Origin of the sequence: Streptomyces sp. CA-243310 (assembly GCF_050936775.1) — a bacterium.
In the GTDB taxonomy this organism is placed as follows: domain Bacteria; phylum Actinomycetota; class Actinomycetes; order Streptomycetales; family Streptomycetaceae; genus Streptomyces.
Genome location: NZ_JBNJMF010000002.1, coordinates 2,158,757 through 2,272,118, shown reverse-complemented (window position 1 = coordinate 2,272,118; position 113,362 = coordinate 2,158,757). Strand labels below are relative to the sequence as shown.

The 113,362-nt window shown below is 72.6% G+C and carries 98 protein-coding genes, 1 other RNA gene and 2 pseudogenes (2 of these 101 cut by a window edge); 45 read left to right on the top strand and 56 right to left on the bottom strand.

The annotated features are described in order from the left end of the window. Both ACQEVM_RS27855 and ACQEVM_RS27850 read left to right on the top strand, forming a co-directional pair. Positions 1 to 886 carry the 3' portion of a lipid-transfer protein gene (locus ACQEVM_RS27855; RefSeq protein WP_433083486.1) on the top strand. The gene continues 320 nt to the left of window position 1, outside the view, so 886 of the gene's 1,206 nt are visible here — the last part of the coding sequence; the start codon falls outside the window, past its left edge; its stop codon occupies positions 884 to 886. Between the two features lie 120 nt (positions 887 to 1,006). Then, complete coding sequence (locus ACQEVM_RS27850; protein WP_433083484.1) at positions 1,007 to 3,196, top strand: FG-GAP repeat domain-containing protein; 2,190 nt, start codon at positions 1,007 to 1,009, stop codon at positions 3,194 to 3,196. Positions 3,197 to 3,284: 88 nt separating this feature from the next. Here ACQEVM_RS27850 and ACQEVM_RS27845 read toward each other — a convergent pair whose 3' ends face one another. Continuing rightward, complete coding sequence (locus ACQEVM_RS27845; RefSeq protein WP_433083482.1) at positions 3,285 to 3,644, bottom strand: DNA-binding response regulator; 360 nt, start codon at positions 3,642 to 3,644, stop codon at positions 3,285 to 3,287. Positions 3,645 to 3,909: 265 nt separating this feature from the next. Here ACQEVM_RS27845 and ACQEVM_RS27840 point away from each other — a divergent pair, with 265 nt between their 5' ends. From ACQEVM_RS27840 to ACQEVM_RS27830, 3 genes are read left to right on the top strand one after another with little or no spacing between them, the layout of a single operon-like run. Next, the gene (locus ACQEVM_RS27840) at positions 3,910 to 4,764 is read left to right on the top strand and encodes a MaoC/PaaZ C-terminal domain-containing protein (protein ID WP_433083480.1); all 855 of its coding nucleotides are present in this window, start codon (positions 3,910 to 3,912) and stop codon (positions 4,762 to 4,764) included. A gap of 42 nt (positions 4,765 to 4,806) precedes the next feature. Continuing rightward, positions 4,807 to 5,883, top strand: coding sequence for a Zn-dependent alcohol dehydrogenase (locus tag ACQEVM_RS27835; RefSeq protein WP_433083478.1), 1,077 nt, complete (start codon positions 4,807 to 4,809; stop codon positions 5,881 to 5,883). A gap of 27 nt (positions 5,884 to 5,910) precedes the next feature. Then, entirely contained in the window at positions 5,911 to 6,852 is a 942-nt protein-coding gene (locus ACQEVM_RS27830) for a 3-oxoacyl-ACP reductase (protein WP_433083476.1), read from the top strand. Between the two features lie 42 nt (positions 6,853 to 6,894). Here ACQEVM_RS27830 and ACQEVM_RS27825 read toward each other — a convergent pair whose 3' ends face one another. Further along, positions 6,895 to 7,524: an HAD family hydrolase gene (locus ACQEVM_RS27825; protein ID WP_433083474.1), complete on the bottom strand. Its 630-nt coding sequence runs from the start codon at positions 7,522 to 7,524 to the stop codon at positions 6,895 to 6,897. A gap of 44 nt (positions 7,525 to 7,568) precedes the next feature. Next, positions 7,569 to 8,705 carry a hypothetical protein gene (locus tag ACQEVM_RS27820; protein WP_433083472.1) on the bottom strand — a complete coding sequence of 379 codons (1,137 nt, stop codon included), beginning with the start codon at positions 8,703 to 8,705 and terminating at the stop codon, positions 7,569 to 7,571. A 277-nt stretch (positions 8,706 to 8,982) separates the two neighbouring features. Between ACQEVM_RS27820 and ACQEVM_RS27815 the strand changes: the two genes are divergently transcribed. The 4 genes and pseudogenes from ACQEVM_RS27815 (at position 8,983) to ACQEVM_RS27800 (ending at position 11,854) form a co-directional block, all read left to right on the top strand. Next, complete coding sequence (locus tag ACQEVM_RS27815) at positions 8,983 to 9,843, top strand: Nif3-like dinuclear metal center hexameric protein (RefSeq protein ID WP_433083470.1); 861 nt, start codon at positions 8,983 to 8,985, stop codon at positions 9,841 to 9,843. Further along, positions 9,840 to 10,361, top strand: a pseudogene (locus ACQEVM_RS27810) (zinc ribbon domain-containing protein); the annotation flags it as partial. The gene ACQEVM_RS27815 and the pseudogene ACQEVM_RS27810, both read left to right, overlap by 4 nt. A gap of 9 nt (positions 10,362 to 10,370) precedes the next feature. Continuing rightward, the gene (locus ACQEVM_RS27805; RefSeq protein WP_433083468.1) at positions 10,371 to 10,583 is read left to right on the top strand and encodes a C4-type zinc ribbon domain-containing protein; all 213 of its coding nucleotides are present in this window, start codon (positions 10,371 to 10,373) and stop codon (positions 10,581 to 10,583) included. Beyond that, complete coding sequence (locus tag ACQEVM_RS27800; RefSeq protein ID WP_433083466.1) at positions 10,583 to 11,854, top strand: bifunctional RNase H/acid phosphatase; 1,272 nt, start codon at positions 10,583 to 10,585, stop codon at positions 11,852 to 11,854. The genes ACQEVM_RS27805 and ACQEVM_RS27800 overlap by 1 nt, the downstream gene beginning before the upstream one ends. An 83-nt stretch (positions 11,855 to 11,937) precedes the next feature. Here ACQEVM_RS27800 and rnpB read toward each other — a convergent pair. Beyond that, positions 11,938 to 12,339, bottom strand: an RNA gene (gene rnpB / locus ACQEVM_RS27795) — RNase P RNA component class A. Between the two features lie 77 nt (positions 12,340 to 12,416). Between rnpB and ACQEVM_RS27790 the strand changes: the two genes are divergently transcribed. Then, the gene (locus tag ACQEVM_RS27790; protein WP_433083464.1) at positions 12,417 to 13,151 is read left to right on the top strand and encodes a MerR family transcriptional regulator; all 735 of its coding nucleotides are present in this window, start codon (positions 12,417 to 12,419) and stop codon (positions 13,149 to 13,151) included. Then, the gene (locus tag ACQEVM_RS27785; protein ID WP_433083462.1) at positions 13,148 to 13,987 is read left to right on the top strand and encodes a hypothetical protein; all 840 of its coding nucleotides are present in this window, start codon (positions 13,148 to 13,150) and stop codon (positions 13,985 to 13,987) included. The genes ACQEVM_RS27790 and ACQEVM_RS27785 overlap by 4 nt, the downstream gene beginning before the upstream one ends. Positions 13,988 to 14,071: 84 nt before the next feature. Here ACQEVM_RS27785 and ACQEVM_RS27780 read toward each other — a convergent pair whose 3' ends face one another. Both ACQEVM_RS27780 and ACQEVM_RS27775 read right to left on the bottom strand, forming a co-directional pair. Then, a complete protein-coding gene (locus tag ACQEVM_RS27780) occupies positions 14,072 to 15,037 on the bottom strand; it encodes a helix-turn-helix domain-containing protein (protein ID WP_433083460.1) in 966 nt (321 codons plus the stop codon). A gap of 106 nt (positions 15,038 to 15,143) precedes the next feature. Beyond that, positions 15,144 to 16,586: an RNB domain-containing ribonuclease gene (locus ACQEVM_RS27775; RefSeq protein ID WP_433083458.1), complete on the bottom strand. Its 1,443-nt coding sequence runs from the start codon at positions 16,584 to 16,586 to the stop codon at positions 15,144 to 15,146. Positions 16,587 to 16,688: 102 nt separating this feature from the next. Between ACQEVM_RS27775 and yaaA the strand changes: the two genes are divergently transcribed. Further along, on the top strand, positions 16,689 to 17,489 hold the full coding sequence (gene yaaA, locus ACQEVM_RS27770; RefSeq protein WP_433083456.1) for a peroxide stress protein YaaA: 801 nt from the start codon (positions 16,689 to 16,691) through the stop codon (positions 17,487 to 17,489). 65 nt (positions 17,490 to 17,554) lie between these two features. Here yaaA and ACQEVM_RS27765 read toward each other — a convergent pair whose 3' ends face one another. Next, entirely contained in the window at positions 17,555 to 18,304 is a 750-nt protein-coding gene (locus ACQEVM_RS27765; protein WP_402299146.1) for a bifunctional DNA primase/polymerase, read from the bottom strand. A 155-nt stretch (positions 18,305 to 18,459) separates the two neighbouring features. Then, positions 18,460 to 19,122, bottom strand: coding sequence for a TetR/AcrR family transcriptional regulator (locus ACQEVM_RS27760; protein WP_433083453.1), 663 nt, complete (start codon positions 19,120 to 19,122; stop codon positions 18,460 to 18,462). Positions 19,123 to 19,225: 103 nt separating this feature from the next. On the opposite strand from ACQEVM_RS27760, the pseudogene ddaH reads away from it, so the two are divergent. Then, a pseudogene (gene ddaH, locus ACQEVM_RS27755) lies at positions 19,226 to 20,062 on the top strand (dimethylargininase); the annotation flags it as partial. Positions 20,063 to 20,104: 42 nt separating this feature from the next. On the opposite strand, the gene ACQEVM_RS27750 reads toward ddaH, so the two are convergent. After that, complete coding sequence (locus tag ACQEVM_RS27750) at positions 20,105 to 21,127, bottom strand: small ribosomal subunit Rsm22 family protein (RefSeq protein ID WP_433083451.1); 1,023 nt, start codon at positions 21,125 to 21,127, stop codon at positions 20,105 to 20,107. A 122-nt stretch (positions 21,128 to 21,249) separates the two neighbouring features. Next, complete coding sequence (locus ACQEVM_RS27745) at positions 21,250 to 22,581, bottom strand: multidrug effflux MFS transporter (RefSeq protein ID WP_433083449.1); 1,332 nt, start codon at positions 22,579 to 22,581, stop codon at positions 21,250 to 21,252. 107 nt (positions 22,582 to 22,688) lie between these two features. Between ACQEVM_RS27745 and ACQEVM_RS27740 the strand changes: the two genes are divergently transcribed. The 3 genes from ACQEVM_RS27740 (at position 22,689) to ACQEVM_RS27730 (ending at position 24,971) form a co-directional block, all read left to right on the top strand. Beyond that, complete coding sequence (locus ACQEVM_RS27740; protein ID WP_433083447.1) at positions 22,689 to 23,450, top strand: SDR family oxidoreductase; 762 nt, start codon at positions 22,689 to 22,691, stop codon at positions 23,448 to 23,450. Between the two features lie 90 nt (positions 23,451 to 23,540). After that, positions 23,541 to 24,404: a PhzF family phenazine biosynthesis isomerase gene (locus ACQEVM_RS27735; RefSeq protein ID WP_433083445.1), complete on the top strand. Its 864-nt coding sequence runs from the start codon at positions 23,541 to 23,543 to the stop codon at positions 24,402 to 24,404. 6 nt (positions 24,405 to 24,410) lie between these two features. Then, positions 24,411 to 24,971 (top strand): GNAT family N-acetyltransferase, encoded by a 561-nt coding sequence (locus ACQEVM_RS27730; RefSeq protein ID WP_433083443.1) that lies wholly within the window; start codon positions 24,411 to 24,413, stop codon positions 24,969 to 24,971. Between the two features lie 10 nt (positions 24,972 to 24,981). Here the strand turns inward: ACQEVM_RS27730 and efeU are convergent, their stop codons facing one another. Genes efeU through efeO form a run of 3 tightly spaced genes read right to left on the bottom strand, consistent with a single transcriptional unit; the run spans position 24,982 to position 28,406 of the window. Further along, the gene (gene efeU / locus ACQEVM_RS27725; protein WP_433083441.1) at positions 24,982 to 25,869 is read right to left on the bottom strand and encodes an iron uptake transporter permease EfeU; all 888 of its coding nucleotides are present in this window, start codon (positions 25,867 to 25,869) and stop codon (positions 24,982 to 24,984) included. A gap of 27 nt (positions 25,870 to 25,896) precedes the next feature. Further along, positions 25,897 to 27,231: an iron uptake transporter deferrochelatase/peroxidase subunit gene (efeB, locus tag ACQEVM_RS27720; RefSeq protein ID WP_433083439.1), complete on the bottom strand. Its 1,335-nt coding sequence runs from the start codon at positions 27,229 to 27,231 to the stop codon at positions 25,897 to 25,899. 35 nt (positions 27,232 to 27,266) lie between these two features. Next, on the bottom strand, positions 27,267 to 28,406 hold the full coding sequence (efeO, locus tag ACQEVM_RS27715) for an iron uptake system protein EfeO (protein ID WP_433083437.1): 1,140 nt from the start codon (positions 28,404 to 28,406) through the stop codon (positions 27,267 to 27,269). Between the two features lie 132 nt (positions 28,407 to 28,538). Here efeO and ACQEVM_RS27710 point away from each other — a divergent pair, with 132 nt between their 5' ends. Next, positions 28,539 to 28,733, top strand: coding sequence for a hypothetical protein (locus tag ACQEVM_RS27710; RefSeq protein WP_433083435.1), 195 nt, complete (start codon positions 28,539 to 28,541; stop codon positions 28,731 to 28,733). On the opposite strand, the gene ACQEVM_RS27705 is transcribed toward ACQEVM_RS27710, so the two are convergent. Genes ACQEVM_RS27705 through ACQEVM_RS27695 form a run of 3 tightly spaced genes read right to left on the bottom strand, consistent with a single transcriptional unit; the run spans position 28,661 to position 31,651 of the window. After that, positions 28,661 to 29,494 (bottom strand): heme ABC transporter ATP-binding protein, encoded by an 834-nt coding sequence (locus tag ACQEVM_RS27705; RefSeq protein ID WP_433085415.1) that lies wholly within the window; start codon positions 29,492 to 29,494, stop codon positions 28,661 to 28,663. The two genes, ACQEVM_RS27710 and ACQEVM_RS27705, sit on opposite strands and share 73 nt — an antisense overlap. Then, complete coding sequence (locus ACQEVM_RS27700; RefSeq protein ID WP_433083433.1) at positions 29,485 to 30,618, bottom strand: FecCD family ABC transporter permease; 1,134 nt, start codon at positions 30,616 to 30,618, stop codon at positions 29,485 to 29,487. The genes ACQEVM_RS27705 and ACQEVM_RS27700 overlap by 10 nt, the downstream gene beginning before the upstream one ends. A gap of 1 nt (position 30,619) precedes the next feature. Then, positions 30,620 to 31,651 carry a heme/hemin ABC transporter substrate-binding protein gene (locus ACQEVM_RS27695; protein WP_433083431.1) on the bottom strand — a complete coding sequence of 344 codons (1,032 nt, stop codon included), beginning with the start codon at positions 31,649 to 31,651 and terminating at the stop codon, positions 30,620 to 30,622. 134 nt (positions 31,652 to 31,785) lie between these two features. Here ACQEVM_RS27695 and ACQEVM_RS27690 point away from each other — a divergent pair, with 134 nt between their 5' ends. The 3 genes from ACQEVM_RS27690 to ACQEVM_RS27680 all read left to right on the top strand — a co-directional run bounded on the left by ACQEVM_RS27690 (position 31,786) and on the right by ACQEVM_RS27680 (position 35,537). Next, positions 31,786 to 33,213 (top strand): HtaA domain-containing protein, encoded by a 1,428-nt coding sequence (locus tag ACQEVM_RS27690; protein WP_433083429.1) that lies wholly within the window; start codon positions 31,786 to 31,788, stop codon positions 33,211 to 33,213. Positions 33,214 to 33,274: 61 nt separating this feature from the next. Further along, on the top strand, positions 33,275 to 34,843 hold the full coding sequence (locus ACQEVM_RS27685; protein ID WP_433083427.1) for an HtaA domain-containing protein: 1,569 nt from the start codon (positions 33,275 to 33,277) through the stop codon (positions 34,841 to 34,843). Between the two features lie 19 nt (positions 34,844 to 34,862). Further along, positions 34,863 to 35,537, top strand: a complete 675-nt coding sequence (locus ACQEVM_RS27680; RefSeq protein ID WP_433083425.1) for a PhzF family phenazine biosynthesis protein — start codon at positions 34,863 to 34,865, stop codon at positions 35,535 to 35,537. Positions 35,538 to 35,645: 108 nt separating this feature from the next. On the opposite strand, the gene ACQEVM_RS27675 is transcribed toward ACQEVM_RS27680, so the two are convergent. Together ACQEVM_RS27675 and map are read right to left on the bottom strand one after the other, a co-directional pair. Next, positions 35,646 to 36,293, bottom strand: a complete 648-nt coding sequence (locus ACQEVM_RS27675; RefSeq protein WP_433083423.1) for a heme oxygenase (biliverdin-producing) — start codon at positions 36,291 to 36,293, stop codon at positions 35,646 to 35,648. A 144-nt stretch (positions 36,294 to 36,437) separates the two neighbouring features. After that, positions 36,438 to 37,295, bottom strand: coding sequence for a type I methionyl aminopeptidase (gene map, locus ACQEVM_RS27670; RefSeq protein WP_433083421.1), 858 nt, complete (start codon positions 37,293 to 37,295; stop codon positions 36,438 to 36,440). A gap of 71 nt (positions 37,296 to 37,366) precedes the next feature. Between map and ACQEVM_RS27665 the strand changes: the two genes are divergently transcribed. Then, positions 37,367 to 37,600 (top strand): hypothetical protein, encoded by a 234-nt coding sequence (locus tag ACQEVM_RS27665; protein ID WP_351382310.1) that lies wholly within the window; start codon positions 37,367 to 37,369, stop codon positions 37,598 to 37,600. 55 nt (positions 37,601 to 37,655) lie between these two features. Here the strand turns inward: ACQEVM_RS27665 and ACQEVM_RS27660 are convergent, their stop codons facing one another. Continuing rightward, positions 37,656 to 38,261: a hypothetical protein gene (locus ACQEVM_RS27660; protein WP_433083419.1), complete on the bottom strand. Its 606-nt coding sequence runs from the start codon at positions 38,259 to 38,261 to the stop codon at positions 37,656 to 37,658. A gap of 95 nt (positions 38,262 to 38,356) precedes the next feature. Between ACQEVM_RS27660 and npdG the strand changes: the two genes are divergently transcribed. Continuing rightward, positions 38,357 to 39,061: an NADPH-dependent F420 reductase gene (npdG, locus tag ACQEVM_RS27655; protein WP_433083417.1), complete on the top strand. Its 705-nt coding sequence runs from the start codon at positions 38,357 to 38,359 to the stop codon at positions 39,059 to 39,061. A 64-nt stretch (positions 39,062 to 39,125) separates the two neighbouring features. Here the strand turns inward: npdG and ACQEVM_RS27650 are convergent, their stop codons facing one another. Then, positions 39,126 to 41,252: a TerD family protein gene (locus ACQEVM_RS27650; RefSeq protein WP_433085413.1), complete on the bottom strand. Its 2,127-nt coding sequence runs from the start codon at positions 41,250 to 41,252 to the stop codon at positions 39,126 to 39,128. Positions 41,253 to 41,456: 204 nt separating this feature from the next. Here ACQEVM_RS27650 and ACQEVM_RS27645 point away from each other — a divergent pair, with 204 nt between their 5' ends. Next, positions 41,457 to 41,642 carry a hypothetical protein gene (locus tag ACQEVM_RS27645; protein ID WP_053676194.1) on the top strand — a complete coding sequence of 62 codons (186 nt, stop codon included), beginning with the start codon at positions 41,457 to 41,459 and terminating at the stop codon, positions 41,640 to 41,642. A gap of 61 nt (positions 41,643 to 41,703) precedes the next feature. On the opposite strand, the gene ACQEVM_RS27640 is transcribed toward ACQEVM_RS27645, so the two are convergent. After that, complete coding sequence (locus ACQEVM_RS27640; RefSeq protein WP_433083415.1) at positions 41,704 to 42,501, bottom strand: site-2 protease family protein; 798 nt, start codon at positions 42,499 to 42,501, stop codon at positions 41,704 to 41,706. Between ACQEVM_RS27640 and ACQEVM_RS27635 the strand changes: the two genes are divergently transcribed. Next, positions 42,500 to 45,940 (top strand): AfsR/SARP family transcriptional regulator, encoded by a 3,441-nt coding sequence (locus ACQEVM_RS27635; protein WP_433083413.1) that lies wholly within the window; start codon positions 42,500 to 42,502, stop codon positions 45,938 to 45,940. The two genes, ACQEVM_RS27640 and ACQEVM_RS27635, sit on opposite strands and share 2 nt — an antisense overlap. A gap of 68 nt (positions 45,941 to 46,008) precedes the next feature. Here the strand turns inward: ACQEVM_RS27635 and ACQEVM_RS27630 are convergent, their stop codons facing one another. The 3 genes from ACQEVM_RS27630 to panB form a co-directional block, all read right to left on the bottom strand. Then, entirely contained in the window at positions 46,009 to 46,863 is an 855-nt protein-coding gene (locus ACQEVM_RS27630; protein ID WP_433083411.1) for an ABC transporter permease, read from the bottom strand. Next, complete coding sequence (locus tag ACQEVM_RS27625; protein ID WP_433083409.1) at positions 46,860 to 47,891, bottom strand: ATP-binding cassette domain-containing protein; 1,032 nt, start codon at positions 47,889 to 47,891, stop codon at positions 46,860 to 46,862. The genes ACQEVM_RS27630 and ACQEVM_RS27625 overlap by 4 nt, the downstream gene beginning before the upstream one ends. 103 nt (positions 47,892 to 47,994) lie before the next feature. Further along, the gene (gene panB / locus ACQEVM_RS27620; protein ID WP_433083407.1) at positions 47,995 to 48,855 is read right to left on the bottom strand and encodes a 3-methyl-2-oxobutanoate hydroxymethyltransferase; all 861 of its coding nucleotides are present in this window, start codon (positions 48,853 to 48,855) and stop codon (positions 47,995 to 47,997) included. Positions 48,856 to 49,153: 298 nt separating this feature from the next. Between panB and ACQEVM_RS27615 the strand changes: the two genes are divergently transcribed. Next, positions 49,154 to 50,182, top strand: a complete 1,029-nt coding sequence (locus ACQEVM_RS27615; protein WP_433083405.1) for an endonuclease/exonuclease/phosphatase family protein — start codon at positions 49,154 to 49,156, stop codon at positions 50,180 to 50,182. Between the two features lie 89 nt (positions 50,183 to 50,271). Here the strand turns inward: ACQEVM_RS27615 and ACQEVM_RS27610 are convergent, their stop codons facing one another. The 4 genes from ACQEVM_RS27610 to ACQEVM_RS27595 all read right to left on the bottom strand — a co-directional run bounded on the left by ACQEVM_RS27610 (position 50,272) and on the right by ACQEVM_RS27595 (position 55,815). Further along, a complete protein-coding gene (locus ACQEVM_RS27610; protein WP_433083403.1) occupies positions 50,272 to 52,026 on the bottom strand; it encodes an NAD+ synthase in 1,755 nt (584 codons plus the stop codon). A gap of 70 nt (positions 52,027 to 52,096) precedes the next feature. Continuing rightward, positions 52,097 to 53,398: a DUF4352 domain-containing protein gene (locus ACQEVM_RS27605; RefSeq protein WP_433083401.1), complete on the bottom strand. Its 1,302-nt coding sequence runs from the start codon at positions 53,396 to 53,398 to the stop codon at positions 52,097 to 52,099. Between the two features lie 227 nt (positions 53,399 to 53,625). Then, complete coding sequence (locus tag ACQEVM_RS27600) at positions 53,626 to 55,236, bottom strand: multicopper oxidase family protein (RefSeq protein WP_433083399.1); 1,611 nt, start codon at positions 55,234 to 55,236, stop codon at positions 53,626 to 53,628. A gap of 96 nt (positions 55,237 to 55,332) precedes the next feature. Next, positions 55,333 to 55,815 (bottom strand): hypothetical protein, encoded by a 483-nt coding sequence (locus ACQEVM_RS27595; protein WP_433083397.1) that lies wholly within the window; start codon positions 55,813 to 55,815, stop codon positions 55,333 to 55,335. 103 nt (positions 55,816 to 55,918) lie between these two features. Here ACQEVM_RS27595 and ACQEVM_RS27590 point away from each other — a divergent pair, with 103 nt between their 5' ends. Together ACQEVM_RS27590 and ACQEVM_RS27585 are read left to right on the top strand one after the other, a co-directional pair. Beyond that, positions 55,919 to 56,620, top strand: coding sequence for a DUF998 domain-containing protein (locus ACQEVM_RS27590; protein ID WP_433083395.1), 702 nt, complete (start codon positions 55,919 to 55,921; stop codon positions 56,618 to 56,620). Between the two features lie 119 nt (positions 56,621 to 56,739). Further along, a complete protein-coding gene (locus ACQEVM_RS27585; RefSeq protein WP_433085411.1) occupies positions 56,740 to 57,693 on the top strand; it encodes an alpha/beta fold hydrolase in 954 nt (317 codons plus the stop codon). A 21-nt stretch (positions 57,694 to 57,714) separates the two neighbouring features. Here ACQEVM_RS27585 and ACQEVM_RS27580 read toward each other — a convergent pair whose 3' ends face one another. From ACQEVM_RS27580 to ACQEVM_RS27555, 6 genes are all read right to left on the bottom strand, one after another. Continuing rightward, on the bottom strand, positions 57,715 to 58,125 hold the full coding sequence (locus ACQEVM_RS27580; RefSeq protein ID WP_433083393.1) for a VOC family protein: 411 nt from the start codon (positions 58,123 to 58,125) through the stop codon (positions 57,715 to 57,717). A gap of 10 nt (positions 58,126 to 58,135) precedes the next feature. Then, on the bottom strand, positions 58,136 to 58,576 hold the full coding sequence (locus tag ACQEVM_RS27575) for a helix-turn-helix transcriptional regulator (protein ID WP_433083391.1): 441 nt from the start codon (positions 58,574 to 58,576) through the stop codon (positions 58,136 to 58,138). Between the two features lie 115 nt (positions 58,577 to 58,691). Continuing rightward, entirely contained in the window at positions 58,692 to 59,111 is a 420-nt protein-coding gene (locus ACQEVM_RS27570) for a CBS domain-containing protein (RefSeq protein WP_351382353.1), read from the bottom strand. A gap of 144 nt (positions 59,112 to 59,255) precedes the next feature. Continuing rightward, entirely contained in the window at positions 59,256 to 59,984 is a 729-nt protein-coding gene (locus ACQEVM_RS27565) for a DUF305 domain-containing protein (protein ID WP_433085409.1), read from the bottom strand. Between the two features lie 5 nt (positions 59,985 to 59,989). Beyond that, positions 59,990 to 60,643, bottom strand: coding sequence for a DUF3105 domain-containing protein (locus ACQEVM_RS27560; protein ID WP_433083389.1), 654 nt, complete (start codon positions 60,641 to 60,643; stop codon positions 59,990 to 59,992). A gap of 72 nt (positions 60,644 to 60,715) precedes the next feature. After that, positions 60,716 to 61,114, bottom strand: coding sequence for a hypothetical protein (locus ACQEVM_RS27555; protein WP_433083387.1), 399 nt, complete (start codon positions 61,112 to 61,114; stop codon positions 60,716 to 60,718). A gap of 173 nt (positions 61,115 to 61,287) precedes the next feature. Between ACQEVM_RS27555 and glnA the strand changes: the two genes are divergently transcribed. Beyond that, the gene (gene glnA, locus ACQEVM_RS27550; RefSeq protein WP_053682889.1) at positions 61,288 to 62,649 is read left to right on the top strand and encodes a type I glutamate--ammonia ligase; all 1,362 of its coding nucleotides are present in this window, start codon (positions 61,288 to 61,290) and stop codon (positions 62,647 to 62,649) included. Between the two features lie 75 nt (positions 62,650 to 62,724). Here the strand turns inward: glnA and ACQEVM_RS27545 are convergent, their stop codons facing one another. Next, positions 62,725 to 63,273, bottom strand: coding sequence for a hypothetical protein (locus ACQEVM_RS27545; protein WP_433083385.1), 549 nt, complete (start codon positions 63,271 to 63,273; stop codon positions 62,725 to 62,727). Between the two features lie 412 nt (positions 63,274 to 63,685). On the opposite strand from ACQEVM_RS27545, the gene ACQEVM_RS27540 reads away from it, so the two are divergent. Continuing rightward, positions 63,686 to 64,543, top strand: coding sequence for a hypothetical protein (locus tag ACQEVM_RS27540; RefSeq protein ID WP_433083383.1), 858 nt, complete (start codon positions 63,686 to 63,688; stop codon positions 64,541 to 64,543). On the opposite strand, the gene ACQEVM_RS27535 is transcribed toward ACQEVM_RS27540, so the two are convergent. From ACQEVM_RS27535 to ACQEVM_RS27525, 3 genes are all read right to left on the bottom strand, one after another. Continuing rightward, the gene (locus ACQEVM_RS27535; RefSeq protein ID WP_433083381.1) at positions 64,534 to 65,382 is read right to left on the bottom strand and encodes an aldo/keto reductase; all 849 of its coding nucleotides are present in this window, start codon (positions 65,380 to 65,382) and stop codon (positions 64,534 to 64,536) included. The two genes, ACQEVM_RS27540 and ACQEVM_RS27535, sit on opposite strands and share 10 nt — an antisense overlap. After that, positions 65,316 to 66,527, bottom strand: coding sequence for a JmjC domain-containing protein (locus ACQEVM_RS27530; RefSeq protein ID WP_433083379.1), 1,212 nt, complete (start codon positions 66,525 to 66,527; stop codon positions 65,316 to 65,318). The genes ACQEVM_RS27535 and ACQEVM_RS27530 overlap by 67 nt, the downstream gene beginning before the upstream one ends. Positions 66,528 to 66,618: 91 nt before the next feature. Further along, complete coding sequence (locus ACQEVM_RS27525; RefSeq protein WP_157853303.1) at positions 66,619 to 66,774, bottom strand: hypothetical protein; 156 nt, start codon at positions 66,772 to 66,774, stop codon at positions 66,619 to 66,621. 746 nt (positions 66,775 to 67,520) lie between these two features. Between ACQEVM_RS27525 and ACQEVM_RS27520 the strand changes: the two genes are divergently transcribed. Then, positions 67,521 to 68,879, top strand: a complete 1,359-nt coding sequence (locus ACQEVM_RS27520) for a helix-turn-helix domain-containing protein (protein WP_433083377.1) — start codon at positions 67,521 to 67,523, stop codon at positions 68,877 to 68,879. Here ACQEVM_RS27520 and ACQEVM_RS27515 read toward each other — a convergent pair. Continuing rightward, complete coding sequence (locus tag ACQEVM_RS27515; protein WP_433083375.1) at positions 68,849 to 69,382, bottom strand: NUDIX hydrolase; 534 nt, start codon at positions 69,380 to 69,382, stop codon at positions 68,849 to 68,851. The genes ACQEVM_RS27520 and ACQEVM_RS27515 overlap by 31 nt on opposite strands. Positions 69,383 to 69,535: 153 nt before the next feature. After that, a complete protein-coding gene (locus ACQEVM_RS27510; protein ID WP_433083373.1) occupies positions 69,536 to 69,745 on the bottom strand; it encodes a hypothetical protein in 210 nt (69 codons plus the stop codon). Positions 69,746 to 69,963: 218 nt separating this feature from the next. Here ACQEVM_RS27510 and ACQEVM_RS27505 point away from each other — a divergent pair, with 218 nt between their 5' ends. Beyond that, a complete protein-coding gene (locus tag ACQEVM_RS27505; RefSeq protein ID WP_433083371.1) occupies positions 69,964 to 70,416 on the top strand; it encodes a hypothetical protein in 453 nt (150 codons plus the stop codon). Between the two features lie 134 nt (positions 70,417 to 70,550). Then, a complete protein-coding gene (locus tag ACQEVM_RS27500) occupies positions 70,551 to 71,135 on the top strand; it encodes a histone deacetylase (RefSeq protein WP_433085407.1) in 585 nt (194 codons plus the stop codon). Between the two features lie 105 nt (positions 71,136 to 71,240). Here ACQEVM_RS27500 and ACQEVM_RS27495 read toward each other — a convergent pair whose 3' ends face one another. Further along, the gene (locus tag ACQEVM_RS27495; protein WP_433083369.1) at positions 71,241 to 73,310 is read right to left on the bottom strand and encodes a PIG-L family deacetylase; all 2,070 of its coding nucleotides are present in this window, start codon (positions 73,308 to 73,310) and stop codon (positions 71,241 to 71,243) included. Positions 73,311 to 73,702: 392 nt separating this feature from the next. Here ACQEVM_RS27495 and ACQEVM_RS27490 point away from each other — a divergent pair, with 392 nt between their 5' ends. Next, positions 73,703 to 76,690 (top strand): bifunctional [glutamine synthetase] adenylyltransferase/[glutamine synthetase]-adenylyl-L-tyrosine phosphorylase, encoded by a 2,988-nt coding sequence (locus tag ACQEVM_RS27490; protein ID WP_433083367.1) that lies wholly within the window; start codon positions 73,703 to 73,705, stop codon positions 76,688 to 76,690. A gap of 39 nt (positions 76,691 to 76,729) precedes the next feature. On the opposite strand, the gene ACQEVM_RS27485 is transcribed toward ACQEVM_RS27490, so the two are convergent. Continuing rightward, on the bottom strand, positions 76,730 to 77,353 hold the full coding sequence (locus tag ACQEVM_RS27485) for a TetR/AcrR family transcriptional regulator (RefSeq protein ID WP_433083365.1): 624 nt from the start codon (positions 77,351 to 77,353) through the stop codon (positions 76,730 to 76,732). A 120-nt stretch (positions 77,354 to 77,473) separates the two neighbouring features. Here ACQEVM_RS27485 and ACQEVM_RS27480 point away from each other — a divergent pair, with 120 nt between their 5' ends. Together ACQEVM_RS27480 and ACQEVM_RS27475 are read left to right on the top strand one after the other, a co-directional pair. Beyond that, positions 77,474 to 79,024, top strand: a complete 1,551-nt coding sequence (locus ACQEVM_RS27480; protein ID WP_433083363.1) for an APC family permease — start codon at positions 77,474 to 77,476, stop codon at positions 79,022 to 79,024. Then, the gene (locus tag ACQEVM_RS27475; RefSeq protein ID WP_433083361.1) at positions 78,946 to 80,544 is read left to right on the top strand and encodes an amidohydrolase; all 1,599 of its coding nucleotides are present in this window, start codon (positions 78,946 to 78,948) and stop codon (positions 80,542 to 80,544) included. The genes ACQEVM_RS27480 and ACQEVM_RS27475 overlap by 79 nt, the downstream gene beginning before the upstream one ends. Positions 80,545 to 80,583: 39 nt before the next feature. Here ACQEVM_RS27475 and ACQEVM_RS27470 read toward each other — a convergent pair whose 3' ends face one another. From ACQEVM_RS27470 to ACQEVM_RS27460, 3 genes are all read right to left on the bottom strand, one after another. Then, positions 80,584 to 81,471, bottom strand: coding sequence for a phosphatase PAP2 family protein (locus ACQEVM_RS27470; RefSeq protein ID WP_433083360.1), 888 nt, complete (start codon positions 81,469 to 81,471; stop codon positions 80,584 to 80,586). A 95-nt stretch (positions 81,472 to 81,566) separates the two neighbouring features. Continuing rightward, positions 81,567 to 82,598 carry a LacI family DNA-binding transcriptional regulator gene (locus ACQEVM_RS27465; protein ID WP_053682904.1) on the bottom strand — a complete coding sequence of 344 codons (1,032 nt, stop codon included), beginning with the start codon at positions 82,596 to 82,598 and terminating at the stop codon, positions 81,567 to 81,569. 25 nt (positions 82,599 to 82,623) lie between these two features. Continuing rightward, positions 82,624 to 84,255 carry a glycoside hydrolase family 13 protein gene (locus tag ACQEVM_RS27460; protein ID WP_433083357.1) on the bottom strand — a complete coding sequence of 544 codons (1,632 nt, stop codon included), beginning with the start codon at positions 84,253 to 84,255 and terminating at the stop codon, positions 82,624 to 82,626. Between the two features lie 222 nt (positions 84,256 to 84,477). Here ACQEVM_RS27460 and ACQEVM_RS27455 point away from each other — a divergent pair, with 222 nt between their 5' ends. The 7 genes from ACQEVM_RS27455 to pulA all read left to right on the top strand — a co-directional run bounded on the left by ACQEVM_RS27455 (position 84,478) and on the right by pulA (position 98,902). Continuing rightward, a complete protein-coding gene (locus tag ACQEVM_RS27455) occupies positions 84,478 to 85,752 on the top strand; it encodes an extracellular solute-binding protein (RefSeq protein WP_433083355.1) in 1,275 nt (424 codons plus the stop codon). A 7-nt stretch (positions 85,753 to 85,759) separates the two neighbouring features. Continuing rightward, positions 85,760 to 86,797: a carbohydrate ABC transporter permease gene (locus ACQEVM_RS27450; RefSeq protein ID WP_433083353.1), complete on the top strand. Its 1,038-nt coding sequence runs from the start codon at positions 85,760 to 85,762 to the stop codon at positions 86,795 to 86,797. Next, positions 86,794 to 87,666 (top strand): sugar ABC transporter permease, encoded by an 873-nt coding sequence (locus ACQEVM_RS27445; protein ID WP_433083351.1) that lies wholly within the window; start codon positions 86,794 to 86,796, stop codon positions 87,664 to 87,666. Before ACQEVM_RS27450 ends, ACQEVM_RS27445 begins: the two co-directional genes overlap by 4 nt. 49 nt (positions 87,667 to 87,715) lie before the next feature. Next, positions 87,716 to 89,317, top strand: coding sequence for a glycoside hydrolase family 13 protein (locus tag ACQEVM_RS27440; protein WP_433083349.1), 1,602 nt, complete (start codon positions 87,716 to 87,718; stop codon positions 89,315 to 89,317). Continuing rightward, the gene (locus ACQEVM_RS27435; protein ID WP_351756946.1) at positions 89,305 to 90,321 is read left to right on the top strand and encodes a LacI family DNA-binding transcriptional regulator; all 1,017 of its coding nucleotides are present in this window, start codon (positions 89,305 to 89,307) and stop codon (positions 90,319 to 90,321) included. Before ACQEVM_RS27440 ends, ACQEVM_RS27435 begins: the two co-directional genes overlap by 13 nt. Before the next feature lie 1,402 nt (positions 90,322 to 91,723). Continuing rightward, on the top strand, positions 91,724 to 93,451 hold the full coding sequence (locus tag ACQEVM_RS27430) for a carbohydrate-binding module family 20 domain-containing protein (RefSeq protein WP_433083347.1): 1,728 nt from the start codon (positions 91,724 to 91,726) through the stop codon (positions 93,449 to 93,451). A 96-nt stretch (positions 93,452 to 93,547) separates the two neighbouring features. Next, positions 93,548 to 98,902 (top strand): pullulanase-type alpha-1,6-glucosidase, encoded by a 5,355-nt coding sequence (gene pulA, locus ACQEVM_RS27425; protein WP_433083345.1) that lies wholly within the window; start codon positions 93,548 to 93,550, stop codon positions 98,900 to 98,902. 159 nt (positions 98,903 to 99,061) lie between these two features. Here pulA and ACQEVM_RS27420 read toward each other — a convergent pair whose 3' ends face one another. The 8 genes from ACQEVM_RS27420 to ACQEVM_RS27385 form a co-directional block, all read right to left on the bottom strand. Next, positions 99,062 to 99,673 (bottom strand): hypothetical protein, encoded by a 612-nt coding sequence (locus ACQEVM_RS27420; RefSeq protein ID WP_433083343.1) that lies wholly within the window; start codon positions 99,671 to 99,673, stop codon positions 99,062 to 99,064. 177 nt (positions 99,674 to 99,850) lie between these two features. Further along, a complete protein-coding gene (locus ACQEVM_RS27415) occupies positions 99,851 to 100,375 on the bottom strand; it encodes an N-acetyltransferase family protein (protein WP_433083341.1) in 525 nt (174 codons plus the stop codon). Between the two features lie 52 nt (positions 100,376 to 100,427). Beyond that, positions 100,428 to 101,138, bottom strand: coding sequence for a TetR/AcrR family transcriptional regulator (locus ACQEVM_RS27410; RefSeq protein WP_433083339.1), 711 nt, complete (start codon positions 101,136 to 101,138; stop codon positions 100,428 to 100,430). Positions 101,139 to 101,389: 251 nt separating this feature from the next. After that, positions 101,390 to 102,439: a PDR/VanB family oxidoreductase gene (locus ACQEVM_RS27405; protein ID WP_433083337.1), complete on the bottom strand. Its 1,050-nt coding sequence runs from the start codon at positions 102,437 to 102,439 to the stop codon at positions 101,390 to 101,392. Next, entirely contained in the window at positions 102,436 to 103,332 is an 897-nt protein-coding gene (locus ACQEVM_RS27400; RefSeq protein WP_433083335.1) for a metal-dependent hydrolase, read from the bottom strand. Before ACQEVM_RS27400 ends, ACQEVM_RS27405 begins: the two co-directional genes overlap by 4 nt. A gap of 116 nt (positions 103,333 to 103,448) precedes the next feature. Next, positions 103,449 to 105,377: a hypothetical protein gene (locus tag ACQEVM_RS27395; RefSeq protein WP_433083333.1), complete on the bottom strand. Its 1,929-nt coding sequence runs from the start codon at positions 105,375 to 105,377 to the stop codon at positions 103,449 to 103,451. Positions 105,378 to 105,511: 134 nt separating this feature from the next. Next, entirely contained in the window at positions 105,512 to 106,312 is an 801-nt protein-coding gene (locus ACQEVM_RS27390) for a tyrosine-protein phosphatase (RefSeq protein WP_433083331.1), read from the bottom strand. Positions 106,313 to 106,379: 67 nt separating this feature from the next. Continuing rightward, entirely contained in the window at positions 106,380 to 107,006 is a 627-nt protein-coding gene (locus ACQEVM_RS27385) for a rhomboid-like protein (protein ID WP_433083329.1), read from the bottom strand. 203 nt (positions 107,007 to 107,209) lie between these two features. Here ACQEVM_RS27385 and ACQEVM_RS27380 point away from each other — a divergent pair, with 203 nt between their 5' ends. Both ACQEVM_RS27380 and ACQEVM_RS27375 read left to right on the top strand, forming a co-directional pair. Beyond that, positions 107,210 to 107,809 carry a hypothetical protein gene (locus ACQEVM_RS27380; RefSeq protein ID WP_433083327.1) on the top strand — a complete coding sequence of 200 codons (600 nt, stop codon included), beginning with the start codon at positions 107,210 to 107,212 and terminating at the stop codon, positions 107,807 to 107,809. A 74-nt stretch (positions 107,810 to 107,883) separates the two neighbouring features. Then, a complete protein-coding gene (locus ACQEVM_RS27375; RefSeq protein ID WP_433083325.1) occupies positions 107,884 to 109,329 on the top strand; it encodes a PepSY-associated TM helix domain-containing protein in 1,446 nt (481 codons plus the stop codon). Positions 109,330 to 109,458: 129 nt separating this feature from the next. Here ACQEVM_RS27375 and ACQEVM_RS27370 read toward each other — a convergent pair whose 3' ends face one another. The 3 genes from ACQEVM_RS27370 to glnII form a co-directional block, all read right to left on the bottom strand. Then, positions 109,459 to 110,058 carry a winged helix-turn-helix domain-containing protein gene (locus ACQEVM_RS27370; RefSeq protein ID WP_433083323.1) on the bottom strand — a complete coding sequence of 200 codons (600 nt, stop codon included), beginning with the start codon at positions 110,056 to 110,058 and terminating at the stop codon, positions 109,459 to 109,461. Between the two features lie 360 nt (positions 110,059 to 110,418). Continuing rightward, positions 110,419 to 111,342 (bottom strand): DUF6891 domain-containing protein, encoded by a 924-nt coding sequence (locus ACQEVM_RS27365; protein ID WP_433083321.1) that lies wholly within the window; start codon positions 111,340 to 111,342, stop codon positions 110,419 to 110,421. Between the two features lie 124 nt (positions 111,343 to 111,466). Next, a complete protein-coding gene (gene glnII, locus ACQEVM_RS27360) occupies positions 111,467 to 112,486 on the bottom strand; it encodes a glutamine synthetase (protein WP_433083319.1) in 1,020 nt (339 codons plus the stop codon). A 311-nt stretch (positions 112,487 to 112,797) separates the two neighbouring features. Here glnII and ACQEVM_RS27355 point away from each other — a divergent pair, with 311 nt between their 5' ends. Further along, on the top strand, positions 112,798 to 113,362 hold the 5' portion of the coding sequence (locus ACQEVM_RS27355; protein WP_433085405.1) for a Gfo/Idh/MocA family protein. 341 nt of this gene lie beyond the right edge of the window; 565 of the gene's 906 nt are visible here — the first part of the coding sequence; its start codon is at positions 112,798 to 112,800; its stop codon lies beyond the right edge, outside the window.

The following is a 113,362-nucleotide window of genomic DNA, read 5'->3' as shown; positions in this document are numbered from 1 at the left end:
CTTCGAGAAGATGAAGCGCGGCGCACTCGGCGGCGGAGCCGACGGCGGGGACTTCACGACCTCCCCCGTCGCCCGGCACTACGGGATCATGGCCGGTGGGCACGGCTTCGAGATGTCCCCGCCCACCGCGCAGATCTTCGGGAACGCGGCCCGCGAGCACATGGAGCGGTACGGCACCACGGCCGCGCAACTCGCGGCGGTCGGCGAGAAGAACCACCGGCACTCGGCGAACAACCCCCACGCCCAGTTCCAGGACGTGTACGCGATCGAGGAGATCCTCGCGGCCAAGACCATCCACGACCCGCTGACGAAACTCCAGTGCTCGCCGACCTCCGACGGGGCCGCGGCGGCCCTCGTGGTGTCGGAACGGTTCGTCGTCGCCCACGGCCTGCACGACAAGGCGGTCGAGATCGTCGGCCAGTCGATGACGACGGACACCGCCGAGTCCTTCGCATCGGGATCCTGCATCGACGTCGTCGGCAAGCCGATGTCGGCGGCGGCCGGCCGGGCCGCCTTCGAGACGTCGGGGCTCGGCATCGAGGACGTGGACGTCATCGAACTGCACGACTGCTTCTCCGTCAACGAACTGCTGACCTACGAGGCGCTCGGCATGTGCGCGGAAGGCGCCTCGGGCGAACTCGTGGAGAGCGGAGCCACCACCTACGGCGGCCGGTGGGTCGTCAACCCGTCCGGCGGCCTGATCTCCAAGGGGCACCCGCTCGGGGCGACGGGCCTCGCGCAGGCCGCGGAACTCGTCTGGCAACTGCGCGGCGAGGCGGGACCCCGGCAGGTCGCGGGAGCCCGCGTCGGCCTCGCCCACAACATCGGGCTGGGCGGCGCGGCGGTGGTGACCCTGCTGCGCCGCGAGGCCCCGCCGTCGAAGTAGCACCGGTCAGAGCGGTGTTCAGGCGGGCGAGAGTCGGGTGTTCGCACAACTTTTCGCCCCCTCGGGAGTCACACAGGCGTGGCGCACAGTGCGCCTGGTGCTTTTGAGGGAGAAGTGAACGTGGCTCACGCCCGCTCGACCCGGCGGCGGATCCTCGCCGCCACCACCACCGTTCTCGCCGTCACGCTCGGCGCGGGCGTGCTGTCCGCCCCGGCGCACGCCGCCGGCACGGCCGGCGCGGCGAAGACGGCGAAGGCCGCCGCCGACGTCATCGGCTTTCCGAAGAACTCCAAGCTGCTCGACGCCGGACTCACCGGCTTCATGACGCGGGAGGAGGGAACCTTCGACAGGCGCTGGACGCGCTACTCGAACGGTGCCTCGCAGGGCTACGGGTCCGGCACCGCCGTCCTGCGATCCTCCAAGACCACGGACTACCTGGTCTTTCCCATGCACTACCAGGTCACGCTCCGGAACCTGACCACGATGTCGATACTCGACGTCCCCGTCGGACCGGCCGGCGGCGCCAAGTACGCCGGTTCGGCGGCGAACGCCGTCTTCACGACGTCCCCGGACGGCACGGTGCTGCGCAAGCACACGCACCCCACCGAGGGCAACGGCACCGTGACCGTGACCGGCCTCCCGGCCGGCGCGAGCGCCATCGCGGTCACCCCGGGCACCCCGGAGGACGCCCTGGTCACGTTCACCGTCGGCACGACCGCGCAGTGGGGCCTGCTCGACCTCGCCACGGGCGCCGTCGACGAGATCCACGACCGGACGCCGGGCTCCACCGGCGGCGACGTCGCCGTCTCCCCGACGCACGTCGCCTGGACCGAGGGCGACTCCACCGACAAGCCGGCGGTGTTCCTCAGGGAGCGGGCCACCGGCACCGTCCGCGAGATCCCGGTCGAGGACGCGTGGAGCAGCGACCTCCGGATCGGCCTGGTCGGCGGCTGGGTGGTGTACGGCGAGGCGGGCGGCCTCTCCAGCGGCGACACGAACCCGCTGTACGCCCCCACCGCGTACGACCCGGCCACCGGGGCGAAGGTGAAGCTGCTCGACCACCTCACCTCGTCCGCCGCCGCCCCCGACGGCCTGTACGTCCGCGGCGGCACCGTCGCCCAGGGCGAGGGCCTCTACAAGATCGTGCCCGGTGCGGACGGGACGCCGTCCGTCACCCTGGTGGCGACCACCGGCGAACCCACCAAGGCGGTCATCACCGAGAACAGGGTCCCCGCCGTCGTCGACCTCGACCGGAACGGCGGGGAGGTCCACCTCGGTTGGGGGCTGTCCCGGAGCACCGTCGAGGCCGACCTCACCCTGCGCCACGTACGGACCGGCCTGACCCGCGCACTCTCGATCAGGCACCCCTACACCCCGGACGCGACGTTCCCCTGGGACGGGCGGATCGGACCGGACCACGCGAGCGCCCACAACGGCGAGTACACCTGGGAGTTGAAGGTCCGGCCGCTCAACGGCATCGGCCCGGCCACCTCCGCCTCCGGCACGTTCACCGTCACCCGCAAGACCGCGCCGCACGACTTCGACGACAACGGCAGCACGGACGTGCTCTCCCGTGACGGCTCCGGTCGGCTGTGGCGCAGCGACACCACCTTCGCCAAGGAGTTCGGGCAGCTGACGGCCCAGCCGCGCCAGTCGCTCGGCGCGGGCTGGGACGCCTTCGACCGGATCGAGGCGACGGGGGACCTCGACCGCTCGGCGTTCGGCGACCTCGTGGCCCGCGACAAGGCCGGCGTGCTGTGGCTGTACCCCGGCACGGGCCGCGGCGGCTTCGCCAACCGGGTCAAGGTCGGCGGGGGCTGGCAGATCTACGACAAGATCGCCGGCGGCAGCGACCTGAACGGAGACGGACGCGCCGACCTGCTCGCCACGGACACCGCCGGGGCGCTCTGGCTCTACAAGGGCACCGGCTCCGCCACCGCCCCGTTCGCCGCGCGGACCAAGCTCGGCGAGGGCTGGGGGATCTACAACGAACTCACGGCCGTCGGCGACCTCGCGGACAGCGCGGCGGGCGACCTCCTCGCCCGCGACAAGGCCGGCGTCCTGTGGCTGTACGCCGGCAAGGGCGACGGGACCTTCGCGCCCCGCACGAAGCTCGGCGCCGGCTGGAACGAGTACGGCTCGCTCGTCGGCATCGGCGACGGCGACCGCGACGGCCGCCCCGATCTCCTCGCCTCCGGCGCGGCGGCGCAGTACCTCTACGGGGGCACGGGGAACGTGAACGCACCCCTGCGGGGCAGGCAGCTCGCCTCCCTGCCGTACGTGAACGACCCGGGCAACCTCATCGCCTGACGGCCCTGATGGCCCCGCCGCCCCGACCGCGCCCCCACTACCGGGGCGTGGCCGGGGCGGTCCGCTTTCCGGGGCGCGGGGGCGAGCGCTACGGGCCCGCCAGGGCCGGGTCGACGACCGTCTCCCCCCGAGACGCGCGCCGGACGGACTCCGCCAGGTCGTCGATCGGGCCGTCCCGCAGGATCAGCCCCGCCGCCCCCGCGGCCAGGGCGGCGTCGCGCAGCCCCGGATGCGCCGACCCCGTCATCAGCAGGACGGCGCACTCCGGGTCGTCGGCCAGCAGGGCCGCCACCGCGTCCAGTTCCTCGACCAGGGCCACCGCGGGGCGGCTCAGGGTCGAGGCCACCACGTCGATGTCCGGTTGCAGGCCGAGCCGCAGCGCCAGGGCCGGGTTCGGCGGGTCCAGCAGCACCCGCAGGGATCGGGCGGGTCGGGAGGCAACGGGCATTTCGTCCACCCTGTCAGAGTAGGCCCCCCGCGCCGCCGGGGCAGGACTTCCGTCCTGCCGAAAGAGGACCTGACGCGAAGTCAGGAGTCTTCCCAAGTGCTGGGGCGTGCGTTATACATTCCTTCACCGACCCTAGAACGCGTTCTAGAACGAGTCGCGGAGTCGGTCCCGCATACGGCCTCGGTGCGACCGACGGTGCGGACGGCCGCACCGAGGTCTTCCACTCGGTGGAAGCACGAACGACACACAAGGAGCAGCGTCCTCAATGCCGATCGATGCCGCGAAGGCCCTCGCCGCCGCCCCCCGCCGCGGGGACATCGCCTGGGACCACAAGGACATCCAGCTCTACCACCTCGGCCTCGGCGCCGGCCGCCCGGCCACCGACCCCGACGAGCTGCGCTACACCCTCGAATCCAAACTCCACGTCCTCCCCAGCTTCGCGACCGTCGCCGGCGCCGGCATGGCGATGCTCGGCGGCCTCGCCGCCCCCGGGATCGACGTGAACCTCGCCGCCGTCCTGCACGGCGGACACTCCATCGAGCTGCACCGGCCGATCCCCGTCAAGGGGCGGGCCACCTCCAGCTCCCACGTCGCCGCCATTCACGACAAGGGCAAGGCGGCCGTGATCGTCCTGCGCTCCGAGGTCACCGACGCCGACGGGCCGTTGTGGACCAGCGACGCCCAGATCTTCGTCCGCGGCGAAGGCGGCTTCGGCGGGGAACGCGGACCCTCCGTGAAGGAGGAGGCGCCCGACCGGGAGCCCGACCGGACCGTCGAACGACACATCCGTGAGGAGCAGGCGCTGCTCTACCGGCTGTCGGGCGACTGGAACCCGCTGCACGCCGACCCGGAGTTCGCGAAACCGGCCGGCTTCGACCGGCCGATCCTGCACGGCCTGTGCTCGTACGGGATGACCCTCAAGGCCGTCGTCGACACCGCGCTGGGCGGCGACGTCACCCGGGTCCGCGCCTACCGCACCCGCTTCGCCGGGATCGTCTTCCCCGGCGAGACCCTGCGCATCCGGATGTGGGAAGAGCCCGGCCGGGTGCGGGTGTCGGTGACCGCCGTCGAACGGGACGACGCGCCGGTCCTCGCCGACACCGTCGTCGAACACGCGTAGGCGTCGAACACGCGCAAACCACACGACCCAAGGAGCCGCACCGTGCGCGCAGCACTGCAGAGCGAGATCGGTCAGGACAAGCTCGAAGTCGTCGACGACATGGAGGCCGTGGGCTTCGGCCCCGGCAAGGTCAGGATCCGGATCAAGGCCACCGGCCTGTGCCACTCCGACCTCTCCGCGATGAGCGGCGTGCTGCCGCAGCCGGCCCCCTTCATCCCCGGGCACGAGGGCTCGGGCGTCATCACGGACGTCGGCGACGGGGTCACCGGCCACAAGATCGGGGACCGGGTCCTGGTCTGCTGGCTGCCGCCCTGCGGCCACTGTCCCTCCTGCAAGCGGGGCCAGGGACACCTGTGCCTGGAGGCGTTCGGGAACGTCGCCACCCCCAACTTCCGGCGCGGGAGCGACGACATCTTCGGCTTCGCCGGCACCGGCACCTTCGCCGAGGAGATGGTCGTCCCCGCCGGGTGCGCCGTACCGATCCCCGACGACGTCCCCTTCGACATCGCCGCCCTGATCGGCTGCGGCGTCACCACCGGACTCGGCGCCGCCATCAACACGGCCAAGGTCGAAGCCGGCTCCTCGGTCGCCGTCATCGGCTGCGGCGGCGTCGGGATCTCCGTCATCCAGGGCGCCAAGGTGCAGGGCGCCGCCCAGATCGTCGCCGTCGACCCGGTCGCCTCACGGCGCGAGGCGGCGCTGCGCTTCGGGGCGACCGAGGCCGTCTCCCCGGAGGCCTTCGGTGACGCCAGGAACCGGATCACCGCGGGCGAGGGCTTCGACTACGTCTTCGAGGTGGTCGGCAAGTCCGCTACCACGCAGACCGCCTACGAGATGACCCGCCGCGGCGGCTCCGTCGTCGTGGTCGGCGCGGGCGCCCTCGACGACAACTACTCGATCAACATGTTCTCGCTGTTCTTCGACGAGAAGAAGATCCTGCCGTCGATGTACGGCGGCGGCGACGTCCTGCGTTCCTACGAGCGCACCATCGCCCTGTGGCGGGCCGGCCGGGTGGACCTCGCGGGCCTGATCACCCACCGGGTGCGGCTCGGCGAGATCAACGAGGCCCTCGACCAGATGCGCACCGGCGTCGCCCTGCGCACCTGCATCGAACTCTGAGCGAACTCCGAGAGAGGAACCGTACGGATGTCACTGCCACTTGAGGGACTCTCCGCGATCGTCACGGGGGCGGGCCGGGGCCTGGGCCGGGCGGAGGCGATCGAACTCGCCCGGCTCGGCGCGAGCGTGGTCGTCAACGACTTCGGCCAACCCGGCCGCGACGGCTCGGGGGAGGCCTCCGCCGCCCCGGCGGAGGAGGTGGCCGCGGAGATCCGCGCGGCGGGCGGAGCGGCCGTCGCCCACCTCGGCGACGTCGCCGACTTCGAGCAGGCCCGGGAACTGGTCGCACTGGCCGTCAGCAGCTTCGGCAAGCTCGACGTCCTCGTCAACAACGCGGGCATCCTCCGCGACCGGATGGTCTTCTCGATGTCGGAGGCCGAGTGGGACTCGGTGATCCGGGTCCACCTCAAGGGACACTTCAACACCACCCACTTCGCCTCGGTGCACTGGCGGGAACGCTCCAAGGCGGCCGGCGGCCCGGTCTACGGCCGGATCGTCAACACCTCCTCCGAGGCCTTCCTCGGCGGCTCTGCCGGCCAGCCGAACTACGCGGCGGCCAAGGGCGGCATCGTGGGCCTCACCACCTCGACGGCCCTCGCCCTCGCCAAGTACGGGGTCACGGCCAACGCGATCTGCCCGCGCGCCCGCACCCGCATGACCGAGGACGTCTTCGCCGGCTTCCAGGTCCCGCAGGACGACAGGCTCGACGCACTCGCCCCCGAGCACGTCTCCCCGCTGGTCGGCTACCTCGCCTCGCCCGCCTCGGCGAAGGCCAACGGGCAACTGTTCGTGGTGCACGGCGGGATCGTCGTCGTGATGGAACGCCCCAGAGTGGCCGCGAAGTTCGACACCACCAAGGAGGCCTTCTCCTACGAGGAACTCGACGAGGTCCTCACCCCGCACTACGACGCCCGCCCCGCGAACGAGACCTTCGCGGCCACCGAGGTCCTCGGCCTCAAGCACGACTGACCCGAGCGGGGACCGGGGCGACGGGCCCCGGTCCCCGCCGGGTCAGGCCCCGGACGCCAGGCCCAGCGGGCCACGCAGGTCGGCGGGCTCCCGGTAGTGGACGCCCGTCATGCCGAGCGCGACGGCCGCCCGGACGTTCTCCTCGCGGTCGTCGACGAACAGGCAGCGGGCCGGGTCCACGCCCGCCCGGGCGGCGGCGATCTCGTAGATCTCCCGGTCCGGCTTCGCCACGCCCACGCGGGCGCTGCTCACCACGTGGTCCGCGAGATCGGCCAGGCCCAAGGACTCCAGGTCGTCCTCCAGGTCCAGGGTCGCGTTGGTCACCAGGACCACGGGCACCCCCGCCGCGCGCACCCGGCGCAGCAGGTCCACGACCGCCGGGTCGGCGGAGAACGGCGCCCCGGTGAAGGCGCCGGCCAACGCGCGGGCCGTATCGACCGGCAGGCCGAACGACCCGGCGAGTTCGGCCGTGACGGACTCCGCCCACTGGTCGCGGGTGAGCCGGCCCACCATCAGCGGCTCCTCCCGCTCCGGGGCGAACGCCACCTTGCCGGTCGTGCCCTCGGCCAGCCCCGTCGCCCGCTCCAGCTCCGTCACACGGGTCGTGTCGTAGAACCGGATCACCTGGTCGACATCGCACAGCACCGCGTCGTGAGCCCCTGGGTTCGCCATCCCCCCTGTCTAGCAGAGGGCCGCCGACGCCCGACGTACGGGCCTCAGCTCAGCGGCGCCTGCTGGAGCGGGACGGGGCGGGGCGTCGCCGGCGTCACGTCCACCGGCGCCGGGTCCACCGGCTCCGCGTCGACCGGGGCCACCTCCGCCGGGGCCACGCGCACCGGGGCCGGCGGGGCGATCGGCCGGCGCAGGGTCGCCACGCCGCACGGGACCTCCGGCGTGGCGTACGGAAGGCGCAACCGGCCCTCCGCGCTCCACAGGCCGCCGCCGAGCCAGCCCACCGGGGCCGCCAGACGGAAGACGTGCCGGTCGGCGGGCCGCCACAACACGATGCCCTCGGGCACGCGCAGCGCCACCCCACAGGTCTCCGGCATCAGCGCCTGCCCCGGCTGCACCGCGAACGGCACCGCGTCCGCCGGCCGCAGGCACTCCGGGAAGCGGACCGGGCGGGAACTGCCCAGAACCCCCCAGCCGAGCCGGGGCTCGCCCGGCGCGTCCGAGCGGATCAGCAGCAGGCCACTGTCCGGGGCCGCCGACAGCAACCGGTCGTCGCTGTCCTCCGCGATCTGCAGGAGCGGGGTGACGTCCCCGCCCCGGCCCAGGTCGACGACCACGGTCTTGGTGGGGCCGTCCAGTTCACGGTCCAGCGCCAACAGGCGGCCCGCCCGGTCCAGCCAGACGCCGCCCGAACAGCGGCCGGGCACGCGGGCCACGCGCTCCGGGCCGAACGCGCTCCCGGCCACCTGCCAGACGACGGTCTCGTCCGCCCCCACCTCCAGGGCGAAGGCGACGTCGCCGTCCGGGGACGGCGGCAGCAGGCTCACCCGTACGTCCTCGGTCGCGGGCTGCACGGCGCCCAGCGGGCGTTCCCCGGTGCAAGGGCCCCCGCCGGCGCCCGCCGACCCGACGGGTCCCGTCGGGTACAGCAGCGCGAACGCGTGCCGGTCCGCGACGCGACGATGGATCAGCACCCGCCCGTCGGCGAGCGGCGACACCTCGGTGTCCGCCTCCTCCGGCTGCGAGAGCGGCAGCGGAACCGCGTAGGGCTCGGGTCCGGAGAGGGTCCAACGCTCCGGGTAGCGGGCCTCGCCGACCCCGGCCAGGCGGGTCGCGTACGACCCGTCCGCGGCGATCGTGAACGGGGCCGTCGTCGTCATTTCGATGGCACAGACAGTCATCCGGGCCGTCACCTCCGGTGAGGAAGCTAGTTTTCGTGCCTCTCGCCGAACAACACCAGCAACCGCGCTTCACACGTACGGGTGGCCCGATGGGCGTTCCCCTCAGACCGGGGTCGGCAGTGTGCTGTGCCATTTCGGGGGGTTTGGGATGAGGAGGGCGGGTCCCGCGTCACCCCCCGGGAGCCCCCGAAGACGCCCCGGGACACCCGGCGACCGCCCGCGGGGACGGTCCGACGTCGAGCACGGGGCCGGTCCGGGCGGACGGTAGCCTTGGCCCGTGCCCCGTCTCTCTGAAGTCATCGCCGCGCTGGACGCTCTCTGGCCCCCCTCGCGGGCCGAGCAGTGGGACGCCGTCGGAACCGTCTGCGGCGATCCCGACGCCGAGATCTCCCGCGTCCTGTTCGCCGTCGACCCCGTCCAGGAGATCATCGACGAGGCCGTGAAGCTGGGGGCCGACCTGGTCGTCACCCACCACCCCCTCTACCTGCGGGGCACCACCACCGTCGAGGCGGGCACCTTCAAGGGCCGCGTCGTGCACACGCTGATCAAGAACGACATCGCCCTGCACGTCGCGCACACCAACGCCGACACCGCCGACCCCGGGGTCTCCGACGCCCTGGCCGGCGCCCTCGACCTGCGCATCACCGGCCCCCTGGTCCCGGACCCCACCGACCCCGAGGGCCGTCGCGGTCTCGGCCGGATCTGCGAACTGGACCACCCCGAGACCCTCCGCGAGTTCGCCGCCCGCGCCGCCGCCTGGCTGCCCCAGACCGCCCAGGGCATCCGCGTGGCCGGTGACCCGGACACGCCGATCCGCACCGTCGCCGTCAGCGGCGGCTCCGGCGACAGCCTCTTCGAGCAGGTCCGCGCCGCCGGCGTGGACGTCTTCCTCACCTCCGACCTGCGCCACCACCCGGTGTCCGAGGCCCGCGGGCAGAGCCCCCTCGCCCTCGTCGACGCCGCCCACTGGGCCACCGAGTGGCCCTGGTGCGAGCAGGCCGCAGCGCAGCTCGACGCGATCTCCGAGCGCCACGGCTGGGGTCTGCGGACCCACGTCTCGCGCACGGTCACCGACCCGTGGACGGCGCACGCGCCGTCCGTGACCTCCCCTTCTCATAACCCTGGAGCCCCCAACTGAACGCCGAGCCCGCCGACCAGATCCGACTTCTCGACGTCCAGGCCCTGGACGTCCGGCTGTCTCAGCTCGCCCACAAGCGCAAGTCGCTGCCCGAGCACGCCGAGGTCGACTCCCTGACCAAGGACCTCGCCCAGCAGCGCGACCTGCTCGTCGCCGTCCAGACCCAGGCCAAGGACGCCGCCCGCGAGCAGACCAAGGCGGAGCAGGACGTCGACCAGGTCCGTCAGCGCGCGGCCCGCGACCAGCAGCGGCTCGACTCGGGCGTCGGCGTCTCGGCCCGCGACCTGGAGAACCTCCAGCGCGAGGTCGTCCTGCTCGCCAAGCGCCAGGGCGACCTGGAGGACGTCGTCCTGGAGGTCATGGAGCGTCTGGAGGGCGCGCAGGAGCGCGTCACCGAGCTGACCGATCGGGTCGCCTCGCTGGAGGTCAAGCTCGCGGACGCCACCGCCCGCCGTGACGCCGCCACCGGTGAGATCGACGCCGAGGTCGCCGGCATCGCCAAGGACCGCGAGGTCATCGTCGGCTCCATGCCGCAAGCCCTGATGGCGCTGTACGAGAAGATCCGCGTCAAGCAGGGCGGCGTCGGCGCCGCGCGCCTCTACCAGCGCCGCTGCGAGGGCTGCCGCCTGGAGCTCGACATGGCCGAGATCAACGAGATCAAGGCCGCGGCCCGCGACCAGGTCGTCCGCCACGAGAACTGCGGACGCATCCTCGTCCGTGCGGCCGACTCGGGCATCTGATGCCGCGGTTTGTCGTGGAAGCGGACGGCGGCTCCCGGGGCAACCCGGGGCCCGCCGGCTACGGCGCGGTCGTCCTCGACCCGGCGACGGGGGAAACCCTCGCCGAGCGCGCCGAGTACATCGGCGTCGCGACGAACAACGTGGCGGAGTACAAGGGCCTGATCGCCGGGCTGCGCGCCGCGCACGAGCTGGCGCCTGACGCGGTGGTCCTCGTCCGCATGGACTCCAAGCTCGTCGTCGAGCAGATGTCGGGGCGCTGGAAGATCAAGCACCCGGACATGAAGCCGCTCGCGGCGGAGGCGGCGAAGATCCTGCCCCGCTCGCAGGTGACGTACGAGTGGATCCCGCGCGAGAAGAACAAGCACGCGGACCGGCTCGCCAACGAGGCCATGGACGCCGGCAAGCGCGGCAGGCAGTGGGAACCCTCGGGCTCCACGGCCGTCTTCGACCGGAGCGCCGCGCGCGCCCTGGCGACCCCGCCGGCCTCCGGGCCGCCCGGGGACGCGGCGGCCGGCGCGGCCGCCGTCCGGGCGGCGCTCGCCGCCTCGGCGGCTCCGGCCGCCGACACCCTCTTCGCGGAGCCCGGCGAGTCCGGTGAGCCCACCGCCGCCGCGCCCACGACGGGCACCGGCTGGGGTCCCGACCTCGGCGCGCCCGCGACCCTGGTACTGCTGCGGCACGGCGAGACGGCCCTGACCCCGCAGAAGCGCTTCTCCGGCAGCGGCGGCACCGACCCCGAACTCTCCCCGGCCGGTCGCCGCCAGGCCGCCGCGGTCGCCGAGGCGCTGGCCGCGCGGGGCACCGTACAGGCCGTCGTCAGCTCCCCGCTGCGACGCTGCCGGGAGACCGCCCAGGCGGTCGCCGACCGGCTCGGCCTGCCGGTGGCGATCGAAGAGGGCCTGCGCGAGACGGACTTCGGCGCGTGGGAGGGCCTGACCTTCGCCGAGGTGCGCGCACGCTTCCCCGACGACCTCCAGGCATGGCTGGACTCCCCGAAGGCCGCCCCCACGGGCGGCGGCGAGAGCTTCGCCACCGTCACCCGCCGGGTCTCGGCCGCCCGCGACCGGCTGGTGTCCGCGCACGCCGGCCGGACGGTGCTGGTCGTCACGCACGTGACCCCGGTCAAGACGCTGGTGCGCCTCGCCCTGGGCGCCCCGCCCGAGTCGCTGTTCAAGATGGAGCTGTCCGCGGCCTCCCTCTCGGCCGTGGCCTACTACGCCGACGGCAACGCCTCGGTGCGGCTGCTGAACGACACCGGCCACCTGCGCTGACACCGCCGCGCGCCCCGGACAAGACCGCCCGAACGCACGAAACCGCCCTGACCGGAGGAAACCCCTGGTCAGGGCGGTGGCGCAGAACGACACAAGCTGTACGCCGGGTTCTGTCGCCCGGTGACCTCGCGGTCGCCGGGGAGACGGCCATCCATCTAGGACCGGCGTTGCCGCCGGCCTCGTGCGGTCTACCCGCGGACTCGGGCGGGCAGCCCTCGATCGTCCGCGCAGAGCCGTCCGGAGACGACTCCTCTTGACCTTGCTCCGGGTGGGGTTTACCTAGCCGCCTGAGTCACCTCAGGCGCTGGTGGTCTCTTACACCACCGTTTCACCCTTACCGAGGACCGAGGTCCCCGGCGGTCTGTTTTCTGTGGCACTGTCCCGCGGGTCACCCCGGGTGGCCGTTAGCCACCACCCTGCCCTGTGGAGCCCGGACGTTCCTCGGCGGGATCCGAGGATCCCGACGCGGCCGCCCGCTTGTGTCGTTCTGCGTGACGACCATGCTACCGGCACCCCCGAGGCCGCTTGACCTTGACGTGACGGCAGGGTTTCTACTGTCCCCATGCGGATCGGAGAGATCGCCGCGCTCGTCGGGCTCACCACCCGGGCGATCCGGCACTACCACCAAGTCGGGCTGCTCCCGGAACCGGAGCGGCGCCCCAACGGATACCGGGCCTACACCGTGCGCGACGCGGTCCTGCTGGCCCGTGTACGCCGGCTCACCGAGCTGGGGCTGAGCCTCGACGAGGTCCGCGACGTCCTCGCCGACGACGCGGGCCGCGAACTGGCCGAGGTACTGGCGGAACTGGACGCCGACCTGGCCCGGCAGCAGGCCGAACTGGCCGCCCGCCGGCAGCGGCTCGCCCTGCTCCTCGCCGCCCCGCCCGGGGAGGTCGAGCCGCTGTCGCCGGCGCTCGCCGCGCTGCTCGCCAAGGCGCCGGCGACGGACTCGCCCAGCGCCGCCCTGGACCGCGAACACCTCACGCTGCTCGACGGCACGGGCGCCATCGGCGACGAGGTCTACGCCCTGCTCGGGACGTTGGCCGCCGATCCGGCCGTCCTCACCCTGTACGAGCGGCTCGACGAGCTGGCCGGCGCACCCGTCGACGACCCGCGAATCGCTCCCCTCGCGCGGGCCCTGGTGGCGGCCGTGCCCGACGAGGTGTTCGCCGCGATCCCGTCGGACGGGCCGGTCGCCCCCGGGTTCAAGGAGGCGTTGCTCGCCGAGTACCCGCCGGCGCAGGCGGAAGTCGTGCGCCGGGTCATGGAGGGGTTCATGGAGAGGGGCAGGGGATGAGCGCGATCAGGGCGGCCCGGATCGCGGCGACCGCCGTCGTCCCCGGTGAACTGGCGCTGGTGGTCTGCCTGGTGGCCGGGGTGCGGCTGCCCGGCTGGGTGCCGATCGCGGCCGAGACGCTGGTGCTCGGGGTGCTGCTGCTGGAGGCCCGGGTACTGCGCGGGCTCTACGTCGAGCGGCGCGCCCGGGGCGCCGCCCCCGGGGAGGCCTGGCGGGGAGCCGTGCGCGCGGTGGTCCCGCAAACCGTCCGCCGACTGCTGCTGCACGAACTGCGGGCCGCCGCCTCACTCGGGCGGTGGCTCGGACGCCGGGCACCGCACGGCGTCGGGACGGGCGACGTGCCCGCCGGGTACACCGGCCCGCAGACGGCCATGATGTACGGGTTGCTCTTCGTGTCGCTGATCGAGACCGTCGCGCTGGCCTTGCTGATCCCCTGGCCGGCCGTGCACCGGGTGGTGCTCGTCCTCGACGTGTACGGGGTGGTGCTGGTCCTCGCGATGCACGCCGCCTGCGTGGTGCGACCGCACGTCGTCGGCGCCGACGGCTCCCTGCGGATCCGGTACGGGGCCCTGTTCGACCTCACCGTCCCGCCGGACGCGGTGACCTCGGTCCGGGTGGACCGCCGCTACCCCGAAGGACGGCTGGTCACCCTGGACGAGGAGGAGCAGCTGCTCGACCTGATCGTCGGGAGCCAGACCTCCGTGACACTGGAACTGAACCGTCCGCTGTCCTTCGTCCGCCCCCTCGGCGGGCCGGGGCAGGCGCGCACCATCCGCTTCCACGCCGACGACCCGCGCGCCCTGGTCACCGCACTGCGCCGGCTCACACCCCCGTGACGAGCCGACGCAGTGCGGGGTCCCGCGCCGAGCGTGGCAAACCGGAGCGGCCCTGTCTTGTCAAAAACGGCACGCGTGGCCGATTCACAGCAGCACGCTCGTGATCCGGCCCGGCGTCCGGTCGATGGCCGACCCCGGCGGCAGCCCCCCGCGCAACAGCGCGAAGCGGGACGGCGGCAGCCCGGTCATCGCCTTCACCTCCCGGCTCAAGTGGGCCTGGTCGTGGTAACCACAGGCCGCCGCGACCCGGGCGGGCGGCTCCCCGGCCGCGAGCCGGCGCAGCGCGTACTGGAGGCGGAACACCCGGGCGACGGCCTTCGGCGACAGCCCGACCTGCTCACGGAACCGGGCGCGCAGCGTGCGGGCGCTCCAGCCGGACCCGGCCGTCGCCCGGGCCAGGGAGGTCCCGCTGTCGGCCCACAGCCGGGCCAGCGCCCCGCGCACCTCGGGCGCGACGGCCGGCCCCCGCTCCAGACGGGCGACGAACACCGAGTCGAGCAGGTCGAACCGCTCCCGCCAGCCGCCCAACGCCGCGAGCCGGTCCGCCAGGTGCCGCCCGTCGGGGCCCAGGACCTCCGCCAGGTCCACCCGGGCCTCCTCGAAGTGCACCATGGGGATGCCGAACAGCCGGTAGGCGCCCAGCGGGCTCATGTTCACCTCCAACCCGTGGACCCGGCCCGCGTGCACCCCTATCGCCGGACCGCTGCGGGGGCCGCTGATCAGGGCGCGGGAGGCGGGCATCAGCCGGGCCGTGTCGAGCCCGGCGCCCGCGAGGGCGACGCCCCCGCCGTCGGCTCCCCCGATGTCGGCGCCCGCGCCGGTACGGGCCACCCACAGCCCCTCGGTGAAGGTGAAGACGAGCGTGACCAGGCCGGTCGGCAGCTCCAGCCGGCGTCGGGGGACCGCGAACTCGGTGAGGAACCCGGTGTAGTTGACGATGTGGGGGCGCAGCGGGGGAGCCGGCGGCCGGGTCAGGGGCCGGACCGGCGTCCGCGCGGTCCGGGGCGGGCGGTGCGCCGGTGGGCGCGCGGGTATGTGGACGGCACCCATCCGTTGTCCTCCCCCGAGGCGGCGCACGGCCCGGTCCTGTGGCGCCGTGCGCAGATGATGACAGGAGCCGGGGCCCGTGGCCATGGCCGGCGACGGGCGGACGGGATCAGGCCGGGGCGAACAGGATCCGCGCGGTGCCCAGGTCGGCCGCCGTGAGCCGGACCCGGATCCGTTCGCCGAGCGGCAACGCGTCGGCCGGGGACTCGACGCGGCCGACCACCGCGGGGTCCTCCAGATGGACCGTTCCCACCAGCGGCTCGCGTTCCTTGACGTCGATGACCACCGCGTCGAAGGTGTCGCCGACGTGGCCCGTCAGCAGGGCGGCCTCGACCAGGTTCACGGACTCCCGTTCCACCGTGTTGGCCAGCCGGTTGCCCTCCGCCATCTCGCGGGGGAGCCCGGCCAGCGCGTCGACCGCCCACGCAGGCGGTGCGACCCCGGCGACCGCCGCCACGCACAGCTCGCCGGTGTAGCGGTCGACGAGCCGTCGCAGGGGAGCGGTGCAGTGCGTGTACGGGGCGGCCACCGCCGCGTGCAGCAGCGGGTCGGGGGTCCGCCCGTCGGTGAAGACGGTGTACCCGGCGCCGCGGAGCAGGGTCGTGCACTCCTGGAGGAACGCCGCGTGGTGGGGGAGCCGCGGGTCGAGGGAGCGGACGAGTTCGGCGTACGGGACGTGGTGGGGCCACTCGATCCGCAGGGCCTTCGCCACCCGGTGCAGCCGGCCGACCGCGCCGTCGGGGGCGTTCGGGAGGGTGCGCAGGATGCCGGCGCCCGCGGCGAGCATCAGTTCGGCGGCGGCCATGCCGGTCATCAGCGACATCTGGGCGTTCCAGCCGTCCGCCGGCAGCGGGATCCGGTAGGCCGGGGTGTACGCGCCGTCGTGCTCGACGATCTCCTGGTCGGGCACGTCGAGGGAGACCCCGCCACGTTCGGTCTCCAGGGCCTCGCGGCGCACCCCGATGTCCTTGAGCAGGGCCACGGTCTCCTCCGCCGTACCGGAGTCGATCGCCCGCTGGACGCCGGAGTAGTCGAGCTTGGCGCGGCTGCGCACCAGCGCGCGGCGCACCTCGGTGGTCTCGACCCGGCCGTCGGCGTCCAGGTCGAACCGCCACAGCAGCGCGGGGGCGTCCTGGTCGGGCAGCAGGCTCGCCGCGCCGTCCGAGAGCACCGCCGGGTGCAGGGGGACCTTCCCGTCGGGGAAGTACAGGGTGGTGACCCGGCGGTGGGCCTCGGCGTCGAGGGCGCCGCCGGGCGTCACGAAGGCCGCGACGTCCGCGATGGCGTAGTGCACGCGGTAGCCGCCGGCGGGCCGCCTCGCCAGGTGCATGGCCTGGTCGAGATCGAGGGAGGTCGGCGGGTCGAGGGTGAAGAGGGGGAGATCGGTGGCGTCGTACGCCGGCAGGCGCGGATCGCGTACGACCCGCTCCGCCTCGGCGAGCACCTCGGCGGGGAACTCCCGCGGCACGTCGAGCTTCGTCCGCAGGTCACGCAGTGCGGCCCGCAGGGCAGCCCCGTCTGCGCCGGTCATGTGCAGGTGACGGCGTGGCATGGACCGAGCCTATGGCCGGGCGGCCTCGCCGTCGCGTCGAGCCGTCTACCCTGGCTCGGGGGCCGCACCCCCTGCGCCGTGTCGTACCGAAGGAGAACCACCGTGCTCGTGCTGCTGCCGCCCTCCGAGGGAAAGGCCGCCGGCGGCTCCGGCGCACCGCTGAAGCCGGACACGCTGTCGCTGCCGGGGCTGGCCGGGGCGCGGGCGGCGGTCCTGGAGGAACTGGTCGAGCTGTGCGTCGGCGACGAGTTCAAGGCGCGCGAGGTCCTGGGCCTCAGCGAGGGGCTGCGGGGCGAGATCGCGAAGAACGCCGAGCTGCGCACGGCCGTCGCGCGACCGGCCGGCGAGATCTACACCGGGGTGCTGTACGACGCGCTCGGCCTGGCCGACCTGCCCGCGTCCGCCGTCGCGGCGGCCGAGCGGTCGCTGCTGGTCTTCTCCGGGCTGTGGGGCGCGGTACGGGTCACCGACCGCATCCCGTCGTACCGGTGCTCCATGGGCGTCAGGCTGCCGGGGCTGGGGGCGCTGGGCGCGTACTGGCGGGAGCCGATGGCGTCGGTGCTGCCGGAGGCCGCCGGGGACGGGCTGGTGCTGGACCTGCGGTCCTCGGCCTACGCCTCCGCGTGGAAGCCCAAGGGCGAGGTCGCGGGGCGGACCGCCACGGTGCGGGTGCTGCACGCGCAGACCGTGGACGGCGTGGAGAAGCGGTCGGTGGTGAGCCACTTCAACAAGGCCACGAAGGGGCGGCTGGTCCGGGACCTGCTGCTCGCCGGGGCGGCCCCGGAGTCGCCGGCGGAGCTGGTGACGGCCCTGCGGGACCTCGGCTACGCGGTGGAGGCCGACGTTCCCGCGAAGCCGGCGAAGGCGTGGTCCCTCGACGTGGTCGTGACGCAGATCCACTGAGGGGCCGGCGGTCCGTCGAGGGCTCCGGGGCCGGGCTCCGGGGCCGGGCTCCGGGGCCGAGGGGCTCAGCGGCCCAGGGGCCAGGCCACGGCCTCCGGGGTCCGGGCGGCGGAGCCCGCGTAGAGGGCGCAGGCGTCCGTGAGGGTCTCCAGCAGCGTCAGCGGGTCCGGGAGCGGGTGCTCCATGCCGCGCAGCCAGCCGACCGAGAGGTCACCGGGGAGGGCGGCCGGCGGGACCAGGACGTAGCTGCCCCGGCAGTGCCAGCGCAGGCCCGGGTGTTCGTCCATCGTCTCGGGGTGGCAGTCCAGTTCGCACGGCCACCACTCGTCCTCGTCCTCCGGGGTGCCCCGGGTGGCGGTGAAGAACAGCATCCGTGCCTGTTCGCCCGTACCGCCGGACTCGGCGACCGGGCCCACCTCGACACCGGCGGCCAGCAGGCGGGTCAGCGCGTCACGGCCGGCCTCCAGCGGGACGTCCAGGACGTCGTGGACCATGCCGGTCGCGGTGATGAAGTTGGCCTGGGGCTGGTTGCGGGCCCACCGCTCGATCTGCGCGCGGTCGGTGGTCGACTGGGTCTGCCAGGCGAAGGAGACGGGGTGCCGCGCCGGCGTGGGACAGCCGATGCGGTCGCAGGAACACCGGTAGCCGGCGGGATGGGCGGCCGGGGCGATCGGGAGGCCCGCGGCGGCGACGGCCAACAGCAGGGCTTCGCGTTCCTCGCCGGGGTCCTCCGGAGTGGGTTTCGGCCGGCGGCGCAGCCACTGGGAAATCCTGCTCTGCTCGCCGCGTTGGACGCGGCCGGACTCAGACCCCATCAATCCCCTCACCTCACCGTTGCCCCGGCAGACCCTCACATGGTCCCACCATCCCGGGCCCCGGGTGACCGCACCCCCGAACTCGGGTGGCCCACATAACCACAGAATTCGGCCATATGTTCTCGGCCCCCGGTAGGACCCCGGTCGGCCGAGTGTCAGGCGGTGACTTTTCCCACCCCGCCGACGCCGCGCAGCACCGTGTCCACGAGGGCGTCCGCGTAGGCGTGCGTGAGCGGCGCCGTCCGCATCAGCCAGCGGTGCGTCAGCGGCCCCACCAGCAGTTCCGCGGTCAGCCGCAGATCGGCGTCCGACGCCAGTTGGCCCGCCGCCCGCGCCGCGCGCAACCGTGCCTCGTACAGGGCGAGCTGGGGCTCCAGCAACTGCTCGGTCATACGTGCGCCCAGCTCCGCGTCGGTGGCGCCGGCCGCGGTCAGGGCGCGGGCGGCGGCCTCGTACTTCACGTCGTTGAACTGGTCCACCGTCGCCCGCAGGACGTGCTTCAGGTCGGCGGCCAGGTCCCCGGTGTCCGGGAAGCCGGTCCACTCCACGCCCTCCTCCGCCTCGCCGGCCAGCGCGAGCGAGGCCTCCAGCAGCACCGCCGCCTTGGACGGCCACCAGCGGTAGATGGTCTGCTTGCCGACTTTCGCGCGGGCCGCGATGGCCTCGATGGTGAGCCGGTTGTAGCCGACCTCCCCGACCAGGTCCAGGGCGGCGTCCAGGATGGCCCGCCGGGACCGGTCGCTGCGGCGGCCGGCGTCCGGGGCCTTGGGGGTGCGGGCCTTGGCGTCTCGCGGCTGGGCGGCAGGGGTCTCGTTCATCCGGCCAACGTATCAATGCGAGACGTTTCGTCTTGTGTTTCGGTCATTGAGCTGAACCACCCGGTCAGTTCAGTGCGCGGTCGCCCCGGAGGAGAGACGATTCACTCCTCATCACCGTGAGGAGCCTTCATTGCGCAGAGACGCCACACCCCGGCGATACCTGATGTGCCCGCCCGCGCACTTCAAGGTCACGTACTCCATCAACCCGTGGATGGACCCCACGAAACCGGTGGACCTGCCCCTCGCACTGGCCCAGTGGGAGGATCTGAGGGACCGCTACCGCGCCCTCGGCCACACCGTCGAGACCCTCGTGCCCGACCCCGACCTGCCCGACATGGTGTTCGCCGCGAACGGCGCCCTGGTCGTCGACGGCCGGGTCCTCGGAGCCCGGTTCGCCTACCCGGAACGCACCGCCGAGGCGGAACTCCACCTCGACTGGTTCCGCACCCACGGCTTCACGGACATCCGCGAGCCATCCCACGTCAACGAGGGCGAGGGCGACTTCGCCGTCACCGCCACCTACATCCTGGCCGGCCGGGGCTTCCGCTCCAGCCCCCTGTCGCACGACGAGGCCCAGGAGTTCTTCGGCCGCCCGGTCATCGGCCTCGACCTGGTGGACCCCCGCTACTACCACCTCGACACGGCCCTGTCCGTACTCGACGGCGACGAGGTCATGTACTACCCGCGGGCCTTCTCGCCGGGCAGCCGGGCCGTGCTCCGGCGCCTCTTCCCGGACGCCCTCCTCGTGGAGGACCGGGACGCGGCGGCCTTCGGGCTGAACTCCGTCTCCGACGGGCTGCACGTGCTGGTCCCGCAGGCCGCCACGGGCCTCCTGGCACCCCTGCGGGACCGGGGCTTCGAGCCGGTCCCGATGGACCTGGGCGAACTGCTCAAGGGCGGCGGCAGCGTGAAGTGCTGCACCCAGGAGCTGCGGATGTAGCCGCGGCGGACGTCACCGGGAGGGACGCGGCGGAGGCGGACGTCACCCGGCGGGCGGCGGCCACTCCTGTCCCCAGTCGGCGTCCCGCGCCGCCTTGTACAGATCACCGTGGCGCTTGGTCACGGTGGCCCGGGTCAGGCCCTCGCCCTCGCCCGTCCCCTGCGGACCGCACAGGTCCAGCAGGACGAGTCCCTTCCGGATCTGCGGCCTCCGCGTGATCCGGGAGGTGGCCGGCTCGACCGGGAAGCGGGTCGCGGCCACGTAGGCGAACTTCTCGTCCTCGTACGGCAGGGAGCCGCCCTTGACCTGACGGTGCAGGGAGGACCGGCTGACCCGGGCCGAGAAGTGGCACCAGTCCTTCCCGACCTCGATCGGGCAGGTGCCGTCGTGCGGGCAGGGCGCGGCCACCGTCAGGCCGGCCTCGATCAGCTGCTCGCGGGCCTCGCGCAGGCGCAGGTACCCGTCCGGGGTGCCCGGCTCGACCAGCACCACCGCCCGACCGGCGCGCGCGGCCTCCGCGACGACGGCCCGGCGGGCCTCCGCCGTCAACTCGCCCAGGACGTACGACACGGTCACCAGGTCCGCGTCGGGCAGGGCGATCCCGGACCCGATGACGGCCCGCCGCCACTCGGCCGCGCGGAGCACCGGGGAGGCGGAGGCCGCGGCCAGTTCCCGACCCAGGACCAGCGCGGGTTCCGCCCAGTCCAGCACGGTGGTCTCGCGCGGCCCGTCCCAGGTGGCGTCCACGGCCCAGGTCGCGGCCCCGGTGCCGCCGCCCACGTCGACGTGCGAGGCCGGGACCCACTCCGGGGCCGCCTCGGCCAGCCCGTCCAGCGCGGACCGCACCGCCTCGAAGGTGGCCGGCATCCGGTAGGCCGCGTACGCCGCGACGTCGGAGCGGTCGCGCAGTACGGGCGCGTCGGTCGGGATGGTGCCCCGGTAGTTGGCGATGAGCCGCTCCACGGCGGCGGAGGCCTGCTTCGGGGGGAGCCCGTCGAGGAGCCCGCCCAGCGCGGACCGGAGGGTTGCGGCGGTGGTGGGTGCGGGGGCGGAGGCGGCGTTCACCCGCGAAGTTTACGGCGCCGAGCGGGGCCCGGTGACGCGGCGGGACCGCCGCCCGGGCCCGGTGACGTACCGCAGGGCCGGGCCGGGGCCGCGCCCCGGGCGGTGCGCGACCCGGACAGGACCTACGCGCGGGTCTCGGCGACCGCCATCGGCCCCCGACCGCGCCACGGCCGACACAGGCCCAGGAAGCAGGCCACCGCGAGCAGCGAACAGGACAACTGCACCACAGCCATCGGCACCGCCGTGTCCTCGCCGGCGATCCCGACCAGCGGGGAGGCCATCGCCCCGACGAGGAACGAGGAGGTGCCCAGCAGCGCGGAGGCCGACCCGGCGGCGTGCGGGGTGCGCATCAGAGCCTGCGCGTTGGTGTTCGGCAGCAGCAGGCCCATGGCCGACATCAGCACGAACAGCGCGGTGGCCATCGGGAACAACCCGACCTCGCCGAAGACCCCGCCGGCCATCAGCAGCAGGGCCACCGAGGCGGTGGTGATGATCGCGAGCCCGACGCCGAGGGCCTTGTCGAGGCTGACCCGGCCCACCAGCAGCTTGCCGTTGATCTGCCCGACGACGATCAGGCCGACGGAGTTCAGGCCGAACAGCAGGCTGAACGCCTGCGGCGAGGCACCGTAGATCTCCTGCACCACGAAGGGCGAGGCGGAGATGTAGGAGAAGAGGACCGCGAAGGCGAACCCGCCGGCGAGGGTGTACCCGGCGAACACCCGGTCGCCGAGCAGCCCGCGCATGGTCCGCAGCGCCGCGCCGACGCCGCCGGTGTGGCGGCGCTCGGGCGGCAGGGTCTCGCCGAGTCCCCGCCAGACCACGAGGGTCAGCGCGGTGCCGACGGCGGTCAGGACGACGAAGACGCCGCGCCAGTCGGCGACGCGCAGGATCTGCCCGCCGATGAGCGGGGCGATGATCGGGGCGACCCCGGATATCAGCATCAGGGTGGAGAAGAACCGGGCCATCTCGACACCGTCGTACAGGTCGCGGACGACGGCGCGCGCGATGACGATGGCGGCCGCGCCGGCCAGGCCCTGGAGGAGCCGGAAGGCGATCAACAGCTCGGTGGTGGGGGCGAGGGCGCAGATCGCGGTGGCGAGCACGTAGACGATCATGCCGATGAGCAGCGGGCGTCGGCGGCCCCACTTGTCGCTCATCGGGCCGATGACCAGTTGGCCCAGCGCCATGCCGGCCAGGCAGGCGGTCAGGGTGAGCTGGACGGTGGCGGCCGGGCTGTGCAGGGCGTCGGTGACCTGCGGCAGGGCGGGCAGGTACATGTCCATGGACAGCGGGGGCAGGGCCGTCAGCCCGCCCAGGATGAAGGTGACGAGCAGGCCGGTGCGCCGCGCGGCCTTCAGCGGTGCGGCGTCGGCGGTCGGGACCGCGCCGGCGACGGGGACCGAGCCGTGCGGCGACTCTTCCGAGGGGGCCGTCGAGGGGCCTCTCTCCGACATGCGGAACTCCAGTCTTTTGTCTTCTTTTCGCACCCCTGAGCGATCCATGCTCTCAGCTGTCGGAACGCCCGTGGACCCGCCTCCCGTGTGACGTACCCTGCGGCCCCATGAACGCACGTGGAAACAAGATCGCCGTGGTGACCGGGGCGGGCTCGGGCATCGGCCGCTACGTCGCCCTCGCGCTGGCCGGCGCCGGCTGGTCGGTGACCGTGGCCGGCCGCCGCCCGGAACCCCTGGAGGACACCGCGAAGGCGGCCGGCGCCGCCGCGGACGTGCTGTGCGTACCGGCGGACGTCAGTGACCCGGACGAGGTCGGCGCCCTGTTCGAGACGGTACGGGAGCGGCACGGGCGGCTCGACCTGCTCTTCAACAACGCGGGCACCTTCGGCCCCGCCGGCGTCGCACTGGAGGACCTCACGTACGAGGCCTGGCGGTCCGTCGTCGACGTCAACCTCACCGGATCCTTCCTCTGCGCCCAGGCCGCCTTCCGGGTGATGAAGGCCCAGGACCCGCAGGGCGGCCGGATCATCAACAACGGCTCCATCTCCGCGCACGTCCCGCGCCCGAACTCGATCGCCTACACCGCGACCAAGCACGCCATGACCGGCCTGACGAAATCGCTGTCGCTGGACGGCCGGCCGTACCGCATCGCGTGCGGCCAGATCGACATCGGCAACGCGGCCACCGAGATGACCGAGCGCATGCGGACCGGCATCCTCCAGGCCAACGGGCGACTGGAGGCGGAACCCGTGATGGACGCAGCCGACGTGGCGCGCACGGTCCTGCACATGGCCGAACTGCCCCTGGAGGCGAACGTGCAGTTCGCGACCGTCATGGCGAGCGCCATGCCCTACATCGGACGTGGCTGACCCGCCGCCACCACCGGGCCGGGAGCCGACCCGAGACCAGGCCGGTGCGGCCCCGGGAATGCGCTCCCGCCCCCGGAAGTTGAGCCGATCATGACGACCGAAGTGCTGCGCTACACGGCTTTCTCCGGCGACCCGGCGGGCGGCAACCCCGCCGGGGTCGTCCTCGACGCGGCCGGCCTGGACGGGCCCGCGATGCTGGCCATCGCCGCCGGGCTCGGCTACAGCGAGACGGCCTTCCTCACCGACCCGCCGCACGACCTCGGCGGCGAACCCGGCCGCGCCTTCACCGTGCGGTACTTCAGCCCCAAGGCGGAAGTGCCGTTCTGCGGGCACGCCACCGTGGCCACCGCCGTCGCCCTGGCCGAGCGGATCGGCCCCGGCGAGCTGCTGTTCGCGACCCCGGCCGGCACCGTCCCCGTCTCGGTCACCGCCGAGCCCGGCGAGGGCCTGCGCGCCACCCTGACCAGCGTCGCACCGCACGTCGAGGAGATCGCCGACGCCGACCTCGCCGAGGCGCTGGCCGCGCTCGACTGGCCGGCGACCGACCTGGACCCCGCACTCCTGCCCAGGATCGCCTACGCCGGCGCCCGCCACCTGGTGATCGGCGCCGGCACCCGCGCCCGACTCGCCGACCTCTCCTACGACTTCGCCCGCCTGGAAGCCCTGATGCGGCGCCTGGACCTCACCACGGTCCAACTCGTCTACCGCGAGAGCCCGACCGTCTTCCACGTACGCGACCCCTTCCCGGTCGGCGGCGTCGTCGAGGACCCCGCCACCGGAGCCGCCGCGGCCGCCTTCGGCGCGTACGCCCGCGAGGCCGGCCTCGTCCCGCAGCAGGCGCTCCTCACCCTCCACCAGGGCGAGGACATGGGCCGCCCCGGGATCCTCACCGTCGAACTGCGCCCCGGCGATCCCCGGGTGCGGGTCGGCGGGGCCGGGGTGCGGATCGCGTAGGGCGTCGTGCTGCGCGTCGAGACGTACGAGACACCGCCCGCCCCGCTCGCCGAGCAGGTCCGGGCCCTGGAGGAGCGGGCCTGGCCGGGCGCCGGCGCCGGCCACGACCCGGCCCTCGCCCCCCGCACGGTGCTGCTGGTGGACGGGAGCGGCACGGTGGCCGCCTCACTGGCCCTGCTGCGCAAGGAGATCCACCTGCCCGGCCGGACCTGGCGGGCGGCCGGGCTCAGCGGGGTGGTGACCCGGCCGGAGCTGCGCGGGCGGGGCATCGGCGGGCGCCTGATCGCGGCCGCCCGGGCCGAACTGGCCGCCGACCCGACGGTCGACCTCGCCCTGTTCAGCTGCGATCGGCCGCTCGGCCCGCTCTACGAGGCGGCCGGCTTCGAACGGCTCCCGGGCACGGTGCTGGTCGGCGGAACCCCCGCCGACCCCCTGGCCACCGACGCCCCCGGCTTCGACAAGACGGTCCTGGCGGCCTTCCTCGGCCCCGACCCGGAGCCGGCCCGTACGGCGTTCACCGGGATCCGGGTCCCGCTGTACCCCGGGACGATCGACCGCCTCTGGTAGCCGTTCGGAGTCAGTCTCGGGCCTGCCGGCCCGCGTCGTCGCCGTCCGGCCCCTTCGCCGCCGCCGCCGCCGTCGCGGGCGCCGGCGCAGACGACCGACCGGACCGCACCGGGACCAGGAACAGGGTCAGGACGACCACCAGGTACAGCGCCCACACGACGAGCTGGAACACCGTCGGGTCCGGCTGGAAGTTGAACGTCCCCTTCAGCAGGGTGCCGTACCAACTGTCCGGCGGGATCGTCTCGCTGATGTCGAAGGCCTTGTTCGACAGCCCGGGAAGGAAGTCCGCCTCCTGGAGGTCGTGGACCCCGTACGCGAGCACGCCCGCCGCGACCACGACCAACAGACCGCCGGTCCACTTGAAGAACCTGGCGAGATCGATGCGCAGCGCGCCCCGGTAGAACAGCCAGCCCAGCACGATCGACGTCGCGATGCCGAGCAGCACCCCGGTCAGCGGGCCCGCGCCGTCGCCGGCGGCCTTCACCGATCGCCACACGAACAGCGAGGTCTCCAACCCCTCCCGGCCGACGGCCAGGAACGCGGTGGCCACCAGCGCGCCCGTGCCCATCGCGAGGGCGGCGTCCAACTTCCCGTGCAGCTCGGCCTTCAGGTGCCGCGCGGTGCGCTTCATCCAGAAGACCATCCACGTCACCAGGCCCACGGCGACGATCGACAGCGAGCCGCCGATCGCCTCCTGCGCCTCGAACGTCAACTGGCGGGTGCCGAACTCCAGGCCCGCGCCGAAGGCCAGGCTCAGCCCGGCGGCCAGCCCCACGCCGAGCCACAGCGGCCCGAGCTTGTCCTTGTTCCCGGTCTTCACCAGGTAGGCGATGAGAATGCAGACGACGAGGCTGGCTTCCAGCCCCTCGCGCAGACCGATCAGATAATTGCTGAACACGCGGATCCTCCTACGCGCCCACGGGAACTACGCGAACAGCGTCCGACCCCACCAGTCGTCCTTGTCACGGACGCCCGGCGGGACGGCGAAGACGGCCGAACCCACGTGCTGGATGTATTCGTTGAGCGAGTCGTTCCTGGCCAGCTCCCGCTGGATCGGCACGAACCCCTTGCGGACGTCCCGCTGGTACGCCAGGAAGAACAGTCCGGCGTCGAGCCGGCCCAGCCCGTCCGTGCCGTCGGTGAAGGAATAGCCGCGACGCAGGATCGTCGCGCCACCGTTGGTGTCCGGGTGCGCGAGGCGGACGTGCGCGTCCGGCTTCATCGCCTTCAGGAACGGCTCGTCGCGCTCCTTGGACTTGCCGACGGGGGCGCCCTCGCCCTTGTCGCGGCCGATGATGTCCTCCTGCTCCCGCAGGGAGGTGCGGTCCCAGGTCTCGATGTGCATCCGGATGCGCCGGGCCACCAGGTACGAACCGCCGGCCATCCAGTCGGAGCCGTCGGAGGCGCTCGCCCAGACGAACTTCTCCAACGCCTCCCGGTCCGTGCCCGAGACGTTCCGGGTGCCGTCCTTGAAGCCCATCATGTTGCGCGGGGTCTGCGCGTCCGGGGTCGTCGAGGAGGTCTTGCCGAAGCCGAGCTGCGACCAGCGCATCGCGATCCTGCCGAAGCCGATCCGGGCGAGCTGGCGAATGGCGTGCACCGCGACCTGCGGGTCGTCGGCGCAGGCCTGCACGCACAGGTCGCCGCCGGAGCGGGCCGCGTCCAGGTTGTCGCCCGGGAACAGCTCCAGGTCCACCAGGGCGGCCGGGCGCCTGCCCTCCAGCGCGAAGCGGTCCTTCGCGAAGAGACCCGGCCCGAAGCCGACGGTCAGGGTGAGCCGCGAGGCCTTCAGCCCCAGCGCCTCGCCCGTGTCGTCCGGCGGGGCCTCCGGCAGACCGCCGAAACCGCCCTCGCCGACCGGCAGCCCGGCCGTCATCAACCGGGCCGCCTGCGTCCACTCCTTGAGGAGCGCGACGAGTTCGGCCCGGTCCTTCGTCGTCACGTCGAAGGCGGCGAAGTGCAGGCGGTCCTGGACCGCGGTCGCGATCCCGGCCTGGTACTCGCCGTGGAAGGGCACGGCCGCCCCCGAGGAGGCGGCCGGCACCACGTCCGTGCCACCGCCGAACACCGCGACGGCGCCGCCGGTCGCGGCGGCGCCGAGCGCCAGCCCGGCGCCGCCCCAGCCGAGCACGGCGCGCCGCGACGGCGCGGCGGGGCCGCCGCCACCGGTCGGGGCGTCCGCCCGCGGGCCGTCGGTGTGCCGGCCGTCGCCGGACTGAGGCTCCGGCGTTCCCGCCGGCTGGGACGTCGACTCCGCCATCCTCGTACTCCCCTCCGCTCCGCTGTTCTCCCGAGTTACTTCGCGACCGAGGCGGCGAGCTTCGAGAGCGGCTCGGCCAGCGCGTTGACCGCGTCCGAGAGCTCCTTGCGCTCCGCCTCGCCGACCTTGTCGTACGAGACGAAGTCGTAGCCCGTCTTGTCGGCGCGGTACTTGTCCAGCAGCGTGTTCAGTGCCGCGAACCGGGTGTCCAGGGTCTTCGCGAGTTCCGGGTCGTTCTTCGAGGCGACCGGCTTCAGCAGCTGGTAGGCCTTCTCCGCGCCCTCGACGTTGGCCTTGAAGTCGACCAGGTCGGTGTGGCTGAAGAACTCCTCCTCGCCCGTCACCTTGCCGGTGGCGACCTCGTCCAGCAGCTCCTTGGCGCCGTTCGCCATCGAGGTCGGGGTGATCTCGGCCGTGCCGACCTTCTTCTGCCACACGGTGAGGTCGGCCATCAGGGTGTCCGCGAGCTTCTTCTCCGGCTCGCCGAGCTTGCCGTCCTTGAACACGGCCTTCTCCAGCGTGTGCCAGCCGGTCCACTCCTGGTTGGCCTCCAGGTCGGCCTCGCGGAGGTCCACCTTCGGGTCCAGGTCGCCGAAGGACTCCGCGACGGGCTCGGTGCGCTCCCAGCCGATGCGCGAGACGGCGTACGCCTTCTTCGCGGCCTCGACGTCGCCGGCCTTGACCGCGTCCGCGAAGGCCTGCGCCTTGGGGAGGGTCTCGTCGGCCTGCCCCTGCACGTACTTGCGGTACTCGGCGACCGCGGCGTCCATCTCCGGGCTGCGCTTGGCGACGGCGCCGCCGCCGGTGGCCTTGACCGCCTGGCGGATGCCGTCACCCTTCATGCCGGGCTTGCAGGCGATCTCGTAGTCGCCCGCCTTGATCTCGGCGGTGATGGAGGCCTTGGTGCCGGGGCCGATGTTCTCGCGCTCGGCGACGATCCGGTCGTCCGGGAAGAGGACGTAGACCTCGGTGACCTTGGAGCCCTTGTTCTCGACGTCGACCGTGATCTTGCCGGCGGGGAACTCCTTCTTGGAGACCTCGCAGGCGCTGTCCGAGGCGGCGACCTTGATCGCGCCGTCCCCGCCGGCGTCGCCCTTCTCCGCGCAGCCCGTGACGGCGGTGAGCGTGGCCACGACGGCGGCCGCGGCGAGAACGGTGAGGCGAGCGGGTCGCATGGAGGCTCCTGGCGAGGTAAGGGCTGGTGAGGCGGACCTAACTTAACCGAGGCTTACCTCACTCATACCCGACAGTCCAGTGATACAGCTCTCACCTTTCACCGCCGGACACGAGGCCGTCACGACCCCTCCATGACGACCCCATGGCCGGGTCAAGACGAGGTCAAGCGCACCTCCGCGTTCCGCCCGACGGAACGCGTCGACCCGGCCGCCGCACGGCCCGTGATCATCACCGACCGGTCGGCGCGGGCGGCTCAGCCGCGGATCGGAACCACGAGCGGCGCCCCGCCGCGCGGGTGCGGGAACACCTCCACCGGCTGCCGGTAGACCCGGCTCAGCAGGCCGTCCTCGAACACCTCGGACGGCGGGCCGTCCACCGCGATCCGCCCGTCGTGCAGGACCGCCACCCGGTCGGCGTACGCCGCCGCCAGGCCCAGATCGTGCAGGACGACGACCACCGCGTCCCCGGCCGCGGCCCGCTCCCGACAGATCCGCAGCACCAGCTCCTGGTGGCGCAGGTCCAGGGCGGCGGTCGGCTCGTCGAGCAGCAGCAGCGGGGCCCGTTGGGCCAGCACCCGGGCGAGCGCGACCCGGGCGCGTTCGCCGCCGGACAGCGCGGAGAACGGGCGCCCCGCGAACTCCGTCACCTCGGTCGCGGCCATGGCCCGGGCCACCGCCTCCTCGTCGTCCTCCTCCAGCGGGGTGCCGGCCCAGGGGGCGCGCCCCATCCGTACGACGTCCTCCACCGGGAAGGGGAAGGACAACGTGGCCGATTGGGGGAGCACCGAGCGGCGCAGCGCCAGGTCGGGGGCCGACCAGTCGTCCACCGGGCGCCCGTCGATCCGTACGCTCCCCGACGCGGCCGGCAGGTCGGCGCAGAGCGCGGCCAGCAGCGTGGACTTGCCCGCGCCGTTCGGCCCCACCAGGGCCAGCACCTCGCCGGCCCGGGCGGTCAGGTCGATGCCGGCGAGCACCTCGCGCTGCCCGAGGCGCACGCGCAGGTCCACGGCCTCGGCGCACGGCGCGCCGGGTTCGGGACGGACGGGGATGCTCCGCCGGGTCCGGCGGAAGAGGGTGATCACGCCCAGCCTCCCTGCTTGCGGCGGGTCCGGCGCAACAGCCAGAAGAAGAACGGGCTGCCGATGAGCGCGGTCAGCACGCCCAACGGCAGTTCGGCGGGCTGCGCGAGCGTCCGCGCGGCCAGGTCGCCGGCGACCAGGACCACGGCGCCGGCGAGGGCGCTGCCCGGGACCAGGAAGCGGTGGCCGGGACCGTTCGCCATCCGCAGCAGGTGCGGGACGAGCAGCCCGACGAAGGTGATGATGCCCGCCACCGCGACGGCCGCCGCGGTCAGCAGCGCGACGACGAGGATCAGGGCCAGCCGCAGTCGCTCCACGTCCACGCCGAGGTGCCGGGCCGGTCGCTCGCCCAGGGCCAGCAGGTCGAGCTTGCGGGCGTGGAACGGGGCCACGAGCAGGCCGGCGAGGGCGCAGGGCAGGACGGCGAGCACCTTGGGCCAGGTGGCCTGGGCGAGGGAGCCGAGCTGCCAGAAGGTGATCTGGTTGACCTGGCCGCTGTCCGCGAAGAAGACGAACAGGCCGATCAGGGCGCCCGCGAAGGCGTTGACGGCGATGCCGGTCAGGATCAGCGTGACGACCTCGGTCCTGCCGCCGTTGCGGGACAGCAGGTAGACGGAGGCGACCGTGATCAGACCCGCGACGAAGGCGCAGGCGGTGACGGTCCAGTTCCCGAGGAAGCCGAGGCCCAGTCCGATCGCGGCGACCGCGCCGACGGCGGCGCCCGCCGAGATGCCGATGACGCCCGGTTCGGCGAGCGGGTTGCCGAACACCCCCTGCATCAGGGCGCCGGCGCAGCCGAGACTGGAGCCGACCAGCAGGGCGAGCGCGATGCGGGGCAGCCGTACGTTCCACAGCACGCTCTCGCCGACCCGGTCGAGGGCGGCCCCGCCGAGGCCCATGCGGTGCTGCACGGAGGCGAGTACGTCCCCGACGGGGATGCGGTAGGCGCCCACCCCCGCGGAGACCAGCGCCAGCACGACCAGCGTCACGACCAGGGCGAGGGTCAGGATCAGGGCGGTGGGCCGCCTGCGGGCAGGACCCTTCACGGGAGCGGCGGGCGTCGCGGGAGCGGCGGGCGTCGCGGCCGGAGCCGAGGAGCCGCCCGCGCGCGGGGGCTCGTGGGAGACGGTCACATCAGGCCTTGCCGTAGAGCTGGGAGATCAGGGAGGTGAGGACCTGGTCGGTGCGGGGGCCGTAGTTGAGGAGCACCCCGTCGTCGACGGAGACCACGCGGCGGTCCATGCCGGCCGGCGTCTGGGCCACACCGGGGATCTTCACCAGGCCGTCCACGCCGCCCACGGACTCCAGGCCCTTGCGCATCACCAGGATCGCGTCGGGCGCCGCCGCCGCCAGCGCCTCGCTGGTGATCGGGGTGAAGTCCTTGCCGAGCCCGGACTCCTTGCCGGTGTCCACGGCGCCGGCCGCCTCCAGCAGCGAGGCCGCGCCGGAGTCGGAGCCGCCCAGCAGATAGACGGAGGCGGTGCCGCGCAGGTAGAGGAAGGCCACCCGGGGCCTCTTGCCGGCCGCGGCGGCGGGGATGCCCTCTCGGGCGGCGGCGATCCGGTCGGCGGTGCGCCGGTTGAGCCGGGTCCCGGCGTCCTTGACGCCGAGCGCGCCGGCGACGGTGTCGATCCGCTTGCGTACGTCGTCCAGCGTCTTGGCGGGGGCGACGACCAGCAGGGGGATGCCCGCGTCGCGGATCTGCCCGATCGCCTCGGCGGGTCCGGTGGTGGTCTCGGCGATCACCAGCGTGGGGCGCAGCGACAACACGCTCTCGGCCGACACGTCGTGTGCTCGTGTCACCACCGGCAGCTTGGCGGCCTGTTCGAAGGTGGCGGTGATGTCCCGGGCGACGACCCGGTCGCCGAGCCCCAGGGTGTGGACGATCTCGTTGAGGCTGCCGGTGAGCGGGACCACGCGGTCCGCCGAGGCGATGGTCACCGATGTGCCGTCCGCCGAGGGCACGGTCACCGGGAGGGCGGGTGTCGGTGACGGGGTGAGGGGTTCCACCCGGTCGGGGGCGACCGCCGCGGCGCCGGTGTGGGCGGGGGAGCCCGCAGGGGTGGCCGTACCCCCGCAGCCCGTCAGCGCGGTGAGTGCCAGGGCCAACGAGGCCGCGACGGACGCGAGACGGGGGAAGCGGGATGACGCGGCGGGCGTAGGCACGAAGGCACCGTCCTGATCGTCCGACTGGAGTTCTTGAATGTTCTTCAAAGTTCTGGCGACCGGGGGGTTCCACCCCGGCAGCAGGTAGCTTAGGTTAGCCTAACCTTATTGGCCAGACCCTGGAGGGGCCCGTCATGCCCGCAAGACCTGTCCGTGCGTTCGCAGTCGCCGTGTTGGCGGCCTTGCTGGGAGCCCTGCTCCCGGCCACCGTCGCCCAGGCGGCCGACCGCACCGTGCAGGGAGGGCGACTCGACTGGGGCATCAAATCGTCTTTCCAGAGTTATGTCACGGGCCCCATCTCGAAAGGCGGATTCAAGCTGAAGAGCGGAGCCGCCACCGTGGGCGGCAGCCTGTTCCGCTTCCACTCCGCGACCGGCTCCTACGACCCCGACTCCGGCTCCTTCGAGGCCGCGTTCACCGGCGGGGTCACCTTCCAGGGCCACCAGAAGTCCGACGGTTCGCACGAACTCGACCTCACCGTCAGCCGCCCCACCGTCAAGATCTCCGGTGGCCGCGGCACCCTCTACGTGGACGTCGCAGGCAAGGCCAAGGACACCGGGGCCGTCAGCACGGCCTCCCAGGTCCCCTTCGCCACCCTCGGCCTCGCCGGCATCGACATGAAGGGCGGCGGCAGCCCGATCGCCCTCACGAACGTCCCGACCACCCTGACCGCGGAAGGCGCCAAGTCCTTCGCCGGCTACTACACCGCCGGCACCCGACTCGACCCGATCTCGCTGTCCGTCGACGTCAAGGCACCCGCCGAGCAGCCCGCGACGCCCGGTACGGGGTCCGGGGCCCCGGCCGAGAGCCCGCAGGCGCCACAGGCCGCGGGCGCCTTCACCGACGCCGCCGTCGACTGGGGCGTCCGGCGCACCTTCCGCGAGTACGTCACCGGCTCCGTCGGGCAGGGCAAGTGGACCCTGGCCGAAGGCGCCCAGGACGGCGGCGCGCTGTTCCGCTTCCCGCAGGGCAAGGGCACGTACGACGGCCCGAAGGGCACCCTTGACGCGGCGTTCGCCGGCACCGTCCGGTTCACCGGCGCCCATCTCGACCTCACCCTCGGCAAGGTGAGCGTCAAGGTCGACGGCGGCAAGGGCGTCCTCACCGCCGACGTCGTCACCCCCACCGAGACCAGGAACGCCGTCGCGCTCGTCGAGTTCGACGCCAAGGCACTCAAGACCGAGGGCGGCCTCGCCACCCTCACCGAAGCCCCGGCCACCCTCACCGAGGGCGGCTCCCAGGCCTTCAACGCCATGTACAAGGCCGGCACCGAGATGGACCCCGTCTCGCTCTCCGTCGCCCTCGACGCCAACGCCAAGCTTCCCGCCCTGCCCGACCTGGGCTCCACCGCCTCGCCTGCGCCGTCCCAGGCGCCCGCGGCCGCCGCCTCCCCGGCGCCCCCGAAGGCCGAGGCCGAGAAGGGCTCGTCCGTCGGACTGTACGTCGCCCTCGTCCTGGCCCTGCTGGGCCTCGCCGCCGGCGTGCTCTTCCTCGTCCTGCGCAAGCGCCGTACGGCCGCGTCCGGTTCGGGGCCCTCGGGTCCCGCCGACGCGCGGCCGTGACACCCGCCCGCACCCCGCCACACCCCCGTTGCCCCCGTTGCCCCTTCAGGAGTACTCAGCCATGTCGTCCCACCGCCGACCGATCGCCGTAGCGGCCGCCATCGCCACCGCCGCCGCCCTCGGCGCCACCGCCCTCGCCCTGCCCGCGACGGCGGCGGTCTCCGCCCCGGCCGCGGCCGCCGCGGCCCCCACGAAGCCGATGCCGATCGTCAGCGGCACGCTCGACTGGGGCGTGAAGGCGAGCTGGCGGAAGTACGTCACCACCATCGCCCAGGGGCAGATCACCGTCGCCGACGGCGCCACCGTGAACGCGGACGGCACCTTCCGCTTCGGCTCGCCCACCGGCGAGTACGTACCGAGCGGCAGCCACCCCGTGACCGCCGCCTTCAAGGGCAGCGTCAACTTCACGTCGGCCGCGCACCACTTCGACATCACCCTGGGCAACCTGCGCTTCGACAGCGGCACGAAGAAGCTGCTCGTCGACGTCACGAAGAACGGCAAGCTCACCCCGGGCGTCCACTTCGCCGACGTGGCCTTCGCGGGTCCGCAGATGGAGAAGCTGGGCACCACCCTCACCAAGGACGCCGCCGACCAGCTCGACTACCCGGACTACGCGAACCAGTCGGGCGACCCGCTGACGGCGCTCCTGAAGTTCGGTCCTCCCGTCGACCCGAGCCCCTCGACGTCGACGGGTCCCAAGCCCTCGACGTCGACGGACCCGAAGCCCACCACGTCGACGGGTCCCAAGCCCACCACGTCGACGGGCCCCAAGCCCACGACCTCGACGGGCCCCAAGCCCACCACGTCCACGGCTCCCCGGCCCACGACCTCCACCGGCGCCCCGGCCGACGGCCCCCAGCAGATCCGCAGCGGCAAGCTCAAGTGGGGTGTCAAGGCGTCCTTCCGCAAGTACGTCCAGTCCGCGGGCTCCGTCACCGCGGCGGGCGGTGCCGTCGCGAGCGACGGCACCTTCTCCTTCGCCGGCGGCAAGGGCACCCTCGACACGAAGAACGGCAGGCTGAACGCCTCCTTCGAGGGCAACCTGCGCTTCCAGTACGCGGCCCACGGCATCGACATGACCTTCGGCAACGTCCGCATCGACACCCAGGGCGCCAAGGGCACCCTGGTCCTGGACGTGAAGACCGCAGCCGGCACGAAGACGAACGTCCCCTTCGCCACGCTCGACCTGGCGAAGGCCGACTACAAGACCGACAAGGGCCTGCTCGCCCTGAACGGCGTCCGCACGGCACTGACCGAACAGGGCGCCGCGGCCTTCCTCCGGGAGCCGTCCACCACCCCCGTCTACCAGGACGGCTACGCGCCCGGTGACCGGATCGACGACGTCAACCTCACCGTGTCCGTGGACAAGGACGTCACCGCCCCCGACGCCACCGGCGGCTCCACCACCGGCGGTTCGACCTCGGGCGGCACCGGCACCACCGGCGGTTCGACCTCGGGCGGCGGCGGCAGCGTCGGTGGCGGCAGCGTCGGCGGGAGCGCGGGCGGCAACCTCGCCGCCACCGGCGCCGAGATCCCGGCCGGAGCCCTGCTCGGAGCCTCCGGCGCGGTCATCGCGGCCGGCGCCGGCGCGGTCCTCATCGCCCGCAGGCGGCGCGTGACCCAGGGCTGAGCCGTGCTTGAATGCCCGCGTGAACGATCTCGACGTGCTCAAGGTCTTCTGCGCGGGCGACGGCCGACACGGCAACCTGCTCGGAGTCGTCCGCGACGGCCGCACCTGCCCGGATGACGCGTCCCGGCAGGCGCTGGCCGCCGAACTCGGCTACAGCGAGACGGTGTTCGTCGACGACCCCGAGCGCGGGGTCGTCGACATCCGTACCCCCGGCACGCGGCTCGCCTTCGCCGGGCACCCGCTGGTCGGCCTCGCCTGGCTGCTCGACATCGAGGAACTCCAGCCGCCCGTCGGCCCCGTCTGGGCCCGCGACGACGGCGAGTTCACCTGGATCACCGCCCGCCCCGAGTGGGTCGAGGGCAAGCGCACCGAGCAGTACGCCTGCGCCGCCGAGGTCGAGGAGCTGCCCGCACCGCCGCCGGGCGAGGGCTGGTTGTACGCCTGGGCGTGGGAGGACGAGAGCGCGGGCCGGATCCGGGCCCGCGGCTTCCCGCGCCGCCCCGACGGCGCCGTCGTCGAGGACGAGGCCACCGGCTCGGCGGCGGTCCTGCTCACCGCCCAACTGAACCGCGCCCTGAACATCACCCAGGGCGCCGGCTCCCAACTCCTCACCGCCCCCGGCCCGGACGGCACGGTCGAGATCGGCGGACGCGTGCGCTTCGCCCCGTCCGCGAGCCGGCCCGGCCGGAACTGAGCACCCCGAGCGGCCCGGTCGACCGCCGCCGCCCCGCACACGGGGAAGGGGCGGACCCCGGCGGGTCCGCCCCTTCCCTCTCGTGCACCGGCCGGTCCCGGAGGTCGTTCACGCGCTGAGCGGGAACTCCTGGCCCAGCTCGCGGAAGACGGCCCCGTTGAAGTCGAAGGCACGCTTGCACTCGTCGATGATCCGCTGCTTCTCCAGGTCGTCCGCGGAGATCGCGTCCAGCAGCTCGCGGTAGGTGCGCTTGAAGGCGGCCGGATTGGAGATGTCCGCGAACACGTAGAAGCGCACGCCGTCGCCCTTGCGCTCGAAGCCCCAGGTGCGCTCGGCCTTGTCCCGGATGATCTGTCCGCCGGACAGGTCGCCCAGGTAGCGGGTGTAGTGGTGGGCCACGTAACCGCCCGGCCAGCCGGCCGCGCACTCGGCCACCCGGGCCGCGTACGCCTCGGTCGCCGGCAGCGCCACCACCGACTCGCGCCACTCGGGGCCGCGCAGGTGCGCGAGGTCCCGCTCGATCTCCACCAGGCGCATCAGCTCGGGCCGGATGAACGGCCCGGCGACCGCGTCGTCCTTGAGGGACTCGGCCGCGTCCTCCAGGGCCCGGTACACGAACCACAGCTGCTCGGTGTAGCGGGCGTAGGCGTCGACGCCCAGCCGGCCCCCGAGCAGATCGCTCATGAACGTCGAGGTCTCGGCCTCTGTGTGCTGCTCGTGCGAGGCGACACGGATGACCGTGGAGAAGGCGTCCAAGGCGGACCTCCGAGGAATCGGGGGATGAGAAAAGGCGTGGCGGCACCGCCGCCACACCTCGATCCTCGTACTTAGGCTTGCCTAAGTCAATGTGTTCCCGACGTCTTGTCGGTAAAAAATCGCGCGACCCCGGGGGCGCGTCCGCTACGGCAGCGTGAGGATCTCCGCTCCCGTGTCGGTCACGACCAGCGTGTGCTCGAACTGCGCCGTCCGCTTGCGGTCCTTCGTGACGACCGTCCAGCCGTCGTCCCACATGTCGTACTCGTGGGTGCCGAGCGTGAGCATCGGCTCGATCGTGAAGGTCATGCCGGGCTCGATGACCGTGGTGGCGTGCGGGCTGTCGTAGTGCGGGACGATCAGGCCGGAGTGGAAGGACGTGCTGATGCCGTGCCCGGTGAAGTCCCGGACCACCCCGTAGCCGAAGCGCTTCGCGTACGACTCGATGACCCGACCGATGATGTTGATCTGCCGGCCGGGCTTGACCGCCTTGATGGCACGGTTCAAGGACTCGCGGGTGCGCTCCACGAGCAGCCGCGACTCCTCGTCCACCTCCCCGCACAGGTAGGTGGCGTTGTTGTCGCCGTGGACCCCGCCGATGTACGCGGTCACGTCGAGGTTCACGATGTCGCCGTCGCGCAGGACGGTCGAGTCGGGGATGCCGTGACAGATGACCTCGTTGACGGAGGAGCACAGCGACTTGGGGAAGCCCCGGTAGCCCAGCGTCGAGGGATAGGCGCCGTGGTCGCACATGTACGTGTGGGCGACCTCGTCGAGCGCGTCGGTGGTCACCCCCGGCGCGATGTGCTTGGCGGCCTCCTCCATCGCCTGGGCGGCGATCCGGCCGGCGATGCGCATGGCCTCGATGGTCTCGGCGGTCTGCACCTCCGGTCCGGTGTACGGAGTGGGCGCGGGCTTGCCCACGTACTCGGGCCGGCGGATGTTTCCGGGAACGGAACGGACGGGAGAGAGCTCGCCTGGTACGAGCAGCGACTGGCCAGACATGCAGGCGAGTGTATCCAGCGGTGATGGGGCAAGCTGGCGACAGAGAGCGGTACGAGAGGAGCCCGAGGACGATGGCCCTGTTCAAGAAGCGCCAGGTCGGCAAGCCCGGCGAGTGGTACTACTGCCTGGTCCACAAGAAGGTCGAAGAGGGCCCCGACTGCCCGGCGAAGGACCGTTTCGGCCCCTACGCCACGCCCGAGGAGGCGAACCACGCCATGGAGACGGCGCAGGAACGCAACCTCGAATGGCAGAACGACCCGAAATGGAACGACAAGACCCGTGAGGCGGGCGAGGAAGCCCCCTGAAGCGGAGGGCGAGACGGGCCGGCGGCGCGCCACCCCCCTCGGGTGGCGGCGCCCCTCACCAGCGGCCGGGCGGCGGGGCGGTCAACTGATCGGCCAGCCGCGCCAGCCGGTCCCGGAACCGCCGCGAGCCACGCCGGTCCGGCGGACCGTTCTCCCCGGCCGCCGCGCTGACCAGGTGCTGCACCGTGTCCAGGTCCAGTTCGGCCGTGGCGCCCGGCACCGACAGCGTCTCGTGCGCCAACGTCCCCAGATCGGGATCCCCGCCGTCCAGGGACAGCACGGTCGCCCCGGCCCGCCGCGCGTCGTGCACCCGCTCCAGCAGCCCCGCGCCCGGCTCCCGCGGGGCCACCACCAGCAACGTGTGCCCGCGCCGGGCCGCCTCCAGCCGACTCAGCCCCACCGACAGGTGCGGCGGCTCGCCCGGCAGCACGCGGTGACGCACGAGCGTCGGCGCCAGCTCCGGCAGCCCCGACCACGCCGCCTCGTCCACCAGGTGCGCGGCCATGTGCCACGGCTCGTACTGCTCCGTACCCACCAGCAGCAGGCCCCCGCCGGACGGAACCACCGCGCGCCGCAACGAACCGGCGAAACCCCTGGCGGCACCCGGCCACCGCGTGCCCGCGAGAACCTCGCGCAACAACGCCACCCTCACGGCATCCATGGCGGGCATCCTGCACCACGGAAAGCACGCGCGGGTGCGATACCGGCGGCTCCCGTCCGTTCGACTGACGCGTACTCGGCAGTACTCTCGCCCCCATGACTTCCTCAGACAGCACGCAGAAGCCGCCGGCCAAGGACGCCCGGGACCTGCCCGACGTCTCCGGCCTCGTGGTCGGCGTCCTCGGCGGCACCGGCGACCAGGGCCGCGGCCTCGCCTACCGGTTCGCCCGCGCCGGCCAGAAGGTGATCATCGGCTCCCGCGCCGCGGACCGCGCACGCGCCGCGGCCGAGGAACTCGGCCTGGGCGTCGAGGGCGCCGACAACGCCGACTGCGCCCGGCGCAGCGACATCGTGATCATCGCGGTGCCGTGGGAGGGCCACGCCAAGACCCTCGAAGCACTGCGCGAGGACCTCGCCGGCAAGCTCGTCGTGGACTGCGTCAACCCGCTCGGCTTCGACAAGCAGGGCGCCTACGCCCTCCCGGTCGAGGAGGGGAGCGCTGCCCAGCAGGCCGCGGCCCTCCTCCCCGACTCCCGGGTCACGGCCGCCTTCCACCACCTCTCGGCGGTGCTGCTCCAGGACGAGGCCGTCGAGGAGATCGACACCGATGTGATGGTCCTCGGCGAGTCCCGCGCCGACACCGACCTCGTCCAGGCCCTCGCCGCCCGCATCCCGGGCATGCGAGGCGTCTTCGCCGGCCGCCTGCGCAACGCCCACCAGGTCGAGGCCCTGGTCGCGAACCTCATCTCCACCAACCGCCGCTACAAGGCCCACGCGGGCCTGCGCGTCACGGACGTCTGAACCGACCGCGCCCCCACCGGGCGCCGCCCGGCGCGGCCGACCCCGAGCGGCACCGCTCGTACGGTCAGCCGCGCCGACCGGCCCGCACGTCCAGGGGGCCCAGCCGCGCCACGACGACCTGGTGGAACCGCGCCACGGCGTCGTCGACGCTGCGGATGAAACCCGACTCGGTGTTGCCCCGGGTGTTGCCCATCCCCTTGATGAGCGTCAGCCGGAACCCGGACAGCGGCGCCCCGTCCCTGGGCAGCAGGTTCCCCGGCTCCGGCCGCAACCGCTCCAGGGTGCCGCGCGCCCCGCTCCCGCCCTCGACCAGGCTCTCCACGTGGAGGTCCGCCGGAGCCTCGGCCAACATCCGGACCAGTTTCTTCACCGACACCAGTGGGGTGGTGCCCTCCGGGGCGGGGACGTCCGTCGAGGTCCGCACCTTGCCCGTCCTCAGATCGGCGGTCACCGCGATGACACCGCTCGTGCCGTCGACCCGCAACTCCGCCGAGAGCCGGCCGTCCACGCACAGGGTCTCGGCCGCGGCGAGCCGGCGCTCCCGGGGATCGCTGCCCCGTCGGACCCGCTGCACCGGGAGTGCCTTCTGGCCCAGCTCTCCGCCCAGGCGCAGGCAGACCTGACGGATCAGCCGTTCCCAGCTCTCCACCACGTCGACGGCCCGCTCGTCGCCCGTGTTGAGGGTCTCGTCCTCGATGCCCCTGCGGACGGGTACCCAGGACGGTCCCATGTTCTGGAATCCGTGACAGCCGGAGTTCTCGTGCCGGAGGTACTCCAGCAATTCCTGGAGCAACCAGGCGTGCGCGGGGTTGCCGACGCCCTCGTGGCGGATCAGGAGCTGGGCCTGATGGGCCACCTCCGCCCACGACAGGTGCCAGAGGTCGACCTTGTGCTTGCGACGCCCGTCGATCTTGACGTCGACGACGGGGGAGCCGTCGAGGGCCACGTCGTTGGAGAGCGTGATGACGGCCTCGTAGCCGCGCCGCGCGGCGATGTCCATGTACGCCTGCACCTGCTCGGCCCGGAGCGGGTTCCCGTTGGTCTTCGTCTCCACGAGCGCCGTCCAGAGCTTGCCGGCGCGCTCGATCCGGATGACGCCGTCCGGTCGGCGGGGGGTGTCGCCGTAGGGCAACGACACCTCCGTGAAGGTCTGCGTCCGTCCGGCAGGAGCCCCGAAGGCGGCCGTGAGCCGGCGGCCCAGCTCGGGCACCTGCGTCATGACGGAGAGCAGCACCGAGGTCGCCCGCACCTCCCGCTCCCGATCGCTCTTGAGGGAGGGAACCGGGAAGAGACGGGCCGGCTGCCAGGAGTCGTTCTCGGCCAGGGACTTCCTGGCCACCCTGGGCAAGGTGACCTTCTTCCTGGTCGTCGGGGCGCCCCTGGCGACGGACCCGTCCCGACCGCGGGACTGCGCGGGGACGCCGGCGACCGCGGGAGCGTCCTCGGCCGGTCCGGCGTGCGATGCGGGGCGGATCGGGTTGCGAGCCGCACCGGGCGCCGCGGTCACCGGTCCGGCGGGGACCGGGCCGCCGGCGGGCGTCCTCGTCCTGCGCGCCGTATCCCCCACCGCGCTCGTATCCGGGGCCTGGGCCGGGGCCTGGGCCTGGGCCGTGGCCGGGGTCGGAGTCGCGGGGGAGTCCTCGCCGTCCTCGTCCTCTTCGTCGACGGAGATGCCGAATTCCGTGGCGAGGCCGGCCAAGCCGGTCTCGTACCCCTGGCCCACGGCCCGGAACTTCCACTCCCCGCCCCGCCGGTACAACTCGCCGAAGACGAAGGCGCTCTCCACGCTCGCGTCGTCGATGGAGAACCCGACCAGTGGCTCACCGGAGCGGTCCGCGACCGTCATCCGCAGGTCGTCGAGGTCCCCGAAGCGGGTGTCGCCGTACTGGCTCGCCGCCACCACGATCCGCGCGACGTCCGCCGGGACGGCCGTCAGATCCAGTCCGATGCGGTCCTCGTCGCCGCTCCCGGCCGGCGTCTTCCCGAGCAACTGGACGCTGCCGTCCTCGGCCGCGGGACGGTTGTAGAAGTAGAAGTCGTCGTCCGAGCGGACCTTGCCGTTCGCGCCGAGCAGCAACACGGACACGTCGGCGTCGCCGGCGCCCGACGCGCTGGTCCACCCCAGACTCACGACCACCGCCCCGGCGTCCTGGCCGAGGGAGGTCAGACTGACGTTCGCACCCTTTGTCATCTCCCGCATGGCTTCCCCCCGGTCGTCCGGCTTCGTCCGCTCGGACGGAGCTTCGCGCACCGTATCCAGCCGGCGGACCGGCGCTCAGGCGAAGGGGGAAATGGGCGGGATGTCCCTAGGGGGTGGCGGCGACCGGCGGCGGGGCGCGATGGGGGACACTGGAGGAGCCCGACCCCGTTCCGTGTCGCCGAGGAGCCGTGCCGCATGCCCCGCCTTGCCGTGTTCGCCGTTGTCGTCTGTGCCCTGTCCGTGGCCGCGGCCGTGGTCGCCTTCGTCGAGGGCAGCTTCCTCGGGATCATCTGGGTGCTGCTGGCCGGGCTGACGTCCAACATGGCCTGGTACTACGTGCGCAAGGCCAAGGCCGACAAGGCCGCCCGCGCGAACGGCTGACCGCAGCCGCAGCCGCAGCCGCAGCCGCAGCCCCGGCCCCGGCCGCCCCGGATCCGGAGGCTCAGCCCGCCGGGGAGCAGTAGCCGTCCGCGTCCTGCCAGAAGCGGTAGAGGTCACGGCCGCAGTAGGTGTCGAACTCGGACACGCCGAGCGCGTCGAGGATGCCGCTGACCGCGCCGAAGAAGAACGCGTTGACCTCGGGGATCCACAGCAGCGCGAACACACCGAGCAGGGCGAACGGCGCCAGCGGCGCCACCTGGCGACGCACCCCGTGCGACAGCCACGGCTCGATGACCCCGTACCCGTCCAGGCCCGGCACCGGCAGGAAGTTCAGGATCGCCGCCGAGACCTGGAGCAACGCCAGGAACGCCAAGGCGAAGCGGAACGGCATCGGCACCCCGTCGAGGGCGTTCAGCCAGAACGGCGCGGTGCACACGACCGCGAAGGCCACGTTCGTCAGCGGGCCCGCCGCCGAGATCAGACTGTGCTTCCACCGACCGCTGATCCGGTCGCGTTCGATGTACACGGCGCCACCGGGCAGACCCAGACCACCCAGGATCACGAAGATCACCGGCAGCACGATGCTGAGCATCGCGTGCGTGTACTTCAGCGGGTTCAACGTCAGGTAGCCCTTGGCGCCGACCGTGATGTCGCCGCCGTGCAGGGCGGTCCGGGCGTGCGCGTACTCGTGCAGGCACAGCGAGACCACCCACGCCGCCGTGACGAACAGGAACACCGCGAGGCCGGTGCTCGTCGAGTACCCCGTCCACACGGCCCACCCGGTCACCGCCATGACGGCGACGATCCCGAGGAAGACGGAACTGATCTGCCGCTCGCCGCGGCTGCCCTGGTGACCCATGCGGCGAAACCTATCCCGGGTCCGGCGTCGGGTGTCTCCCGGGTCCGGCGACAATGGGCCGGTGCGTTACGTGATTCTCGGCACCGCCCAGGCCCTCACCGACGACGGCGACCCCGTCGCCGTAGGCGGGGCGCGCCTGCGCGCCCTCCTGACCGCCCTCGCCCTGCGGCCGGGCCGCACCGTGCCGGTCGAGCTGCTGGTCGCCGAGGTGTGGGACGGGGACCGGCCGGCCGACGCGCCGGCCGCGCTCCAGGCCCTGGTGGCACGGCTGCGCCGGGCGATCGGGCACGCCGCCGTACGCTCCGGCGAGGGCGGCTACCGCCTGGCCGCCGCCCGCGAGGACGTGGACCTGTACCGCTTCGAACGGCTGGCGCGGGCCGCCGCCACCGAGCGGGACCCGGCCGCCGCCGCGGCCTTGTACGACGACGCCCTCGCCCTGTGGCGCGGCCCCGCGCTGGCCTCGCTGCCGGATCCGGCAGCGGAGTCCGCGCGCTGGGAGGCCGTACGGGCCGACGCGCACCGGGGGCGGATCGCCGCGGCCCTCGCCCTGGGCGAGGCACAGCGGATCCTGCCCGAGCTGACCGCGCTGTGCGCGGAACACCCGCTGGACGAGCCACTGCAGGCCCTGCGGATCCGCGCCCTCGACGCGGCGGGCCGCCCGGCGGAGGCACTGGCCGCCTACGAGGAACTCCGCCGGGACCTCGCCGACCGCCTGGGCGCCGACCCGGGCCCGGAACTGCGCGCCCTCCACGCCGCCCTGCTCGCCCCGCCGGAACCCCCGCACGCACCGCAACCCCCGCACCCGGGAGCAGCCGCCCAGGCCGCCGACCCCGGAGCGCGGCCCGAAACCGCCGCCACCCCCGCCCGAGACCCCGCCACGCCCGTCCCGCCCCCCGGCCAGGGCCCGGGCACCGGAGGCAACCTGCGGGCCCGCCTCACCACCTTCGTCGGCCGCGAGGGCGACATCCGCGTCATCGGCGACGACCTGGCCCGCTCCCGCCTCGTCACCCTGCTCGGGCCCGGCGGCGCCGGCAAGACCCGTCTGTCACAGGAGGCCGCCGAGGCCCACGCCGCCGCCGGCCGGCCCGACGGGAGATGGCCCGACGGGGTGTGGCTCGTCGAACTGGCCCCCGTGGACGACCCCGAGGACGTCGCCGAAGCGGCCCTGGCCGCCCTCGGGGCCCGCCAGACCAAGCTGCGCGGCGCCGCCGCCGAGGAACTGCGCGCGCTGACCGAGCGGGGCGGGGACGACCCGCTCGCCCGCCTCGTCGAACACTGCGGCCGGCGCGACCTCCTGCTGCTCCTCGACAACTGCGAGCACGTCATCGACGCCGCCGCCACCCTCGCCGAACGGCTCCTCACACACTGCCCCGGCGCCCAGATCCTCGCCACCAGCCGGGAACCCCTCGGCGTGCCGGGCGAATCGCTGCGCCCGGTGGAACCGCTGCCCGACCCCGTCGCGCTGCGGCTGCTCGCCGACCGCGGCGCCGCCGCCCGCCCCGGCTTCCGCGTCGAGGACGACCCGGCCGCCGCCGCCGAGATCTGCCGCCGGCTCGACGGCATGCCCCTCGCCATCGAACTGGCCGCCGCCCGGCTGCGCCTGCTCACCCCACGACAGATCGCCGACCGGCTCGACGACCGGTTCCGCCTCCTCACCAGCGGCTCCCGCACCGTCCTGCCCCGCCAACAGACCCTGCGGGCCGTCGTCGACTGGTCCTGGGACCTCCTCGACGCACCCGAACGCGCCGTCCTGCGCCGGCTCTCCGTCTTCGCCGGCGGCTGCGACCTCGCCGCCGCCGAGGCCGTCTGCGCCGGCCCCGACGCGGACGCGGTCGTCGACGCGCTCGGCTCCCTCGTGGACAAGTCCCTCGTCGTCGCGGCCCCCGGCCCCGACGGCGACATGCGCTACCGGCTCCTGGAGACCGTCGGCGAGTACGCCGCCGAGCGGCTGGCCGAGGTCGCCGAGGACCGCGCCGACACCGAACGACGCCACCTCACCCACTACCGCGAACTCGCCCGCACCACCGAGCCCCTGCTGCGCGGCCACGGCCAGCGCGCTGCCGCCGAGCTGCTCGCCACCGAGTACGAGAACCTCCGTACCGCGCTGCGCCGCGCCGTCGCCGCCAAGGACGTCGGCGAGGTGCTCTGCCTGGTGCACTCCCTCGTCTGGTACTGGCACATGCACGACCTGCGCGCCGAGTCCCGCCACTGGTCCGACGCCGCCGTCGCCCTCGGCCCCGACCCCTTCGCCCCGCCGATCGTCCCCGCCGAGCCGGTGTACGAGCGGGTCGTCGACTCGCCCCCGCCCTACACCGGCGAACTGCTCACCGAGGCCTGGCGGGGCGCCCGGATGATCCAGCTCACCGCCCGCGACCAGAACAGCGGCAGCTGGAACGCCCCGGACGTCCGCGTCCAGATCGAGGGCGTCATCGCGGCCTACCGGCCGGGACTGCCCCAGACCTGCCGGTTCCCCAGCGCCCTGTGGATCTACGCCGTGATGATCGCCGGCGATCCGGAACTGCTCCGGCGCATCATCGACGAGACCGTCGAGACCACCCGCGCCCTCGACTACCGCTGGGAGCTGGGCTCCGCGCTCCAACTGCGCGCCAACATCCGGGCGAACCGGGCCGCGTGGTTCGGCGACGCCGCCCGCGACGCCGAGGAGAGCCTCGCGCTCTTCCGCGAGCTGGGCGACGACTGGGGCTGCGCCGAGGCGCTGTCCGCCCGCGCCGAAGCCCTGGAGAAACGCGGCGAGTACGCGTTGGCCGCCGCCGACTTCCGGGCCGCGATCGAGCACGCCGAGCGGCTCGGCGCCCCGGCCCAGGTCATGGTCCTGCGGGTGCGGATGGCCGGCACCCTCTCCGAGGAGGGCCGGCTGGAGGAGGCGGAGGAGATCCTGACCGGGCTCCTCGCCGTCATCCGGCAGTACCGCAACGAGGCCATGCCGGCCGCCCGCATGTTCCTCGCCAACGTCTACGGCCGCACCGGCCGTCTCGTCGAGGCCCGCGCCGAACTCGAATCCCTGCGCGAGGAGTTCGCCTTCGGCGCCTACGCGATCTTCGACGGCTTCCTGCTCGGGATCCTGGCCTGGCTCGACAACAAGGAGGGCAGGCACGAGGAGGCGCTGACGCTCATCCGGGAGGCGACGACGACCATCCAGGACCCGATGGCGCTGATGGTGGCCCCGCAACAGCCGGCCGTGCACCTGTTGATCGCGGCCGTGTCTCTCCTGGGACTCGGCGGTCCGCGCGACGCCGCCCGGCTCCTCGGCGCCTACCGGGCCCTGGTGCCGGCCGGCCACTTCCCCGTCACCACCGAACGCGAGGACGCCGCCCTCGTCGAGGAGTCGGCGAGGGCGGCGCTGGGGAACACCGGGTACGAGGCGGCGTACGCCGAAGGCGGCGGCCTCACCCTGGAGCAGGCCACCGCCCTCGTCTGAACCACCGCTTGCGCCGGGCCCCGACACCGGGAGAACCGTTGCGGCATCCGCCCGACGAACTCCGCGGATCAGGTCTTGTGACGGAACTTGCGGACCGCGAGCGGCATGGTGATCGCGGTGATGGCGACCGACCAGATCAGCGTCATCGTCACCGAGTGGCCGACCGGGCCGCCGTTCATCAGGCCGCGCGCCGCGTCGGCCAGGTTGGACAACGGGTTGTAGTCCGTGAAGGCCTGCAACCAACCCGGCATGGTCGTCGGGGAGGCGAAGATCGAGCTGCCGAACTGGAGCGGCATCAGCACCAGCATCGCCATGCCCTGCACCGCCTGGGCCGTCTTCATGGTGAGACCCAGCAGGATGAAGATCCACATGAGCGAGGCGCCGAAGACGGCCGACAGGCCGATGGCGAGGAACAGGTCCAGCACCGAGGTCTTGATCGACAGGCCCAGGATGAAGCCCATGACGAGCAGGATCGTGATGGCGACCAGCATCCGGCCGAGTTCCACCACGATCTTCGCGATGAGCACCGACGAGCGGGCGATCGGCATGGACCGGAACCGGTCCATCACGCCCTTCTTGAAGTCGTCGTTGACCCCGGTGCCGACCGCCATGGCGATGTTCATGCCCATCATCGCCATCAGGCCGGGCACCAGGTAGTTGACGTACTCGCCCTGGTTGCCCTTGCCGGAGATCGCGCCGCCGAAGACGAACACGAACAGCAGCGTGAAGATGATCGGCATGAACAGGACGTCGAACATCGACTCGGGGTCCTGCTTGATCTGCAGGGCGTTGCGGCGCACCAGGGCGCCGATGTGCCGCAGGTTGGCCCGCAGGCCGATCCGGCCCTCGCCGGGCAGGTCGCGCGGCGCGGCGTCCGGGACGGTCGCGGTACTTCCGGGCTTGGACGTGGTGACGGTGCTCATGCCGCGACCTCCTCGGTCTGCTGGGCGGGAACGGACGCCTCGGCGGAGGGCTTCTGCCCGGTGATGGACAGGAAGACCTCGTCGAGGCTGGGCAGGTGGGTGCCGAGATCGGCAATCGCGTAACCGCGGACGCCCAACAGCCCGATCACCGCGGTCAACTGCTCGTCGCTCAGGATCGGGACCAGCAGGACGCCCTCGTCCGGCACGGCCTGGGAACCGGCCACGCCGTCGAGACCGGCCTCCGCCAGCGCGCGCGCCATGCCCGGCAGATCGGAGGAGGCGACGGGGCGGATCTTCAGGGTGCGACCGCCGACCCGGGCCTTCAGCTCGTCCACCTTGCCGTTGGCGATGACCTTGCCCTTGTCGATGACCGTCAGCTCGCTCGCGAGCTGCTCGGCCTCCTCCATGTACTGGGTGGTCAGCAGGACGGTGGCGCCCTCGGCGACCATCCGCTGCACCTCGTCCCACACCTCGTTGCGGGTGCGGGGGTCCAGACCGGTGGTCGGCTCGTCCAGATACAGCACGGCCGGCCGGCCGATCATGGAGGCGGCCAGGTCGAGCCGGCGGCGCATGCCGCCGGAGTAGTTCATGACCGCCTTCTTGGCGGCCTCCGTCAGCGAGAACCGCTCCAGCAGCTCGTCGGCGCGGGACCGGGCCTCCTTGCGGGGCAGGTCCAGCAGCCGGCCGATCATGTAGAGGTTCTCCCAGCCGGACAGCTTCTCGTCCACCGAGGCGTACTGGCCGGTGAGGCCGATGGTGCGGCGCAGCTGCCGGGGCTGGCGGACCACGTCGAAGCCCGCCACCGTCGCCGTCCCGGCGTCCGGGGTGATCAGGGTGGAGAGGACGCGGACCAGGGTGGTCTTCCCCGCGCCGTTCGGCCCGAGCACCCCGAGCACGGTGCCCTCACGGACATCGAGGTCCACGCCGTCGAGGGCCTTGGTCTCGCCGTAGTGCTTGACCAACCCCCGGACCTGTACGGCGTGCGAGCCGCTCGGGGAAGTCTTGTCGTTTCGCGTCATGGACCCCATGGGACCAGCCACCACTGACAAAGCACCGACAGCCGACCGACAGCATGCGGAAACGGGCCCCCGGCCCGCCGACGAGGACGTCGACGGGCCGGGGGCCGCAGGCCTAGTGGAAAGCGTGCTCGGCCTGCGGGAACGTCCCGCCGACCACGTCCTGAGCGAACGCCTTCGCCGCGTCGCCCATGGTCTGCCGCAGGTTCGCGTACTGCTTGACGAACTTCGGCATCTTCCCGCCGGTCAGGCCCATCATGTCCGTCCACACCAGCACCTGGGCGTCGCACTCCGACCCGGCGCCGATGCCGACCGTCGGGATGTGCAGCGACCGGGTGACCTCGGCGGCCAGCTCCGCCGGCACCAGCTCCAGCACCACCGCGAAGGCGCCCGCGTCCTGCGCCGCCTTCGCGTCCCGCAGCAACTGGTGCGCGGCCTCGTCACTGCGGCCCTGCACCCGGTAGCCCATGGCGTTCACGGACTGCGGGGTCAGACCCAGGTGGGACATGACCGGGATGCCGGACTGCACGATCAGCTCGGTCTGGGCCAGCGAACGCTCGCCGCCCTCCAGCTTCACCGCGCCGACCCCGGCCTCCTTGACCAGCCGCGTCGCACTGCGCAGCGCCTGCACGGCGCCTTCCTGGTAGGACCCGAACGGCAGGTCGCCGATGATCAGGGCACGGCTCGTGCCGCGCACGACGGCCGCCGAGAGCACGGTCATCTCGTCCATCGTCACGGGGACGGTGGTCTCGTAGCCGAGGTGACAGTTGCCCATCGAGTCGCCGACGAGCATGACCGGAATCCCGGCCTCGTCGAACACGGACGCGGTCATCGCGTCGTAGGCGGTGAGCATCGGCCACTTCTCGCCGCGCTCCTTGGCCAGGGCCAGGTCGCGGATGGTGATGCGGCGCGTTCCCGTGCCCCCGTACAGGGTGGGGCCGGAGGTCTCGCGGGCAGGCGAAACGACATGCGTCATGGCTACTGCTCCTTGTGTCATCTCGAGGCGCCCTCACGGCGTCCCCGGACTCACCCACCATGGTGGCACTCGTCGGCCCCGACACGGAAGTGGCGCGATGACCGGTCCGTCACACTCATGGCCCCTCCCGGGACGCGCCACGCCCAATGTGCGCGTTTCGTGACAAGCGGAACCCCGACCGCACGGCCGTTCGTCCTCACGGTGGTACGGCCGGCAAGGACGGCACGGATCTGCTTCGAACATCGCCTAGGGTCAAGGGGCGGGGACGGAGCGCGAGCACGGCAGCGAGGGCAGTGGAATGGCACAGGCGTACATGACGGAGACGGGAAACGGCGGCTCGGAGCCCGAGCCCTCCCGATCCGGTCTCCGACGCCGACTGGCCGACCTGCGCCGAGACCGGGGAATCTGGCGCCGGGGACTCGTCACCGCGGGCATCGCCGCACTGATCTCACTCGTGATGATCTTCCACGCCGATCTGCCGAACGACGTGGGCAACCTCGGCAGCCTCACCGAGACCTTCCTGCCCTGGCTGGGCCTGGCCGTGCCGGTCCTGCTCGTCACCGCCGTGATCCGCAAGTCGGCGACCGCCCTGCTGTCGATACTGTTGACCGCCGCGGTCTGGGCGAACCTGTTCGGTGGCCTGGTCACCGACAAGTCCGGCGGCGGCGGCAACCTGATGGTCGTCACCCACAACGTGGACGCCGACAACACCGACCCGCGCGGCACCGCCGAATCCGTCGCCGGCTCCGGCGCCGACGTGCTCGCGCTGACGGAGCTCAAGTCCGGCGTCGTCCCCGTCTACGAGAAGGCCCTGGCCGGCGTGTACAAGTACCACGCCGTCGAGGGCACGGTCGGCGTGTGGAGCAAGTACCCGCTGTCCTCCAGCGCCCCCGTCGACATCAAGATGGGCTGGACCCGGGCCATGCGCACCACCGTGGACACCGCCCACGGCCAGGTCGCCGTGTTCGTCGCCCACCTCCCCTCGGTCCGGGTGAAGCTCAACGCCGGATTCACGGCCAACCAGCGCGACAACAGCGCCGACGCGCTCGGCGCCGCCCTGGCCTCCGAACCGCTGAAGAAGGTCGTCCTGCTCGGCGACCTCAACGGCACCATGAACGACCGGGCCCTGTCCGAGGTCACGTCCCAGATGCGCTCCACCCAGGGCGCGGCGGGCGACGGCTTCGGCTTCAGCTGGCCCGCCCAGTTCCCGATGGCCCGCATCGACCAGATCATGGTGCGCGGAATCGTCCCCGACGCCTCCTGGACCCTGTCGCGCACCGGCAGCGACCACCTCCCGGTCGCGGCACGGATGACCGTCAAGGACTGACGCGACAGGCGCCCGACGTGCGACAGGGGGCCGGGGCCGCTTCGCGAAGCGGCCCCGGCCCCGGCCCCCTGTCGCACCCGTCCCGCCGGCTACGTGCGCTCGCGCCAGCCGTTCGTGATCGGCAGTCGACGGTCCTTGCCGAAGCCCTTCGCGGAGATCTTGGTACCCGGCGGGTACTGGCGGCGCTTGTACTCCGCCGTGTCCACCATCCGCAGCGTCCGGGCGACCAGCTCGGCGTCGAAGCCGGCGGCGACGATCGAGTCCAGGCCCTGGTCGCGGTCCACGTACATCGCCAGGATCGAGTCCAGCACCGGATAGTCCGGCAGCGAGTCCGTGTCGACCTGGCCCGGTCGCAGCTCGGCGCTCGGCGGCTTCACGATCGAGTTCTCCGGGATCGGCGGGGTCTCGCCCCGCTCGGCGGCGGCCCGGTTGCGGTACCGCGCGAGACGGAAGACGTCGGACTTGTAGACGTCCTTGATCGGTCCGTAGGCCCCGACCGAGTCGCCGTACAGGGTGGAGTAACCGACGGCCAGCTCCGACTTGTTGCCCGGGGCCAGCACGATGTGGCCCTCCTGGTTCGACAGCGCCATCAACAGCGTGCCGCGCAGGCGCGACTGGAGGTTCTCCTCGGCCAGGCCGGTCAGCCCCAGGGACCCCATGTAGGCGTCGAACATCGGCTCGATCGAAACCGTCCGGAAGTTCAGGCCGGTCCGTTCGGCCAGATCGGCCGCATCGCCCCTGGAGTGGTCCGAGGAGTACTTGGAGGGCATCGACACGCCGTACACGTTCTGCGCGCCGATCGCGTCGCAGGCGACGGCGGCCACGAGTGCCGAGTCGATACCGCCCGAGAGCCCGATCAGGACCGAGCGGAACCCGTTCTTCAGGACGTACGCGCGCAGTCCCACGACCAGCGCGTCGTAGACCTCCTCGTCGTCGTCGAGGCGGTCGGCGTAGCCGCCGGGCACGACCGGCTCGTACGTCCGCACCGGCTCCTCGGAGAGGATCACGCGGTCGATCCGCAGCCCGTCGTCGACGACGCCCTCCGGGGCGTCGGCGCGGGCGGCCGGCAGGTCAAGGTCGACCAGCACGCAGCCCTCCGAGAACTGCGGGGCGCGGGCGACGACCTCGCCGGCGGCGTCCACGACGATGGAGTCGCCGTCGAAGACCAGCTCGTCCTGGCCGCCGATCATCGCCAGGTAGGCGAGGGTGCAGCCGGCCTCCCGGGCTCGCTTGCGGACCAGTTCGAGGCGCTGGTCGTCCTTGTCGCGCTCGTAGGGGGAGGCGTTGATCGACACCAGCAGGCCGGCCGCGGCGGAGCGGGTGGCGGGGACCCGGCCACCGTCCTGCCAGAGGTCCTCGCAGATCGCCAGGGCCACGTCCACGCCCCGTACCCGGATCACCGGCTGGGTGTCGCCCGGCACGAAGTACCGGAACTCGTCGAAGACCCCGTAGTTGGGCAGGTGGTGCTTGGCGAAGCGGAGGACGACCCGCCCCCCGTGCAGCACGGCGGCGGCGTTCTCCGGGGAACCCGCCGGACGGCCGAGGCGGGGAGTGGCCCGCTCCGTGCGGTCCAGGTACCCGACGATCACCGGCAGCTCGCCGAGGCCCTCGGCGGCCAGCCGCTCGGCGAGTTCGCGCAGCGCCGTGCGGGAGGCCTCGACGAAGGAGCCGCGCAGGGCGAGGTCCTCGACCGGGTACCCGGTGAGCATCATCTCCGGGAACGCCACCAGGTGGGCCCCCTGCTCCGCGGAGTGCCGCGTCCAGTGGACGACGGAGTCGGCGTTTGCGGTGATCTCGCCGACGTGCGAGTCGATCTGATTCAGAGCGAGGCGAAGTTGAGGCACGGGCCCAGTGTAATCGTCTTTCTGACGCGATGTCCTGGAGCCCGGCCTGTTCTTCGTTCCCGGGAGCGGATCAGCCGACCGGTCCGGCGAACTTCACGGGGTCGAGCAGGATTCCGGGGGCGATCTCCGCCCGGATGCTCTTGACGCCCTTCGGCACCTCGTAGGCGGCGCTCCCGGTGGCGGTCGCGCCCGGTGCCACGGTGCCCGAGATCGTCTTGGGCATGTATCCGTCGAAGACGGACTCGGCGGCGCGTCCCTGCTCGTCCGTGACGTCGGGCTGGGAGTAGAACACCACGACGGGCTTCTTCGACGTGTTGGTGATCGTGATGTCGAACCTCACCGCGTTGCCGATGTCCGCGAACGCGCTCTTGGAGGTGTACTCGACGGGCGCGGACAGGGACACCTTCAGGCCGTTCGCGTACGTGTGGCTCTCCCCGAAGGCCAGCGGGGTACTGAAACCCGGACCGGTGGTCGGCTCGTCGCCGGGCAGGCCGTACGGGGAGGAGAAGGACGGCGTGGGGTACGGCTTGTCCCACGAGCGGCTCGGCCGGCTGTCCACGGCCTTGTCGACCTCGTCGGCGACCTTGACGGTGAAGTAGAAACCGGCGACCGACGCCAACAGGCTGAGCACGCCGAGGATCGTGCCCCACAGCGACATCGTCTTGCGGGGCGCGCCCCGGGAGGCGCTGACCATGGCCGCGATGCCGATGCCGAGACCGGTCATGCCGATGAGCGTGCCGATCCAGAAGAGGAACGGGGTGAGCGCCGCCGGAACGGCGATGAGGCCGAGCACCAGCGAGGCGACGGCCATGCCGTTGCTCTTCTCCTGGGCGACCCCGGGGTATCCGGGGTAGCCGGGGTAGCCCGGGTAACCGGGAGGGACCCCGTATCCGGGCGGACCCGCGTATCCGCCGGGCCCGGCGGGCGGCGGCCCGGCGAAGCCCTGGCCGGCGGGCGCGCTCCAGGGGTTGGCGGGGTCGGCGGGGGTCTGCGGCCCGGGCGCGGGGGCGCCGAAGGCGCCGGCCGGCGGGCCGGGAGTGAGCGGTGCGAAGCCAGACGGCGCCGGCGGGGCGGTGACCGCAGGAGCGGTCGGGGCGGGCGCCGGCGGGGCGTCGACGGGCTCGGGCGCCGGGGCATCGGCGGGCGTGGGTCCCTTCGCGAGGGACGGGCCCGGCGTGGCTGCGGGTTCCTTCGCGAGGGACGGGCCCGGTGCGGGTGCGGGTTCCTTCGCGAGGTTCGGGCCCGGTGCGGAGGCCGTGCTCGGCGTGCTCGGCGGCGGGACCGGTGCGGGCGCCGCCTCGGGTATGGGCGTCCCCGCGGGCTCCGTCGGCGGACCGGTCGGGCTGCTGGGCGGGTTCGGGGGCGTGCTCATGCCTGGGGGCGTCCTTCGGGGCGTGGCGGCGATGACCCCCCACCCTGCCACGGGCCCCGACCCCCTCCAACCCGATTCCGTCTCCCGGCCGGTGGGCCGGGAGACGGAACGACGCTCACCCGAGGGGCTCTTGCCCGATCCCGCCCCCGGACCGCCTGCGAATGAGACGACCCAGGCCCTGTCGTCGAAGTCTCGCCTGGCCCGCGGCGCCACTTCGACGACAGGACCTAGCGGCGGTAGCCCAGCACCGTCATCATCCCGGCCTCGGCGTGGTACACGTTGTGGCAATGCACCATCCACAGACCGGGGTTGTCGGCGTCGAACTCCGCCGTGAGGGTCCCGTTCGGCAGGATGACGGCGGTGTCCTTGCGGGCCCCGCCCGGCTTCGCGCCGAGGGCGAAGGTGTGCCCGTGCAGGTGCAGCGGGTGCCACATCGTCGTGGAGTTGGTGAACTCCAGCCGGACCCGTTCGCCCGCCGTCACCGGATGCCGCCGGTCCGGCGCGTACGGCTTGCCGTCGAAGGCCCAGTCGTACGCCGCCATGCCGCCCGTGAGCCGGATCCTGATCGTGCGGTCCGCCGCCCGGGAGGCCGGTACGGCCGGTTCGGCGGCCCGCAGCGCGTCCGCCGTCAACGGCCGACCGGCCAGTTCCGCGGGCCGGGTCGCGGCGGTCGGCGGCGCCCCCGCGCCCGTGCGGAGCACCGCGAGCGCCGAGGCGTCGGCGCCCTTGCCCTCCGCGAGCGCGGTCAGCGGGAAGACCCCGTCGCCAGCGGTGACCAGGACGTCGTACCGCTCGCCCATGCCCAACAGCAGCGAGCGGGCCTTGGCGTGCTCCACCGGGAAGCCGTCGGTGTGGGTGACCGTCAGTTCGTGCCCGCCGAGGGCGATCCGGTAGGCCGTGTCCCCGCCCGCGTTCACGATCCGCAGCCGGATCCGGTCCCCGGGCCGGGCGGTGAAGACCGACGGGTCCTGCGCCACCCGGCCGTTGACCAGGTGGTACGGGTAGGCGACGTCGCCCGCGTCCTTGCCGAGGACGTCGCTGTCCCCGCCCATCAGGACCCGGGACGGGCCGGCGCCGGCGTCGGGGGTCGGCATCGGGGCGGAGCCGTGTCCGGCGTGACCGCCCGCACCGGCGCCGCCGCCCATGCCCTTGCGGAGTTCGGCGAGGACACCGTCCGGGGTCGACCCGTCCACACCGTCGAGCCAGTCGTCCAGGACGACCACCCACTCCTTGTCGTACGCGAGGGGCTCCCCGGGGTCCTCGACGATCAACGGGGCGTACAGGCCGCGGTCCTGCTGGACCCCCGAGTGCGGGTGGAACCAGTACGTCCCCGGGTGCGGGACGGCGAACTCGTACCGGAACGAGCCGCCCGGGGCGACGTCCCGCTGCGTTAGCCCCGGGACCCCGTCCATGTCGTTGCGCAGGGCCAGTCCGTGCCAGTGCAGGGACGTGGCCTGCGGGAGGTTGTTGGCCAGTGTCAGGGCGAGGGTGCCGCCCGCGGTGACCCGGACCTCCTGACCCGGCAGCCGGTCGCCGTACGCCCAGGAGCGGACGGTGCGCCCGCCGCCCAGGTCGAGCGTGCCCGCGGTGGCGGTGACGCGGACCTCGGTGCGCGGGCCGGCCGCCCCCCGGGCGGCCTCCGCGGCCCGGACCTCCGGGCCGGCCGGGTCGACGTAGCCGTCGGGGGAGCCGGCGGAGGCGCCGCCGGGGTTGGTCGCATCGTGGTTCATGGAGCCGTGGTCCGTGGCCGGGCCGCCGGAGCAGGCGGCGAGCAGCCCCGAGCCGGCGACGGCGAGTCCGGTGCCGAGGACGGCACGGCGGGTGGGGAGGGAGCGCATGGGAGTACCTCGCGGTGTGGCGATACGAGTGGATGGGCGCCGAGCGCCGCCGCCCCCACCGCCGTTCGGGCAGGCGGGGGCGCGGCGGGGCCCGCCCTATACGCGCAGTACCGCCAGCCGGAGCAGGAGTTCCCGGGGCGCCGGCGGATCCGGCCCCGCCGGGAAGCGTGCCGCCGCGCCGGGGTCGGCCTCCGGGCGCGCGGGGTGGTGCCGTGCCGAGCGGCCGAGTGCGAGGAGCACCAGTGCGGCCAGGACGGCCAGGCACACGGACATCGGGTCCATGGCGGGTCCGGGCGCCGGCCCGGCCTGGGGCAGCCCGGCGGGCTGAAGGGCCGAGGCCGTCGCGAGGTCCGAGGCCGTCGGGGCCCGCGGCGGCGCCGCCGGGGCGGCGTGGGACGACGCGGGGTGATGTGCCACACCCGCGTCCGCGCGGGCAACGGAGCGGCCGACGGCCGCGTCCTCCCCGGTGTGGGAATCGGCCGGATGGCCCCACGTGTGCATCGTGACGATTCCCAGCAGCAGAACGGCGAGCAGCGGCAACCGGGGCCACCGGGCGGCTCGTCGGGCGCTGCGCGTCATGAACGGAACCCTACCCGGGGTGGGTATCCGACCGTCGGACCGGCCTCGTACCCGATGAGGACCCCGTATGAGGACCCCGCACCTGCTTAGGATCAGTCGCACCATGTCCAGACAAGACCCGTCCGCGCGCAGCGCCCTGCCGGTCGCCGTCCTCATCGGACTCGGCGCCGCCGCCTACACCGCGTGGGTGCTCGAAGTCGTGCTCTCGACCGGCCTCAACCCCATCGAGACGTACGTCAGCGAACTCGCCGCACAGGACCAGCCCCTCGGCGGCCTCTTCCGAGCCACCGACTTCACCGCCGGCCTCCTCGTCTTCGCGGGGGGCCTGCTCGCCCTCCTGCGCCTCGCGCGGTACGCGGACTCCCGTCGGGCCTGGGCCGTCATCGGCTGGGCCGGCGTCACCCTCTTCGGCGCGGCCACCGCCGCCGACGCCTGGCTGCCGCTGAGCTGCCAACCCACCGTGGACCCCGAATGCGCCGCCCGGGAGACCGCCGGACTGGTACCGGCCACCCACCAGGCGCACGCCGTCAGCAGCAGCCTCGCCATGACCGGTGCCCTCGTCGGGGTCGTGGCCCTGACCGTCGCCGCCCGCCGCTACGGCCGGCTCGCGCCGCTCGCCCGGTACGGGCCCGCGCTCGTCGCCCTGGAACTGCTCGCCACCGCCTGGACCCTGACCGCCATCGCCATGTTCACCGCCGGCCGCGGCACCTGGGCGCTCGGAGCCGGCCAGCGGCTCCAGGTGCTGATCGTCGCGCTCTGGCTCGCCCTGCTGGCGTACTCCGTGCACAAGGAGCGTCGTACTTGAGCCCGACCCACGAGGAGCGCCCGTACGTGAGGCCGTCCACGAGCCCGTCCACCCCCTGGGTGAGCCCGTCCACGAGCCCGTCCACGCCGTCCGCGGGCGCGCGCGGGGGGCGGCGCGGTCTGTTCGTCCGCCCGGCCGGCGGTGACGGCGTCGTCCTGCACGCCGTCGTCGAGGGCAGCGGGCCCGTCGTCGTCCTCAGCGCCGGACTCGCCATGGCCTGGTTCGACTGGGACCCCGTCGCGGAACTGCTCGCCGCCCGGGGCCGGACCGTCGTCACCTTCGACCGCCCCGGACACGGACTGAGCGGCCCGGCGCCCGCGCCCGCGACCGCCGCCGGGGAGGCCCACCGGATCGCCGGGCTGCTGGACGCGCTGGGCCCGTACGTCTCGGGAGCCGGGGCGGGGGCCGGTGCCCCGGGTACCGGCGTCCCGCATGCCGGGACCGGGCCGGTCACCGTCGTGGGGCACTCCATCGCCGGGTTCCACGTCGAGGCCTTCGCCCGCCTGTACCCGGAGCGGACCGCCGCCGTCGTCCTCCTCGACGCCAGCGTGGAGGAGGACCCCCGTACGGTCCTGCCCGCCGCGCTGCGGCACGGCGCCGCCCGCGCGCTCGGCCGCGCCGTGACCGCCGTCGGACTGCCGGCCGCGCTCGGCCCGGCCGCCCGCCGGAGCGTCGTGCGGGCGTCGCGGGTCGGCGGGGGCGACCCGGCCGCACGGGACCTCGTACGCCGCTGCTACCGCACGGGCCGGGTCTGGCGCGGGGCCCTGCTGGAGAACGCCGGGTACCTCGACGCCGCCGCGGAGGTCCTCGCGCTGGGGGAGACGCACCCGCTGACCGTGCCGGCCACCGTGCTCGCCGGACACGACGGCACCGACGGGCGCGGGGCCCTGCGGTGGCTCGACCGACAGGCGGGGCTGGCCGACCGGCTCGGAGCCCGCCTCGACGTCGCGGAACCGGCCGGGCACCTGGTCATGATGGATCGCCCGCACCAGGTGGCGCGGGCGATCCTCGACGCGGCGGATCCGGACCGGGCGGAGCCGGACCGGGCCCCTTCCGACGACTCCGGCTCCTGACCGGCCGCCCCGGCCCCGGGATCAGCCCTTGGGGGCCTGCGAGATCCGCACCATGTTCCCCGAGGGGTCCCGGAAGGCGCAGTCGCGCGGCCCCCAGGGCTGGTCGATGGGCTCCTGGAGCACCTCGGCGCCGGACGCCCGCAGCTTCTCGAAGGTCGCGTCGAGGTCCCCGGCACGGAAGACGGTCATCGGCAGGAGCCCCTTGGTGAGCAGTTCCTGGAGGGCGTCCCCGTCGGCCTGGGAGCGGCCCGCGTGCGGTTCCGAGAGCACGATCTCCAGGTCCGGCTGGTCATCGCTGCCGAGGGTGACCCAGCGGAACCCGCCCGAGGCGACGTCGTTGCGCGACTTCAGGCCGAGGGCGTCGCGGTAGAACGCGAGCGCCTCGTCCACGTCGTTGACGGTGATGTGGCAGTACTGGAGTGAGATGGTCATGCGATCCACGCTAGGGCGCGGGGTCGCGGACCGCTTCTCCGTTCCTGCTCGGCAGCTCCCGGATCGGCCGCGTCATCAGTTTCGCCACGCACGCGGGCATCGCCGAGACGGCCTCGTGCCCCCGGGCGCGGTACGCGCTCGGGGTCTCTCCCACCAGCTCGGTGAACCGCGAACTGAACGAGCCGAGCGAGGTACAGCCGACCTCCATGCACGCGTCCGTGACGCTCGCCCCCGCGCGCAGCAGGGCCATGGCGCGCTCGATGCGGCGGGTCATCAGGTAGCTGTAGGGCGTTTCGCCGTACGCCGCGCGGAACCGGCGCGAGAAGTGCGCCGGAGACATGAGCGCGTGTCGGGCCATCGTCGGCACGTCGAGAGGACGGGCGTACTCCCGGTCGATCAGATCCCGCGCCCGGCGCAGGTGCGCGAGGTCGGCGAGGTCCCGGGAATCCATGGAAGCGACAGTACACCGGCCCCCGGGAACGTCCCTGACCTGCGAGGACGAGCCGAGGGGCAGCCTGCGCGGGGCAGTCGTCGAAGGGGTGCGCGGGGCGGTTCCACGCCGGTCGCTACCGGCCGGCGTAGACCCGCTCGGCCCACGTCGCGATCTGCTCGTCGGAGAGGTGCTTCGCCAGATCGGCCTCGCTGATCATCCCGACCAGCTTCTTCTCCCGGATCACGGGAAGCCGCTTGATCTGGTGGCTCTGCATCTCCTCCAGCACCTCGGAGACGTCCGCGCCCGCCTCGATCCAGCGCGGGGTGCCCTGCGCCAGGTCGCCGCACGTGATCTTCGAGGGGTCGTGGCCCTTGGCGACGCATCCCACCACGATGTCGCGGTCGGTCAGGATGCCGCAGAGCCGTTCCTCGGTGTCGCTGATGGGCAGGGCGCCCACGTTGAGCCGCGCCATCAGCTGGGCCGCCCGGTCCAGTGTCTCGGTGGCGGGGATCCACTGGGCCCCGGGGTGCATGATCTCGCCGGCGGTGGTCATCGCGTCAACCTCCTGAGCGCGCCGTGACGAGGCGGGCGCGGGGGCGTCCGCCCCGGCGTCCTCGCCCTCCGCGTGGCCCCGCACCGGCGGAGCACGCCCGTACGGGTGAGAGGTCGCCTCCCACCACCGTACGAGCGTGGCCCGTCAACCGCGCGGCGCGGCCCCGCGTCGCTTCAGCATGTCCGCCATCAGCGTGAGTTCCGACTGCTGTGCCTCGACCATGCCCTCGGCCAGCTTCCGCTCCGCCGGGGTCTCGCACAGCGCGGCGCAGCCTCGGGCCATGGCGACGCCGCCCTTGTGGTGATCGGTCATCAACTGGAGGTACAGCACCTCCGCGTCACGGCCCGAGACCGCCCCGAGCCTCGTCAGCTCCTCCTTGGTCGCCATGCCGGGCATCAGCGCGCCGGGCTTGGCGGCGCCCATGCCGTGACCGCTCATGTCGTGACCGGCCGTGTCGTGACCGGACGTGCCGCCGTGGCCGGCGTGCCCGTCACCCGATTCCTCGGCGCCCATCCAGGACATCGGCGGCTCGTCCGCGAGCACCTTCGGCAGCCCCCACAGATCCAACCAACCCAGCATCATCCCGCGCTGGTTGGCCTGCGTGTTGGCGATGTCGTAGGCGAGGCTGCGCACCGCCTCGTCCTCGGTGCGGTCGCGGACGATGAAGGACATCTCGACCGCCTGCTGGTGGTGCACCGACATGTCCCGGGCGAAGCCCGCGTCCGGCGAGTACAGCGCCGGCGCGCGGGAGGACGTACCGTCGCGGTCGCCGTCGCCCCCGCTCGCGGTGGCCACCGTGGCGCCCACCGCGAACAGCACGGCGAGGACGACGGCCGCACCGGACACCCAGTACGTCCGGTGCGCGCCGTTCACGCGGGTCACTTGTCGGCCAGTCCGTTGGTGCAGGCCGCGCCCGGTTCGGGGGTCTGCGGGCCCTGCACGTACTTGGTGAAGAACTGCGCCACCCGCGGGTCGTCCGCCTTCTCCACCGTCAACTGCTTGCCCCACGCGCTGAGCATGATCGCGCCGGCCTGCTCCTTGACCGGGCTCATCATCGTGTACGGGGTCTTGCCGACCTTCGCGGCGAGCGTGTCCACGTCGGCCTTGGCGGCCTTCTCGTTGTACGTCACCCAGACGGCGCCGTGCTCCAGCGAGTGGACGGCGTTCACCTGCGGCAACGGGTTCGCGTAGACGTCACCGTCGCAGTTGGTCCAGCGGGGGTGGTGGTCGCCGCCGACCGGCGGGTTCATCTCGTACTTCACGACCGTCTCGACGTGGTTGCGACCCAGCTTCTTGGCGTCCCAGGTCTGCTCGCCGCTCACCGGCGCCTTGCGGGTCGCCTCGGCGTCCTTCTCCTTCTGCTTCTGACCGAGCAGCACCCACGAGCCGAAGCCCACGAGCGCCGCCACGACGGCCGTGGAGGCGGTGATCGCGATGATCTTGTTGCGTCTGTCGCGCGCCTTGTCCGCCCGGCGCATCTCGGCTATGCGCGCCTGGCGGTCGTTCTGGTCCGGGGAGGTCCTGCTGGCCATGTGCCCTGGTTCCTTCTGCTGAGGGGGGTGGAGGGGGTGTCCGTCGTGCCGCGTTGCTCGGCACCGGACCCGTCAGGTCCGCAGTACCTGGAGAACGTGCAGGTCGGGGGCGCGCGCCAATGTCCCGGGCGGGCGGGCCGGCCCGGCGTACGCGAGGTCCGCGACGGCCGTGGACCCCGTCCGCGCCACGGTCACGGCGGGCGGCGGCGCGGGCAGCACCGCCGGGGTCACATGGGAGTGCGGGGCGCAGCCCGGAAGCTCGTACGGGGCCACGCAGACGGCGTGCGGCGCGCCCGGCGCGCCATGGGCCGCGAGCCGGGCGTGTCCCTGGCCGGGGCCGGCGTGTTCCAGGCCGGGCCGCCCGCAGAGGAACACGGCGCCGCACAGCACCCCGAACGCGAGCAGCAGCACGGCACGCCGAGCGGCGGGGGCGCCGTGGCCCCCGTGTTTCCCGTGCTTCCAGCCCCCCATGGGCGCAGATGGTAATGCTCATGACCGCCCTGAGGTCAGTGCGGGGGTGCCACGACCTTTCCGGGGTGCGTAATGTGGCGGAAACCACGGGTGGTGATACTGGACCGGCCCGACTGTGCTCCCCCCTCCGGGGGAGGTGGTGCACAGGCCGTCTGAACTGCGAGGATGAAGGCATGGACAAGCAGCAGGAATTCGTCCTCCGGACGCTTGAGGAGCGCGACATCCGCTTCGTGCGCCTGTGGTTCACCGATGTGCTGGGCTTCCTCAAATCCGTCGCGGTCGCGCCGGCGGAACTGGAGCAGGCCTTCGACGAGGGCATCGGCTTCGACGGCTCCGCGATCGAGGGCTTCGCCCGGGTCTACGAGTCCGACATGATCGCCAAGCCGGACCCGAGCACGTTCCAGATACTGCCGTGGCGCGCCGAGGCACCCGGGACCGCGAGGATGTTCTGCGACATCCTCATGCCGGACGGGTCCCCGTCGTACGCCGACCCCCGCTACGTCCTCAAGCGCATCCTGAACAAGACCTCCGACCTGGGCTTCACCTTCTACACCCACCCCGAGATCGAGTTCTTCCTGCTGAAGGACAAGCCGCTGGACGGCACCCGCCCCGTCCCCGCGGACAACTCCGGCTACTTCGACCACACCCCGCAGAACGTCGGCATGGACTTCCGCCGGCAGGCCATCACCATGCTCGAATCGATGGGCATCTCCGTCGAGTTCAGCCACCACGAGGGCGCCCCCGGCCAGCAGGAGATCGACCTCCGCTACGCCGACGCGCTCTCCACGGCCGACAACATCATGACGTTCCGCCTGGTCATGAAGCAGGTCGCGCTGGAGCAGGGCGTTCAGGCCACCTTCATGCCCAAGCCCTTCTCGGAGTACCCGGGCTCCGGCATGCACACCCACCTCTCCCTCTTCGAGGGCGACCGCAACGCCTTCTACGAGTCGGGCGCCGAATACCAACTCTCCAAGGTCGGCCGCTCCTTCATCGCGGGCCTGCTGCGCCACGCGGCCGAGACCGCCGCCGTCACCAACCAGTGGGTCAACTCCTACAAGCGCATCTGGGGCGGCTCCTCCCGCACCGCCGGCTCGGGCGGCGAGGCCCCCTCGTACATCTGCTGGGGCCACAACAACCGCTCCGCCCTGATCCGCGTCCCGATGTACAAGCCGGGCAAGACGGGCTCCTCGCGCGTCGAGGTCCGTTCGATCGACTCCGGCGCCAACCCCTACCTCACGTACGCCGTACTCCTCGCGGCCGGCCTCAAGGGCATCGAGGAGGGCTACGAACTCCCGGCGGGCGCCGACGACGACGTCTGGGCCCTCTCCGACGCCGAACGCCGCGCCATGGGCATCGAGCCCCTGCCGCAGAACCTCGGCGAGGCGATCTCCCTGATGGAGCGCAGCGAACTGGTCGCGGAAACCCTGGGCGAGCACGTCTTCGACTTCTTCCTGCGCAACAAGAAGCAGGAGTGGGAGGAATACCGCAGCGAGGTCACCGCCTTCGAACTCCGCAAGATGATGCCGGTGTTGTAGGGGCGGTTCAACGGCGGTACCCCAGTCACACGGCACCCCGGGCCGGCGGCACTCAGCCGCCGGCCCGGACCCGTTTCACACCTCCTGGGCCGTCTGTGGGCCGTCACTTGTCGGATCGGCGGCTTCGTAGACCTCGTCCAGGGCCCGCAGCGCACGCTCGTGGCTGCTCGGCATCAGGTGCGTGTAGACGCGAAGCGTGAAACCAGGGTCGCCATGTCCGAGGTACGGGCGCTCGCCCGACCGCGGCTCCGGAACGACGCCGGCCTGCACGAGGGCGAACTTCCACACCCGCGTGTTGAAATCGGTGCGCCGCACCGCGCCCCCGCCCGGGAGGGAGAACAGCAGCCGCCTGGTCACGAGCGGCCCGTCCGGCTTCAACCAGGGAAGCGTCACGTCCACCGGCGGGAACTCCTCGCGATGCTCCCGCAGCACCGGGCCGATGCGGCGGGGGAGCGGCACGTCCCGTTCCTTCTCTCGCTTGGGCGGCCCGAAGACAAGGTGACCGTTCGCCACCTTCGCCTGATTGGCTACCCGGAGCCATTCACCGCGCAAGCCGTCCGGGTCGTCCGGCAGCCCGAAGATCTCACCCTGCCGAAGCCCCAGGCCGCCGCCGGCGTCGGCCATCGCCCGGTACCGCTTCGGCAGCGCGGCGCGAATGGCGAACAGCCGCTCAGGCGTCCAAGGTCTGACCCGCGGCGTGACCGGAGCGGGCGCCCTCCGCGGCTTTACCCACCTGTTCGGCTCGGGGCCCGCGTCGGGCAAGCCCAGGGGGCCACTCGATCAAATTCCGGGCAGGACCAAAGCCTGCCCGAGTTGCCGGACAGCGTAAGGCCCCCTGAACATGCCCGACCCCAACCCGAACAGGACACCGGCCAAAGCCGCTCCGGCCACCGGCGTGGGCGAGGCGGGGGCGAGGCGGGGGCTGCCCTTGCAACGGCCAATGAAGGGCCGGAAGTTGATGGGCCCTGAGTTGACGGACCAATCGTGTTGCTGGGCCCCTTCCTGCTACGGTCATCCGTTCGCCGAGGAGGTCGTGATGAATGGATCCCTGCCCGTTGCCACCCAGGTGGATCTGCGCCGTCAGCCAGTGGAAGACGTGCTGGAGCGCGTAGAAGAGGCCCTACACGTGCGACTGGATCGGCAGGCGCTCGTACGCAAGCGCCGTTCCTTGGGTGGCCGTACGGAGCGGGGTACGTGGGTGCGGATCGAACGGCGGGGCTTCGAGCGGATCGGCCCGCAGGGCTGGAACGGGACCGAGGCCGCTGCCGTGCTGCAAGGGGTCGCGATGCCCGAGTGGTACCAGGGCCTGGCGTGGCGTGAGCCGGGCGAGCCGGTGATGTGGCGTGCGGATGAGCTGGAGCTGATTCCATCGCCGTCTGTCGGCAAGGGCGCCCTGGTGCTCGAAGACCCGGGCCTGCCGGACGCGTGGTGGGAGGCCTTGAACGCTTCGCTGGACGCGCTTGCCTCACAGCAGACACCGCGGATCGCGACGCCCGACACGGTGACGATCACGCAGGAGCAGGTGACCCAGACCCTCGGGGCGGTCTTCCCCGGAGTGGCCGATACATGGATCGAGCGGTGGACACCGGCTCATGCGGACCTGACCTGGGCCAACGTGATGGGACCGGAGTTCTCCCTGATCGACTGGGAGGACTGGGGCATGGCGCCCCGGGGCCTGGACGCCGCAACGCTGTGGGGCAACGCGCTTGCCGTCCCGAGGCTCGCGGACCGCGTCCACCAGGAGCGGCGTGCGGACTTGGAGAGCCGGGACGGCAAGCTGATGTCGCTGTTCTTCCTGTCGAAGATCGTCGGATCCTACGCGTACGACGAGGACCCGCTGCTGGCGCCGGCCCGGAAGGAGGTCGAGCGCCTGGTGGCCGAGCTTCAGCTCTGACGGTGTCCATGGAGGGCCCGCAGGTACTGACTGACGATGGCGGTGTCCACCTCCGCGTTCAGGGCCTGGACCAACTGGGCCATGTGCCCGGGGTCGTCAGTACCAACCGCCACCGCGGAGGCGGTGGGCAGGTGGAACGCGGTCCGGAACGCCGCCTGAACGCGGGACAAGCCATCGTGGGGCGGTCGGAGGAACGGGCGGGGGTCGAAGTCCTCCCACACCTTCCTGTTGTGGCCGCCACCGAAGGGGCTCATGCCCCAGATCTCGCCCGCCTGCCAGGCGGTGCGCAGGACGGTGGTGGCGTCGAGGAGGTCGATGCCCACGAGGAACCCGGCCCGGACCATGAGGACGTCCGGAGACGGCAGGTCCTCCACGCGGACCATGCCGAGCGGCCGGGTGTCCCAGGAGGCCACGCCCCAGGTGCGGCACAGGCCGTCGCGGGCGGCGCCGGCCAGGGCGGTGCAGGCGTTGCCGAGGAGGGCGTGGCCATCGGCCGGGGACAGGCCCGCCAGGCTCCGTTCGGGGTTGTGTAGGAGCACGGTGTCAGGCTCCCCGCCGAGCTCCCGGGCCGCCCGCTCGACGGCCAGTCGCAGCCGGACCGGGTCAAGGGAGTGCTCAGTACCTCCGCCGATCGGGAAGAAGCCCACCTTCGTGGAGAGGGTGAACTTCGGCAGTAGATCGGCGGCCGTCTCGGCCAGTGCCACGTGCGAGCGAAAGCCGAAGTAGGGAGCCGCAGTGTCCAGGGCGGTGATGCCGAGATCGAGTGCGGCCGTCAGGTTGTCGCGGTGGTGACGAGACCGGTGTAGGCCGAGGACAAGGCGGCGGTCAGCTCCGTGCACAGTTCCTCCTTCAGCAGGATCTCGGCGAGCTGATCCACGTCCACGCCGGTCTTCTCGGTGGCGTCGGCGATGTCGACAGGGTGGCCGCTCAGCAGCAGGGCAAGGGCGGGGTACGCCTTGCCGGCGAACGTGAGCTTCTTGCCCGCGGCGAGCACGTCGACGGTGTCGTGGTGCTGCTCGATCACTGGCTCGAAGTCGGTGACGCACACGACGGCCGCAGCCTTGCCGAACAGGCCGGTGGCCGGGACATGCCGGGCGGCCAGGCGTTCCCGCTCGCGGGCATCGAAGAAGTGCTGCGGAGTCAGATCCGTAGCCATCTCGGCGACGGCGTCGGCCAAGAGCTGCTGCTGTCCCTCCCACTGGCCGGGGGAGTTCCAGCGGTCCAAGTCGTACCGGAACAGGTCCTGGGTGCGGGCCTGGTCGGCGAGCCAGGCCAGCCAGTTCACGCCGACGCGCTTCACGATGCCGAAGGTGGCGTGCAGGCTGTAGCCGTCGCCCTGGTCGTCGCGGGTGGCCTGGTGCCAGAAGCCGCGCGGGATGTGCATCACATCGCCGGGCTCCATGACGCCCTGCCACACGATTTCCTCGCTGGGCTGGGCGTTGGGGGCGGAGTCGCGGTACATCGGAACCTTGCGCGAGGTGCCGCGGACTTCCCAGGTCTTACGGCCGGCGAGTTGGACGATCACGGTGTCGTGGTCGTCCCAGTGGAGCTTGAAGCCGCTGGCGTCCTTGGTGGTCAGGTAGGCGTTCACCTGCACCAGCTCGCGGGCCCACCACTGGAGCGCGCGGCACGTGGCCTCCATGGCCGGGTCGAAGAAGTCGACCTCGTCCAGGACCATGGTGCAGCCCTCGCGCATCAGCCCACCGACGCGGCGCATGTCGGCCATGGGGATGGCCTGTCCCCGCCGGGTGACGGAGGGCTGGATGTAGCGGCCGGGGTGCAGTTCGGCGCCGTCCTGGAAGATGCGGAACTGGGGCGTGGTGACGCTGCGGCGCATCACCAGGTCCATCAGCTTCCTGGGGTTGAGCAGGCGATCGAGCAGAACATGGTCCTCGATCGTTCCTCGGGCGAAAGCGACTCCGAGTTCACCGGGCCCGTCCCAGCCGAGGGACTTTTCCAGTGCGGTGACGAAGTGGTGGTCCACGTGTTCCTCCGGTCGAGGTCATGACGAATGAAGGCCGGGGGCCCGCCGTAGCTGACGAGCCCCCGGTTGGTGCTGCGGCGTGCTGGTGGCGCTACTCCTGCGGGAGGTTCAGGCCGTCACGGTTCTCACCGTCGTCGCCCGCGGAGGTGCCGGTGGAGTCGGACTCCGCCGCCGCAGCGGTGAAGCGGTCCTGGACCTTGATCAGGCTCTCGACGCCGATCAGCAGGTCTTCCTTCTGCGCTGCCATGTGTGTCTCCATTTCCTGGAAGTCCTGGGCCGACGGGTGCCGGCCGAGCCCCGATGGGGCGTGCCTCACCAGCCCGGTTGTTCCCAGGCGGGTGGGGAGTTGGGGGGTGGCGCGAGGCCACGGATCGAGTGCATGCGGGATTCGTCCCGGAAGCCGGTTGCCGGTCAGCGGCCGGGATCACCGGCGATGGCCAGGGCGACCACCAGGACGGTGACGGCAGTGGCGTAGAGGAACACTGCGAGCTGTTGGCGCCAGCCCCGCGGAGCTCGACCACGTGCCCGGGAATCCCGTTCTAAAGGAGCTTTCAACGTCGGAAGGCGGCCATTACGCCGCCCCCGGCGCGATGGACGCCGGCTGAAGGGCACGGGCCGACGACGAGGTGCCGCCACAGCGGGGGCACTCGCACGGGGGGTAGCGGCCGGGGTTGGAGAGGATGTCGAACGGGTCGCCTTCCAGGACCCGCGTGCTCGGCGACCACGTCCGGCCAGAGTCCCGGGACACCCGGATGCTCATCAGGACGCGGGGCTCCATGCCCATGCCAGGGGTTTCCCCGAGAACCGTTCGCTGTGTGTCAGGAGTGCCCGCCGAATCGTTCAAGGCGGTCGTCCTCGGTCGCTTCGCCATGTCCAGAAGGATCGCGATCTGGACGACGAGCCAGAAAGGTCCAGCGGATTACCCAACTTGGGTAACATCACGGACGGTTGAGACCTTGAAGCGATCCGTGGTCTTCCTCCGGAGCGTGCCCGATGCCCGAGACGCGTCGTACGAAGGAACTACCAGTAAGTCTGCTCACCGAGCCCGAGATGATCGACGCATGCCGTGTGCGCGACTTCGCGAGGGTCTTTCGCCTGGTCAAGACTCGGGCAGGCATCTATCCGTCGATGATCGCGCGGCAGTGCGAGCTGACGCCGAGCCGAGTGGGTGAGGTGATCGCAGGCCGGCGGCAGCTGCTCCACATGGAGGTGATCGAGCGGATCGCCGATGGGTTGCGCATCCCGGGTCACATGCTCGGGCTTGCCCGCCGCACATGGGAGACGCCGGCTGTCTTGGCCGTGGCCGAGCGGGAGGGGCCGGAGTTCGGTCACCTGCCCGTTGAGCCGAAGCCCCTCAGCGCCTTACCAAGCGTGGAGGTGGACAGCATCCTGGCCCTGGCCGCCGGGACGAGCCCGAGCCCATCCACGCTGCACGCCCTGCGTTCTTCGATCGAGGACTACTGGCGTCGCGATGACGAGCACGGGGGCGAGACGCTCCGGCCCGCTGTCGTCGGTCAGCTGCGATACGTCGAGGGGCTGCTGAAGGACCAACGACCGACGCCGATCCAGCACGGCCTGTACGGCATCGCGGCGGAGCTGGCGCGGTTGACCGGGTGGACGTACTTCGACGCCCGGCAGTACCACCAGGCACGCGCCTACTTCTCGGAGGCTCTGCAACTGGCCCGGGAGATCGACGACCACCCCTTCATGGCCAACGTGCTGGCGTGCATGAGCCTGCAAGCGACCTACCAGGACAAGCCGGCGGACGCGCTTGCGTTGGTGTCTGCTGCCCGAGACCAGGCCCGAGCGGCCATCGGCACGACGCCGAGAGTCCGGGCCATGCTGGCCATGCGTGAGGCGTTCGCCCACGCGACCTTGGGTGACCGGACAGCGACCCACATCGCGATCTCTGAGGCGCACGGTCAGTACGGCCGGATCAAGACGGACGACCCGGATCCGGCATGGGTGACGTACTTCGACGAGCCGAAGCTCATCGTGGACACGGGCATCGCGCACGGCCGTCTCGGCGAGGCGGCGATTGCCGAACCGTTGATCGCGGATGCGCTGGACCGGGAGGACCCCGCGAATCAGCGGGGTCGGGCGCTCCATGCCGTCTGGTTGGCCCGTACACAGCTCCAGCGTGGCAAGCTCGACCAGGCGTGCCACACGGCGATCGAGGCACTGGTGCCCGCCGCAGCAGTGTCGTCCGAGCGGGTGACCGGGCACCTTCGCGAGTTCTACGAGCAGCTTGGGCCCTATCCCGAGGTGCCGGCCGCGGTTGCCTTCGAGGCACGCCTACGAGCAATGCTTCCCCCGCAGGGTCAGCGAACCCCTTCGTCCATCAGGACGTAGAGCAGGCCGACGAGGGAACCGCTGCTGACGATCTCACGGCGGTCGATCATGCCCCGGATGTTCCCCAGGGGGATCCACTCGATCCGGTCCGACTCGTTCTTCTCGGTCGGCGGCCCGTTGTACGTGGCGCTTTCGGCGCGGAACAGGTGGTGCTGGGAATCCGTGATGCCGTTCGCCGGCTCGGCGTAGATCAGCGGCTTCATCGGGCCCGGACGCCAGCCGGTCTCTTCGAGGACTTCACGGGCGGCAGCCTCGCCAGGCGTCTCGTCGGCTTCGACCAGGCCCATGGGCAGTTCCCAGGCCCACGCATCCGTGATGAAGCGGTGGCGCCACATCATCAGGACCTCTTGGCGGTCGTTGACCACGGCGGCTACGGCCAGATGGCGCAGCTTGACCACGTGGTGTTCCCAGCGGTTCCCGTCCGGCGTCTCGATGTCGGTGAGCCACAGGTTCACCCACTTGTTCTCGTAGATCGGACGTTCCCCGTGGATCTTCCACTGCATCGCTGCGGCCCCTCTCGATCGACCACCAGCATCGCAGAGCCACCGCAGGTAGTCTCTGAGTTCGGCAAATCGCGTCAGAGTGACGAAATGGGGCGCTAGCCGCATCCCCCCGCACGGGCGTGCCCGGCGGCCGGGAGGATCGCGAACCACGGCTCAGTCGGTGCCGGCGGGGGACAGTACCGGTGATGTGGCGGCGTGGTCCGCGCAGGCGGCCCACCAACTGTCGGCACGGGCGCCGCTGACCCGCACGCTCCACGCCGCGGGGTGGGGGCAGGGGGCCGCCCAGGTGCACTCGCCCCGGGCGGAGGCCGTGCCGGCCCTGTGGTTGTGCGCCGCCCACGGGGACTTCTCTCGGAGTTCCATGACGGACATTGAAGCGGAGGCGCGGGGGCCCCGCCGGTGAACGCGTCGATTCCGCCCGGGCCGCCTCCCGGCCGCCCCCCCCGCCCCCCCGGGCGTCTCTCGGCCGTCTTCGGAGTCGAGGTGGCGTCGGGGTTCCGTAGGGTGTTTCGGGGGCGGACGCGGTGGGGGAGGGATCGGCGCGGGTGTCCGGTGGTGTCGTGCGGCGCGGGGAGAGGGACATGGCGGCGGCGGATGCGGTGGCGCCCGGTACGTTCTGGTACGCGGTCCGCTGCGTGTTCCAGTGGGCCGACGACGTGGGCGCCCCGTACGAGGAGCGCCTCACCTTGTGGCAGGCCGGATCGGTGGAGGAGGCCGTCTCCAGGGCCGAGGCCGAGGCGTGGCGGTACGCCGAGGAGAACGACCACCGGTACCTGGAACTGGCGCAGTGTCACCGTATGGACGTCGACGGACGGCCCGGTGACGGGGACGAGGTCTTCTCGCTGCTGCGTGACAGTCCCCTCGACGCGCGGTCCTACCTGGACCGCCACTTCGACACCGGCGGGGAACACCAGGGCTCCATCGAGACCACCGGGACCACGGAGACGACCACCGGGACCACGGAGACGACCACCGGGACCACCGGCACGACGGCCGGGATCACCGGGACCGCCGCCGCGACCGGCGAGGGCTGACCCGTGGGTCGGTCGCGCGCGGGGGCTTCGCCCGTGTGGGGGAGGATGGGGGCGTGAGTGCGCACGCCGTGGTTTCGCTCGGGGTGGGGGCGGGGGCTCCCGGACGGGTCTGGTACGCGTCCTACGGCTCCAACATGCACATGGACCGGCTCGGCGCCTACCTCGCCGGGGGGCGGCCGCCCGGGGCCACGCGGACCTACCCGGGCTGTCGGGACCATCGGGCCCCGGAACGGTCGATCGGGGTGGAACTCCCCGGGTGCCTGTACTTCGCGACCGAGTCCCCGGTGTGGACGGGCGGGCGGGGCTTCCACGATCCGACGGCGCCCGGCCGGACACGGGCCCGCGCGCACCTGGTCACCGTGGGCCAACTGTCCGACATCGCGGCCCAGGAGATGTACGGGACGCCCGGAGCCGACCTGGACCTGGAGCCGGTGCTGCGTGCCGGGCGGCACGCGGTGGGGCCGGGGCGCTACGAGACGCTGATCTGTCCCGGCGCCGTCGACGGGATCCCCGTCCTGACGTTCACCGCGCCGTGGGCCCTCGCCGACGTCGAGCCCGTGCCGCCGTCGGCCGCCTACCTGCGCTACCTGGCCGGCGGGCTCCTGGAGTCGGGGCCGTGGCAGGAGCGGGACATCGCCGACTACCTCGCGGCATGCCCGGGGGCGGCCGGCCACTGGACCCCGGCACGCATCCTGGAACTGCTGACCGCCGGCTGCTGACCGCCGACCGCCGACTCCGCTTGCCGACTGCTGATCGCCGGCGACCGCCAAGAACCTCTTCCGGCGACCGCCGAGTACCGCTTCCGGCGACCGACCCGGGGCCGGTCACGGGGTCCGGGCGACCGCCATGTGCCAGAGCGGGCGGACGATGCCGGCGGCCGGGGTGGTGGTGACGTGGAGTTCGGCGTCCAGGCCGACGACCGCCGTCGTCGCGCCGCCCGAGGCATCGACGAAGCCCGACGGGGCGCCCGCGAAGAGCATCTTGGACTCCTTCCACGCCGGCGGCCCGCCCAGGGTGGTCGTGCTGACCGTGCCGGTGTCGGCGCGACCCGTCAGGACCCGGCCGGCGACGCCGACCGCACCGTAACCGGCCCGGCCGCCCGCCTCGGTGATCGCGGACACCGTCGGCTTGTCGGGGCCCGCCGTGACCAGGGCGCTGCGCACCACGCCCGAGTCGGGGCGGCGGAAGTAGAGGCGCACGCCCGCGGCGTCGGGGGTCGCGGTGAGCGGGATCGTGGTCGGGGGGAGGTCGGTCGGGAAGGGGCCGCGCAGCGGCGCGCCCGGGGCGGGCTGGATCCACCCCAGGACGGTGCGCCGGGTCGACGCGTACACGTGGCGGCGTCCCTCCGAGTCCACCGCCGTGACCGGGTCGCCCTGGAGGTCCTGGCCGCCGAGCCGCTGCCAGGCGGTGAAGGTGCCGGACGGCTGCTCGGTGCGGGAGCGCAGGGTGTGGCGCGCGTCGCGGACGTACACGGTCAGTCGGCCGTCCGCGTCGAAGCTCGCCAGGGGCGAGCTGATCGACGAGGTGCCGGACTCGTCGTTCGTCTCGGGGGTGCCGAGCGAGCGCCAGTCCCCGAACGGGCCACCGGGCGCGGACTGGACGGCGTACACGATCTCGCGCCGGTAGTCCGCCGGGGCGGGGCCGAGGACGGTGCGGGTGCCGAACACGGCGACGCGGCCGTCGGGGAGGCGGGCGGTGCTCGCTCCCGGGTCGATGCCGGTGCCGGGGAGGAGCGCGGGGCCCGCCCAGACGCCGGCGCCGTCGCGGGTCCAGACGGCCATCTGTCCGTCCAGCGGTGCGAAGGCGTACACGGTGCCCGGCGCGCCCTCGACCATCCAGGAGGTGCTGTCGGCGCGGGCGTAGCGCATGGACTGGGCCCAGTTGGAGCCGTAGGGGCTGCCCGCGACCTTGCGGTCGCCGCAGCCCGAGGGGCTGCCGCAGTAGTTCTCCATGTCCTGCCAGGCGTACGTCTTCAGGTAGCCGACCTTGGTGTCGACCGTCTGGGGGTCGAGCACGTGGGGGAGGCTGCCGTTGAGGTACCCGAGGTAGCTCTGCACCGAGAAGTGCGGGCGGTCGGTCACCTGTCGGGCGTACGCGGCGGTCGCGGCCTGCGAGAACCGGGCGGCGTACATGTGGTCCTGGTGGTCGGTGTAGCGGCCGGTCCGCTCGTTGCGGCCGGGCGTCGGGTCCAGCGTGCGTACCGTCGTCGGCTTGTACCGCTCCAGTACCCCGACCATCGTCTGTATGAGCTGGTTCTTGGTGTACGTGTAGGTCTGCTTGACCGGGCTGCCGGAGGCCAGTTGGGGGCCGAGCGCGGGTATCTTCCCGTTCCACAGGCCGTGCAGGCTGAGCGGGTTCTCGTTCGACCCGTGGCGGGCCTCGCGCATCTGTATCCAGACCAGGTTGACCCGGGGCATGGCGACGAGGACGTCCAGCTCGGCGTGACCGCCGCCGGCGGTGGGTATGACCGTGCGCTTCCACGGGCTCGTGCGGTCCCCGGTGGCCATCTGCGCGTACGCGCCGCGTATGCCGTTCTGTCGGGCCTCGGCGTAGTGGTCGCGGTCGGCGGGCTGCGCGGGGTCCTTGGCTGCGCCGCCGAGCGCCTGGTTGCGTCCGTCGGCCTCGCCGGAGGTGAGGTAGACGGTGGTGAGCGGGGTACCGGCGAGCATGGACCGGCTGAGGTCCGGGTTCATGAAGAACAGGTCGTCGTCGGGGTGGGCGGCTATCTGGACGACCGAACCGGCCGTGGTGCTCGTGAGGACGAGCGGTGTCGTCGCCTGGCCGGCCTCGGCGGAGGTCTGCTGGTCGGTGGCCATGGCCAGCGCGCCCGTGGCGCCGATGGTCAGCACGGGGAGCAGCGCGGCGAGGAGCAATCGGCGACGGGTCGTCCGCATCAGTCACGCCTTGGGTTCGTTCCGGGCGGAGTGAAGTCCGCCGAGCAGTCGGGTCGATCAATGAGAGGTCAACACGGCGAACTTGGTTCACCGAAGTGACCGACGTCTCATGTTTTTCGGAAGTGACCCCGCATGATTGTGCCTTGTGCGTTTTTGTGGTCGTACGTCGGCCCCACCGTGTAGAGGGCACGCATGTGTGAGCCCGCCGCTCACGGATCCCCATGGATCGTCAGATAAACGGACAAATACTCCTCGTCATGTGTGTCGCATATGTGATGCATCTGTACCGGCCGGCCGCCCCCCGCGTCCCGGCGAGCCGGACGCCCGCTCCGGCTAGGCTCGCCCCAGAGCCGGCCGGGCCACCGGCAGCGACGCACGCGGGAGGCGGCGGGATGACAGTCCCGGGACGCAGGAGCAGCACCTTCATCCGGCTGCTCCGCAGCGGGTTCACCGACCCCTCGGGCGCCGCCCGACTCCTCGACGCGGACGCCCTGTCGGCCGTACGGGCCGACCCCGTGCTCCTCGACGCACTCGGCGCCACCGCCGACCCCGACCTCGCCCTCCTCGGGCTCGTCCGGCTCGCGGAGGCCCAACGGCCCGAGGAACTCCGTGTGCTCCTCGACACACTCGTCAGCGCCAAACCGCTGCGCGACCGACTGCTCGGCGTACTCGGCGCCTCCGAGGCCCTCGGCGACCACCTCGCCCGCCACCCCCAGGACTGGCAGGCCCTGGTCACCTACGAGGCGGCCGACCTGCACCCGGGACTCGCCGAGTTCGAGCGGGGACTCGCCGACGCCCACGACCCCGTGCACCTGCGCGTCTCCTACCGCCGCTGCCTGCTCTCCATCGCCGCCCGCGACGTCTGCGGCACCACCGACGTCCAGCAGGTCGCCGCCGAACTCGCCGACCTCGCCACCGCCACCCTGCGCGCGGCCCTGCGCATCGCCTCCGCCGCCGCCCCCGAGGACGCGGCCCGGTGCAGACTCGCCGTCATCGCGATGGGCAAGTGCGGAGGCAACGAACTCAACTACGTGTCCGACGTGGACGTGATCTTCGTCGGGGACAGCCCCGACGGCGAGGACGAGGGCCGGGCCGTCCAGGCCGCCACCCGCCTCGCCTCCCACCTCATGCGGATCTGCTCCGAGACCACCGTCGAGGGCACCATCTGGCCCGTCGACGCGAACCTCCGCCCCGAAGGCAGAAACGGTCCGCTGGTCCGCACCCTCGCCTCCCACCTCGCCTACTACCAGCGCTGGGCCAAGACCTGGGAGTTCCAGGCCCTCCTCAAGGCCCGGGCCGTCGCCGGCGACGAAACGCTCGGCGCCGAGTACATCGACGCCATAAGCCCCCTCGTCTGGCAGGCCGCCGAACGCGAGAACTTCGTACCCGACGTCCAGAAGATGCGCCGCCGCGTCGTCGACAACATCCCCGCCGCCCAGGTCGACCGCGAACTCAAACTCGGCCCCGGCGGCCTGCGCGACGTCGAGTTCGCCGTGCAACTGCTCCAACTCGTCCACGGACGCACCGACGCCACCCTGCACTCCGGCACCACCCTCGACGCCCTGCACGCCCTCGCCGCCGGCGGCTACGTCGGCCGGGCCGACGCCGCCCAGCTCCACGACGCGTACCGCTTCCTGCGCGCCATGGAACACCGCATCCAGCTCTACCGGCTGCGCCGCACCCACCTCGTCCCCGACGACGAGAACGACCTGCGCCGCCTCGGCCGCTCCATGGGCCTGCGCACCGAACCCGTCGCCGAACTCAACAAGGCCTGGCGCCGGCACGCCTCCGTGGTCCGCCGCCTGCACGAGAAGATCTTCTACCGGCCGCTCCTCGACGCCGTCGCCCAACTCGCACCCGGCGAGGCCCGGCTCTCCCCGCGCGCCGCCGGCCAGCGCCTCGAAGCCCTCGGCTACGCCGACCCCGCCGCCGCCCTGCGCCACCTCGAAGCCCTCGCCTCCGGAGTCAGCCGCAAGGCCGCCATCCAACGCACCCTGCTCCCGGTCATGCTCGGCTGGTTCGCCGACTCCGCCGACCCCGACGCGGGCCTGCTGAACTTCCGCAAGGTCTCCGACGCCCTCGGCAAGACCCCCTGGTACCTGCGCCTGCTCCGCGACGAGGGCGCCGCCGCCGAGAACCTCGCCCGCGTCCTGTCCGCCGGCCGGCTCGCCCCCGACCTGCTGATGCGCGCCCCCGAGGCGGTCGCCCTGCTCGGCGACCCCGAAGGCCTCCAGCCCCGTACCCACGAGGCCCTGGAACAGGAGGTACTGGCCGCCGTCAACCGCGCCGAGAACGCCGAAGCCGCCGTCGCCGCGGCGCGCGGCGTGCGCCGCCGCGAACTGTTCCGCACCACCGCCGGCGACATCATCGGCTCCTACGGAACCGAGGACAACCCGGCGGAAGAGGACCACGGGGCCCTCGTCGACCGGGTCGGCTCCGCCGTCTCCGACCTCACCGCCGCCACCATCGCCGGCGCCCTGCGCGCCGCCGTGCGCGACCAGTGGGGCGACACCCTGCCCACCCGGTTCGCCGTGATCGGCGTCGGCCGCTTCGGCGGCCACGAACTCGCCTACGGCTCCGACGCCGACGTCCTCTTCGTCCACGAACCCCGCGAGGGCGTCGACGAACAGGACGCCGCGAAGGCCGCCCAGGCCGTCGTCTCCGAGATGCGCAGACTCCTCCAGCTGCCGTCCGCCGACCCGCCCCTGCTCATCGACGCCGACCTGCGCCCCGAAGGCCGCTCCGGCCCACTGGTGCGCACCCTGCCCTCGTACGCCGCCTACTACCGCCGCTGGTCACTGACCTGGGAGTCCCAGGCCCTGCTGCGGGCCGCGACGGTCGCCGGAGACCAGGAGCTCGGCTCGCGCTTCATCGACCTGATCGACCCCCTGCGCTACCCCGTGGAGGGCCTCGGCGACGACGCCGTACGGGAGATCCGCCGACTCAAGGCCCGCATGGAGTCCGAGCGGCTGCCGCGCGGCGCCGACCCCACCCTGCACACCAAACTCGGCCGGGGCGGCCTCAGCGACGTCGAGTGGACCGTCCAACTGATGCAGATGCGGCACGCCTGGGCCGAACCCGGCCTGCGCACCACCCGCACCCGCGAGGCCCTCGCCGCCGCCCACGCGGCCGGGCTGATCCCCACCGAGGAGGCGCAGATCCTCGACGAGGCGTGGGTGCTCGCCACCCGGGTCCGCAACGCCGTGATGCTGGTCCGCGGCCGGGCGGGGGACACCTTCCCGTCCGAGGCGCGCGAACTGGCCGCCGTCGGCCGCTACCTCGGCTACGCGGAGGGCACTGCCGGCGACATGCTGGAGGACTACCGCCGCATCACCCGCCGCGCCCGCGCGGTGGTCGACGAACTCTTCTACGGCTCCTGACCCGACCCGGATCCCGTACCCGGCTCCCGCCCCCGACCGTCAGGCGGGCGGGGCCGCCAGGAGACCCCTGGCGTACGCCAGGAACGCGGCCAGGCCCAGGTCGAAGGCGGCGTCCGCACGCCCCGGCGCACCGGCCCCCGCCCCGTGCGCGGCCAGCGCCCCGGCCAGGAGCGGGGTCCCCGGCGTCGGCTCCCACATCGCCTCCGGGGCCGCCAGGTCCAGCGCGGAGCCCAGCACCAGGTTCTCCAGCCCGGTCAACAGCGGCATCACCCGCTCCACCGGGAAGCCCGCCGCGAGCAGCAGCCCGACGGCCCGCTCGTACTGCGCCAGCACCATCGGCGCCCGGACCGGCGTCGTCATCAGCAGCGGGACCACCCTCGGGTACGCGGCGAAGGCGGCCCGGTAGGACCGCGCCCAGTCCTCCAGCGCCCGGTCCCAGGGCAGGCCCTCCAGCGCCCCGCCGTCGATCGCGGCGCAGACCCGCTCGCGTATCAGCTCCACCACCCCGGCCCGACCGTCCACGTGGTGATACACCGACGCGGTCTGCACCCCCAGCGCCCGGGCGATCTGCGGAACGCTGAACTCGCCCTTCTCCGCGACCAGTTGCAGCGCGACCATGCCGATCCGCTCCCGGTCGAGCAAGGGGGTGCGCGGCCGTGCCATCGATTTTCTCCCGCCGTCAGGTCTTCCCGTACGCCAAAACGGGAGGCTACATTGCCGCAAACCGAAAGCCTTTAGGTTTTGCTTCTCCGTCGCCCGCCGTTCGCAGAAGGGTGCCCCCGCATGCCCCCAACGCCGGAACCGCCGCCCCCCGCAACCACCCCGGTCCCGCGCCGCGCCACCCTCGGCACCGCCGACATCTCCTTCTTCGTCGTGTCGGCCGCCGCCCCGCTCACCGTCATGGCCGGCGTCGCCCCCGTCGCCATCCTGCTCGGCGGCATCGGCGCCCCCGCCGGATACCTCCTCGCCGGACTCACCCTCGCCGTCTTCGCCGTCGGCTTCACCACCATGAGCCGCCACGTCCGCAGCGGCGGCGCCTTCTACGCGTACATCACCCGAGGCCTCGGCAAACACGTCGGCATCGGCGCCGCCCTGCTCGCCCTCGTCGGCTACAACGGCATGGAGATCGGCGTCTACGGCCTCCTCGGCACCACCACCGCCGACACCGCCCACGCCCTCTGGGGCCTGGACGTCCCCTGGCTGCCCGTTTCCCTCGTCGGCCTCGTCCTCATCTGGTACGGCGGCTTCCGCTCCATCGACTTCGGCGCGAAACTGCTCGGCATCCTGCTCGTCGCCGAGACCGGGATACTCGTCCTCCTCGCCGCCGGAGTCCTCCTCAAGGGCGGCGCCCACGGCCTGTCCGCCGGCTCCTTCGCCCCCGGCGCGGTCCTCGTCCCCGGCACCGCCGCCGTCCTGGCCTTCGCCTTCGCCGCCTTCACCGGCTTCGAGTCCACCGTCATCTACCGCCGCGAGGCCCGCGACCCCGACCGGACCATCCCGCGCGCCACCTACATCGCCGTCGCCTTCCTCGGCCTCTTCTACGCCTTCGTCGTCTGGATCGTCATCCAGGCCTTCGGCGCCGACGCCGTCGTCGCGGCCGCCGCCGACGACCCCGGCGGCCTCTTCTTCGCCGCCATCGGCACCTACGTCGGACCGTGGGCCGCCGACCTGATGCACGTCTTCATCGTCACCAGCGTCATCGCCTCCCTCCTCGCCTTCCACAACGCCATCAACCGCTACGGCCTCGCCCTCGCCGAGGAAGGCGTCCTGCCCGCCGCCCTCGGCAGGATCCACCCCCGACACGGCTCCCCGTACGTCGCCGGCGTCGCCCAGACCGCCCTCGGCGCGGTGATCGTCCTCGGATTCGCCCTCGCCGACGCCGACCCGTACCAACAACTGCTGCTCTGGGTGAACACCCCCGGCATGATCGGCCTCATGGCACTGATGCTGCTGGCCGCCATCGCCATCCCCGTCTACTTCCGCCGCGTCGCCCACGACGAGGGCCCCTGGCGCACCCTGATCGCGCCCCTCGTCGCAGCCGTCCTGCTCACCGCGGCGATCTACCTGGTCGCCTCCAAGGTCGACCTGTTCACCATGGCCTCGCCCACCGTCAACACCATCCTCGTGGCCGTCGTACCCGCCGTCTTCCTCGGCGGACTCGGCCTCGCCCGACGCCTCAAGGCGCGCCGCCCCGAGATCTACGCCCGCTTCGCCGAAGAGCCCGCCACCCGCGCACACCCCGAAGGAGAAGAGCCGTGCCCGCTGCCGACACCGTCCTCACCGGAGCCCGCGTCCGCACCCTCGACCCCGACCGCCCCGAGGCCCACGCGGTAGCCGTCCGCGACGGCGAGATCGTCGCCGTCGGCGACGAGAGCGACGTACGGGCCTGGCGCGGACCCGCCACCGAGGTGATCGACCTCGGCGGCGCCACCCTCACCCCCGGCCTCACCGACGCCCACAGCCACCCCGTCTGGGGCATCGAGATGGCCACCGGCACCGACCTCTCCACCGTCCGGGACCTCGACCAACTCCGCGCCGCCCTGCGCGCCGCCGACCGCGGCCCCGGAGGCTGGATCACCGGCCACGGCCTCGACCACAACGCCTTCGGCGGCCGCCCCGTCGACCGTTCCCTCGTCGAGGACGCCCTCGCCGGCGCCCCCGCCTTCCTGCGCCTGTACGACGGCCACTCCGCCCTCGCCTCCGAAGCGGCCCTCCGCGCGGCCGGCATCACCGGGCCGCGCACCTTCGCCCAACGCTCCGAGATCGTCTGCGACGCGCAGGGCCGACCCACCGGCCACCTCGTCGAACACGCCGCGATGGACCTCGTCGGCGCCCTCGTCCCCAAGCCCTCCTCCGCCGAACGCCGCGGCCGACTCCTCGCCCTCCTCGCCGACATGGCCGCCGGCGGACTCACGGGCGCCCACGTGATGGACCTCGGCGACGGGGACGTACCTGCCCTGCTCTCCACCGTCGAGTACGAGGGCGACCTGCCGCTGCGCCTGCGACTGTCCCCCTGGTGCATGCCGGGCGCCGGCCCCGACGAACTGGAGGAACTCGTCGAACTCCAACTGCTCCGGGGCCGCCACTGGCAGGTCGGCGGGGTGAAGTTCTTCATGGACGGCACCGTCGAGGGCGGAACGGCCTGGCTGGAGCGCGCCGACTGCCACGGCCAGGGCACGGACGCCTTCTGGCCCGACCTGCGCGCCTACTCCCGCGCGGTCCACACCCTCGACGCCGCCGGCGTCGGCACCGCCACCCACGCCATCGGGGACGCCGCCGTCCGCCACGTCCTGGACACGGTGGCGGACCTGGGCCCGCGAGCCCGTGCACGACACCGCATCGAGCACATCGAGACCGTCCCCGACGACCAGCTGAAGCGATTCGCCGAACTCGGGGTGATCGCCTCGATGCAGCCGCCGCACACCGCCTACACCCGGGCCGACCACAGCGACGAATGGTCCAAACGACTCGGGGACGACCGGGCGGCCCGCGCCTGGCGCTGCCGCGACCTGCGCGACGCCGGGGCGGTGCTCGCCCTCGGCTCGGACTGGCCCATCGCCCACCACGACGCCCGTCAGGTCCTGGCGACCGCCCGCAGCCCCCTCGGCGCGGCCTCGACGGGAGCCGCCCTCACCGGGCTGATGGCACTGGAGGGCATGACCTCGCACGCCGCGCTCGCGGCCGGCGAGGAGAAGGTGGCGGGCCGTGTCGCGGCCGGCTTCCGGGCGGACCTGACGGCCTTCGCCCTCGACCCCGTGGACGCGGCGCCGGACGAAGTGGCCCAGGCGCCGATCCGGCTCACGATGTCCGGCGGCCGGATCACGCACCGCGCGGACCGACAAGAGACAGGGTGAGAAGAAACGGACCGATGGGAGACGGACCGGTAGGAACGGTCAGCGCGTGAAGCGGTTCGCCAGCGCCGCCGCCACCGGATGCCGGTCCACGGCCCGGGGGTGGCGGGGCAGCCGGTGCGGGAGCGATCCGTACCAGGCACGCGAGACCGCGTACCCGAAGGTCAGGCACAGCATGCCGCCCACGGCGTCGAGCCAGAAGTGGTTCGCGGTGGCCACGATGACGACCAGCGTCGCCGTCGGGTAGAGCAGGCCCAGGATCCGGGCCCAGGGCGCGGAGGCGATGGCGAAGATCGTCAACCCGCACCAGAGCGACCACCCTATGTGCATCGACGGCATGGCCGCGTACTGGTTCGACATGTGCTTGAGGTCGCCCGAGGCCATGGAACCCCAGGTGTGGTGGACCAGCACCGTGTCGATGAAGTTCTGCCCGTTCATCAGCCGGGGCGGCGCGAGCGGGTAGAAGAAGTAGCCGACCAGGGCGACGCCGGTGGTGGCGAAGAGCACCATGCGGGTGGCCGCGTAACGCCCCGGGTGAAAGCGGTAGATCCACACCAGCACGCCGATGGTCACGACGAAGTGCAGCGTGGCGTAGTAGTAGTTCATGCCGACGATCAACCACGTCACCGAGTTGACGGCATGGTTGATCGACTGCTCCACGGCGATGCCCAGGGTGTGCTCGACGCTCCAGATCCAGTCGGCGTTCGACAGCGCGACCGCCTTCTGCTCCGGGACGGCGTTGCGGATCAGCGAGTAGGTCCAGTAGCTGACCGCGATCAGCAGGACCTCGAACCAGATCCGGGGCCGGCGGGGCGCGCGGAGCCGGGTGAGAAGGGAACGTTCGGAGGCCGGGCGGGCCTCGTTCTCGGTCACGATGGGTGACGAGACGTCCGTCCGGGTTTCCAGTGTCTTCACGCTCGCTTCACCCATGGGGACAGAGTCTGCCAGATACGTTCTCGCCTTCGATCATCCCGTGGGACGGTCTTGGGACCGCCCGCTCAACCCCGGGGATGACGGGATCCCCCTCAGGGCGTACGCCGCTGCCTGGGCCCGGACGCGGTCGAACCGCGGACCACCAGCTCGGGGAGGAAGACGAACTCGCTGTGCGGGGCCGGCGTGCCACCGATCTCCTCCAGCAGCGTCCGGACCGCCGCCTGCCCCATGGCCTGCACGGGCTGCCTGATCGTGGTCAGCGGAGGATCCGTGAACGCTATGAGAGGGGAGTCGTCGAAACCCACCACCGACACGTCCTGCGGAACCTTCAGACCTCGCTGCCGGGCGGCCCGGATCGCACCGAGCGCCATCATGTCGCTCGCGCACACCACCGCCGTGCAGCCCCGCGCGATCAACGCGGTCGCCGCGGCCTGCCCGCCTTCCAGCGTGTACAGGGAGTGCTGGATCAGTTCCTCGATCTCGGCCTCGCCGAGCCCGAGCCGTTCCTTCATGCCGAGCCGGAAACCCTCGATCTTGCGCAACACCGGCACGAACCGCTTCGGTCCGACCGCGAGGCCGATCCGCGTGTGACCGAGCGCCGTCAGATGGGTCACCGCGAGCTGCATCGCCGCCCGGTCGTCGGGAGAGACGAAGGGGGCCTGGACCTTGTCGGAGAACCCGTTGATGAGGACGTACGGAACACCCTGCCCGCGGAGCTGGTCGTAGCGCCCCATGTCGGCCGTGGTGTCGGCGTGCAGACCGGACACGAAGATGATCCCGGAGACCCCGCGGTCCACCAGCATCTCCGTCAGCTCGTCCTCGGTGGACCCGCCGGGCGTCTGCGTGGCCAGCACCGGGGTGTACCCCTGCCGGGTCAGCGCCTGACCGATGACCTGCGCAAGCGCCGGAAAGATGGGGTTGTCGAGTTCGGGGGTTATCAGGCCGACGAGTCCGGCGCTGCGTTGGCGCAGCTTCACGGGCCGCTCGTAACCGAGCACGTCGAGCGCGGCCAGCACGGACTCGCGGGTGCCTGCGGCCACACCGGGCTTGCCGTTGAGCACGCGGCTGACTGTGGCTTCGCTGACCCCCGCCTGGGCTGCGATGTCGGCTAGCCGTGCGGTCACGGGATTGGACTGTACCGGTCACGCGTCACAATGCCCACCACGTACACGAGTCCGGGGGCAACAGGACACTGCGGCCGTCCGTCTCCACGGGTGCGCTGGACAGCACGGGCCGTCCCGGCGAAGGGAGTTGGAGCGCCTGCGACCGGGTGTTGAAGGTGCAGGCGAAGCCGGGGCGGGTGAACAGCAGCACCCCCTCGGGAGCGGGCAGCCACGTCAGGCCCCCGGCCTCGGGGGAGCCCAGTCCCGGCAACGCGCGCCGCAGCTCCAGGGCCGCCCGGTACAGCTCCAGCGTGGAATGCGGGTCACCGGTCTGCGCGGCGACGCTCAGCCCCGCCCAGTCGGCGGGCTGCGGCAGCCAGCTCCCGCCCGGACCGAAGTCGTACGGGGGCGCCTCCCCGGACCAGGGGATCGGGATCCGACAGCCGTCACGCAGCCCGTCCTGCCCCGAGCCGCGATGGAAGGCGGGGTCCTGGCGGACGGCGTCGGGGAGGTCGGTGACCTCGGGCAGGCCGAGTTCCTCGCCCTGGTAGACGTACGCCGACCCCGGCAACGCCAGCATCAGCAACGCCGCGGCCCGCGCCCGGGCCAGACCCCGCGCACCGCCCCCGTACCGGGTCACGTGCCGCACCACGTCGTGATTCGACAACACCCACGTCGTCGGCGCACCCACGGAAGCCGTCGCGGCCAGCGACTCGTCGATGACGGTGCGCATCGCGACGGCGTCCCACGGACAGTTCAGGAAGCGGAAGTTGAAGGCCTGGTGCAGCTCGTCGGGCCGTACGTACAGCGCGAGCCGCTCCGAGGTGGGGGCCCAGGCCTCCGCCACGCCGATCGCGGGCCCCGGCCGCGGGCCCTCGTGCGCGTCGAGGAGCCGCCGCCAGGAACGGTGGATCGCGTGGACCCCGTCCTGGTCGAAGAAGGGGAGCGGCTCCGTACCGATCAGGGTGGCCTGGGCGGCGCGGCCGATGTCCGGCAGCCCCGGCGCCTTGACCATGCCGTGCGCCACGTCCACCCGGAACCCGTCCACGCCGAGGTCCAGCCAGAACCGCAGCACGTCCGCGAACTCCGCCGCCACCTCGGGATGGTCCCAGTCCAGGTCGGGCTGCTCGGGCGCGAACAGGTGCAGGTACCACTCGCCGTCCTCGACGCGGGTCCAGGCGGGGCCCCCGAAGATCGACTCCCAGTCGTTCGGCGGCAGCTCGCCGGCCGCGCCCCGCCCCGCCCGGAAGTGGTACCGCCCCCGGGCGGCGGGGTCCTCCAGGGCCGCCCGGAACCAGGGATGCTCCTCGGAGGTGTGGTTCGGCACCACGTCCACGATGACCCGCAGCCCCTGGGCGTGCGCGGCCCGCAGCAGCTCGGCCGCGTCGGAGAGATCGCCGAAGAGCGGATCCACGGCCCGGTAGTCGGCGACGTCGTAGCCGCCGTCCGCCTGCGGGGAGACGTAGAAGGGGGTCAGCCACACGGCGTCGACCCCCAGCCGGGCCAGGTGGGGGAGCCGCTCGCGCACCCCGTTCAGGTCGCCGACGCCGTCACCGTCACTGTCGGCGAAGGAGCGCACGTACACCTGATAGATGACGGCATCGCGCCACCATCCGTCGCTCGCGCCGGTGTTGCTGGAAGCGCTTGCAAGCCGGGGTGCGGTCAGCTCATGGGTCATGTCGGGGTCAACGCGGGGACGCGCCCCCTGGTTGCGGGCCCGTGGACTCGAAGGCGACTCGAACTAACAGCAAGCTGCGGCAACCGTACGGACACACGGATGTAACGATCGCCATCGCTTGCAGAAAGTTGCCGCAAGCTCTTTCGGTCGGCTTTCAGTCTTGTTACGTTCCTGGCAACTCGGGACCGCGAGGAAGCGGCCGGGATCATCGAAGGAGTTCATATGCGGCGTGGCATAGCGGCCACCGCGCTGGTCGCGGCCCTGGCGCTCGCGGCGACGGCTTGCAGCGGTGACAGCGGGAACGACAACGGCGACACCAAGGCCGGCGGTGAGCTGACCGGCACGGTGACGTGGTGGGACACCTCCAACGACGCCGAGAAGGCCAGCTTCCAGAAGATCGCCGAGGCGTTCACCGCGAAGCACCCCAAGGTCACCGTCAAGTACGTCAACGTCCCGTACGGCGACGCGCAGAACAAGGCCAAGAACGCCTTCACCAGCGGCTCCGAGGCCCCTGACGTGATCCGCGCCGACGTCGGCTGGGTCGCCGACTTCGCCTCCCTCGGCTACCTCGACGAGGTACCCGCCGAGACCGCCAAGAAGGTCGACACGGAGTTCCTCCCGCAGGCCGCGGCCAGCGGCAAGTACGAGGGCAAGACCTACGCCGTCCCGCAGGTCATCGACACCCTCGGCCTCTTCTACAACAAGAAGATGCTCGCCGACGCCGGCGTCAAGCCCCCCACCACGCTGGAGGAGCTGAAGACCGTCTCCGCCGCCATCAAGGCGAAGACCGGCAAGGCCGGCCTGTACCTGCGCGGCGACGACTCCTACTGGTTCCTCCCGCTGATCTACGGCGAGGGCGGCGACCTCGTCGACGCGAAGACCAAGACGGTCACCGTCGACAACGCCGCCGGCGTCAAGGCCTTCAAGGCCGCCCGCGACCTGGTCACCTCCGGCGCGGCGATCACCAACGCCACCGACGGCTGGGTCAACATGCAGACCGCCTTCAAGTCGGGCGAGGTCGCCATGATGATCAACGGCCCCTGGGCCGTGGCCGACAGCTACGCCGGCGACCAGTTCAAGGACAAGGCCAACCTCGGCGTTGCCGCCGTCCCGGCCGGCTCCGTCAAGGCCGGTGCCCCCCAGGGCGGCCACGACCTCGCCGTCTACGCCGGCTCCAAGAACCGCACCGCCGCCCACGCCTTCGTGGAGTACATGACCTCCCAGGAGGTCCAGGTCCAGTCCGCCAAGGACCTGAGCCTGCTCCCGACCCGCACGGCCGCCTACGAGCAGCCGGACGTCAAGGCCGGCGAGATGGTCCAGTTCTTCAAGCCGGCCGTCGACAAGGCCGTCGAGCGCGCCTGGATCCCGGAGAACGGCTCCCTCTTCGAGCCGCTGAAGGTCGAATACACCAAGGCGGTCACCGGGGCGGCAAGCCCCGAGGACGCGGCCAAGGCGGCCGGCGTCGAGTTCCGCAAGATCCTCAAGGGCTGGAAGTAACAAGACCATGGCTGCTCACACCAGCCAGTCGGTGGCGAAGGCCGCGGGCAACGATGACGGCGCCAAGAGCGACGACATCGCGGCCCGCGGCCGGAGCCGCAGGACTGACAGCGGGAATCGCGGTGGCTTCAAGCGCGCGCTGGCCACCCACTGGTACGCCTGGACGATGATCACCCCCGTGGTGCTCGTCCTCGGCGTCATCATCGGCTGGCCCCTCGTGCGAGGCGTCTACCTGTCGCTGACCGACGCCAACGAGCGCAACGTCGGCCGCACGATCGGCGCCAACCACATCGAGGCCACCTACGAGTTCGTCGGCCTCGACAACTACGCGGCCGTCCTCTCCGACCCCGTGTTCCTGCAACGGCTGGTGTGGACAGTCACCTGGACCGTCCTGTGCGTGTCGATCACCTTCGGGCTCGGACTGGCCCTGGCCACCATGCTCAACCGCGACTTCAAGGGCCGCGCCGCCTACCGGATGGCACTCATCCTGCCCTGGGCCGTCCCCGGCTTCGTCTCCGTCTTCGCCTGGCGGTTCCTCTTCAACCGCGACAACGGCATCCTCAACAAGCTGCTCGACGGCGGCGGCATCTCCGCCATCCCGTGGCTCGACGACCCGACGTGGGCCAAGGTCTCCGTCATCACCGTCAACGTCTGGCTCGGCGTCCCCTTCATGATGGTCGCCCTCCTCGGCGGCCTCCAGTCCATCCCCGGCGAACTCTACGAAGCCGCCGAGATGGACGGCGCCACCCCCTGGCAGCGGTTCCGGCACATCACCCTGCCCGGCCTGCGGGCCGTCAGCATGACGGTGATCCTGCTCTCCACCATCTGGACCTTCAACATGTTCCCGGTGATCTTCCTGCTCACGCGGGGCGGACCCGGCGACTCCACCGAGATCCTGGTGACCCAGGCCTTCCGTCAGGCCTTCGTGTCCAGCCCGCGCGACTTCGCGGGCTCCGCCACCTGGGGCGTGCTCATCCTCGCCCTGCTCATGATCTTCGCGCTGGTCTACCGGCGCTCGCTGCGCAAGCAGGGAGAGGTGTGGTGACCGTGTCGACCGCCACGAACAAGGAACAGGCGGCCGGACCCCGCCGGGGACGCCGCTCCCCGACCGCCTCCATCGGACTGCACGCCACCCTGGTCGTCGCGTCCATCATCGCGGTCTTCCCGGTCCTGTGGGTCCTGCTGACCTCCATCAAGCCCGCGAAGCACGCCATCAGCACCGACTTCGTGAAGGAACCCACCCTCGACAACTACCGCTACCTGGTGGAGTCGACCTCCTTCTTCTCCTGGTTCGCCAACTCCGTCCTCGTCGCCGGCGTCACCACGATCCTCGGCGTGTTCATCGCGGCCACCACCGGCTACGCCGTCAGCCGGTTCAAGTTCCCCGGGATGAAACCCCTCATGTGGACCCTGCTCATCACGCAGATGTTCCCCATGGCCATCCTCATCGTCCCGCTCTACAACCTCATGGGACAGCTCGGCCTGCTCAACCAGCCCGTCGGCCTGATCATCACGTACCTCACCATCGCCGTGCCCTTCTGCGCCTGGATGATGAAGGGCTTCTTCGACACCATCCCGGTGGAGATCGACGAATCCGGCCGCGTCGACGGACTCAACCCCTTCGGGACCTTCTGGCGGCTGATCCTGCCCCTGGCCAAACCCGGCCTCGCCGTGACCGGCTTCTACGCCTTCATCACCGCCTGGGGCGAGGTCGCCTACGCCTCCGCCTTCATGGTCGGCGACGAGAACCTCACCCTGGCCGGCGGACTGCAGACCTTCGTCACGCAGTACACCTCCAACTGGGGAGCGATGACCGCCGCCTCGGTCCTCATCGCCATCCCCGCCGCCGTCTTCTTCCTCTTCGCCCAGCGTCACCTCGTCGCCGGGATGACCGCAGGCGCGACCAAGGGCTGACCACCCCTGCCTGCTCCCGCATCACCGGCCCGATCTCTTCAAGGACGACATGACCCAGCACCTCGCCGACGCCCTCCCCACCACGACCGGTACCCAGCCCGGCTGGTGGAGAGAAGCGGTGATCTACCAGGTCTATCCACGCAGCTTCGCCGACTCCAACGGGGACGGCATGGGGGACCTCGAAGGCATCCGGAGCCGACTGCCCCACCTCAAGGAACTGGGCGTCGACGCCGTCTGGCTCAGCCCCTTCTACGCCTCCCCGCAAGCCGACGCCGGATACGACGTCGCGGACTACCGGGCCATCGACCCCATGTTCGGCACCCTGCACGACGCCGACGCCGTGATCCGCGAAGCCCACGCACTGGGCCTGCGCATCATCGTGGACCTCGTCCCCAACCACTGCTCCGACCAGCACGAATGGTTCAAGCAGGCACTCCGCGAAGGCCCCGGAACCCCCCTGCGCGACCGCTTCCACTTCCGGGCGGGGCGGGGCGCGGCCGGCGAGCTGCCGCCGAACGACTGGGAGTCGATCTTCGGGGGCCCCGCCTGGACCCGCGTCGAGGACGGCGAGTGGTACCTGCACCTCTTCGCGCCCGAGCAGCCCGACTTCAACTGGGAACACCCCGCCGTCCAGGACGAGTTCCGCTCCATCCTGCGGTTCTGGCTCGACCTCGGCGCCGACGGCTTCCGCATCGACGTCGCCCACGGCCTCGTCAAGGCCCCCGGCCTCCCCGACCTCGGCCGCGACGAACAACTCAAGCTCCTCGGCAACCAGGTCCTCCCCTTCTTCGACCAGGACGGCGTCCACGAGATCTACCGCTCCTGGCGCACCGTCCTCGACGAGTACGCCGGCGACCGCATCGGCGTCGCAGAGGCCTGGACCCCCAGCGCCGACCGCACCGCCCTGTACCTGCGCCCCGACGAACTCCACCAGGCCTTCAACTTCCACTACCTGAACACCGGTTGGGACGCCGACGCACTGCGCTCCGCCATCGACGAGTCCCTCGACGCCATGCGGCCCGTGGGTGCGCCGACGACGTGGGTGTTGTCGAATCACGACGTGGTGCGGCACGTGACCCGGTACGGGGGCGGTGCGCGGGGTCTGGCCCGGGCGCGGGCCGCGGCGTTGCTGATGCTGGCGTTGCCGGGGTCGGCGTACGTCTACCAGGGCGAGGAACTCGGCCTGCCCGAGGTCACCGACCTCCCCGACGCCGTCCGCCAGGACCCGTCCTTCTTCAAGGAGAACGGCCAGGACGGGCTTCGCGACGGCTGCCGCGTACCGATCCCGTGGTCGGGCAACGAGGCCCCGTACGGCTTCGGCAGCGGCGGCAGCTGGCTGCCGCAGCCCGCCGACTGGGCCGGCCTGAGCGTCGAGGCCCAGACCGGCGACCCGCACTCCACGCTGGAGCTGTACCGGGCCGCGCTGCGCATCCGCCGCGAGCGCGACGACCTGGGCGCGGGTGACTCCGTGCAGTGGCTGGAGGCCCCCGAAGGCGTACTGGCTTTCCGCCGGGGCACGTTCACCTGCACGGTCAACACCACCGGGGAGCCCGTACGCATGCCGCTGCCCGGCACGGTACTGCTGGCCAGCGCCGAGCTGACCGACGCGGACGTACTGCCCGGCGACACGGCGGTGTGGTGGCAGGGGTGACCAACCCCCTCCGGCTGACGGACATCGCCGCGCAGGCCCAGGTCAGCGAGGCGACCGTCAGCCGCGTCCTCAACGGGAAGGCGGGCGTCGCGGCCGGCACCCGGCACAAGGTGCTGGCCGCGCTCGACCTGCTGGGCTACGAACGCCCGGTGCGGCTCAAACGCCGCAGCAACGGCCTCGTCGGCCTGCTCATCCCGGAACTCACCAACCCCATCTTCCCGGCGTTCGCCCAGGTCATAGAGCAGGCGCTGGCGGGGCACGGGTACACGCCGGTGCTCTGTACCCAGACGCCGGGCGGGGCCACCGAGGACGAGCTGGTCGAGCAACTGGAGGAGCGGGGGGTCACCGGCATCGTCTTCCTGTCCGGCCTGCACGCGGACTCCTCCACCGACCCGTCGCGCTACCAACGGCTCGCCTCCCGGGGCGTGCCGTTCGTCCTGATCAACGGCTTCAACGAGCACGTCAACGCGCCCTTCATCTCACCGGACGACCGGGCCGCCGCCGACATGGCCGTCCGGCACCTCGAAGACCTCGGGCACCGCCGCATCGGCCTGGCCATCGGGCCGACGCGTTACGTCCCGTCGGCGCGCAAGGAGGCAGGGTTCACCGCCGCCCTGCCCTCGGCCGCCGCCGAAGGGCTCATCCAGCGCACCCTGTTCACCGTCGAGGGCGGCCACGCGGCAGGCGGAGCCCTGCTCGACCGCGGGTGCACCGGCATCGTGTGCGGCAGCGACCCGATGGCGCTCGGTGTGATCCGCGCGGCCCGGGAACGAGGACTGCGCGTACCGGAGGACGTGTCGGTCGTCGGCTTCGACGACTCCCCGCTGATCGCCTTCACCGACCCCCCGCTGACGACGGTCCGCCAACCGGTCCGCGCGATGGCGACGGCCGCGGTGGGCGCCCTGCTCGAAGCGGTGTCGGGAACACCCGTCCAGCGCACCGAGTACGTCTTCCAACCGGAACTGGTCGTCAGAGGCTCGACCGGGCAGGGGCCGGGCGGCTGAGGAGGTCGGGGGGCTGAGGGGGTCGGGGGTGCGGGTGGGCGGTAGCCGCTCGGGCGGTGGTGTGAGGGGTTGGGGGCGTCCCGTCAGTCCACTGTCCTTCCGGTGCGGGCCGGTCCCTCAAGGGCGCTCGCTTCGCTCGCGTCGCTCCGCGATGGCCTGCGGCCACCCTTGACCGACCGGCCCGAACCGAAATGCCAAGACTGTCGGGAAGCCCCCGAAGGATGGCCGGGGGGTGTGCAATGGGAGGACGGGCCCGTCAGAGAGGCAAAGGGAGGGCTCCGCTCGCAGGACTCCCCGAAACAACACATCAAGAAGTCACGGGCGGGCGCGCCCGAGGTCGCGACAGATCGCTACACACTTGCTCTCGGTCAAGCGTCCGCAGGCCGCCTGTGGTCGGGCATGAACCGCAGCAGGTCGCTGTCTGGTGGGTCTCGGCTCAGCGTCTGCGGCCCGTCGGTGGTCGGGCACAAGCCACCCGAGGTCATGACGTGATGGGTCACGATCAGCGGGTGCCTCTGCGTCCCTGATCAGGGGTACGGGGAGTGGCGGGCGGTCTGACGGACTCTGTGGTTGAAGACGACGTCTTTCCGCTCCACCAACACCCACCTGCACGCACTGACGCTCTGCCTGCTTGCGAGAAGGGCTCGAACGGCAACAGAAGACGGTCGAATCATCCCCGGTTGACGTCAAGCACCCAACGATCCACGAGTGCGCCCCTGATCACCCGCAGACGCCTCTCCCACGCCCGCCCATCGCCCGGATCGCCGCTCATGTCCACCCCAAGACGGCCTGTAGACGCTGAACCGAGTCCAACTGTGCAGCGATCCGTCGCGGCTTGTGCCCGACCACAGGCTGCCTGCGGACGCTGAGCCGAGAGCGAGTGTGTAGCGATCCGGCGCGTGCCGGAGTGAGTGCCGGCGACGTCTTGGGGCTCTGATCCGATGGGCCCTGCGAGCGGAGCCCTCCCTTTGCCTCTCTGACGGGCCCGTCCTCCCTTTGCACACCCCCCGGCCATCCTTCGGGGGCTTCCCGACAGTCTTGGCATTTCGGTTCGGGCCGGTCGGTCAAGGGTGGCCGCAGGCCATCGCGGAGCGACGCGAGCGAAGCGAGCGCCCTTGAGGGACCGGACCGCACCGGAAGGACAGTGGACTGACGGGACGCCCCCAACCCCTCACACCCCCGCCCGAGCGGCTACCGCCCACCCGCACCCCCGACCCTGCCCCGCTCGAAGACCCCGCCCCCATCTCCCCGCCCCAACTCCCGCCCCCACGGCGGCGTTCCGGCACAGACCGGGACACGTCGACGAAACAATTCTGCAATCCCTTGCGCAAGGTCTTGCAGGGGTTCGGCCTGGCACCTACCGTCGCTGCAATCCCCACCTCTTCCGCCAGGAGGCCCCCGCATGCCTGCCAGAGCCGTCAGTGCTGCAAGAACCACCAGAGCCACAACGCTGTTCGCCGCCACCGCACTTGTCGCCGCGACCTTCACCGTTCAGGCTCCCGGGGCGCTCGCCGCCGCTCCCGGCGCCAAGGACGTCACCGCCGTGTTGTTCGAGTGGCGCTTCGACTCCGTCGCGCGGGCCTGCACCGACAGCCTGGGACCCGCCGGTTACGGCTACGTCCAGGTGTCGCCTCCGCAGGAGCACATCCAGGGCGACCAGTGGTGGACCTCGTACCAGCCCGTCAGCTACAAGATCGCCGGGCGGCTCGGTGACCGGACGGCGTTCAAGGCGATGGTCGACACCTGCCACGCCGCCGGCGTGAAGGTGGTCGCCGACTCCGTCATCAACCACATGGCCGCTGCCGACGGCACCGGTACGGGCGGCTCTTCGTACACGAAGTACGGCTACCCCGGCCTCTACTCCGGCGCCGACATGGACGACTGCCGGGCGACGATCTCCAACTACCAGGACCGGGCCAACGTCCAGAACTGCGAACTGGTGCAGCTCGCCGACCTCGACACCGGCGAGGAGTACGTGCGCGGCCGCATCGCCGGCTACCTCGACGACCTGCTCTCCCTCGGCGTCGACGGCTTCCGGATCGACGCGGCCAAGCACATGCCCGCCGCCGACCTCGCCAACATCAAGTCGCGGCTGAGCAACCCCTCCGCCTACTGGAAGCAGGAGGCGATCTTCGGTGCGGGCGAGGCGGTGTCGCCGTCCGAGTACCTCGGCAACGGTGACGTCCAGGAGTTCCGCTACGCCCGAGACCTCAAGCGGGTCTTCCAGAGCGAGAGCCTCGCCCACCTGAAGAACTTCGGCGAGGCGTGGGGCTACATGCCCTCCGGACAGTCCGGCGTCTTCGTCGACAACCACGACACCGAGCGCAACGGCGAGACCCTCAGCTACAAGGACGGTTCCGCCTACACCCTCGCCAACGTCTTCATGCTGGCCTGGCCGTACGGATCGCCGGACGTGCACTCCGGATACGAGTGGAGCCAGAAGGACGCCGGTCCGCCCAACGGCGGCTCGGTGAACGCCTGTTACGCCGACGGTTGGAAGTGCCAGCACGCGTGGCGGGAGATCTCCTCCATGGTGGGCTTCCGCAACGCCGCGCGCGGCCAGTCCGTCACCGACTGGTGGGACAACGGCGGTGACCAGATCGCGTTCGGGCGCGGCGCCAAGGCGTACGTGGCGCTCAACCACGAGGGCGCGGCGCTGACCCGGACCTTCCAGACGTCCCTCCCGGCGGGCGGTTACTGCGACGTCCAGAGCGGGCGGACGGTCACGGTCGACTCGGCGGGCCGCTTCACGGCCACCCTCGGCGCCGGCAGCGCGGTGGCCCTGCACGTGAACGCCCGCACCTGCGCCGGCGGCGGCACCCCGCCGCCGGCCGGGGACGCCGGGGCCTCGTTCGGCGTGAACGCCTCCACGGTCCCCGGCCAGAACATCCACGTGACGGGTGACCGGGCCGAGCTCGGGAACTGGAACACCTCCGTCGCCCCGAAGCTGGACCCTGCGGCCTACCCGGTGTGGAAGCTCGACGTCACGCTTCCGCCCGGCACGTCCTTCTCGTACAAGTACGTGCGCAAGGACGCCTCGGGGAACGTCACCTGGGAGAGCGGCGCCAACCGTTCCGCCACCGTTCCCGCGAGCGGTCGGGTCACGTTGACCGACACCTGGCGCAACTGACCCCCGCCCCCGAACCAGGGCCGCCCGGCACCCCACTCCCCGCCACCGCCGGGCGGTCCTCGTCCCACGCCGACACGCGACCGAGGAGTCCTTGCCTTGATACGCCCCGCCGCGGGAGTGATCGCCGCCACCCTGGCCGTGACGCTCCTGCCCGCCCTCCCGGCGTCGGCCGCCTCCCGGCCGCCGGCCCCGCCCTCGGACGCCGCGCTGGCCGCCGAGCCGGCCCGCCACGACCTGACCCGGGAGCAGTTCTACTTCGTCCTCCCGGACCGGTTCGCGAACGGCGATCCGCGCAACGACCGGGGCGGGCTGACCGGCTCCCGGCTGGAGACCGGCCTGGACCCGACGGACAAGGGCTTCTACCAGGGCGGCGACCTCAAGGGGCTGACGGACCGCCTCGACTACATCAAGGGGCTCGGCACGACGGCCATCTGGATGGCGCCGATCTTCAAGAACCAGCCGGTGCAGGGCGCGGGCGCCGACGTCTCGGCCGGCTATCACGGCTACTGGATCACCGACTTCACGCAGGTGGACCCGCACTTCGGGACCAACGCCGATCTGGAGCGGCTGATCGACAAGGCGCACCGGAAGGGGATGAAGGTCTTCTTCGACGTCATCACCAACCACACCGCCGATGTCATCGGTCACCGCGAGGCCTCCGGCGGCTACCTCTCCAAGGGCGCCTTCCCGTACCTGACCAAGGACGGGGTCCCCTTCGACGACTCCGCATACGCGGAGGGGAAGCGGAAGTTCCCCGCGACGGACGCCGATTCCTTCCCCCTCACCCCCGTCGTGCCCGCGGCGAAGAGGAACGTCAAGGTCCCGGCCTGGCTCAACGACCCGTCGATGTACCACAACCGGGGCGACTCCACCTTCGCCGGCGAGTCCTCCGAGCAGGGGGACTTCTCCGGTCTCGACGACCTGTGGACCGAGCGTCCCGAGGTGGTCGACGGGATGGAGAAGATCTACGAGAAGTGGGTGAAGGACTTCGACATCGACGGCTTCCGGATCGACACGGTCAAGCACGTCGACACCGGCTTCTGGACGCAGTGGGCCACGGCCCTGGACGCGTACGCGGCCAAGCGGGGCCGTGAGGACTTCTTCATGTTCGGCGAGGTGTACTCCGCCGACACCGCCGTCACCTCCCCGTACGTGACCCGGGGCCGGCTGGACGCCACCCTCGACTTCCCGCTCCAGGACGCGATCCGCGCGTACGCCTCCCAGGGCGCGGGGGCCTCGCGGCTGGGCTCGGTGCTGGCCGACGACTACCGGTACACCACCGACAAGGCGAACGCCTACGAGCAGGTCACCTTCCTCGGCAACCACGACATGGGCCGCTTCGGGACCTTCCTGAAGCAGGACCGGCCGCAGGCGGGGGAGCGGGAGCTGCTGGACCGCTACCGGCTGGCCAACGAGTTGATGTTCCTCTCCCGGGGCAATCCGGTGATCTACTCCGGTGACGAGCAGGGCTTCACGGGCGCCGGCGGCGACAAGGACGCCCGGCAGCCCCTCTTCGCCTCGCGGACCGCCGACTACCTGGACGACGACCAGCTCGGCACGGCGCGCACCCACGCGAGCGACGCCTACGATCCGGGGCACCCGCTCTACCGGCAGATCAGTGCTCTCGCGAAGCTGACCCGGGACCACCCGGCCCTGCGGGACGGCGTCCAGAGCGCGCGCCTGGACACCGACTCGGTCCACGCGGTCGCCCGGACCGACGCCCGTACCCGTACCGAGTACCTGGTGGCCTCGAACAACGCGACGGGGCCCCGCACCGTGGAGCTGGACGCGCCGGCCGGCGCCGGCTACCGCACCCTGTACGGCGGCACCTCCCCGTACGCGGGCACCGTCCGGGCCTCCGCCGCGGGCAGGCTCACCGTCACCGTTCCCGCGCTGGGCTCGGTGGTCCTCCAGGCCACCGCCCCCCTGGCCCCGCCGGCGACCCGGCCGTCCCTGACCCTGAAGGCCCCGGCCGCCGGCGCCACCGGCACCGTCGAGCTGTCCGCCGAGGTCACCGGGGGCTCCCTGAACCGGGTCGTGTTCGCCGCGCAGGCCGGCGCCGGGAAGTGGCAGGTCCTCGGTTCGGCCGACCACGCCCCGTACCGGGTCACCCAGCACGTCACGGCCGCGCCCGGCACCCCGCTGCGCTACAAGGCGGTCGTCGTCGACTCCGCCGGTCGCACCGCGAGCGCCCTCGCCGAGTCCGTCGCCGGCCAGGCCCCGCCCGTCGAGGTCCCCGGCGCGACGCAGCGCGAGTACGCGGTGGTGCACTACAACCGGCCCGACGGCGACTACGCGAACTGGCGGCTGTACGCCTGGGGCGACATCGCCGAGGGCGAGGCCACGCCCTGGCCCGAGGGGCACGCGTTCACCGGCCGTGACGCTTACGGCGCCTTCGCGTACGTCCGGCTGAAGCCCGGCGCCTCCTCGGTGAACTACCTGGTCATCGACAAGGACGGCAACAAGGACGTCGCCGCGGACCGCACCGTCGACGTGGCGCGGACCGGCGAGATCTGGCTCGAACAGGGCAAGGAGGCGGCCCGCACCGAACGCCCCGCCCAACCGCCGCAGGACACCACCAAGGCCGTCCTGCACCACCAGCGCCCCGACGGCGCCTACGACGGCTGGGGCCTGCACGTCTGGGCCGGCGCCGCGAACCCCACGGACTGGTCGAAGCCCCTGCAACCCACCCGCATCGACTCCTACGGCGCGGTGTACGAGGTTCCGCTCGCCGAAGGCGCCCAGAGCCTGAGCTACATCCTCCACAAGGGCGACGAGAAGGACCTGCCCACCGACCAGTCGCTGGACCTGAAGGCCACGGGCCACGAGGTGTGGATGCTCGGCGGCAAGGAGCGCTACCTCCTCCCGCAGCCGGCCGGTTCGGCCGCCGCCCTGGACCTCACCAAGGCCGAGGCCGTCTGGATCGACCGCGACACCGTCGCCTGGAAGGCCCCCGAGGCCGCCGCCTCCCTCCAGCTCCTCGCCTCCCGCGAGGGCCGCGTCACCGTCGACGACGGAGCCCTGAAGGAGGAGGGCGCCGCCTGGCTGCGCCTGAACCGCTCCGAACTCACCGCCGCCCAGAAGAAGAAGTTCCCGCACCTGGCCCCGTACCCGGCCTTCACCGTCGACGCCCGCGACCGCGACCGGGTCCGCGAGGCCCTGCGCGGCCAGCTCGTCGCCAGCGCCCGCGCTGCGAACGGCGCCGTCCTCGCGGCCACCGGCGTGCAACTCGCCGGCGTCCTCGACGACCTGTACGCCAACACGACCCCGCTCGGCCCCGTCTTCAAGGACGGCCGCCCCACCCTCTCCGTCTGGGCGCCCACCGCCCGGAAGGTCTCCCTCGAACTCGACGGCCGCAGCGTCGCCATGCGGCGCGACGACGCGACCGGCGTCTGGTCCGTGCGCGGCGAGCGGAGCTGGACCGGCAAGCCGTACCGCTACGACGTCACCGTCTGGGCGCCGAGCATCCGCCGGATGGTCCGCAACCTGGTCACCGACCCGTACTCCACCGCCCTGACCACCGACTCCGCCCGCAGCCTGGCCGTGGACCTGACCGACCCGAAGCTCGCCCCGGCGGGCTGGCGGAACCTCAGGAAGCCCGCACCCGTCCCCTTCACCTCCGCGCAGATCCAGGAACTCCACGTCCGGGACTTCTCCGTCGCGGACCGCACCACCACCCACCCCGGCCAGTACCTGGCCTTCACCGACACCGGCTCGACCGGCATGCGGCACCTGCGCGACCTCGCCGCCGCCGGCACCTCCTACGTCCACCTGCTGCCGGTCTTCGACCTCGGCACCGTCCCGGAGAAGCCCGCCGACCGCACCGAACCCGCCTGCGACCTGAAGGCGTACGCCCCCGACAGCGAACAGCAGCAGGCCTGCGTGAGCGCCGCCGCCGCGAAGGACGCCTACAACTGGGGCTACGACCCGCTGCACTACACCGTGCCGGAGGGCTCCTACGCGAGCGACCCGAACGGCACCGCCCGCACGGTCGAGTTCCGCAGGATGGTCCAGTCGCTGAACGGCGCCGGACTGCGCACGGTCATGGACGTGGTCTACAACCACACCGTGGCCGCCGGGCAGTCGGACAAGTCCGTCCTCGACCGGATCGTGCCCGGCTACTACCAGCGGCTGCTGCCCGACGGCGCCGTCGCCACCTCCACCTGCTGCGCCAACACCGCCCCCGAGAACGCCATGATGGGCCGGCTCGTCGTCGACTCGATCGTCACCTGGGCCAGGGAGTACAAGGTCGACGGCTTCCGCTTCGACCTCATGGGGCACCACCCGAAGGACAACATCCTGGCCGTGCGCAAGGCCCTCGACGGGCTGACCGTCGCCAAGGACGGGGTCGACGGCAAGCGGATCGTCCTCTACGGCGAGGGCTGGAACTTCGGCGAGGTCGCCGACGACGCCCGGTTCGTGCAGGCCACGCAGAAGAACATGGCCGGCACCGGCATCGCCACCTTCTCCGACCGCTCGCGCGACGCCGTCCGCGGCGGCGGCCCCTTCGACGAGGACCCCGGGGTCCAGGGCTTTGCCTCCGGCCTGTTCACCGCGCCCAACTCCTCACCCGCGAACGGCACTCCCGAGGAGCAGCGGGCCCGACTGCTGCACGCCCAGGACCTGATCAAGGTCGGGCTGACGGGCAATCTCGCCTCGTACGCCTTCACCGACACCACCGGGCGCCGGATCAAGGGTTCCGAGCTGGACTACAACGGCGCCCCGGCCGGCTACGCGGCCGCTCCCGGCGACGCCCTGGCCTACGCCGACGCGCACGACAACGAATCCCTGTACGACGCCCTGACCTTCAAGCTCCCGAGGGGCACCCCGGAGGCGGACAAGGCCCGCATGCAGGTCCTCGCCATGGCCACCGCGACCCTCTCGCAGGGCCCGGCCCTCTCCCAGGCGGGCACGGACCTGCTGCGTTCGAAGTCGCTGGACCGCAACTCCTTCGACAGCGGCGACTGGTTCAACGCCATCCACTGGGACTGCCGTGACGGCAACGGCTTCGGCCGGGGCCTTCCGCCGGCCGCCGACAACCAGCCCAAGTGGCCCTACGCGAAGCCCCTCCTGACCGGCCCGGCCCCCGGCTGCCCCGAGATCACCGGGACCTCCGCCGCCCACCGCGACCTGCTCAGGATCCGTACGACGGAACCGGCCTTCGGCCAGGCCACGGCCGACGCCGTCCAGCGGACGATCGGCTTCCCGCTCTCCGGGACCGGGGAGACCCCCGGAGTGATCACCATGACCGCCGGCGACCTGGTGGTGGTCTTCAACGCCACCCCCGCCGCCCAGTCCCAGCGGGTGGCCGACCTCGCGGGCCGCGCCTACGCGCTGCACCCGATCCAGGCCGCGGGTTCCGACGCGGTCGTGAAGGGGTCCGCGTACGACACGAGCACGGGTCGGTTCACCGTCCCGGCCCGGACGGTCGCGGTCTTCAAGCGCGGCTGACCTTCCCTTCCCCTTCCCCTGCGACGCGGCGGTGCCGGACCCGATCCGGCACCGCCGCCGCACGTGGTGCGGGTGTCAGGCATCAGACGTCAGACATCAGGCGTCGTACACCGGGCGTCGGGCGTCGCACACCGGGCGCCCGGTATCGGGTGCCGGACGTCAGACCCAGATACGGACGGCTTCCATCCGCAGTGCCTGCCCGGTGGTCCCGGCGTACACCGGGTTCCCCGCCACCGCGTTCAGCCAGCCGTGGTTCGCGACGTGCGCCTGAGCCCCCACACCGCCGGAGCCGACCTGCACACCGAGGGCCTCCATCCGACGCGCCTGCCCGGTGGTGCCCACCGTCACGGCCGCGCCCTCCCCGGCACAGGCCCAACCCTGCCAGCCGACGTCGGCGAGGTGCGCGTTGGCGCAGACACCGCCGACCCCACGCGTGGCGATCACCAGGGCCTCCATGCGACGGCCCTGTCCGGTCGTCCCGGCCACCTGGCCGTCGCACACCGCCGCCTGCCAGCCCACGTCCTGCACGTGCGCGGCGTAACAGATCGTGCGGGCGTTCGGCGCCAACGACCGCTGCCTGGCCGTCGCCGCCTCCACCTCCGCGATCACCGCGGCGGGTGCCTCGACGACGCCGCTCGCGACCGCCCTGTCGCTCGCCGGGGCCGGCGCCGACGGCTGGTCCTGGGCCCGCGCCACGCCCGTGGCACCCAGCACACCCGCCAACGCCATGCCCAAGACGGCGCTCGCGGCCCTGCTCATGGAACTCTTCACGGCTTTCCCCTCCTGGTACCGACTGGTCGGGGCCATCTGTACCGGCGCTCCGTCGCGGACGGCAACCGGTTGCGGGCGCCGCGGCCGAGAGGGGGCCCGACTTGGCGCGCGCCGGGGACTTGCGCCCGCCGCCCGCCCCGTGCCTCGCGGGCGCCGGACGGGGGTAGGACCGACGCCTCAGACGTCGAGGCGCCGCTCCATCAGGATCACCCCGTACACCCGGCCGTTCCTGCCCTGCTTCGAGGGACATTCGCCGACCACCCGGTAGCCCGCGCCCTGGTAGTACGCGAGCAGCCGGGGGTTGGTGGACACGCAGTCCAGCCGGGCCCGCTCCCGACCGGTCCGGGCGATCCGGTACTCGGCGTGTTCGAGTATCCGCATGCCGGCTCCGGCGGGCGCGGCACTCCGCTCGATCATCAGCCGGTGGATGTAGCCGGCCACCGGAGGCTGCACTCCCCACGCTTCCTCGTCGGACCACCACAACTCGTAGGCACCCACGACCCGTCCGTCGGCATCCTCGGCGATCCACACCTCGCCCTCGCGGATCTTGGCCCGGAAGTGCTCGGCGTCTCTGTCACCCGGTTTCCACTGGTCGATCCCGTTGGCGCGCATCCACCGGGCGGCCTGGTCGTGCAGCTTCACCAGCGTGCCGGCGTCCTTCTCCACGGCCTGGCGGAACAACATTCCGTCGTCAATGATCACTCGGGCATTATTCCGCCACCGGGCCGCCGCGTCATGATCGGCGTGGTCATGATCAGCGTGAACGCGGAACCGTGGTCGGCACGATCGCCGCCAGTCGTCCGACCAACACCCCGAACGGCCCGTCGGCCGGCTCGTCGGCCAGGATGCGCACCAGGATCCCCGCCATCTCCTCGTCGTACGCGGCGCTCACGGCGGCCAGCGCCGCGAAGTCGTGCACCAACTGGAGTTCCAGCTCGTTGCGGGGGATCTTCCGTCCGTCGAGCCAGATCAACGCCGTGGACTCGGCGAGCGACACCCACGTGCGGACCACGAGCTCCATCCGCGCGGGCGGCTTCTCGATCCGCAGGTGCGCGATGATCTGCTCGTACGCGGCCTGCCTGACCTCGTCGATCATCGCGTTGGCCCGGCTGCTCCCGGCCGCCGGCCCGCCCCGCATCAGGGCCGAGAACCCGGGCCCGTGGTCGTCGACGAACGCGAAGAACCGGCCCATGACCCGCAGCAACCGGGCCCCGAGCGGACCCTCCTGCGGCTCGACGAACCGTTGCGCGAGTTCATCGGCGGCCCGCCGCAACGCGGCCTCGTACAGGCTGAGCTTGCCCGGAAAGTAGTGGTAGACGAGCGGCCTCGATATCCCGGCCGCCGCCGCGATCTCGTCGATCGACACATCGTCGGGCGACCGGTGGCTGAACAGCTCCAGGGCCACCCCGATCAGCTGCTGCCGCCGCTCCTCGACACCCATCCTGCGTCGCACCCCGGTTGTCATGCGGACACCATACTTCGCCCGCCACATCCCCTGACCAGAGCACCTTCCCCCGCGTCCGCCCGCTTCGCCGGACCGCGCGCACCGTCCCCCCGCCCCCCGTCGAGCCGCCCCGCCGGATTCCCCCACGAGGCGCCGGGCAGATCGTTTCCCGTCAATCGCATACGCGCCAACTGCTGCACACCTGGGACCCGGAGGCAAGAACCGCCTCCGGGGCCCTCGGCGCGTTAGGCACCACAGGTGCCCACAGGTGCCTACAAATCCAGGACCAGGCGGTCCGAGGCCGCGCGGGAGACGCACAGGAGCATCGAGTCCTCGCGTTCGCCGTCCGTGAGGAGTTCGTCTCGGTGGTCGATCTCACCGGCCAGCACGCGGTGTTGGCAGGTTCCGCAGAAGCCCTGCTCGCAGGAGTACGGGGTGTTCGGCAGTTCCCGTCGGACCGCCGCCAGGGTGGTCTCGTCCGCGGCGACCTCCACGGTGCGGCCCGAGCGGCTCAACTCCACCGTGAACGGGTGCGTGGCGCCGCCCGTGGTCGCGGTCGGGGCGAAGCGCTCCAGGTGGACCGGTACGGCGGCCGGGGCCGCGGCCCGTACCGCCTCCATCAGCGGTTCCGGCCCACAGCAGTAGACCGGCGTGCCCGGGGCGGCGGCGGCGACCGGGCCCAGGTCGGGCAGGCCGCTCTCGTCCTGCGCGAGGACCGTGACCCGGTCCCCGTACGCGGTGAGTTCCGCGAGGAACGGCATCGTGGCCCGGCTGCGGCCCCCGTACAGCAGCGTCCAGTCCGCGCCCGCCGCCTCGGCCGCCCGCAGCATCGGCAGGATCGGGGTGATGCCGATCCCGCCGGCCACGAAGACGTACGAGGGCGCCGGCGCGAGCGGGAAGCGGTTGCGGGGCGGGCGCAGTTCCAGCTCCGCGCCCTCGACGAGCTGCGCGTGGGCCTCGCGGGAGCCGCCCCGGCCGTCCTCGACGAGCCGGATCGCGATCGTGTAGCGGCCCCGGTCGGCGGGATCCCCGCACAGGGAGTACTGCCGCACCAGACCCGAGGGCAGCGTCACGTCCACGTGCGCCCCCGGCGTCCACGCGGGGAGCTCCGCGGATTCCAGGGTCAGTCGCAGGACCCCGTCCGCCGCCTCGGTACGGGCCACGATCAGGGCGCGCAGGGTCCGGCGCGGCGAGTAGCCCGACACGGGGGTCTCCAGGGCGGGCAGCGGCCACAGCGGCGAGCGGCCGATGCGCCCCCGCAGGGCGCGCCGGGTCAGCAGGGCGGCGCCCGCGACGGCGGTGAGGGTCAGGGCGCGCCTCACGGCCGCACCCCGCCGTTGGCGCCCGGCGAGGACGCCAGGTAGGCCTCCGCCTGGGCGGTGGAACCTTCCTGCGAGGGGTGGTACGTACGGGAGAGGTACGTCGGGATCGACTTCAGCATGGCTCCCGTCGAGGGGAGCACACCCTGCTGACCGGACCGGAAGAACTGACCCAACGAGGCCTTGGCGACGGGCAGCTCGGGGTCGTTCTCCATGAAGAAGCGCGCCCCGCGCTGCCACAGGAACGCGAGCGCGGCGAAGGCGGTGGCCCAGGTCCTGGCCCGGCGCCGGTAGCCGCCGTCGACGTGCATGAACAGGTCGAAGGCCACCGAGCGGTGCTCCACCTCCTCCGCGCCGTGCCAGCGCAGCAGGTCGAGCATCATCGGGTCGGCGCCCCGCCGGTCCAACTCCTCGGCGTTGAGGACCCAGTCGCCCAGGAACGCCGTGTAGTGCTCGATGGCCGCGATCATCGCGACCCGCTCCATCAGCCACCAGTCGCGGGCCCTGCCCGGCGGCAGCGTACGGTCGCCCAACAGCTTCTCGAAGAGCCAGTCGACCTGGGCCGTGTACGGCGTCGGGTCCAGGCCCAGCCGCTTGAGGTGGGGGAGCACGTCGTCGTGTGCGGCGGCGTGCATGGCCTCCTGGCCGATGAAGCCGACCACGTCCGCGCGCAGCCGCTCGTCCGTGATGAGGGGGAGCACCTGCTTGTAGACGTGCACGAACCAGCGTTCGCCGGCGGGGAGCAGCAGGTGCAGCACGTTGATGGTGTGCCCGGCGAAGGGATCGCCGGGCAGCCAGTGGAGCGGGGTCGCGTCCCAGGAGAAGGAGACGTTCCGCGCCCGGAGGTCCATGTGTTCCGACGCCACGGGGGCGGGCGCGAGCGGCGTATTAGACATGGCGTCAATGTACTGAGGGGTAGCGAGATGGAAAACCCCTCTGCGTCGACTTCCTGCCGACCACCGCGACCGAACCGTGCCCGCGACGCTCGCCGGCGCGACTTCGACGGCAGGACCTAGCGCAACACCCCCGCCTTCGTCCCGTCGGTCAGCCTGCCCGACAGGTCCACCTGGGCGCCCGCCGGAGCCTTGACCGCCAGTCGATTCCCGGTCGCGGCCCCGTTCACCCCGGCACCCTTCACCGACAGCGAGGCGAACTGGGCGCTGCCCGCCGCCACCACGTACCACTGGCCCGCTCGGGACTTCCACAGGACGCCCGCCAGCACCCTCGGCTCCCTGGGCCCGCACGCCGGCGAGCCCTCGGCCTTGGCCGCCTGCGCCGCCGGCGGCGCGCCCGGCGCCAGGAACTGGGCCTGCACCCGGTCCGCCGTGCCCTGCCAGGTCTCCGCCCGGGTGCACAGCCAGGTCGCCGTGCCCTCGCGCTCCGGCATCGGCTGCTTCGCGTACGTCCACGCGTTGACGCTGCGCACCCCGTGCGAGCGGACCGAGGGCAACAGACAGGCGGTCCGCGACCATTCGCCGAGTTCGGCCGCCTCCGTCACGTTCCGCTCGGCGCCCGGGGCGCCCGAGGTGAGCCGGGCAGGCGTCAGCTCGCCCAGGTCGGTGACCAGTCGCGTGGCACCGTCGCCGGTCAGCGCCAACGCGTTCCAGCTCGTGCAGTTGCCCCCGGGCGCCGGGCCGACGACGGGCGGCGTGACCCCGTCCGGGGTGAGCTTCAACGCCGTCGGGGCCTCGCCGGGCTTGAGGAGGTCCCGCAGCGCGGCGGCGCGCACCCAGGGCGCCGTGAGGTAGCGGACGTTGCCGTCGACGCGGCTGAGCACCAGCCCGGTCGCGGTGTCCGCCGAGGCGCCGTCGGTCCGGGCGAAGTCGAGGGCGGCTCCGGTGGTCCCGGAGCGGGGCTCCGCGTACCGGATCACGCGCAGCCCGTCGTACAGCAGGACCACGACGGCCTGGTCGACGGCGCCCGCGTACAGCAGTTGCGGCGGGCCCATCGGCGGGCCGGTCGGGCTGCCGGGAGTCGCCGAGACCACGACGGAGGAGCCGGGCCTGGCCCAGACGGCGAGTGCCCGGCGCAGCAGCTCCGTGTCGTCGACGCGGTCGCCGCGGGCGGGCCAGCCCGAGTAGTCCGTACGGGAGGACGTACGCCAGACTGCGGCCGAGGCCCGTACCAACTGTCCCGGATCAAGTGCCTGTTCGGCGGCAGCGTTGCGCGCGTACGACGGGGCGGCGGGCCCGTCCGAGCCCCAGCCGCCGCCCGGCAGCGCGAGGAGGGCCCCGCACACCGCGAGGGCGGCGGCCCCGGCCAGGGAGGCCCGGAAGAAGCGGCGCCGCCGCAGCAGGTCGGTGGGGCGCGCCTGGAGCACGCACGGGTCGAACTCGGGGGAGGCGAACAGGCCGTCGTGCACCGGATCCCCGGACTCCGCGACCGCCGCCGCCGGGTTCGCGACCCCGGCCTCGGTCAGCACCCGCAGCACCTCCGGCTCGGGCAGCCCCTCCAGCGCCCGCAGGACGCAGGCCGCGCGACCGGGGCCGTTCAGGGTCGCCAGCCACTGGTCCAGCGCCAGTTCCTCGGCCCCGCCCGAGCGGGGGAACAGCCGCAGCCCCCACACCTGCGGGAGCAGCGGCGGCAGTTGGCCGCGCAGCGGCAGCGACCGGAACGTCAGCGGGATCCCCGCCTCCAGCGCGGAGCGCAGCACGCGCAGCCGGACGTACGCGTACCCGGACTCGGGGCCGCCCTCGCCCCGCTGCGCCGGCACCCCGCCGCGCACCGTGCCGGGGTCGGTGCCCCGGCGGCCGCGCGGGAGCGCCCGCTGGGTCAGGGAGTGGGCGGTGAGCACCCGCCGGTTGCGGCCGAGGGCGGGCGGCAGCACCAGGTAGGCGAGCCGCACCAGCCGGGGGTAGTGCTCGACGATGGCGGCCTCGGCCAGTTCGACGTCGGGGGTCACGGGGGGCAGGGGGCGGGTGGCGGTATCCGGCGCAGTCACGTTCAGCAGAACGAGCGAATCGTCCGATGGTCACCCGTCGCCGGCGCACCCGTTCGGGCCTGCGCGCCGGGGTGCGCGAGGGCGCGCCGGACGACTCCGACGAACCGTTCCCGCGGAGCGTCGGCCGCGGCGGCTCAGGCGACGAGGCGGGCCCGCAGCGCCTCGACGGTCTCGTCGGGGACGCCGAGGCCCTCGCGCACGTACTTCTCCATCGAGCCGTACCGCGTCTCGACCTCGCGCAGGGCCGTCTCCAGGTAGGAGGGGAACACCCCGATCAGGGCCAGCGCGATGTCCGGATCCCCGCCGGCCGCCGTGAAGCCCTCGATCATCCGCGCGAAGGCCCGCTTCACCGCGGGATTGACCGAGAGGTACTCCTCCATCAGGGTCTCCTCGTCGGCGCCGAGCAGCGACAGGACGACGGTCGCGCCCCAGCCCGTACGGTCCTTGCCGGCCGTGCAGTGGAACAGCAGCGGGCCCGCCTGCGGGTCGGCGGCCTCGGTGAGCAGCAGCCGGTACGCCGCCTGCGCGGACGCGGAGACCACGAACGACCGGTACACCTCGGCGAAGATGGCCTGCGCCTTGCCCCCGCCGAGGTGCTCCTCGGCCACGGCCGGGTCGGACAGCAGGTCCTTGAGCTGCGCGGCGGCGGGCACGCCGCCCACCCCGGCCCGCATCTTGTCCGCGAGGACGTCGCTGACCAGCAGGCGCGCCCCGGCGGGCAGTCGGTCGGGGTGGTCGGCCCGCTCGGCGTCGCTGCGGAAGTCGATGACCGTACGGATCCCCAGCGCGGCCACCGTCGGGTCGGCGTCGAGGTCGAGCCGGTCGAGCTGGCCCGAGCGCAGGACGAGCCCGGGGCGCACGGTGCGGCCGCCCGAGAGCGGGGTGCCGCCGAGGTCGCGCAGGTTGGCGACGGTGGTGGACGGAGTGGCGGTCATCGTGGCGGCTCCAGCGCTGTGTGGATCGGACGGGTCGGGTGGGGACGAGAGGAGGGGGCGGGGCGGGTCACACGGCTCGCGCGAGGTTCCTGCGCGGCCTCGTCCCGGAGAGGCGATCGACCGCCAGCGAGAGGCCGACCCCCACGCCCAGGGCCACCAGGTGACCGACATCGGTGAACGTCCGCCCGCGCCTCAGTACCGGCGCCGCGGCGAGCGCCAACAGGCCGACCCGGGCCACGCCCCGCACCGTCCCGCGCGGCAGCGCGGAGGTCAGGGCGCCGAGCACCGTGTTCAGTCCGTAGCTCGTGCCCACGTCCAGCGCCCGCCGGGTCTCGGTGTCCGCGGTGCGCCGCAGCACGGTGTGGACGAGCAGGGTGGCGCAGGCGTGCCCGAAGAGGAAGGCCGCGGCCGTCCACCACGCCCCGTACGCGTACTCCGCGTAGCCGAGCGCCGCCACCAGCAGGAGCGCGTAGGGCAGCGGCATCGGCTCCTCGACGACGAGGGCGCTGCTCAGCAGCGTCCCCCAGTGGCCGGCGTCGAGGTTGTCGACGTTGGTCGAGCAGCCGCGCAGCACCCGTTCCCGCTCGTACGGGGCCAGGCGTTCCATGACGTGGGCCCCGAGCTGGACCCCGCCGGTGTAGGCGACGGCAACGGAGCCGGGAGGAAGCGGCCGGGACCAGGGCAGTGGATTCACTCGAACATGATCGGACACGGCCCCGTCGCGGCCGGCACCGGGCCTCGTGGGAGCATGACCAGGACATGTCCGAAACTCGCGCGCCGATGCGCGCCACACGGGCCGCGTTGTTCGCGGCGGTGTGTGTCGCCTTGGGTGCGGTGGGGCATTCGTACATGTCAGGTATGGATGTTCCCCTTTATGGACTTCTTGGCGCTTTCGGGGTGATCTGCTCACTCGCGTGGCTCGCCGCCGGGCGACGGCGGGGGCCCGCGGGCATCACCGCCGGGCTCCTCGCCGCGCAGGGCATGCTGCACCTGGCGTTCTCCGGAAGCCAGGGAGCCCACCCCGCGTCGATGCCGATGCCGAGCGCCCCCGGCCCGACCGGCGCTCATCGGCACGCCGGCATGGACATGGGCGCGGCGGGCGGCGCCACCGCACCTCATGACATGGCCGGCATGGCCGACCTCGCCGACCTGGCGGGGACGGCCGGTCACGGGCACGGCGGCCTCGGGATGATCGCCGCCCACGTGCTGGCCGGGCTCTTCTGCGCCGTGTGGCTCGCGTGGGGCGAGACCGCCGTGTTCCGGCTCGCCGGCGCCCTCGGCGCCGCCGCGCTGCTCGCCGCCCGGCCGCTGTCCCGCGCACTCGCCCTGGTCCGCACGCGCGTGGCCCTCGTACCGGCCCCGCCCGCGCACTGTCCTCCGTACGAACGGCCGCGCTTCCTGCGCGGGGCCCTGCACGCCCACGCCGTGGTGCGCCGCGGCCCGCCGCGCCGGCGAGACAACCGAGCCACGGCCCCCGGCCGTCCTGCCCGCGCCTGACCGGCGCACCCTCCTCGGTGAGGGGCGAGACCCGGGGGTCCTCACCCATGTCTTCGCCAACACCTAGGACCGACATGTCCCTCGACGAGCTTCAGGACGCCCCCGCACGGGGCGCCGAGGTGCCACCCCGACACACCGCCGGAGGCTGGACCGCGTTGCGGCCACTGCTCCTGCGGATGCACTTCTACGCCGGGCTGCTGATCGCCCCGCTGCTGTTCATCGCCGCCGCCACCGGGCTGCTCTACGCCGCCTCCTGGCAGGCCGAGAAGATCGTCTACGCCGACGAGCTGACCGTCCCCCGCGTGGGCGAGCGCGCCCTGCCGCTGAGCACCCAGGTCCGGGCCGCCCGGGAGGCGGAGCCCGGGGGAGAGGTCACGGCCGTCTGGCCCGCACCCGACGCCGACGACACCACCCGAGTGATCATGGAGAAGAAGGGGCTCGCGGAGGGCGAGACCCTGACCGTGTTCGTCGACCCGTACACCGCCGACGTGCGCGGGCAGCTCACCACCGCCGGCGACGCGCTGCCGCTGCGGGCCTGGCTGAGCGAGTTCCACTCCAGCCTCCGGCTCGGCGAGTTCGGCCGGAACTACAGCGAACTGGCCGCCAGCTGGCTCTGGGTGGTCGCCCTGGGCGGGCTCGCCCTGTGGGTCGGACGCCGGCGCGCCCGCCCGGCACGGCTCGTCCTCCCGGACCGGTCCGCCACCGGCCGCCGCCGGACCCTGTCCTGGCACGGCACGGTCGGCCTGTGGGCCGTGGCCAGCCTCGTCGTCCTCTCCGCGACCGGCCTGACCTGGTCGAAGTACGCCGGCGAGAACATCGGGCAGCTCCAGGACCGCCTCGGCGGGGCCACCCCGTCCGTCACCGCCACGCTGGGCGGCGCCGGCGCCGCCGGCGGGGCGGACGAACACGCCGGGCACGTCATGACCGACGGCATGGAGATGCCCCCGCCGGCGCCGACCGCGGACGTGGGCATCGACAAGGCCGTCGCCGCGGCCCGGGCCGCCGGCGTGACCGAGGACCTGCGCGTGACCCTGCCCGCCCAGGGCAAGGGCTACGTCGTCAAGGAGACGGACAAGCAGGTGCCGGTGCACCTGGACGCCGTCGCCGTGGACCCGGCCGACGGCACGGTCATGGACGAACTGCGCTTCGCGGACCACCCCCTGCTCGCGAAGATGACCCGCTTCGGCATCGACCTGCACATGGGCCTGACCTTCGGTCTCGCCAACCAGATCGCGCTGGCGGCGCTCGCCGTCGCGGTGATGTTCCTGGTCTTCTGGGGCTACCGCATGTGGTGGATGCGCCGGCCCACGAAGGACCGCAGGCTGTCGGTCGGCCGCGCGCAACCGCGCGGGGCCTGGCGACGGTTGCCCGCGACGACGCTGCTGCCGCTCGCCGCGGTGACGGCGGTGGTGGGCTGGTTCGTGCCGATGCTCGGGGTCAGCCTCTCGGCGTTCCTGCTGCTCGACGTCGCGCTGGGATTCCTGGCGCGCCGCCGGGCGGGATCGGCGACGGGCGCGTAACCCCGGTCGGTTCGGGCCCCGACGCCACGACGGGTCGGGGCCCGGACCGGGACGTGCGACGACCGCGGGACCGCACTCCCCCTCGCGCGTACGGGCCCGCGGTCGGGCGGCGGGTCTGCGCCCTGCGGCTCACGGGGCGTACTTGTAGCCCACGCGGCGCACCGTCTGGATCGCGCCCCGGTGGGCCGTGCCCAGCTTGCGGCGCAGTCGGGCGATGTGGACGTCGACGGTACGGCCGTCGCCCACGTGCCCGTAACCCCAGACGGTGGTGACCAACTGGTCCCGGCTGTGCACCCGGTGCGGGTGCGCCACCAGGTGGGCCAGCAGCTCGAACTCCAGGTACGTGAGGTCCAGCACCGTGCCGTCGACCTCGGCGGTGCGCTGCGCCGGGTCGATCCGGACCAGCGCGTCACCGGTGGCTGTGGGCGCCGCGGTCGGGCCGGCCGAGGGCGCCCCGGCGCGGGTCGGGGCGGGGACGGAGTGCGGGGAGAAGGCGATCGGCTGCTGGTCGGCCGGTACGAGGACCAGGTAGCCGACCATCGGCGGCTGCCCCGGCAGGGTCGGCAGCGTGTGCTGGGGCGCGGGCAGCCAGGTGGCGCCCGGCGGGAGCAGGTCCACCACCCGGGCCACCTCGTCACGGTCCACGGCCCGCAGTCGGTGGCGCGGACCGGGCGGGAAGGTCAGGGGAGCGGCGGAGGAGGCGGACGTGAGGGTACGGGGGTTCGTCATGAGTGGTCAGCTCTTTCACGCGGAGTGGTCGGCAGGAGACGTGCGTACGTCGTCGATGTCGTACCGCGCAGACCGAAGGCCTCGGGGAGGTCGTCCGGGAGAGGTCCCGGGAGGCTTTAGAGGGCCGGCGCGTTCTTCGCGCGGCAACACACCCGGTCGAAATCATGATCCTGACGGGAAGGCCAGAACGGCTCGAGGTCGCTGCGACCTGACGAGGTGTACGAGACGTACGAGTGGCTGGCCATGACGTCATTCAAGCAGACGTACGGGGCCCCGGGCAGGCCCCGTCTCACTCCATGGATCGAAATCCCACATCCCGGGACGTCGGCGTGAACAAGGTGCCACCATCACGACAAATCGTCAGCCGGTGAGGCGCTTTCGCCAGTCCGTGCCGGTCACGCGGATCGCGTCCCCGGCCGAGCCGTCCCAGGCCCACCGGAGCCCGGCCGCGTCCAACGCGGCCACCACCTCCCGGCCCACCGAGACCGTCTCCTCGTCGCCCGCGTCGAAGGCCCCGTAGTACAGGTGCAGATCGTGGCCGGCCGCGACGCTCTCCGTGCACTGGGTGTGGAAGAAGACGAACCCGCGCGCGTCCCCCTCGCGTTCCTCCCGGATCTCCCCCTGGCCGCAGTTGCGGCAACAGGTGAAGTTCTCCCGGGCGGTGACGCCGCCGGAGTCCAGGGCCGCGAAGGCGCGGGTCAGCCGCTCCGGATCCGTCTCGCCGACCCAGGCGGCCTGCTCCGCGACCCGCTCCCGCCAGAGCCGGTACACCAGCACGCGGGCCTGCGGTGTGGACACGGGCCGGACGCCGTCCTTCACCAGGTAGTCCTCGGCGTGCTCGATCAGCTCCGAGATCCCGTCGTAGCCGCACCGCAGGACGAACCGGATCCGTTCCTCCAGGCACTCGCGCACGGAGTCCTCCAGGGCCGGCGGCTCCGGCTCGACGGGAAGCGCCGGCCGCTCCCACGCCGGGCCGAGTTCCCAGCCCTTCTCCTGCCGGGCCCAGCCGGCCATCACCCGCCCGACCTCCTCCGGCGTGGTCAGGTACGTCTGGAAGTGCCGGTCGGCGGAGCCCTCGCGGTACTCCAACTGGTACGAGCGGGCGTCGGAGTCGCCCGCCTCGTGCCACACCTGGATGAACACCTCCGGGTCGGAGGTGTGCCGCTCCACGACGAGGAAACGGTCACCCGGGGCGCCGATGCGTTCCAGCAGTTCGGCCATGTCGCGTGAGGAGGGGCGGTCGTGGGTGTCGCCGCGCTCGGTCCTGATTCTGATGGGGAGCATGGGCACACCGTGCCAGAGGGCACCGACAGCGACGCCCGCCGGGCCTGGTGGCCCGGCGGGCGCCGTCGTGCGTGCGGTGATCCGACCCGGAGCCGGCCGGGGCGGACAGGGCCGGGACAGGGCCTCAGAGCAGGCCGTCCTTCTCCAGGGCGGTGCAGCAGGTGTCCGTGATGAGGCGGGTCACCACGTACGGGTCCACGTTGGCGTTCGGCCGGCGGTCCTCGATGTAGCCCTTGCCGTCCTTCTCGACCTGCCACGGGATGCGCACCGAGGCGCCGCGGTCGGAGACCCCGTAGCTGAACTCGTTCCACGGGGCGGTCTCGTGCAGGCCCGTCAGGCGCTCGTCGATGCCGGCGCCGTAGTTCTTGACGTGGTCGAGCGGCTTGCTGCCCTCGCCCAGGGACTCGCACGCCGAGATGATCGCGCGGTAGTCCTCGCGCATCGCCTTCGTGGAGAAGTTGGTGTGGGCGCCCGCGCCGTTCCAGTCGCCCTTGACCGGCTTCGGGTTCAGCGTCGCGGAGACGTTGAAGTCCTCGGCCGTGCGGTAGAGCAGCCAGCGCGCGATCCACAGCTGGTCGGAGACCTCCAGCGGGCCGACGGGACCGACCTGGAACTCCCACTGGCCGGGCATGACCTCGGCGTTGATGCCGGAGATGCTCAGGCCGGCCACGAGGCAGTGGTCGAGGTGCTTCTCGACGATGTCGCGACCGAAGATCTCGTCCGAGCCGACGCCGCAGTAGTAGCCGCCCTGGGCGGCGGGGAAGCCGTTGACCGGGAAGCCGAGCGGACGGGCGCCGTCGAAGAAGGTGTACTCCTGCTCGATGCCGAAGATCGGCTCCTGGCCGGCGAACTTCTCGGCGATCGGGCGGAGCAGTGCGCGCGTGTTCGACTGGTGGGGGGTCATGTCGATGTTCATGACCTCGCACAGGACGAGGACGTCGTCGCCGCCGCGGATCGGGTCCGGGCAGGAGAACACCGGCTGCAGCACGCGGTCGGAGGCGTGCCCCTCGGCCTGGTTGGTGCTCGATCCGTCGAAGCCCCAGATCGGCAGCGCGTCGCCGTCGGCGAGGATCCGCGTCTTGGAGCGAAGCTTGGCCGTCGGCTCCGTGCCGTCGATCCAGATGTACTCAGCCTTGTAGCTCACGGGCCCCATCCTTCGGTGCGTCGCTCCGGCGCAGACTCTGCGGGTGTCGAGTTCGCGGCGCTGCGCGTGCGGTGCTGCGGTTTCTGCCGCCGGCTCGCCGGTCGCGGCGCTGCGATTGCGTGCTGCGGTGATGACCGCAGAGTGCCCCCGCGCGATTTCTCTTCCGTTGCCCGTGTGTGAACCCCGTGTTACCGAGATGTGCGCCGCAGGTGGGAACGGCCGTGCGGGTCGGCGATGGCACACCCGTCCGAGTGCGGCACACTGAACGGGTGAGCATTTCGTACGATGTGAACGCCGCCGGTGACTCCTCCGTGGACGCCGCCGACAGCCCCCGACCCCGGGTCGGCCTGCTGGGCACCGGCCCCTGGGCCCAACGCACCCATGCTCCCGCCCTCGCCGCGCACACCGGCGCCGACTTCGTCGGCGTGTGGGGCAGGCGCCCCGAGGCGGCGGCCGAAATCGCCCGCGCCCACGGCGTGAAGGTGTACGAAGACCCCGACGAACTGTTCGCCGACTGTGACGTCGCGGCGTTCGCCCTGCCGCCCGACGTGCAGGCTCCGCTCGCGGTCCGTGCCGCCGCCGCCGGATGCCACCTGCTGCTCGACAAGCCCGTCGCGACGACGGTGGAGGACGCCTCGGCCGTGGCCGCCGCAGCGGCCGAGCACGAGGTCGCCTCCGTCGTCTTCCTGACGCTCCGCTTCGCCCAACCGACCGCCGGGTGGGTCGAGGAGCAGACCGGGCGCTCCGGCTGGTTCACCGCCTCCGCCCACTGGCTCGGCGCCCTCTACCCGCCCGACGGGACCCCCGGCGGTCACCCCGACTCGCCCTGGCGCAAGGCCAAGGGCGGACTGTGGGACGTCGGACCGCACGCCCTGT

Excerpts from the sequence above, each read along its gene's own strand:
- ACQEVM_RS27665 (WP_351382310.1), top strand. The coding sequence starts at position 37,367 with ATGGCCCTGTTCAAGAAGCGCCAGGTCGGCAAGCCCGGCGAGTGGTAC.
- ACQEVM_RS27650 (WP_433085413.1), bottom strand. The coding sequence starts at position 41,252 with ATGACAAAGGGTGCGAACGTCAGTCTGACCTCCCTCGGCCAGGACGCC.
- ACQEVM_RS27560 (WP_433083389.1), bottom strand. The coding sequence starts at position 60,643 with ATGGCCAGCAGGACCTCCCCGGACCAGAACGACCGCCAGGCGCGCATA.
- ACQEVM_RS27710 (WP_433083435.1), top strand. The coding sequence starts at position 28,539 with ATGACGACCCCATGGCCGGGTCAAGACGAGGTCAAGCGCACCTCCGCG.
- ACQEVM_RS27845 (WP_433083482.1), bottom strand. The coding sequence starts at position 3,644 with ATGCCCGTTGCCTCCCGACCCGCCCGATCCCTGCGGGTGCTGCTGGAC.
- ACQEVM_RS27825 (WP_433083474.1), bottom strand. The coding sequence starts at position 7,524 with ATGGCGAACCCAGGGGCTCACGACGCGGTGCTGTGCGATGTCGACCAG.
- ACQEVM_RS27785 (WP_433083462.1), top strand. The coding sequence starts at position 13,148 with ATGAGCGCGATCAGGGCGGCCCGGATCGCGGCGACCGCCGTCGTCCCC.
- ACQEVM_RS27480 (WP_433083363.1), top strand. The coding sequence starts at position 77,474 with ATGCCCCCAACGCCGGAACCGCCGCCCCCCGCAACCACCCCGGTCCCG.
- ACQEVM_RS27635 (WP_433083413.1), top strand. The coding sequence starts at position 42,500 with ATGCGGCGAAACCTATCCCGGGTCCGGCGTCGGGTGTCTCCCGGGTCC.
- ACQEVM_RS27840 (WP_433083480.1), top strand. The coding sequence starts at position 3,910 with ATGCCGATCGATGCCGCGAAGGCCCTCGCCGCCGCCCCCCGCCGCGGG.
- ACQEVM_RS27805 (WP_433083468.1), top strand. The coding sequence starts at position 10,371 with ATGCCGCAAGCCCTGATGGCGCTGTACGAGAAGATCCGCGTCAAGCAG.
- ACQEVM_RS27495 (WP_433083369.1), bottom strand. The coding sequence starts at position 73,310 with ATGCGGACGACCCGTCGCCGATTGCTCCTCGCCGCGCTGCTCCCCGTG.
- ACQEVM_RS27760 (WP_433083453.1), bottom strand. The coding sequence starts at position 19,122 with ATGAACGAGACCCCTGCCGCCCAGCCGCGAGACGCCAAGGCCCGCACC.
- ACQEVM_RS27390 (WP_433083331.1), bottom strand. The coding sequence starts at position 106,312 with ATGACCGCCACTCCGTCCACCACCGTCGCCAACCTGCGCGACCTCGGC.
- ACQEVM_RS27590 (WP_433083395.1), top strand. The coding sequence starts at position 55,919 with ATGTCCAGACAAGACCCGTCCGCGCGCAGCGCCCTGCCGGTCGCCGTC.
- ACQEVM_RS27410 (WP_433083339.1), bottom strand. The coding sequence starts at position 101,138 with ATGACAACCGGGGTGCGACGCAGGATGGGTGTCGAGGAGCGGCGGCAG.
- ACQEVM_RS27510 (WP_433083373.1), bottom strand. The coding sequence starts at position 69,745 with ATGGAACTCCGAGAGAAGTCCCCGTGGGCGGCGCACAACCACAGGGCC.
- ACQEVM_RS27595 (WP_433083397.1), bottom strand. The coding sequence starts at position 55,815 with ATGACGCGCAGCGCCCGACGAGCCGCCCGGTGGCCCCGGTTGCCGCTG.
- ACQEVM_RS27605 (WP_433083401.1), bottom strand. The coding sequence starts at position 53,398 with ATGAGCACGCCCCCGAACCCGCCCAGCAGCCCGACCGGTCCGCCGACG.
- ACQEVM_RS27600 (WP_433083399.1), bottom strand. The coding sequence starts at position 55,236 with ATGCGCTCCCTCCCCACCCGCCGTGCCGTCCTCGGCACCGGACTCGCC.
- ACQEVM_RS27575 (WP_433083391.1), bottom strand. The coding sequence starts at position 58,576 with ATGGATTCCCGGGACCTCGCCGACCTCGCGCACCTGCGCCGGGCGCGG.
- ACQEVM_RS27555 (WP_433083387.1), bottom strand. The coding sequence starts at position 61,114 with ATGGGGGGCTGGAAGCACGGGAAACACGGGGGCCACGGCGCCCCCGCC.
- ACQEVM_RS27830 (WP_433083476.1), top strand. The coding sequence starts at position 5,911 with ATGTCACTGCCACTTGAGGGACTCTCCGCGATCGTCACGGGGGCGGGC.
- efeB (WP_433083439.1), bottom strand. The coding sequence starts at position 27,231 with ATGGCGGAGTCGACGTCCCAGCCGGCGGGAACGCCGGAGCCTCAGTCC.
- map (WP_433083421.1), bottom strand. The coding sequence starts at position 37,295 with ATGTCTGGCCAGTCGCTGCTCGTACCAGGCGAGCTCTCTCCCGTCCGT.
- ACQEVM_RS27780 (WP_433083460.1), bottom strand. The coding sequence starts at position 15,037 with ATGGGTGCCGTCCACATACCCGCGCGCCCACCGGCGCACCGCCCGCCC.
- npdG (WP_433083417.1), top strand. The coding sequence starts at position 38,357 with ATGACTTCCTCAGACAGCACGCAGAAGCCGCCGGCCAAGGACGCCCGG.
- ACQEVM_RS27545 (WP_433083385.1), bottom strand. The coding sequence starts at position 63,273 with ATGGCCGACGCCGGCGGCGGCCTGGGGCTTCGGCAGGGTGAGATCTTC.
- panB (WP_433083407.1), bottom strand. The coding sequence starts at position 48,855 with ATGACGCATGTCGTTTCGCCTGCCCGCGAGACCTCCGGCCCCACCCTG.
- ACQEVM_RS27775 (WP_433083458.1), bottom strand. The coding sequence starts at position 16,586 with ATGCCACGCCGTCACCTGCACATGACCGGCGCAGACGGGGCTGCCCTG.
- ACQEVM_RS27375 (WP_433083325.1), top strand. The coding sequence starts at position 107,884 with ATGTCCCTCGACGAGCTTCAGGACGCCCCCGCACGGGGCGCCGAGGTG.
- ACQEVM_RS27440 (WP_433083349.1), top strand. The coding sequence starts at position 87,716 with ATGACCCAGCACCTCGCCGACGCCCTCCCCACCACGACCGGTACCCAG.
- ACQEVM_RS27505 (WP_433083371.1), top strand. The coding sequence starts at position 69,964 with ATGGCGGCGGCGGATGCGGTGGCGCCCGGTACGTTCTGGTACGCGGTC.
- efeO (WP_433083437.1), bottom strand. The coding sequence starts at position 28,406 with ATGCGACCCGCTCGCCTCACCGTTCTCGCCGCGGCCGCCGTCGTGGCC.
- ACQEVM_RS27660 (WP_433083419.1), bottom strand. The coding sequence starts at position 38,261 with ATGGATGCCGTGAGGGTGGCGTTGTTGCGCGAGGTTCTCGCGGGCACG.
- ACQEVM_RS27455 (WP_433083355.1), top strand. The coding sequence starts at position 84,478 with ATGCGGCGTGGCATAGCGGCCACCGCGCTGGTCGCGGCCCTGGCGCTC.
- ACQEVM_RS27685 (WP_433083427.1), top strand. The coding sequence starts at position 33,275 with ATGTCGTCCCACCGCCGACCGATCGCCGTAGCGGCCGCCATCGCCACC.
- ACQEVM_RS27365 (WP_433083321.1), bottom strand. The coding sequence starts at position 111,342 with ATGCTCCCCATCAGAATCAGGACCGAGCGCGGCGACACCCACGACCGC.
- ACQEVM_RS27800 (WP_433083466.1), top strand. The coding sequence starts at position 10,583 with ATGCCGCGGTTTGTCGTGGAAGCGGACGGCGGCTCCCGGGGCAACCCG.
- ACQEVM_RS27540 (WP_433083383.1), top strand. The coding sequence starts at position 63,686 with ATGAATGGATCCCTGCCCGTTGCCACCCAGGTGGATCTGCGCCGTCAG.
- ACQEVM_RS27645 (WP_053676194.1), top strand. The coding sequence starts at position 41,457 with ATGCCCCGCCTTGCCGTGTTCGCCGTTGTCGTCTGTGCCCTGTCCGTG.
- ACQEVM_RS27450 (WP_433083353.1), top strand. The coding sequence starts at position 85,760 with ATGGCTGCTCACACCAGCCAGTCGGTGGCGAAGGCCGCGGGCAACGAT.
- ACQEVM_RS27690 (WP_433083429.1), top strand. The coding sequence starts at position 31,786 with ATGCCCGCAAGACCTGTCCGTGCGTTCGCAGTCGCCGTGTTGGCGGCC.
- ACQEVM_RS27570 (WP_351382353.1), bottom strand. The coding sequence starts at position 59,111 with ATGACCACCGCCGGCGAGATCATGCACCCCGGGGCCCAGTGGATCCCC.
- ACQEVM_RS27525 (WP_157853303.1), bottom strand. The coding sequence starts at position 66,774 with ATGGCAGCGCAGAAGGAAGACCTGCTGATCGGCGTCGAGAGCCTGATC.
- ACQEVM_RS27820 (WP_433083472.1), bottom strand. The coding sequence starts at position 8,705 with ATGACTGTCTGTGCCATCGAAATGACGACGACGGCCCCGTTCACGATC.
- ACQEVM_RS27625 (WP_433083409.1), bottom strand. The coding sequence starts at position 47,891 with ATGGGGTCCATGACGCGAAACGACAAGACTTCCCCGAGCGGCTCGCAC.
- ACQEVM_RS27515 (WP_433083375.1), bottom strand. The coding sequence starts at position 69,382 with ATGCAGTGGAAGATCCACGGGGAACGTCCGATCTACGAGAACAAGTGG.
- ACQEVM_RS27490 (WP_433083367.1), top strand. The coding sequence starts at position 73,703 with ATGACAGTCCCGGGACGCAGGAGCAGCACCTTCATCCGGCTGCTCCGC.
- ACQEVM_RS27470 (WP_433083360.1), bottom strand. The coding sequence starts at position 81,471 with ATGGGTGAAGCGAGCGTGAAGACACTGGAAACCCGGACGGACGTCTCG.
- ACQEVM_RS27740 (WP_433083447.1), top strand. The coding sequence starts at position 22,689 with ATGAACGCACGTGGAAACAAGATCGCCGTGGTGACCGGGGCGGGCTCG.
- ACQEVM_RS27765 (WP_402299146.1), bottom strand. The coding sequence starts at position 18,304 with ATGGGGTCTGAGTCCGGCCGCGTCCAACGCGGCGAGCAGAGCAGGATT.
- ACQEVM_RS27400 (WP_433083335.1), bottom strand. The coding sequence starts at position 103,332 with ATGTCTAATACGCCGCTCGCGCCCGCCCCCGTGGCGTCGGAACACATG.
- ACQEVM_RS27735 (WP_433083445.1), top strand. The coding sequence starts at position 23,541 with ATGACGACCGAAGTGCTGCGCTACACGGCTTTCTCCGGCGACCCGGCG.
- ACQEVM_RS27370 (WP_433083323.1), bottom strand. The coding sequence starts at position 110,058 with ATGACGAACCCCCGTACCCTCACGTCCGCCTCCTCCGCCGCTCCCCTG.
- ACQEVM_RS27460 (WP_433083357.1), bottom strand. The coding sequence starts at position 84,255 with ATGACCCATGAGCTGACCGCACCCCGGCTTGCAAGCGCTTCCAGCAAC.
- ACQEVM_RS27745 (WP_433083449.1), bottom strand. The coding sequence starts at position 22,581 with ATGTCGGAGAGAGGCCCCTCGACGGCCCCCTCGGAAGAGTCGCCGCAC.
- ACQEVM_RS27580 (WP_433083393.1), bottom strand. The coding sequence starts at position 58,125 with ATGACCATCTCACTCCAGTACTGCCACATCACCGTCAACGACGTGGAC.
- ACQEVM_RS27615 (WP_433083405.1), top strand. The coding sequence starts at position 49,154 with ATGGCACAGGCGTACATGACGGAGACGGGAAACGGCGGCTCGGAGCCC.
- ACQEVM_RS27630 (WP_433083411.1), bottom strand. The coding sequence starts at position 46,863 with ATGAGCACCGTCACCACGTCCAAGCCCGGAAGTACCGCGACCGTCCCG.
- glnA (WP_053682889.1), top strand. The coding sequence starts at position 61,288 with ATGGACAAGCAGCAGGAATTCGTCCTCCGGACGCTTGAGGAGCGCGAC.
- ACQEVM_RS27485 (WP_433083365.1), bottom strand. The coding sequence starts at position 77,353 with ATGGCACGGCCGCGCACCCCCTTGCTCGACCGGGAGCGGATCGGCATG.
- ACQEVM_RS27500 (WP_433085407.1), top strand. The coding sequence starts at position 70,551 with ATGCACATGGACCGGCTCGGCGCCTACCTCGCCGGGGGGCGGCCGCCC.
- ACQEVM_RS27790 (WP_433083464.1), top strand. The coding sequence starts at position 12,417 with ATGCGGATCGGAGAGATCGCCGCGCTCGTCGGGCTCACCACCCGGGCG.
- ACQEVM_RS27640 (WP_433083415.1), bottom strand. The coding sequence starts at position 42,501 with ATGGGTCACCAGGGCAGCCGCGGCGAGCGGCAGATCAGTTCCGTCTTC.
- ACQEVM_RS27520 (WP_433083377.1), top strand. The coding sequence starts at position 67,521 with ATGCCCGAGACGCGTCGTACGAAGGAACTACCAGTAAGTCTGCTCACC.
- ACQEVM_RS27430 (WP_433083347.1), top strand. The coding sequence starts at position 91,724 with ATGCCTGCCAGAGCCGTCAGTGCTGCAAGAACCACCAGAGCCACAACG.